This is a genomic window from Pseudomonas aestuarii, assembly GCF_027988105.1.
Taxonomy (GTDB): domain Bacteria; phylum Pseudomonadota; class Gammaproteobacteria; order Pseudomonadales; family Pseudomonadaceae; genus Aquipseudomonas; species Aquipseudomonas aestuarii.
Window position 1 is genome coordinate 54,386 of the sequence record NZ_JAQJZJ010000012.1, and the last position, 114,537, is coordinate 168,922.

At 64.0% G+C, this 114,537-nt stretch carries 99 protein-coding genes and 1 riboswitch (2 of these 100 only partly in view); of the genes, 42 read left to right on the forward strand and 57 right to left on the reverse strand.

The features are described from left to right. From metW to PH586_RS20960, 7 genes are all read right to left on the reverse strand, one after another. Positions 1-265 carry the 5' end (the start) of a methionine biosynthesis protein MetW gene (gene metW, locus PH586_RS20930; RefSeq protein ID WP_271349738.1) on the reverse strand. The gene continues 338 nt to the left of window position 1, outside the view, so the window shows 265 of its 603 coding nt (coding positions 1-265); its start codon is at positions 263-265; its stop codon lies off the left edge, out of view. 7 nt (positions 266-272) lie between these two features. Continuing rightward, on the reverse strand, positions 273-1,412 hold the full coding sequence (metX, locus tag PH586_RS20935; RefSeq protein ID WP_271349739.1) for a homoserine O-succinyltransferase MetX: 1,140 nt from the start codon (positions 1,410-1,412) through the stop codon (positions 273-275). Positions 1,413-1,516: 104 nt separating this feature from the next. Continuing rightward, positions 1,517-3,499 carry a dynamin-like GTPase family protein gene (locus PH586_RS20940; RefSeq protein WP_271349740.1) on the reverse strand — a complete coding sequence of 661 codons (1,983 nt, stop codon included), beginning with the start codon at positions 3,497-3,499 and terminating at the stop codon, positions 1,517-1,519. Positions 3,500-3,652: 153 nt separating this feature from the next. Continuing rightward, positions 3,653-3,949 (reverse strand): DUF167 domain-containing protein, encoded by a 297-nt coding sequence (locus PH586_RS20945; protein WP_271349741.1) that lies wholly within the window; start codon positions 3,947-3,949, stop codon positions 3,653-3,655. A gap of 13 nt (positions 3,950-3,962) precedes the next feature. Next, positions 3,963-4,553: a YggT family protein gene (locus PH586_RS20950; RefSeq protein ID WP_271349742.1), complete on the reverse strand. Its 591-nt coding sequence runs from the start codon at positions 4,551-4,553 to the stop codon at positions 3,963-3,965. 42 nt (positions 4,554-4,595) lie between these two features. After that, positions 4,596-5,429, reverse strand: coding sequence for a pyrroline-5-carboxylate reductase (gene proC / locus PH586_RS20955; RefSeq protein WP_271349743.1), 834 nt, complete (start codon positions 5,427-5,429; stop codon positions 4,596-4,598). Between the two features lie 39 nt (positions 5,430-5,468). Continuing rightward, complete coding sequence (locus tag PH586_RS20960) at positions 5,469-6,149, reverse strand: YggS family pyridoxal phosphate-dependent enzyme (protein ID WP_271349744.1); 681 nt, start codon at positions 6,147-6,149, stop codon at positions 5,469-5,471. 54 nt (positions 6,150-6,203) lie between these two features. Between PH586_RS20960 and PH586_RS20965 the strand changes: the two genes are divergently transcribed. From PH586_RS20965 to PH586_RS20975, 3 genes are all read left to right on the forward strand, one after another. Then, entirely contained in the window at positions 6,204-7,238 is a 1,035-nt protein-coding gene (locus tag PH586_RS20965; RefSeq protein WP_271349745.1) for a type IV pilus twitching motility protein PilT, read from the forward strand. Positions 7,239-7,348: 110 nt separating this feature from the next. Then, positions 7,349-8,494, forward strand: coding sequence for a PilT/PilU family type 4a pilus ATPase (locus PH586_RS20970; RefSeq protein WP_271349746.1), 1,146 nt, complete (start codon positions 7,349-7,351; stop codon positions 8,492-8,494). Positions 8,495-8,601: 107 nt separating this feature from the next. Beyond that, complete coding sequence (locus PH586_RS20975) at positions 8,602-9,003, forward strand: NINE protein (protein WP_271349747.1); 402 nt, start codon at positions 8,602-8,604, stop codon at positions 9,001-9,003. 200 nt (positions 9,004-9,203) lie between these two features. Here PH586_RS20975 and PH586_RS20980 read toward each other — a convergent pair whose 3' ends face one another. The 7 genes from PH586_RS20980 to gshB all read right to left on the reverse strand — a co-directional run bounded on the left by PH586_RS20980 (position 9,204) and on the right by gshB (position 15,219). Next, positions 9,204-10,475 (reverse strand): dihydroorotase, encoded by a 1,272-nt coding sequence (locus tag PH586_RS20980; RefSeq protein WP_271349748.1) that lies wholly within the window; start codon positions 10,473-10,475, stop codon positions 9,204-9,206. Next, on the reverse strand, positions 10,475-11,485 hold the full coding sequence (locus tag PH586_RS20985) for an aspartate carbamoyltransferase catalytic subunit (RefSeq protein ID WP_271349749.1): 1,011 nt from the start codon (positions 11,483-11,485) through the stop codon (positions 10,475-10,477). Before PH586_RS20985 ends, PH586_RS20980 begins: the two co-directional genes overlap by 1 nt. Positions 11,486-11,495: 10 nt before the next feature. Then, the gene (gene pyrR / locus PH586_RS20990; protein ID WP_271349750.1) at positions 11,496-12,002 is read right to left on the reverse strand and encodes a bifunctional pyr operon transcriptional regulator/uracil phosphoribosyltransferase PyrR; all 507 of its coding nucleotides are present in this window, start codon (positions 12,000-12,002) and stop codon (positions 11,496-11,498) included. Between the two features lie 134 nt (positions 12,003-12,136). Then, positions 12,137-12,574: a Holliday junction resolvase RuvX gene (ruvX, locus tag PH586_RS20995; RefSeq protein WP_271349751.1), complete on the reverse strand. Its 438-nt coding sequence runs from the start codon at positions 12,572-12,574 to the stop codon at positions 12,137-12,139. Further along, positions 12,574-13,143: a YqgE/AlgH family protein gene (locus PH586_RS21000; protein ID WP_271349830.1), complete on the reverse strand. Its 570-nt coding sequence runs from the start codon at positions 13,141-13,143 to the stop codon at positions 12,574-12,576. Before PH586_RS21000 ends, ruvX begins: the two co-directional genes overlap by 1 nt. Positions 13,144-13,263: 120 nt before the next feature. Beyond that, on the reverse strand, positions 13,264-14,160 hold the full coding sequence (locus PH586_RS21005) for an energy transducer TonB (RefSeq protein ID WP_271349752.1): 897 nt from the start codon (positions 14,158-14,160) through the stop codon (positions 13,264-13,266). Between the two features lie 87 nt (positions 14,161-14,247). Beyond that, complete coding sequence (gene gshB / locus PH586_RS21010; RefSeq protein ID WP_271349753.1) at positions 14,248-15,219, reverse strand: glutathione synthase; 972 nt, start codon at positions 15,217-15,219, stop codon at positions 14,248-14,250. A gap of 241 nt (positions 15,220-15,460) precedes the next feature. On the opposite strand from gshB, the gene pilG reads away from it, so the two are divergent. The 8 genes from pilG (at position 15,461) to PH586_RS21050 (ending at position 28,993) form a co-directional block, all read left to right on the forward strand. Further along, entirely contained in the window at positions 15,461-15,868 is a 408-nt protein-coding gene (pilG, locus tag PH586_RS21015; protein ID WP_108094981.1) for a twitching motility response regulator PilG, read from the forward strand. 47 nt (positions 15,869-15,915) lie between these two features. Next, on the forward strand, positions 15,916-16,281 hold the full coding sequence (gene pilH / locus PH586_RS21020; protein WP_079203715.1) for a twitching motility response regulator PilH: 366 nt from the start codon (positions 15,916-15,918) through the stop codon (positions 16,279-16,281). A gap of 41 nt (positions 16,282-16,322) precedes the next feature. After that, positions 16,323-16,859: a chemotaxis protein CheW gene (locus PH586_RS21025; protein WP_271349754.1), complete on the forward strand. Its 537-nt coding sequence runs from the start codon at positions 16,323-16,325 to the stop codon at positions 16,857-16,859. A gap of 84 nt (positions 16,860-16,943) precedes the next feature. After that, on the forward strand, positions 16,944-18,992 hold the full coding sequence (locus PH586_RS21030; RefSeq protein WP_271349755.1) for a methyl-accepting chemotaxis protein: 2,049 nt from the start codon (positions 16,944-16,946) through the stop codon (positions 18,990-18,992). A gap of 68 nt (positions 18,993-19,060) precedes the next feature. Next, entirely contained in the window at positions 19,061-19,918 is an 858-nt protein-coding gene (locus PH586_RS21035; protein ID WP_271349831.1) for a CheR family methyltransferase, read from the forward strand. A gap of 174 nt (positions 19,919-20,092) precedes the next feature. Next, on the forward strand, positions 20,093-27,457 hold the full coding sequence (locus PH586_RS21040) for a hybrid sensor histidine kinase/response regulator (RefSeq protein ID WP_271349832.1): 7,365 nt from the start codon (positions 20,093-20,095) through the stop codon (positions 27,455-27,457). Continuing rightward, positions 27,454-28,515: a chemotaxis protein CheB gene (locus PH586_RS21045; protein WP_271349756.1), complete on the forward strand. Its 1,062-nt coding sequence runs from the start codon at positions 27,454-27,456 to the stop codon at positions 28,513-28,515. Before PH586_RS21040 ends, PH586_RS21045 begins: the two co-directional genes overlap by 4 nt. Before the next feature lie 7 nt (positions 28,516-28,522). Further along, entirely contained in the window at positions 28,523-28,993 is a 471-nt protein-coding gene (locus tag PH586_RS21050) for a chemotaxis protein CheW (RefSeq protein ID WP_271349757.1), read from the forward strand. Between the two features lie 194 nt (positions 28,994-29,187). On the opposite strand, the gene PH586_RS21055 is transcribed toward PH586_RS21050, so the two are convergent. Together PH586_RS21055 and PH586_RS21060 are read right to left on the reverse strand one after the other, a co-directional pair. Next, the gene (locus tag PH586_RS21055; RefSeq protein WP_271349758.1) at positions 29,188-29,907 is read right to left on the reverse strand and encodes a 16S rRNA (uracil(1498)-N(3))-methyltransferase; all 720 of its coding nucleotides are present in this window, start codon (positions 29,905-29,907) and stop codon (positions 29,188-29,190) included. A 127-nt stretch (positions 29,908-30,034) separates the two neighbouring features. Next, complete coding sequence (locus PH586_RS21060) at positions 30,035-31,441, reverse strand: adenosylmethionine--8-amino-7-oxononanoate transaminase (RefSeq protein ID WP_271349759.1); 1,407 nt, start codon at positions 31,439-31,441, stop codon at positions 30,035-30,037. A 295-nt stretch (positions 31,442-31,736) separates the two neighbouring features. On the opposite strand from PH586_RS21060, the gene PH586_RS21065 reads away from it, so the two are divergent. Together PH586_RS21065 and PH586_RS21070 are read left to right on the forward strand one after the other, a co-directional pair. Then, positions 31,737-32,282 (forward strand): cytochrome b, encoded by a 546-nt coding sequence (locus PH586_RS21065; protein WP_271349760.1) that lies wholly within the window; start codon positions 31,737-31,739, stop codon positions 32,280-32,282. A gap of 64 nt (positions 32,283-32,346) precedes the next feature. Further along, positions 32,347-32,925, forward strand: coding sequence for a YceI family protein (locus PH586_RS21070; protein ID WP_271349761.1), 579 nt, complete (start codon positions 32,347-32,349; stop codon positions 32,923-32,925). Between the two features lie 108 nt (positions 32,926-33,033). Here PH586_RS21070 and PH586_RS21075 read toward each other — a convergent pair whose 3' ends face one another. The 5 genes from PH586_RS21075 to ahcY all read right to left on the reverse strand — a co-directional run bounded on the left by PH586_RS21075 (position 33,034) and on the right by ahcY (position 39,997). Continuing rightward, positions 33,034-34,890, reverse strand: coding sequence for a DEAD/DEAH box helicase (locus PH586_RS21075; RefSeq protein ID WP_271349762.1), 1,857 nt, complete (start codon positions 34,888-34,890; stop codon positions 33,034-33,036). A 177-nt stretch (positions 34,891-35,067) separates the two neighbouring features. Next, positions 35,068-35,859 (reverse strand): substrate-binding periplasmic protein, encoded by a 792-nt coding sequence (locus PH586_RS21080; RefSeq protein WP_271349763.1) that lies wholly within the window; start codon positions 35,857-35,859, stop codon positions 35,068-35,070. A gap of 117 nt (positions 35,860-35,976) precedes the next feature. After that, complete coding sequence (gene ppnN / locus PH586_RS21085; protein ID WP_271349764.1) at positions 35,977-37,350, reverse strand: nucleotide 5'-monophosphate nucleosidase PpnN; 1,374 nt, start codon at positions 37,348-37,350, stop codon at positions 35,977-35,979. A 237-nt stretch (positions 37,351-37,587) separates the two neighbouring features. Beyond that, positions 37,588-38,433 (reverse strand): methylenetetrahydrofolate reductase [NAD(P)H], encoded by an 846-nt coding sequence (gene metF / locus PH586_RS21090; RefSeq protein WP_271349765.1) that lies wholly within the window; start codon positions 38,431-38,433, stop codon positions 37,588-37,590. Between the two features lie 157 nt (positions 38,434-38,590). Beyond that, positions 38,591-39,997, reverse strand: coding sequence for an adenosylhomocysteinase (gene ahcY, locus PH586_RS21095; protein WP_271349766.1), 1,407 nt, complete (start codon positions 39,995-39,997; stop codon positions 38,591-38,593). 23 nt (positions 39,998-40,020) lie between these two features. After that, a riboswitch (S-adenosyl-L-homocysteine riboswitch) is annotated at positions 40,021-40,115 on the reverse strand. A 139-nt stretch (positions 40,116-40,254) separates the two neighbouring features. Between ahcY and PH586_RS21100 the strand changes: the two genes are divergently transcribed. The 3 genes from PH586_RS21100 (at position 40,255) to PH586_RS21110 (ending at position 43,136) form a co-directional block, all read left to right on the forward strand. After that, positions 40,255-40,875 carry a TetR/AcrR family transcriptional regulator gene (locus PH586_RS21100; RefSeq protein WP_271349767.1) on the forward strand — a complete coding sequence of 207 codons (621 nt, stop codon included), beginning with the start codon at positions 40,255-40,257 and terminating at the stop codon, positions 40,873-40,875. Positions 40,876-41,112: 237 nt separating this feature from the next. Then, a complete protein-coding gene (gene ilvA, locus PH586_RS21105; protein WP_271349768.1) occupies positions 41,113-42,627 on the forward strand; it encodes a threonine ammonia-lyase, biosynthetic in 1,515 nt (504 codons plus the stop codon). A gap of 68 nt (positions 42,628-42,695) precedes the next feature. Further along, positions 42,696-43,136 (forward strand): DUF2269 family protein, encoded by a 441-nt coding sequence (locus PH586_RS21110; RefSeq protein WP_271349769.1) that lies wholly within the window; start codon positions 42,696-42,698, stop codon positions 43,134-43,136. 143 nt (positions 43,137-43,279) lie between these two features. Here PH586_RS21110 and PH586_RS21115 read toward each other — a convergent pair whose 3' ends face one another. Continuing rightward, the gene (locus PH586_RS21115; protein ID WP_271349770.1) at positions 43,280-43,933 is read right to left on the reverse strand and encodes a histidinol-phosphatase; all 654 of its coding nucleotides are present in this window, start codon (positions 43,931-43,933) and stop codon (positions 43,280-43,282) included. A 138-nt stretch (positions 43,934-44,071) separates the two neighbouring features. Here PH586_RS21115 and PH586_RS21120 point away from each other — a divergent pair, with 138 nt between their 5' ends. Continuing rightward, the gene (locus PH586_RS21120) at positions 44,072-44,551 is read left to right on the forward strand and encodes an RNA pyrophosphohydrolase (RefSeq protein ID WP_079203695.1); all 480 of its coding nucleotides are present in this window, start codon (positions 44,072-44,074) and stop codon (positions 44,549-44,551) included. A gap of 19 nt (positions 44,552-44,570) precedes the next feature. After that, a complete protein-coding gene (gene ptsP, locus PH586_RS21125; RefSeq protein WP_271349771.1) occupies positions 44,571-46,850 on the forward strand; it encodes a phosphoenolpyruvate--protein phosphotransferase in 2,280 nt (759 codons plus the stop codon). Positions 46,851-46,869: 19 nt separating this feature from the next. Here ptsP and PH586_RS21130 read toward each other — a convergent pair whose 3' ends face one another. Next, entirely contained in the window at positions 46,870-47,616 is a 747-nt protein-coding gene (locus tag PH586_RS21130; RefSeq protein WP_271349772.1) for an NRDE family protein, read from the reverse strand. 139 nt (positions 47,617-47,755) lie between these two features. Between PH586_RS21130 and PH586_RS21135 the strand changes: the two genes are divergently transcribed. The 4 genes from PH586_RS21135 (at position 47,756) to PH586_RS21150 (ending at position 51,417) form a co-directional block, all read left to right on the forward strand. Continuing rightward, complete coding sequence (locus PH586_RS21135; RefSeq protein WP_271349773.1) at positions 47,756-48,538, forward strand: sulfite exporter TauE/SafE family protein; 783 nt, start codon at positions 47,756-47,758, stop codon at positions 48,536-48,538. 9 nt (positions 48,539-48,547) lie between these two features. Further along, the gene (gene lgt, locus PH586_RS21140; protein ID WP_271349774.1) at positions 48,548-49,351 is read left to right on the forward strand and encodes a prolipoprotein diacylglyceryl transferase; all 804 of its coding nucleotides are present in this window, start codon (positions 48,548-48,550) and stop codon (positions 49,349-49,351) included. Beyond that, positions 49,348-50,142 carry a thymidylate synthase gene (locus PH586_RS21145; RefSeq protein WP_271349775.1) on the forward strand — a complete coding sequence of 265 codons (795 nt, stop codon included), beginning with the start codon at positions 49,348-49,350 and terminating at the stop codon, positions 50,140-50,142. Before lgt ends, PH586_RS21145 begins: the two co-directional genes overlap by 4 nt. A gap of 201 nt (positions 50,143-50,343) precedes the next feature. Beyond that, complete coding sequence (locus tag PH586_RS21150) at positions 50,344-51,417, forward strand: transporter substrate-binding domain-containing protein (protein ID WP_408637017.1); 1,074 nt, start codon at positions 50,344-50,346, stop codon at positions 51,415-51,417. A gap of 83 nt (positions 51,418-51,500) precedes the next feature. Here PH586_RS21150 and PH586_RS21155 read toward each other — a convergent pair whose 3' ends face one another. Both PH586_RS21155 and PH586_RS21160 read right to left on the reverse strand, forming a co-directional pair. Continuing rightward, entirely contained in the window at positions 51,501-52,874 is a 1,374-nt protein-coding gene (locus PH586_RS21155; RefSeq protein WP_271349777.1) for a GTPase/DUF3482 domain-containing protein, read from the reverse strand. 126 nt (positions 52,875-53,000) lie between these two features. After that, positions 53,001-54,335, reverse strand: coding sequence for a DUF2868 domain-containing protein (locus PH586_RS21160; protein ID WP_271349833.1), 1,335 nt, complete (start codon positions 54,333-54,335; stop codon positions 53,001-53,003). 238 nt (positions 54,336-54,573) lie between these two features. Here PH586_RS21160 and PH586_RS21165 point away from each other — a divergent pair, with 238 nt between their 5' ends. The 3 genes from PH586_RS21165 to PH586_RS21175 all read left to right on the forward strand — a co-directional run bounded on the left by PH586_RS21165 (position 54,574) and on the right by PH586_RS21175 (position 57,091). Then, entirely contained in the window at positions 54,574-55,806 is a 1,233-nt protein-coding gene (locus PH586_RS21165) for a GGDEF domain-containing protein (RefSeq protein WP_271349778.1), read from the forward strand. Then, positions 55,803-56,315 carry a dihydrofolate reductase gene (locus tag PH586_RS21170; protein WP_271349779.1) on the forward strand — a complete coding sequence of 171 codons (513 nt, stop codon included), beginning with the start codon at positions 55,803-55,805 and terminating at the stop codon, positions 56,313-56,315. Before PH586_RS21165 ends, PH586_RS21170 begins: the two co-directional genes overlap by 4 nt. 128 nt (positions 56,316-56,443) lie before the next feature. After that, complete coding sequence (locus tag PH586_RS21175) at positions 56,444-57,091, forward strand: YitT family protein (protein WP_271349780.1); 648 nt, start codon at positions 56,444-56,446, stop codon at positions 57,089-57,091. Between the two features lie 54 nt (positions 57,092-57,145). Here PH586_RS21175 and ilvD read toward each other — a convergent pair whose 3' ends face one another. The 6 genes from ilvD to PH586_RS21205 all read right to left on the reverse strand — a co-directional run bounded on the left by ilvD (position 57,146) and on the right by PH586_RS21205 (position 65,311). Then, positions 57,146-58,993, reverse strand: a complete 1,848-nt coding sequence (gene ilvD, locus PH586_RS21180) for a dihydroxy-acid dehydratase (protein ID WP_271349781.1) — start codon at positions 58,991-58,993, stop codon at positions 57,146-57,148. A 274-nt stretch (positions 58,994-59,267) separates the two neighbouring features. Further along, positions 59,268-60,122 (reverse strand): ABC transporter permease, encoded by an 855-nt coding sequence (locus PH586_RS21185; protein ID WP_271349782.1) that lies wholly within the window; start codon positions 60,120-60,122, stop codon positions 59,268-59,270. Between the two features lie 7 nt (positions 60,123-60,129). After that, entirely contained in the window at positions 60,130-61,362 is a 1,233-nt protein-coding gene (locus PH586_RS21190; RefSeq protein ID WP_271349783.1) for an ABC transporter permease, read from the reverse strand. Positions 61,363-61,426: 64 nt separating this feature from the next. Further along, entirely contained in the window at positions 61,427-62,500 is a 1,074-nt protein-coding gene (locus PH586_RS21195) for an ABC transporter substrate-binding protein (protein WP_271349784.1), read from the reverse strand. A 30-nt stretch (positions 62,501-62,530) separates the two neighbouring features. Then, positions 62,531-63,649, reverse strand: coding sequence for an ABC transporter ATP-binding protein (locus PH586_RS21200; protein ID WP_271349785.1), 1,119 nt, complete (start codon positions 63,647-63,649; stop codon positions 62,531-62,533). Positions 63,650-64,114: 465 nt separating this feature from the next. Continuing rightward, positions 64,115-65,311 (reverse strand): class I SAM-dependent rRNA methyltransferase, encoded by a 1,197-nt coding sequence (locus PH586_RS21205; RefSeq protein WP_271349786.1) that lies wholly within the window; start codon positions 65,309-65,311, stop codon positions 64,115-64,117. Positions 65,312-65,523: 212 nt separating this feature from the next. Here PH586_RS21205 and PH586_RS21210 point away from each other — a divergent pair, with 212 nt between their 5' ends. Beyond that, the gene (locus PH586_RS21210; RefSeq protein ID WP_271349834.1) at positions 65,524-66,336 is read left to right on the forward strand and encodes an HDOD domain-containing protein; all 813 of its coding nucleotides are present in this window, start codon (positions 65,524-65,526) and stop codon (positions 66,334-66,336) included. 61 nt (positions 66,337-66,397) lie between these two features. On the opposite strand, the gene PH586_RS21215 is transcribed toward PH586_RS21210, so the two are convergent. The 5 genes from PH586_RS21215 to PH586_RS21235 all read right to left on the reverse strand — a co-directional run bounded on the left by PH586_RS21215 (position 66,398) and on the right by PH586_RS21235 (position 70,499). After that, positions 66,398-66,703, reverse strand: coding sequence for a DUF2388 domain-containing protein (locus tag PH586_RS21215; protein ID WP_271349787.1), 306 nt, complete (start codon positions 66,701-66,703; stop codon positions 66,398-66,400). Between the two features lie 110 nt (positions 66,704-66,813). After that, positions 66,814-67,425 (reverse strand): GNAT family N-acetyltransferase, encoded by a 612-nt coding sequence (locus tag PH586_RS21220; protein ID WP_271349788.1) that lies wholly within the window; start codon positions 67,423-67,425, stop codon positions 66,814-66,816. Then, positions 67,422-67,871: an NfeD family protein gene (locus tag PH586_RS21225; protein WP_271349789.1), complete on the reverse strand. Its 450-nt coding sequence runs from the start codon at positions 67,869-67,871 to the stop codon at positions 67,422-67,424. Before PH586_RS21225 ends, PH586_RS21220 begins: the two co-directional genes overlap by 4 nt. 3 nt (positions 67,872-67,874) lie before the next feature. Further along, a complete protein-coding gene (locus tag PH586_RS21230) occupies positions 67,875-68,798 on the reverse strand; it encodes an SPFH domain-containing protein (protein WP_271349790.1) in 924 nt (307 codons plus the stop codon). 93 nt (positions 68,799-68,891) lie between these two features. Then, a complete protein-coding gene (locus tag PH586_RS21235) occupies positions 68,892-70,499 on the reverse strand; it encodes a L,D-transpeptidase family protein (protein WP_271349791.1) in 1,608 nt (535 codons plus the stop codon). Positions 70,500-70,740: 241 nt separating this feature from the next. Between PH586_RS21235 and PH586_RS21240 the strand changes: the two genes are divergently transcribed. Further along, entirely contained in the window at positions 70,741-71,439 is a 699-nt protein-coding gene (locus PH586_RS21240; RefSeq protein WP_271349792.1) for a murein L,D-transpeptidase catalytic domain family protein, read from the forward strand. Positions 71,440-71,624: 185 nt separating this feature from the next. On the opposite strand, the gene PH586_RS21245 is transcribed toward PH586_RS21240, so the two are convergent. Further along, positions 71,625-73,406 (reverse strand): GspE/PulE family protein, encoded by a 1,782-nt coding sequence (locus PH586_RS21245; RefSeq protein ID WP_271349793.1) that lies wholly within the window; start codon positions 73,404-73,406, stop codon positions 71,625-71,627. A gap of 117 nt (positions 73,407-73,523) precedes the next feature. After that, a complete protein-coding gene (locus tag PH586_RS21250; protein WP_271349794.1) occupies positions 73,524-74,888 on the reverse strand; it encodes a CYTH domain-containing protein in 1,365 nt (454 codons plus the stop codon). 112 nt (positions 74,889-75,000) lie between these two features. Here PH586_RS21250 and PH586_RS21255 point away from each other — a divergent pair, with 112 nt between their 5' ends. From PH586_RS21255 to argA, 4 genes are all read left to right on the forward strand, one after another. Continuing rightward, positions 75,001-75,678 carry a TIGR00153 family protein gene (locus PH586_RS21255; RefSeq protein ID WP_271349795.1) on the forward strand — a complete coding sequence of 226 codons (678 nt, stop codon included), beginning with the start codon at positions 75,001-75,003 and terminating at the stop codon, positions 75,676-75,678. A 39-nt stretch (positions 75,679-75,717) separates the two neighbouring features. After that, on the forward strand, positions 75,718-76,980 hold the full coding sequence (locus tag PH586_RS21260; RefSeq protein WP_271349796.1) for an inorganic phosphate transporter: 1,263 nt from the start codon (positions 75,718-75,720) through the stop codon (positions 76,978-76,980). 70 nt (positions 76,981-77,050) lie between these two features. Continuing rightward, positions 77,051-78,202, forward strand: a complete 1,152-nt coding sequence (argE, locus tag PH586_RS21265; protein ID WP_271349797.1) for an acetylornithine deacetylase — start codon at positions 77,051-77,053, stop codon at positions 78,200-78,202. A gap of 146 nt (positions 78,203-78,348) precedes the next feature. Then, positions 78,349-79,647 carry an amino-acid N-acetyltransferase gene (gene argA / locus PH586_RS21270; RefSeq protein ID WP_271349798.1) on the forward strand — a complete coding sequence of 433 codons (1,299 nt, stop codon included), beginning with the start codon at positions 78,349-78,351 and terminating at the stop codon, positions 79,645-79,647. 145 nt (positions 79,648-79,792) lie between these two features. Here argA and rmf read toward each other — a convergent pair whose 3' ends face one another. The 4 genes from rmf to PH586_RS21290 form a co-directional block, all read right to left on the reverse strand. Beyond that, positions 79,793-79,996 carry a ribosome modulation factor gene (gene rmf, locus PH586_RS21275; RefSeq protein WP_271349799.1) on the reverse strand — a complete coding sequence of 68 codons (204 nt, stop codon included), beginning with the start codon at positions 79,994-79,996 and terminating at the stop codon, positions 79,793-79,795. Between the two features lie 110 nt (positions 79,997-80,106). Then, entirely contained in the window at positions 80,107-81,687 is a 1,581-nt protein-coding gene (gshA, locus tag PH586_RS21280) for a glutamate--cysteine ligase (RefSeq protein WP_271349800.1), read from the reverse strand. 203 nt (positions 81,688-81,890) lie between these two features. After that, positions 81,891-82,274, reverse strand: coding sequence for a PaaI family thioesterase (locus PH586_RS21285; RefSeq protein ID WP_408637023.1), 384 nt, complete (start codon positions 82,272-82,274; stop codon positions 81,891-81,893). Positions 82,275-82,283: 9 nt separating this feature from the next. After that, on the reverse strand, positions 82,284-84,611 hold the full coding sequence (locus PH586_RS21290; RefSeq protein WP_271349802.1) for a Tex family protein: 2,328 nt from the start codon (positions 84,609-84,611) through the stop codon (positions 82,284-82,286). A gap of 379 nt (positions 84,612-84,990) precedes the next feature. On the opposite strand from PH586_RS21290, the gene ompR reads away from it, so the two are divergent. The 3 genes from ompR to PH586_RS21305 all read left to right on the forward strand — a co-directional run bounded on the left by ompR (position 84,991) and on the right by PH586_RS21305 (position 91,200). Then, the gene (ompR, locus tag PH586_RS21295) at positions 84,991-85,725 is read left to right on the forward strand and encodes an osmolarity response regulator transcription factor OmpR (protein WP_271349803.1); all 735 of its coding nucleotides are present in this window, start codon (positions 84,991-84,993) and stop codon (positions 85,723-85,725) included. A 111-nt stretch (positions 85,726-85,836) separates the two neighbouring features. Continuing rightward, entirely contained in the window at positions 85,837-87,150 is a 1,314-nt protein-coding gene (locus tag PH586_RS21300; protein ID WP_271349804.1) for an ATP-binding protein, read from the forward strand. A gap of 249 nt (positions 87,151-87,399) precedes the next feature. Continuing rightward, positions 87,400-91,200, forward strand: a complete 3,801-nt coding sequence (locus PH586_RS21305) for a bifunctional diguanylate cyclase/phosphodiesterase (protein WP_271349805.1) — start codon at positions 87,400-87,402, stop codon at positions 91,198-91,200. A gap of 8 nt (positions 91,201-91,208) precedes the next feature. On the opposite strand, the gene rimK is transcribed toward PH586_RS21305, so the two are convergent. Further along, positions 91,209-92,114 carry a 30S ribosomal protein S6--L-glutamate ligase gene (gene rimK / locus PH586_RS21310; protein ID WP_271349806.1) on the reverse strand — a complete coding sequence of 302 codons (906 nt, stop codon included), beginning with the start codon at positions 92,112-92,114 and terminating at the stop codon, positions 91,209-91,211. Next, entirely contained in the window at positions 92,111-92,578 is a 468-nt protein-coding gene (gene rimB, locus PH586_RS21315; protein WP_456300314.1) for a retropepsin-like aspartic endopeptidase RimB, read from the reverse strand. The genes rimK and rimB overlap by 4 nt, the downstream gene beginning before the upstream one ends. A gap of 117 nt (positions 92,579-92,695) precedes the next feature. Between rimB and PH586_RS21320 the strand changes: the two genes are divergently transcribed. Together PH586_RS21320 and PH586_RS21325 are read left to right on the forward strand one after the other, a co-directional pair. Then, positions 92,696-93,091 carry an RNA-binding S4 domain-containing protein gene (locus PH586_RS21320; protein ID WP_271349807.1) on the forward strand — a complete coding sequence of 132 codons (396 nt, stop codon included), beginning with the start codon at positions 92,696-92,698 and terminating at the stop codon, positions 93,089-93,091. A gap of 70 nt (positions 93,092-93,161) precedes the next feature. After that, positions 93,162-93,815, forward strand: a complete 654-nt coding sequence (locus PH586_RS21325) for a protocatechuate 3,4-dioxygenase (RefSeq protein WP_271349808.1) — start codon at positions 93,162-93,164, stop codon at positions 93,813-93,815. A 4-nt stretch (positions 93,816-93,819) separates the two neighbouring features. On the opposite strand, the gene PH586_RS21330 is transcribed toward PH586_RS21325, so the two are convergent. Continuing rightward, positions 93,820-95,676 (reverse strand): SLC13 family permease, encoded by a 1,857-nt coding sequence (locus PH586_RS21330; RefSeq protein WP_271349809.1) that lies wholly within the window; start codon positions 95,674-95,676, stop codon positions 93,820-93,822. Positions 95,677-95,988: 312 nt separating this feature from the next. Here PH586_RS21330 and PH586_RS21335 point away from each other — a divergent pair, with 312 nt between their 5' ends. From PH586_RS21335 to PH586_RS21345, 3 genes are read left to right on the forward strand one after another with little or no spacing between them, the layout of a single operon-like run. Beyond that, positions 95,989-96,522, forward strand: coding sequence for a TetR/AcrR family transcriptional regulator (locus PH586_RS21335; protein WP_271349810.1), 534 nt, complete (start codon positions 95,989-95,991; stop codon positions 96,520-96,522). A gap of 50 nt (positions 96,523-96,572) precedes the next feature. Then, entirely contained in the window at positions 96,573-97,253 is a 681-nt protein-coding gene (locus tag PH586_RS21340; protein WP_271349811.1) for a glutathione S-transferase N-terminal domain-containing protein, read from the forward strand. A gap of 10 nt (positions 97,254-97,263) precedes the next feature. Next, positions 97,264-97,953, forward strand: coding sequence for a glutathione S-transferase N-terminal domain-containing protein (locus PH586_RS21345; protein ID WP_271349812.1), 690 nt, complete (start codon positions 97,264-97,266; stop codon positions 97,951-97,953). Between the two features lie 86 nt (positions 97,954-98,039). Here PH586_RS21345 and PH586_RS21350 read toward each other — a convergent pair whose 3' ends face one another. Further along, entirely contained in the window at positions 98,040-99,224 is a 1,185-nt protein-coding gene (locus PH586_RS21350) for a BaiN/RdsA family NAD(P)/FAD-dependent oxidoreductase (RefSeq protein WP_271349813.1), read from the reverse strand. A gap of 296 nt (positions 99,225-99,520) precedes the next feature. Between PH586_RS21350 and PH586_RS21355 the strand changes: the two genes are divergently transcribed. After that, positions 99,521-100,771: a S8 family peptidase gene (locus PH586_RS21355; RefSeq protein ID WP_271349814.1), complete on the forward strand. Its 1,251-nt coding sequence runs from the start codon at positions 99,521-99,523 to the stop codon at positions 100,769-100,771. On the opposite strand, the gene PH586_RS21360 is transcribed toward PH586_RS21355, so the two are convergent. Further along, the gene (locus PH586_RS21360) at positions 100,768-101,322 is read right to left on the reverse strand and encodes an O-acetyl-ADP-ribose deacetylase (protein WP_271349815.1); all 555 of its coding nucleotides are present in this window, start codon (positions 101,320-101,322) and stop codon (positions 100,768-100,770) included. The two genes, PH586_RS21355 and PH586_RS21360, sit on opposite strands and share 4 nt — an antisense overlap. A 235-nt stretch (positions 101,323-101,557) precedes the next feature. Next, entirely contained in the window at positions 101,558-102,580 is a 1,023-nt protein-coding gene (locus tag PH586_RS21365; protein WP_271349816.1) for a GlxA family transcriptional regulator, read from the reverse strand. A gap of 245 nt (positions 102,581-102,825) precedes the next feature. On the opposite strand from PH586_RS21365, the gene PH586_RS21370 reads away from it, so the two are divergent. After that, positions 102,826-103,878 (forward strand): class I SAM-dependent methyltransferase, encoded by a 1,053-nt coding sequence (locus tag PH586_RS21370; RefSeq protein ID WP_271349836.1) that lies wholly within the window; start codon positions 102,826-102,828, stop codon positions 103,876-103,878. A gap of 87 nt (positions 103,879-103,965) precedes the next feature. On the opposite strand, the gene PH586_RS21375 is transcribed toward PH586_RS21370, so the two are convergent. The 6 genes from PH586_RS21375 to PH586_RS21400 all read right to left on the reverse strand — a co-directional run bounded on the left by PH586_RS21375 (position 103,966) and on the right by PH586_RS21400 (position 108,633). Then, a complete protein-coding gene (locus PH586_RS21375) occupies positions 103,966-104,628 on the reverse strand; it encodes an ATP-binding cassette domain-containing protein (protein WP_271349817.1) in 663 nt (220 codons plus the stop codon). Next, positions 104,621-105,382 carry an ABC transporter permease gene (locus tag PH586_RS21380; RefSeq protein ID WP_271349818.1) on the reverse strand — a complete coding sequence of 254 codons (762 nt, stop codon included), beginning with the start codon at positions 105,380-105,382 and terminating at the stop codon, positions 104,621-104,623. Before PH586_RS21380 ends, PH586_RS21375 begins: the two co-directional genes overlap by 8 nt. Further along, a complete protein-coding gene (locus PH586_RS21385; RefSeq protein WP_408637020.1) occupies positions 105,379-106,407 on the reverse strand; it encodes an ABC transporter substrate-binding protein in 1,029 nt (342 codons plus the stop codon). Before PH586_RS21385 ends, PH586_RS21380 begins: the two co-directional genes overlap by 4 nt. Positions 106,408-106,659: 252 nt before the next feature. After that, complete coding sequence (locus PH586_RS21390) at positions 106,660-106,971, reverse strand: hypothetical protein (protein ID WP_271349820.1); 312 nt, start codon at positions 106,969-106,971, stop codon at positions 106,660-106,662. Between the two features lie 100 nt (positions 106,972-107,071). Further along, positions 107,072-107,947, reverse strand: a complete 876-nt coding sequence (locus PH586_RS21395) for a toll/interleukin-1 receptor domain-containing protein (RefSeq protein ID WP_271349821.1) — start codon at positions 107,945-107,947, stop codon at positions 107,072-107,074. Between the two features lie 95 nt (positions 107,948-108,042). Continuing rightward, the gene (locus PH586_RS21400) at positions 108,043-108,633 is read right to left on the reverse strand and encodes a hypothetical protein (RefSeq protein WP_271349822.1); all 591 of its coding nucleotides are present in this window, start codon (positions 108,631-108,633) and stop codon (positions 108,043-108,045) included. 753 nt (positions 108,634-109,386) lie between these two features. On the opposite strand from PH586_RS21400, the gene PH586_RS21405 reads away from it, so the two are divergent. Then, positions 109,387-110,118 (forward strand): substrate-binding periplasmic protein, encoded by a 732-nt coding sequence (locus tag PH586_RS21405; RefSeq protein ID WP_271349823.1) that lies wholly within the window; start codon positions 109,387-109,389, stop codon positions 110,116-110,118. An 87-nt stretch (positions 110,119-110,205) separates the two neighbouring features. On the opposite strand, the gene PH586_RS21410 is transcribed toward PH586_RS21405, so the two are convergent. The 3 genes from PH586_RS21410 to dbpA form a co-directional block, all read right to left on the reverse strand. After that, positions 110,206-111,531, reverse strand: coding sequence for a TldD/PmbA family protein (locus tag PH586_RS21410; protein ID WP_271349824.1), 1,326 nt, complete (start codon positions 111,529-111,531; stop codon positions 110,206-110,208). Further along, complete coding sequence (locus PH586_RS21415) at positions 111,531-112,973, reverse strand: TldD/PmbA family protein (RefSeq protein ID WP_271349825.1); 1,443 nt, start codon at positions 112,971-112,973, stop codon at positions 111,531-111,533. The genes PH586_RS21410 and PH586_RS21415 overlap by 1 nt, the downstream gene beginning before the upstream one ends. 457 nt (positions 112,974-113,430) lie before the next feature. Further along, positions 113,431-114,537, reverse strand: partial view of an ATP-dependent RNA helicase DbpA gene (gene dbpA, locus PH586_RS21420; RefSeq protein WP_271349827.1) — the 3' portion only. Its footprint extends 273 nt past the window's final position; 1,107 of the gene's 1,380 nt are visible here — the last part of the coding sequence; its start codon lies beyond the right edge, outside the window; it ends in the stop codon at positions 113,431-113,433.

Below are 114,537 nucleotides of genomic sequence, written 5' to 3' on the forward strand. Positions count from 1 at the left end.
GGGCCTGCAGCGACTGGGTCATCACCACCACGTCGAAGCTGTTGCTGGCGAAGTTGCCCAGGCCCTTGTCGAGGTTCTGCTCGATGACATTGACGCCCTTGCGGACGCACTGGGCGATGTTGTCCGGGTCGATCTCCAGGCCATAACCGCTGACCCCTTTGTGCTCGGCCAGCCAGGCGAGCAGTTCGCCATTGCCGCAACCGAGGTCGAGTACCCGGCTGCCGGCGGGGATCCAGTCTTGGATGATGTCCAGGTCGGCTCTCATGGGTGCCTCATATTGCGATTCGGTTCATATAGCTGCTGAACGCCTGCAAGTAGCGCGGGATCGGGATCAGGAAGGCGTCGTGGCCCTGCGGCGCGTCGATTTCCAGGTAGCAGACGTTCTTGCGTGCGGCGATCAGGGCGTCGACGATCTCCCGCGAGCGCGCCGGCGAGAAGCGCCAGTCGGTGGTGAAGGACATCACGCAGAAGTCCGCCTGCACCCCGGCCAGGGTTTGGGCCAGATTGCCGTCGAACGCCGCCGCCGGGTCGAAATAATCCAGGGCCTTGGTCATCAGCAGGTAGGTGTTGGCGTCGAAGCGCCCGGAGAACTCCTCGCCCTGGTAGCGCAGGTAGCTCTCGACCTGGAACTCGACGCTGTGGAAGTCGTAGTTGAGCTTTTCGCTCTTCAGGCCGCGGCCGAATTTCTCGCCCATGGCATCGTCCGACAGGTAGGTGATGTGGCCAACCATGCGTGCCAACATCAGGCCGCGCTTGGGGATCACCCCGCGCTCCTGGAAGTGCCCACCGTAGAATTCCGGGTCGGTGAGGATGGCCTGGCGCGCCACTTCGTTGAAGGCGATGTTCTGTGCCGACAGCTTGGGCGCCGAGGCGATCGCCAGGCAGTGACGGATACGCTCGGGGTAGCTGATGGCCCACTGCATGGCCTGCATGCCGCCGAGACTGCCGCCGACCACCGCGGCCCACTGGCCGACGCCGAGGGCGTCGGCCAGGCGCGCCTGGCTGTGCACCCAGTCTTCCACGGTCATCACCGGGAAGTCCGCGCCAAAGGGTTTGCCGGTGGCCGGGTTGAGGCTGGAGGGGCCGGTCGAGCCGTTGCAGCCGCCGAGGTTGTTGAGGCTGACGACGAAGAACTTGTTGGTGTCGATCGGCTTGCCGGGGCCGATGCAGCTGTCCCACCAGCCGGGCTTGCGCTCATCCGCGCTGTGGTAGCCGGCGGCATGGTGATGGCCGGACAGCGCATGGCAGATCAGCACCGCGTTGCTGCACGCGGCATTCAACTCGCCGTAGGTTTCATAGACCAGTTGGTAGTCGGCCAGGCTGCGTCCGCAGGCGAGCGGCAGGGGGTCGGCAAAATGCAGCACCTGCGGGGTCACCAGGCCAACGGAGTCTTGGGGAAAGGCAGTAGACATCGACCCTGCTCGCAGTAAAGGAAGTGCCGCAGTCTAAAGAGCGCCGCCGCGGGCGGCAAGCGTGCGGGCGCGCGGACAATCCCTGGCGGCGGCGTTGCCGGCGCTCATTCGCCGACGCTGTGGGGGCGTGCCACGCCGGGCAGGTTGACCACCTTGCCCTGGCGCTGGATCGGCGCGGGAAGGCGCAGGCGGCGCAGCATCTCGCTGGCCTGGGCCAGTTGCTGTTGCAGTTCGTCGCGATAGCCGGCCAGTTGCTGGCCGCGCTGACGGGTTTGCTGGGTTTGCTGGGCCAGGGCCTTGAGCCGCAACATATGGCTTTCCAGCAACTGTTTGTGTTCCAGGGTGTGTTGCATCAGCGGCATCAGCGCGTCACTGGCCCACTGCCCGGCCTCGACCCGCAGGCGCTGGTGCAGGCCGATGACTTGCTGCCCCAGGGTGGCGAAGAAGCGCCTGGTCAGGCTGCGTTGTTCGGTGAGCAGGGTCTTCAGGTGCAGGCGGAACTGGTCGGCCTGGGTCTGTAGCTGTTTGAGTTCGCGCCGGTAGCGTTTGATGTTGAACTGCGGCGCATCGACGCCTTGCAGCGGATTTTCCTGATTGTGCCGGTGGTAGATGGCGGCGACCATCTTGTTGGCCGTCTCGGCTTCCTGCCCCAGGCTGTCCAGGTCGTGTTCCACCGAGCGGAAGAAGTGCAGGATCGCCTGGTTGATGCCCACGGTGGTCCAGCTGCCGGCGAGGTTCTTGCGCACCTTGTTCAGGTGTTCGTCGAGGCGCTCTGCGCGTACGGCGATCTGCAGCAGCTCGCCTTGACGCTTGAGCAGGCGCTGGTTGGTTTTCAGCCCGAGCAGGCGCTTGTGGTGCTGGCCGTGGTCGTCCTTGGTCTTGGCGGTCAGCTCGAACAGCAACTGACCATTGTCGTGCTGGTGATGACTCAGCAGCGCCTGTTGCTCGTTGACCTTGTCCAGGCGCAGGTTGAGCAGATGCTGGCTGCCTTGCAGCAGGGCCAGCACCTGATTGACCACGCGGTCTTCGATCAGGCGTTCCTTCTGGCTGACGATGCGCTCGCACAGCAGGTCTTCCAGGTTGCGCATCTGGCTGCGGGCCAGCAGTGCCGGATCCTTGCGTACCTTGGCCAGCAACGCCTGCTTGGCCGACAGCGGCAGCACCTCGTCGGGCTGGATGCCGAGTTGCCTGGCCGTGAGGGTCTGGATCTGCTCGATGGCGTTCTGCACGAAGGCTTCGCCTGCCAGGTCGTCCCAGAGGATGTCGATCTTGTTGAGCACGGCGAACAGGCTGGACTGGGTGTCGTCGTCGAGCTGGCGAATATGCTGCTGCCAGACCGCGAGGTCGCTGGCGGTCACCCCGGTGTCGGCGGACAGCAGGAAGATGATCGCCTGGACGCTGGGCAGCATCGACAGGGTCAGTTCCGGTTCGCTGCCCAGGGCATTCAGGCCGGGGGTGTCGAGGATGCGCAGGCCCTGGCGCAGCAGCGGGTGGTCGAAGTTGACCATTGCATGGCGCCAGGCTGGCACCAGCACCTGGCCGGATTTTCCGGTGCTTTCCAGGGTGTCGGGGTGAAAGCCCAGCTGGATCGCCTGCTCGACCGGCATGGGCTTGCTCTTTGCCACTTGGGTGAAGGCCTGGATCATGTTGTCCGGGTCGCTGAGGTCCAGCGGGATGTTCACCCAGTGCCGGGGGATCCGCTTGAACTGGGCGACACTGGCCTCGGTGGCGCGGGTTTCGATCGGCAGCAGGCGGATGTAGGAGTGTTCCGAGCGGGGGTCGAAGAACAGCTCGGTGGGGCACATGGTGGTGCGTCCGGCCTGGGACGGCAGCATGCGCTGGCCATAGGCGGAGAAGAACAGGCTGTTGATCAGTTCGGTCTTGCCACGCGAGAACTCGCCGACGAAGGCCAGGGTGATGTGGTCGGTACGCAGCAGTTTGAGGGCGCGTTCGAGTTTGCTGTCCAGCGCCTCGGTGTTGAGTCGGTTGTTGACCAGCCAGCTGCGGTAGCGCGCGACCTGGCGCATCAGCTTGCGCTTCCAGTCGACGTAGGCGTCGACCTGTTGACTGAGACGTTCCATGCTCATCCTGGCGTTCCTCTGGCTAGCGCGGCTTTGCGGCGGTGCGGTTAGCGGCGCGGGTCTGCCCGGCAGCGCATGGCGAGCGCCGCTGCTCTGGGCTGGCGAGCATTATGCGGGGCGAGCAGGTGGTGTCAATTGGCTAGCAGGTCTGATGGTCGCTCAGGCGGGCCGAGCGGTCAGTTCCAGCACCGCGGGCAGCTGCCGCGGCTGCTTGATGCGGACGCGCTTCTGGCGGCTTTGCTGGCCGCTTTCCAGGCTGACCTGGCTCTTGCTCACGGCAAAGGCGTCGGCGAGAAAGGCCAGCAGCTTGGCGTTGGCCTTGCCGTCGACGGGGGGCGCGGTGAGGCGGATTTTCAGCCGCTCACCGTGCAGCCCGGCGAACTCGTCGCAACTGGCTTTGGGCTGCAGGTGGCAATCGAGGACCAGGTCCTCGCCGTCCCAGCGATAGAAACTCATCGGGCTCTGGGGGTCAGATCGCCAGGCTGAGGCCCCTGAACATGCCGGTCATCACCGCCAGGTTGCGCACCACCAGCATGTCGATCAGGTTGAGGATCAGGAAGGCCACGATCGGCGACAGGTCCAGCCCGCCCAGGCTCGGCAGAATGCGCCGAATCGGCGCCAGCAGCGGTTCGCAGATCTGATTGATCAGTTCGGCCGCCGGGTTGTGACTGCCTTGGGCGACCCAGGACAGGATCACGCTGATGATCAGGGCAAAGAAGAACACCTTGATGAACAGGGCGGTGACGCCAATGATCGACCAGACCAGCAGTTGCAGCGGATTGTCGAGGCCATAGCCCATCAGCATCAGGACCAGGGCCATGAGCACCAATTGCACCAGGATCGCCAGCACCAGCGAGGCCAGGTCGAGTCCGGCGAAACTGGGGATGACCTTGCGCAGGGGTTTGAGCAGCGGGTGGGTGGCGCGCACGATGAACTGGCTGAGCGGGTTGTAGAAATCGGCCCTCACCAGTTGCAGGATGAAGCGCAGCAGCACGATCAGCAGGTACAGGCTGCCGATGGTTTGCAGGATATAAACCGCTGCGGTACTCAGTCCGATCATTATTGACTCCTTAATGGTCCATCTGGCGGTGGGCCGAGTGGTTTATTGGCCAAGCTGCTCGGCCAGTTCTGTCGAACGCTGGGCGGCGGCATTCATCGCCTGTTCGACCAGGGCTTCGAAGCCGCCGGCCTGGAAGGTCTTGATTGCCGCTTCGGTGGTGCCGGCCGGCGAGCTGACACGGCGGCGCAGTTCGCTGGCATCGACATCGCTGGCCACCGCCATACGCGCGGCACCCAGTGCGGTGTGCAGGGTCAGTTGGGCGGCGGTGTCGCGCGGCAGGCCGAGCTTCTCGCCGGCGGCCGTCATGGCTTCCATCAGCAGGAAGAAATACGCCGGACCGCTGCCGGAGACGGCGGTGACCGCATCGATCAGCTGTTCTTCATCCAGCCACAGGACCAGGCCGACGGCACCGAGCAACTGTTCCGCCTGCTGGCGCTGCGGCGCCGAAACCAGGCTGTTGGCATACAAGCCGCTGACACCCTGGCGCAATAGGGCTGGCGTATTGGGCATGCAGCGGACAATGGCCGGTGCCGCTTGGGCTCCCGCGCCAAGCCAGCGTTCCAGGCTGGCACAGTTGATGCCGGCCGCGATGGAGACGACCAATTGACCCGCCTCGAGATGGGCGGCCAGATCCAGGCAGACGTCCTTCATCACCTGCGGCTTGACGGCCAGGACGATTACCGCGCAGCCCTGAATGGCTTCGGCGTTGCTGGCGAAGGTTTCGATGCCGTGTTCGGCACTGATCTTGGCACGTTGTTCGGCGCCATGATCACTGGCGCGAATGCTGCTGGCGTCGATGCCCTGGGCGAGCAGCCCGCCGATCAGGCTAGCGGCCATATTGCCGGCGCCGATAAACGCAATGCGGGGGGAAGTCATAAGAGGTTTCCTTATCTATTGAGTCGAGTAGAGCGGTGCCTACGCATAGTCGCGCTCGCCAAACAGGGCGGTACCGATGCGCACCCAGGTCGCCCCTTCGGCAATGGCGGCTTCAAGGTCATGGCTCATGCCCATGGACAGGGTGTCGAGATCCAGGGGCAGCTTGGCCTGCAGTTCAGCCAGGCGGGCAAAGGCGGCCTGTTGCGTCGCACGGTCATCGCTGGGTTGAGGAATTGTCATCAATCCACGCAGTTTGAGGTTAGGCAGCTGGGTTACCGCCAGGGCCAACGCCGGCAATTCTTCAGGGCTGCAGCCTGATTTGCTGGCCTCGCCACTGACATTCACCTGCAGGCAGATATTCAGCGCGGGCAAGTGCGGCGGGCGCTGCGTGGACAGGCGTTCGGCGATCTTCAGGCGTTCCACCGAATGCACCCAGTCGAAATGCTCGGCAAGCGCCCGGGTCTTGTTGGATTGAATGGGGCCGATAAAGTGCCAAATCAATGGCAGGTCGCTCAGTTCGCGCTGTTTTTCCAGCGCTTCCTGCAGGTAGTTCTCGCCGAAATCATGCAAGCCGGCAGCACAGGCCTGGCGAATTGCCGCGGCGGGTTTGGTTTTGCTCACTGCCAGCAAGCCAATCGTTGCACAATCTCGCTCCGAGGCTTGCGCCGCCTCACGGATGCGTGCTCCGACCTTTGCAATATTCTCTGCTATCGTGGACATTACTTGCGCCAGCCGCCTAGTGTTCGCGGCATTCTACCGTCATTAGGGAGTCCCATGGATATCACTGAGCTGCTTGCCTTCAGCGCCAAGCAAGGCGCGTCGGACCTGCATCTCTCTGCTGGTCTGCCGCCGATGATTCGGGTCGACGGCGATGTGCGCCGGATCAATTTGCCGGCCCTGGATCACAAGCAGGTGCATGCACTGATCTACGACATCATGAATGACAAGCAGCGCAAGGATTTCGAGGAGTTCCTCGAGACCGACTTCTCCTTCGAAGTGCCTGGTGTCGCTCGCTTTCGGGTCAACGCCTTCAACCAGAACCGTGGTGCCGGTGCGGTGTTTCGCACCATTCCGTCCAAGGTACTGACCATGGAAGACCTCGGCATGGGCGAGGTGTTTCGCAAGATCACCGACGTGCCAAGGGGCCTGGTGCTGGTCACCGGGCCAACCGGTTCGGGCAAGTCGACCACCCTGGCGGCGATGCTCGATTACCTCAATGGCACCAAATACCAGCACATCCTGACCATCGAAGACCCGATCGAATTCGTCCACGAGTCGAAGAAGTGCCTGATCAACCAGCGTGAAGTTCACCGCGACACCCTGGGCTTCTCCGAGGCCCTGCGCTCGGCGCTGCGCGAAGACCCGGACATCATCCTGGTCGGCGAAATGCGCGACCTGGAGACCATCCGCCTGGCGCTGACCGCCGCGGAGACTGGCCACCTGGTGTTCGGCACCCTGCACACCACCTCGGCGGCGAAAACCATCGACCGGGTGGTCGATGTATTCCCGGCCGAAGAAAAATCCATGGTGCGCTCGATGCTTTCCGAATCCTTGCAGGCGGTGATTTCGCAGACCCTGTTGAAGAAAGTCGGCGGTGGTCGGGTGGCGGCCCATGAAATCATGATTGGCACCCCGGCGATTCGTAACCTGATCCGTGAGGACAAGGTGGCGCAGATGTATTCGTCGATCCAGACCGGCGCTTCGCTGGGCATGCAGACCCTGGATGCCTGCCTGAAAGGCCTGGTCGCCAAGGGCCTGGTCACTCGCGAAAATGCGCGGGAAAAATCCAAGACCCCGGATAACTTCTGATTCGTATCTGGCCAGCCGCGAGGCTGGCCGAGACCCAGATCGCTGGTGAGGCACGCGCCCCAGGGGCTGGAGGTTGGCTAAGCGCGTGACAGTGATGGGCGAGACAACGCATGGAATTCGAAAAACTGCTGCGCCTGATGGTAGAAAAAGGCGGCTCCGACCTGTTTATCACTGCCGGCGTACCGCCGTCGATGAAGGTCAACGGCAAGATCATGCCGGTGACCAAGAGCCCCATGTCGCCCGAACAAACCCGGGAAACCGTGCACTCGGTGATGAACGAGCAGCAGCGCCGCGACTTCGCCGAGAGCCACGAGTGCAACTTCGCCATCAGTGCCCGCGGGGTCGGGCGCTTCCGCGTCAGCGCCTTCTACCAGCGCAACCTGGCCGGCATGGTCCTGCGCCGTATCGAGACCAACATCCCGACCCTGGATGACCTCAAGCTGCCGGAAGTCCTCAAGAAGCTGGCGCTGACCAAGCGCGGCCTGGTGCTGTTCGTCGGCGCCACCGGCACCGGTAAATCCACCTCGCTGGCGGCAATGATCGGCTACCGCAACAAGAACAGCAGCGGCCACATCATCTCCATCGAAGACCCGATCGAGTACATCCACCAGCACCAGAACTGCATCGTCACCCAGCGCGAAGTGGGCATCGACACCGAGTCCTTCGAGGTGGCGCTGAAGAACACCCTGCGCCAGGCGCCGGACGTGATCCTGATTGGTGAGGTGCGCACCCGCGAGACCATGGACCACGCCGTGGCCTTCGCCGAAACCGGCCACCTGTGCCTGGCCACCCTGCACGCCAACAATGCCAACCAGGCGCTGGACCGGATCATCAACTTCTTCCCGGCCGATCGGCAGAATCAGGTGTGGATGGACCTGTCGCTCAATCTCAAGGCCATCGTCGCCCAGCAGTTGATCCCGACCCCGGATGGCAAGGGGCGCCGCGCGGTGATCGAGGTGCTGATCAACACCCCGCTGGCGGCCGATCTGATCCGCAAGGGCGAGGTGCACGAACTCAAGAACTTGATGAAGCGCTCCACCGAACTGGGCATGCAGACCTTCGACCAGGCGCTGTACAACCTCTATAGCCAGGGCGAAATCACCTACGAAGATGCGCTGCTCTATGCCGACTCGGCCAACGACCTGCGCCTGCTGATCAAGCTCGGTTCGGAAAGCGACGGCGATCACCTGGTCCAGCTGAGCGGTGGTCTATCACTGGAAGATGCCCCCGAAGACCCGGGGCGGAGTTTTCGCTGAGGCGCAGTGGCCAAAACAGCCCGCGCTCGCGGGCTTTTTATCGAGCGGTAAACCTTGTGCGGTCTTGCCGGTCTCATTCGCATCACTCAGCAGCGCAGGAGCAAGGCATGGACGTAAGAAGCGACACCCACAGCAAGGTCATCGGTTACCTGTTGTGGATCTTCGGTTTTCTCGGTGCGCACCGCTTCTATTACGGCAAACCGGTCACCGGAACCATCTGGTTTTTCACCCTCGGCTTGCTGTTTGTCGGCTGGATCATCGACCTGTTCCTGATCCCGGCGATGGATCGTGAGGCCGACCTGCGCTTCACCGCTGGCGAAACCGATTACAACGTCGCCTGGATTCTGCTGACCTTCCTCGGTATTTTCGGTGTGCACCGCATGTACCAGGGCAAGTGGATCAGCGGGATCCTCTACCTGCTCACCGGTGGCCTGTTCCTGATTGGCGTGCTTTACGACTTCTGGACGCTGAACGAGCAGATATCGATCAAGAATGCCGCCCGCGGGTAAGTGGCCGGGACAGGCGTAGTTGCCAGCACGTAGGGCGTACTCGCGAAGCAGTACGCCGTTTCACTGGCGCAGGTGCGGCGGACTGTTCGCTACGCTCCTGAGTCCGCCCTACCTGGATCCACCCGTTGCGCCGAACCCTGGCTATTGCAAGCCGATAGCTGTTGCAACGGCTAATAGGGATATCGCCATAAGACTGCGGCTCACGCCTGGTAGCTGATGTGTCCATCGACCAGGGTGCAGTGCACCGCGCCGGGCAGGCAGTGGCCGATAAACGGGCAGTTGGTACCCTTGGAGAACCAGCTTTCCCCAGCCAGGGTCGAGGCCTGCGGGTCGAACAGCAGCAGGTCGGCCGCTGCGCCCACGCTCAGGCGCCCGGCAGGCAGGCGCAGGGCTTGGGCCGGGCCGCTGGACAGGCGTGCGAGCAGGGTCGGCAGGTCGAGTAGACCGTCTTCCACCAGGCTCATGGCCAGCGGCAGCAACAGCTGCACGCTGCTGATGCCCGGTTCGGTGGCGCCGAAGGGGGCCAGCTTGGCGTCACGTTCGTGGGGTTGGTGGTGGCTGGCAATGGCCGAGATCACGCCGCTCTTCACCGCCTCGCGCAGGCCGTCGCGGTCGGCGCGGGTGCGCAGTGGCGGCTGTACGTGATAGAGACTGGAGAAGTCGCTCAAGGCCTCATCGGTGAGAATCAACTGATACAGCGCCACGTCCGCGGTCACCGGCAGGCCACGGGCCTGGGCCTCGGCGATCAGTTGCGCGCCGCGGGCACTGGTCAACTGGCTGAAGTGGGCGCGCACGCCGCTTTGCTCGACCAGCAGCAGGTCGCGGGCCAGGGCCACGGTTTCGGCGGTTTCCGGGATGCCGGCCAGGCCGAGGAAGCTGGCAGTGGCGCCTTCGTGGGCCAGACCGCCTTCGGCCAGGTCATGGTCCTGGGAGTGGAAGATCACCGTCAGGTCGAAGGTGGCAGCGTATTCCAGGGCGCGGCGCAGGGTGCGGGTGTTGCGGAAGGTATCCAGGCCATTGCCGAAGGCCACGCAACCGGCGTCGCGCAGGGCCACCAGTTCGGCCAGCTGGTCGCCGTCCAGGCCTTTGCTCAGGGCGCCGATGGGGAACACCTTGGTGTGGCCGGCCTCGCGGGCACGGTCGAGGATCAGTTCGGCCACCGCCGGGGTGTCCAGCACCGGTTTGGTAAAGGGTGGGCAGCACAGGCTGGTGACGCCGCCGGCAGCCGCGGCCAGGGTTTCGCTGGCGATGCTGCCCTTGCGGCTGTAGCCGGGTTCGCGCAGGGCGACAGACAGGTCGACCAGGCCGGGCGCGGCCACCAGGCCCTGGGCCTGGATGATTTTCTCGGCGACGAAGCCGGCTGGCATCTGGCCGATGGCGATGAGCTTGCCGCCATCGATGAACAGGTCGGCCACCTGGTCGAAGTTGCTGCTCGGGTCGATGACGCGGGCGCCAAGGATTGCGGTACGCATCAGTTGGATTCCTCGGCTTCCTGGTTGAGTTGACGCTGGGCATTCTGCCCGCTCATGGCCATCGACAGCACGGCCATGCGCACGGCAATGCCGTAGGTGACCTGGTTGAGAATCACCGATTGCGGGCCGTCGGCCACTGCCGACTCGATTTCCACGCCGCGGTTGATCGGCCCCGGATGCATCACCAGGGCATCCGGTTTGGCCAGCTTGAGGCGCTGCTCGGTGAGGCCGAACAGGCGATAGAACTCGCCCTCGCTGGGCAGTAGGCCGCCACTCATGCGTTCGCGCTGCAGGCGCAGCATGATCACCACGTCGACATCCTTGAGGCCCGCGGCCATGTCGCTGTAGACGCTCACGCCATACTGCTCGATGCCGACCGGTAGCAGTGTCTTGGGGGCGATCACGCGGATGTCCGGGCAGCCGAGGGTCTTCAGGGCCAGCATGTTCGAACGGGCCACCCGCGAATGCAGGATATCGCCGACGATGGCCACCGATAAGTGCTCGAAGCCGCCCTTGTGCCGACGAATGGTCAGCATGTCGAGCATGCCCTGGGTCGGGTGGGCGTGGCGACCGTCGCCGCCATTGATGATCGCCAGGTTCGGGCACACGTGTTCGGCGATAAAGTGCGCGGCGCCCGAATCGGCGTGGCGTACCACGAAGATGTCGGCGGCCATCGCCTCGAGGTTGCGCAGGGTGTCGAACAGGGATTCACCCTTGCTGGTCGAGGAGGTCGACACGTTGAGGGTGATGACGTCGGCGGACAGGCGCTGGGCCGCCAGCTCGAAGGTGGTGCGGGTGCGCGTGGAGTTCTCGAAGAACACGTTGCACACGGTCTTGCCGCGCAGCAGCGGGACTTTCTTCACGGCCCGGGCGCCGACTTCGAGGAAGGAGTCGGCAGTATCGAGGATTTCCGTCAGCAGCTCGCGCGGCAGGCCGTCGAGGGTGAGGAAGTGGCGCAGCTGGCCTTGGTCATTCAGCTGCAGCGGGCGCGGGGCATCAATCGGCGTCATCGCGAGGGTCTCAGTTTGCAAACGTCTGGAGTTCGAGGGTCAGCGGCGTGGGGCCGGACAGTTTGACCCGCTGATCGGCGGCCAGCGACAGGGTGGCGCCAACCACGTCGGGGCTGATTGGCAGTTCGCGGGCATTCAGGTCGAGGAGGCAGACCAGGGTCACGCTGGCCGGGCGGCCATAGTCGAACAGCTCATTGAGGGCGGCGCGGATGGTGCGGCCGCTCATCAATACGTCGTCGATCAACACCAGGTGCTGGCCTTCCACCTCGAACGGCAGTTCGGAGGGCTGCACTTGCGGGTGCAGGCCTTTCTGGGTGAAGTCGTCGCGGTAGAAGGAGACGTCGAGGATGCCCAGGGGCGCTGGATTGCCCAGGGTCTCCAGCAGCGCCTGGGCAACCCACACGCCGCCCGTGCGGATGCCGATAAAGCGAGGCTCGCTGATCTGTCGCTGATTGAGGTGGCGGATCAGTGCTGCGGCCATTTGCGGCAGCAGTTCGGCGGGGCTGGGTAGGTTCATCGGGAACTCCTTGTGTGCGGGCCGGCTAGAGCTGCTGCGGCCTGCGCGGATGATGCTGGTTTAAAAGCAGGCTCGTCGCCCCGCTCTGAGCGTTGCTCGCTGGGTTTTTCCGCGATCGGTGGTCGCGCGCGCGTTCAAGGCGCGCCGTGTTCGGTCAACCAGCCTTCAAGCAGCATGGCGGCGGCCAGGGCATCCACCGGACGGTCGCGGTAGCCACCGTTCTGCCCCTGTTGCAGGCGCTCACCTTTGGCCGCGTAAGTGGTCAGGCGTTCATCGTGGGTGTGGACGGGCAGATTGAAGCGGCCGTTGAGGCGGCGGGCAAATTTTTCCGCGCGTGCGCTCATCTCACTCGGGGTGCCGTCCATGTTCAGCGGCAGGCCGACCACGATGGCGTCCGGCTGCCATTCGCGCAGCAGCGCTTCGACCTGTTGCCAGTCCGGTACGCCATTCTGCGCCTTGAGGATGCACAGTTCGCGAGCCTGGCCGGTGATCACCTGGCCAACGGCAACGCCGATCTGCTTGCTGCCGTAATCGAAACCCAGTAACAGGCGCAGCGGTTTGCTCGCGCTCATCAGGAGTGCCCGGCTTGCGAGGTAAGCAGGCTGAGGTTGATACCCAGGCAAGCGGCAGCGGCATTCAGACGCTGCTCGAAGGGCAGGTCGAAGAGGATGGTCTGGTCGGCCGGGCAGGTCAGCCAGGCATTGTCGGTCAGCTCGGTTTCCAGTTGCCCGGCATCCCAGCCGGCATAGCCGAGGGTGATCAGGTACTTTTGCGGACCGCTGCCGTCGGCAATCGCGAACAGCACATCCTGAGAGGTCGTCAGGCCCAGCTCGCCAAGTTCCAGGGTGGCCTGGAACTGCGGGCCGGCCGGGTGCAGGACGAAGCCGCGATCGGTCTGCACCGGGCCGCCGGAGAAGATCGGCAGATCCTGGCAGTGCACCGGCGGTTCGCTTTCCGGGCGCAACTGTGCCAGCACATCGGCCAGGTTGAGGCCGTTGAGACGGTTGATCACCAGGCCCATGGCGCCCTGTTCGTTGTGATCGATCAGGTAGATCAATGTCTGCGCGAAATGCGGATCGGCCATGTGCGGCATGGCGATCAGGAACTGATGCTTGAGGTAGCTTGGCTTGGCGTCTTTCATAGGCATTAGTTTCAGGCCTGGAGCCAAGAGCTTCAAGCGTCACGCGGCAATAAAAACCGGGCTGAACCTAAGTGCGAGTGAAAAAATGCTCAGGCTCAATGTTTGCACAACCACTGAGGGTCAGTTGCTGGACAGGCGGTCGCCGCGCTCGAAGCGCCAGGTACGGATGATTTCCAGGCGGTCGATGTCCGAGAGGTCGCCCGTAAATGGGGCATAGGGCGCGGCCAGGCGCACGATGCGCAGGGCGGCCTGGTCAAGCAGTTGCTGGCCGGAGGACTGCAGTACCTGGACTTCGTAGAGGGTGCCGTCACGGTTGATCGAGACCAGCACCCGCAGGCTGCCGTAAATCTGCTGGCGGCGTGCATCGTCCGGGTAGTTGAGGTTGCCGACCCGTTCCACCTTCTTGCGCCACTCGTCCTTGTACCAGGCGCCCTTGTCGCGCATGGTCGAGGCTGCACTGAGGCGGTGGATTTTCGGGCGTTTGGCGTACTGCTGGATGTCGTTGGCCAGTTCGGCTTCCAGGCTGGCAATTTCCGCAGAGAGCTGCGAACTGTCGAATACCGGTGCCGGCGGGGCCTGTACCGTAGGCTTGACTGCTTCACGCTTGACCGGGGTCTTTTGCTGTTGCGGGGCGCGGGTCGCGACTGCGGCTTTCGGCGCGTCCTGGCGAACCGCCGGTTGTGCCGGTGCGGCGGGCGGCGTCACGCGCTTGACTTGGGTGTCCTGGAACAGCGCCTGCTCGGTGGTTTTCGGTGCGGCCTTGTGTTCCAGGGTGCCGCTGCCCTGCTGGTTGTCCTGGGCGAGGAAGTCGGCCTCCTTCGGCTTTTCCTCGCTCTTGAAGGTCGACAGGGTGATTTCCAGGGTTTTGCTGATCTGGCTGGGCTCGGCCAGGCTGAAGCCCAGGCCGAGAATCAGCGCGGCATGCAGGGCCGCGGCGAGGAACAGGGTAAAGCCCAGCCGATCCGCTGGGCGGACGCCAGCGGCGGATAGGTCGGGTGGGGTGGTGGCTGCGTTCATGCTGTGTCGGGTCTGTTCAGGTTGCCGCGCAGTCTGACGGCTTGGAGCCGCCAGCTGCAAGCGACAAGCGTCAGGCTGCAACCTGCGTCATGCTTTCTGCTTTCTGTTACCGGCTTTCAGCTTGCCTTCGATGGCATCCATCAGGCGCTCGCCGATACGGGTGTCGTAGGCGGCGTCTATCTCGCGAATGCAGGTAGGGCTGGTGACGTTGATTTCGGTCAGGTAGTCGCCGATCACGTCCAGGCCGACGAACAGCAGGCCCTTCTCGCGCAGGGTTGGACCGATGCCCGCGGCGATCTCGCGGTCGCGATCGCTCAGTGGGCGTGCTTCGCCGCGCCCGCCAGCGGCAAGGTTGCCACGGGTTTCGCCGTGGGCCGGGATGCGTGCCAGGCAATAGGGTACCGGCTCGCCATCGATCATCAGGATGCGTTTGTCGCCCTCGCGGATCGCAGGCAGGTAGCGTTGCGCCATGATCTGTTGTGTGTTGTGGGCGGTCAGGGTCTCGAGAATCACCGAGAGGTTGGGGTCACCCTCGCAGTGGCGAAATATCGAAGATCCGCCCATACCATCCAGGGGTTTGAGAATGATGTCACGTTGCGCGGTGGCAAACTCGCGCAGAATGTCGGATCGGCGACTGACCAGCGTTGCAGGGGTGAATTGCGGGAATTGGGTGGCAAACAGCTTCTCGTTGCAGTCGCGCAGGCTCTGCGGGCGGTTGACCACCAGCACGCCGGCTTGTTCGGCCTGTTCCAGCAGGTAGGTGGAGTAGACGAATTCGTTATCGAAGGGTGGATCCTTGCGCATCAGGATCACATCCAGTTCGGCCAACGGCACGTCGCGCTCGTCCCCCAGTTCGAACCAGCGCTCGGGGTCGTTGAATACGTTGAGCGGGCACAGGCGGGCACGTGCCTCGCCTTTGGCCTGATAAAGGTCTTTCTGCTCCATATAGAAGAGCGACCAGCCGCGCGCCTGAGCGGCCAGCAACATGGCCAGCGAGCTGTCCTTTTTGAAGGCGATCTGGGCGATGGGGTCCATGACAATGCCGAGGCGAACGCTCATGGGGGGATTCTCCGTGAAAGGCAGCAGTTTAGAAGGTGTCGGGGCTAGCGTGTGGCGTCAGGGTGGCGCTGGGAAGGCGGGTGGTCAAGGAAAAAACCTTGCCCTCCCGCGGCTTATAGCTTGCATGGGGAGAGTGTGCTAAAAAGGCCCGACGATTGGGTTACAGCCCGTCGGAGGTAAGGCCTCAGGCGCACTGATAGAACGCAAAATAACGACTCACCGAGGCGATGGTAGGGCAAACATGGAACAGCATTCCGAGGGTTTGAGGGTAATGGTGATCGACGATTCGAAAACGATTCGTCGTACCGCGGAAACCCTGCTGAAGAAGGTGGGTTGCGAGGTAATTACCGCAGTTGACGGTTTCGATGCCTTGGCAAAGATCGCCGACACCCATCCAAATATTATTTTTGTCGACATCATGATGCCGCGGCTCGATGGCTATCAGACCTGTGCCCTGATCAAGAACAACAGTGCTTTCAAGTCCACCCCGGTGATCATGCTGTCTTCCAAGGACGGCTTGTTCGACAAGGCCAAGGGGCGCATCGTCGGCTCCGATCAATATCTGACCAAGCCTTTCAGCAAGGAAGAGTTGCTCGGCGCGATAAAGGCCCATGTCCCTGACTTCACCCCGGTGGAACAGGCATCCTGACGTTTGCCGGATAGCGGTAGACGCCTCTTCATGTATTGGGAAACACCATGGCTCGAATTTTGATTGTTGATGACTCGCCGACTGAAATGTACAAGTTGACCGCCATGCTGGAAAAAAATGGCCATCAGGTACTTAAAGCGGAAAATGGCGCGGACGGCGTTGCCCTGGCGCGTCAGGAAAAGCCTGATGTCGTGTTGATGGATATCGTCATGCCGGGCCTCAATGGTTTTCAGGCAACCCGCCAGTTGACCAAGGACGCCGATACCAGCCACATCCCGGTGATCATCGTTACCACCAAGGATCAGGAGACCGACAAGGTCTGGGGCAAGCGCCAAGGCGCCAAAGACTACCTGACCAAGCCGGTTGACGAAGCAACACTGCTGAAAACCTTGAATGCGGTATTGGCCGGTTGATTCTGTGCCAGTAATTCAATAAGAAGAAGGCCGCAGTTGGCATGACGGATACGCACACACCTTTTCAAACCCTCCTCGACATCGACCAGCGTTGCCGGTTGCTGGCGGCTGGCTTGCCATTGCAGCAGGCTGCCGTGCAAACCTGGAGCGGGATCGGTTTTCGCATGGGTGAGCGATTTTTTGTCGCGCCCATGGGCGAGATAGGGGAGGTGCTGCACGAGCCGCGTCATACCTTGTTGCCCGGGGTTAAAAACTGGGTCAAGGGCGTGGCCAACGTGCGCGGACGTCTGTTGCCGGTGATGGACTTGTGCGGCTTCTTCGGTAACGAGTTATCGCCGCTGCGCAAGAAGCGGCGGGTGCTGGTGGTCGACCACCAGGATGTATTCGCCGGGCTGACGGTCGATGAAGTGTTCGGCATGCAGCATTTTCCAGTGGACACCTTCTCCGAGCGGCTACCGCCGCTCGAGGCATCCATTGCGCCGTTTATTCATGGCGTCTTCCAGCGCGAGCAGCCCTGGTTGGTGTTCAGTCCTCATGCGCTGGCCCAGCACCAGGGGTTTCTCGATGTTGCGTTTTAACAGTTTTTCGGTTGGGTCGGCTCTGTCGGCCTGTTGGGGTTGTGTAGGAACCGTAGCGCGGTCGGTCCGGGCGGGGGCCAGAAAATGAAAAAACTAAATACAGGCAATCTATTCACGGGTACGCGCAGCAGCACGCTGATCGCTGGGCTGTTTATCGTCCTGATCGTCTCCATCGTGCTGTTGTTTGCCAACTTCGCCTACATCAATACGCAATCCAACTACGATACGGAATACATCGGCCACGCCGGTGAGCTACGGGTACTGTCCCAGCGGATTGCCAAGAACTCCACCGAAGCGGCGGCCGGTACTGCCGAAGCCTTCGGTCTGTTGCGCGAGGCGCGCAACGACTTCCAGACCCGTTGGGGCTATCTGACCGACGGCAACGAAAGCAGTGGTACGCCTTCGGCGCCAGAAGACGTGCAGGCGCAGATGGCCGCCGTGCAGCAGGACTGGGATAGTCTGCGGCAGAACACCGACGCCATTCTGGCCAGCGAACAGACCGTTCTGTCCCTGCATCAGGTGGCTGAGACCCTGGCGGAAACCATCCCGCAGCTGCAGGTCGAATACGAAGAAGTGGTCGACATCCTCCTGGAAAGCGGGGCGCCGGCCGTCCAGGTTTCCGTGGCCCAGCGCCAGTCGCTGCTGGCAGAGCGTATCCTCGGTTCGGTGAACAAGGTGCTGGCCGGTGACCAGGACTCGGTGCAGGCCGCCGACATGTTCGGTCGCGATGCCAGCCTGTTCGGGCGGGTATTGAGCGCCATGCTGGAAGGCAATGCGGCAATGGAAATTGCCAAGGTCAACGACGCGGAAGCGCTCGAGCGGTTGGCGGAAATTTCCGAGCTGTTCGAGTTCGTTTCCGGTTCGGTGGACGAGATTCTCGAAACCTCGCCGGAACTGTTCCAGGTGCGGGAGTCGGCCAACGGCATTTTCACCGTCTCGCAGACCCTCTTGGATAAAGCCTCCGAGCTGGCAGTCGGCTTCGAAGACATGGCCGATGGCCGTGCCATCAACACCCTGGCCGGCTACGTGCTGGGCATCCTGGCATTGGGCTCGATCATCCTGATCGGCATGGTGATGGTGCGGGAAACCAACCGCCGCCTCGCGGAAACCGCCGAGAAAAACGAACGTAACCAGGCGGCGATTCTGCGACTGCTGGACGAAATCGCCGACCTTGCCGACGGTGACTTGACCGTTGCCGCGACCGTAACCGAAGACTTCACCGGTGCCATCGCCGACTCCATCAACTACTCCATCGACCAGCTGCGCGACCTGGTAGTGACCATCAACCTGACCGCCGTTCAGGTAGCTGGCGCCGCCCAGGAAACCCAGGCCACGGCGATGCACCTGGCCGAAGCCTCGGAGCACCAGGCCCAGGAAATCGCCGGTGCCTCGGCGGCCATCAACGAGATGGCCGTGTCGATTGACCAGGTATCGGCGAACGCCTCGGAATCCTCCGCGGTAGCGGAGCGTTCGGTAGCCATCGCCAACAAGGGTAACGAGGTGGTGCACAACACCATCACCGGCATGGATAACATCCGTGAGCAGATCCAGGACACCTCGAAGCGGATCAAGCGCCTCGGTGAGTCGTCCCAGGAGATCGGTGACATCGTCAGCCTGATCAACGACATTGCCGACCAGACCAACATCCTCGCCCTGAACGCCGCGATCCAGGCCTCGATGGCCGGTGATGCGGGCCGCGGTTTCGCGGTGGTGGCGGACGAAGTCCAGCGCCTGGCGGAACGTTCATCGGCGGCGACCAAGCAGATCGAAGCCCTGGTCAAGACGATTCAGACCGACACCAACGAAGCGGTAATCTCGATGGAACAGACCACCTCCGAAGTGGTCCGCGGTGCACACTTGGCGCAGGACGCCGGGGTCGCCCTGGAGGAGATCGAGAAGGTATCCAAGACCCTCGCGGCCTTGATCCAGAATATTTCCAACGCGGCGCGCCAGCAGGCTTCTTCGGCCGGTCACATTTCCAACACCATGAACGTGATCCAGGAGATCACCTCGCAGACCTCGTCCGGTACCACGGCTACCGCCAAGAGCATTGGTAACCTGGCCAAAATGGCCAGTGAGATGCGTAAGTCGGTTTCCGGCTTTACCCTGCCGGAAAGCGGCGAACAGGCATAAGCGAACCTGGCGTGGCGGCCTTTTCCGGTCGCCGCCCAGCGGCTATGACCATGAGCGAGAGGCACGACATGCAGTCAGGCGCCTGGGCCTTGCAACCAGTGGTGGACATGGCTGCCGCCGAGTTTCGCGCTTGGCAAGCGCTGCTCGAAGAGCGCACCGGCGTGGTGATCAGTGAGCAGCGGCAGGCGTTTCTGCAAACCAACCTGAGTGCGCGCATGCGTGAACTGGGAGTGGCGGATTACGCCACCTATTTGCGCCAGGTCACGGATGGTCCGCGCGGTGCGGTCGAGTGGTCGACCCTGCTGGACCGCCTGACCGTGCAGGAGACCCGTTTCTTTCGTCACCGGCCATCGTTCGATGTGCTCGAGCGTTACCTGCGAGAGCGCCTGCAGCAAGGATTGGGCAGCCCCTGGGAGATGTGGAGCGTGGGATGCTCGAGTGGTGAGGAGCCTTATTCGTTGGCAATCACGGCGGCTGAAGTGCTGCGTGACAGCGAGCAGCCCGAGCACTTTGGCGTCACCGGAACCGATATCAGTCTGAACGCTCTGCGCATGGCGCGCGATGGTCAGTACGGCCCGCGCAAGTTGGAACAAATCGATACGGCGTTGGGGCACCGCTATTTTGTGGCCCAAGCCGATGGACGCTTCAAGGTTGTAGCGGACCTGGCAGCGCGAGTGTGTTGCGCCAGGCTCAATGTGCTGGAGTTGGCCAAGGCGCCAATGACCGGTATGGACGTCATTTTTTGTCAGAACTTGCTGATCTATTTTCGCCGCTGGCGTCGCCGCGAGATCCTCAACTGCCTGGCCGAGCGCCTGGCACCGGGTGGTCTGCTGGTGGTGGGAGTGGGTGAAGTGGTTGGTTGGCAGCATCCGGACTTGATTCCGGTGGCCGACGAGCGAGTGCTGGCGTTTACCCGCAAGGGATAACAGGCCGTTGAAAAACCTAGGCGAGGCAGCCAGCGCAAGGCAAAAGCAGGCGAGGACGCGGAGTTTACGAGCTGTAAATGAGCAGTCCGGGCCTGTTTTTAACGCAGCAACGGCAACGCGGGTAGTTTATCAACAGCCTGATAAGGCAGAGCCAAGTATATGAGTGAAGCGGCTATGGGGGATCGGCACGACTATGTCGCCCTGGAATGGGTCAAAGGCGAAATCGCGGAAACCCTGAAACAGGCGCGCCAAGCCCTGGAGGCGTACGTCGAGAATCCCCAGGATTCAACGCGCATGCGCTTCTGCCTGACCTATGTGCATCAGGTACACGGCACTCTGCAGATGGTGGAGTTCTACGGCGCAGCCCTGCTCGCCGAAGAAATGGAGCACCTGGCCCAGGCCTTGATGGAAGGGCGCGTGGCCAGCCAGGGCGAAGCCCTGGAAGTGCTGATGCAGGCCATCCTGCAGCTGCCGGTCTACCTCGACCGGATCCAGACCGCGCGCCGCGATTTGCCGATGGTGGTGTTGCCGCTGCTCAACGACCTGCGTGCCGCCCGCGGCGAAAAGCTGCTCTCGGAGAACAGCCTGTTTTCCCCGGATATGTCCGTGCGCGCGCCGGCCTTGTCGGACGAGTCCCTGGGCCAACTGCGCACCGCGGACCTGCCGATACTGCTGCGCAAGCTGCGGCAGATGCTGCAAGTGGCCCTGGTCGGGCTGCTGCGCAATCAGGATCTGCCAACCAATCTGGGCTATATGGCGCGGGTTTTTGGCCGTCTCGAGACGTTGTGCAAAGACGCGCCGCTCGGTCCTTTGTGGCAGATCGCCTCGGGTCTGGTCGAGGGGCTGGCCAGTGGAGGCGTGGTCAATAGTCCGTCGGTACGCACGCTGCTGCGTGAGGTCGATAAAGAGCTCAAGCGCCTGCTCGAACAGGGTGCCGACGGCATCAACCAGGCGGCCTCCGACGAGCTGACCAAGAATCTGTTGTTCTATGTGGCCAAGGCACCGGCGCAGTCACCGCGCATCAGGGCCTTGAAGGAACAGTTCCGTCTCGACGAGGCGCTGCCGAACACCGATATCGTCAATGAGGAGCGTGCCCGCCTGGCCGGTCCGGATCGCGATGCCATGCGTTCGGTCGTTGGCGCGCTGTGCGAGGAGCTGGTGCGGGTCAAGGACAGCCTCGACCTGTTCGTACGCAGCGACCGCAATCACGTGGGCGAGCTGGAGAGCCTGCTGGCGCCGCTCAAGCAAATTGCCGACACCCTCGCCGTGCTGGGTTTCGGCCAGCCACGCAAAGTCATCCTCGATCAGATCGACGTGGTTCACGGCCTGGCCCTTGGCCGGCAGGCGCCGAGCGATGCCGTGTTGATGGATGTGGCCGGTGCATTGCTGTATGTCGAGGCGACCCTGGCCGGCATGGTCGGTCCGGTTGCCGACGGCTCTCGCGAAGAGAGCCACCTGCCCACCACCGATGTGGCGCAGATTCACCAGCTGGTGATCAAGGAAGCGCGCAACGGCCTGGAACAGGCCAAGGACGCGATCATCGAGTTCATTGCCTCGCAGTGGAATCACGAGCACCTGGCGCGTGTCCCGGCGCTGCTAACCCAGGTGCGTGGCGGCCTGGCGATGATTCCGCTGGCGCGTGCCGCGGAGCTGTTGAATGCCTGCAACCGCTACATTCAGGAGCAGCTGCTGGCGCGCAAGGCCGTGCCGAACTGGCAGAGCCTGGACACCTTGGCCGATGCCATCACCAGCGTCGAGTACTACCTCGAGCGCCTGGCCGAAGACCATGGCAGCCAGGGTGACCTGATTCTCGATGTGGCCGAGGAAAGCCTGGAAAGTCTCGGCTATCCCCTGAAAGAAAAGCCCTCGATCCTCGATCAGGTAGCACCACGGCAAGAAGATTTCGCACCGCTAACCGACCCTCTGCATGACATCGAAGTACTGGCCGATGAGCCCGCTGAGGTCGAGGTGCTTGAGCCGGTTGTGCCGCCGGAGGCGCCGATCGAGCTCGCGCCGCTTGAGGCGCCGGGCGTCGAACTCGCCGAGGCTGACTCTGCGGCGGTCGAGGCGCAGCAGCCGCTTGACGATGACGGTTGCAGCCTGGCCCCACTGGAAACCGATCCACGGCTGCTCGATCTGGATGTCGACCCATCGGCAAGCGAACCCCTGCCGACTCTGGACCTCAGTGAGGGCGCGCCAGTGTCGCTGGCGGACTTCAGCCATGAGGCCATGCCGCTCGAAGAGCTGAGTCTGGAGGAGCTGAACGGCTCTGGCCACTGGGATGAAGCCGAGCTGGCATCGCTGGGTGTGCCCGAAGTTGAACTGCCGAGTGCGCCGCTGACGGTCGATGAACCCGCCCCCGAGGTCGACAAGCCGCTGTCGCTGGCCGATGTCATGGCCGCACCGCAGCAGGCAATCAATCCGCCGGCTCACGATGTGCCGCCGAGTCTGCTGCCACCGCCGGCTGATGAAGAGTCGTTCGATGAAGAATTGATGGAGGTCTTCGTCGAGGAAGCCGGCGAAGTACTGGAAACCATCGGCGAGTTTCTGCCGCAATGGAGCGCCGATACGGCCAACAAAGAGGCTTTGATCGAAATCCGCCGCGCCTTCCACACCCTCAAGGGCAGTGGTCGCATGGTGCGGGCGCTGGTCATCGGCGAGTTGGGCTGGTCGATCGAGAACCTGCTCAATCGGGTGCTCGACCGCAGCATTCAACCGACTGCCGACGTGCTCCAGGTGGTGGCCGACGTGGTCACGCTGATGCCGGCCCTGGTAGAGGAGTTCGCCGTCAAGGCCCAGCGTCAGCGCGACGATGTCGACCTGCTGGCCGCCAGCGCACATGCGCTGGCGAAAGGCCAGAGCCTGGCAAAAGCCGATGCGCCGGCGGCCCAGGTAACTCCGGCTGAAGGTGAAAGCGAGGCTGTTGCGGCAGTCGCCGAGCTGCTGGAAGTGCTCGATGACGAGCCCCTCGACGGCGAGCCCCTCGATCCGCAGCTGTTGGAGATTTTCCGCAACGAAGCCGAAACCCACCTCGATACCCTGGTCGGTTTTCTGGCCGATTGCGCCCAGGAACTGCCTCAGCCGGTCACCGACGACCTGCAGCGTGCCTTGCACACCCTCAAGGGCAGTGCCTACATGGCCGGAATTCTGCCGGTGGCGGAGATCGCCGCACCGCTGGAAAAAATGGTCAAGGAGTTCAAAAGCAACCTGATCCCGATGGATCTGGCCGAAGCCGAATTGTTGAGCGCTGCCGAGAAGCTGTTCCGTCTCGGCCTGGCGCAGCTGGAGACTCAGCCGCTGGCTCCCCTGCCCGGTGCGCCGGAGTTCCTCGATCGTGCTCACAGACTGCATCAGGATCGCCTCGACGCCGCGCAAAGCAATCGTCAGAGCGAGCAGGGCGAAACCCGCGACCCGCAGCTGATCGGCATTTTCCTCGCCGAGGGCATGGACATCCTGCTGGATGCCGAGGCGTTGCTGCGGCGCTGGCGCGAGCACCCCTCCGATCGTCAGGAACTGAGTGCCTTGCTGGATGAGTTGACGACCCTGGGGCGCGGCGCGGAAATGGCCGAATTGCCGCAGATCGATGAACTCTGCGAAGCCCTGCTCGACCTCTATGGTGCTGTGGAAGAAGGCAGCCTGGCGGTCAGCGAGCGCTTCTTCAGCGAGGCCGAACAGGCGCATGAAGCCCTGATCAGCATGATGGATCAGGTTGCCGCCGGCCTTCAGGTCAGCGCCGAGCCGGCGCGGGTCGAGGCGCTGCGCAGGTTGCTGGCCGAAGCGCTGGATCCGCGCGCACTGGCACTGTTGTCCGCGCAAGGTCAGGCTGATCTGCAGCCCGTTGAACTGGATGCCGCCACTGCGGCGCTCGTGCAGACGCCCTGGGCGCGCGCGAGCGACGACGAGACAGTGACAGCGGTGGAGATGCAGATCGATGAAGACAGCGGCTTTTTGGCCGAGTCCGAGCACGCTGCTTCCTCTGGCTATGAGGCGCTCGACGCGGAGATGGTCGAGATCTTCCTCGAGGAAGCCGTGGACATCCTCGAGAGCGCCGGTCAGGCGTTGGAAGGCTGGAGTGCCGAGCCGGGCAACAAGGCCGCCCTGTCGTCCCTGCAGCGTGACTTGCACACCCTCAAGGGTGGCGCGCGGATGGCCGAGATTCGTCCGATTGGCGACCTGGCCCATGAGCTGGAATCCTTGTACGAAGGCCTGGTAGACCGGCGCTTCAGCCATTCACCGGCACTCGTCGCACTGCTGCAGCAAAGTCATGACTGCCTGGCCATGTTGCTGGAGCAGCTGCAAAAGCAGGCCGTGATGCAGCAGCCGCACGAATTGATCGAGGCGATACGTCACTTCCGTCAGGGCGGTGGCGCACAGAGCTTGTCGGCGGCGGCAATGGCCGCCGAGAATGATCTCGAAGCCGAAGCCGAAGCCGAAGCCGAAGCCGAAGCCGAAGCCGAAGCCGAAGCCGAAGCCGAAGCCGAAGCCGAAGCCGAAGCCGAAGCCGAAGCCGGGCAGGAGGATGATGTCGAAGAGGTGCTGTCGTCATTGCTGCACCGCGAGGACGATACAGAGCTGGACCTCGAGGCAGACCCTGAGCAGGAGTTTGCCGAGCTTGAGTGGGAGTCGCCCCCTGAGGCCTTCGCCGCGCCTGCGGCATCCGATGCTGATGTGTCCGCCCCGGCAGCGCTTGACGATCAGCCCGACCAGGAGCTGGTGGACATCTTCCTCGAAGAGGGTTTTGACATCATCGACAGTTCTGGCGCGGCACTGTTGCGCTGGATGGATGACGTAGACAACAGCCTCGAACTGGAAGCCCTGCAACGCGACCTGCACACCCTCAAGGGTGGTGCACGCATGGCGGAAATCCGCGAGATTGGCGACCTCGCCCATGAACTCGAATTCCTCTACGAAGGGCTCGCGGATGGTCGGCTGCGTCCTAGTCAGGAACTGTTCGGCCTGCTCCAGGCTTGCCACGATCGCCTGGCCGAGATGCTCGATGCGGTGCGCGGCAAGCGCCTGGTGCCCGATGGCGATGCGCTGATCGAGACGATCAAGCATTTTCGCGCCAACCCGGACCAGCAACTGAGCATGCCGTCTGCCGTGCAACTCAAGGCGCTGGCGGAGCAACTGGATCAGGACGATGACGAGTCGGAAATCCTCGATATCTTCCTGGAAGAGGCCGACGAACTGTTGGAAACGTTGGAAACTGCCATGGGCCGCTGGGACCAGCAGCGCGACGATGGCACGGCGATCGATGACATGTTGCGGGTCCTGCATACCCTCAAGGGCGGGGCGCGGCTGGCTGGCCAGAACCGTCTGGGCAACCTGACCCATGACCTTGAATCACACCTGAGCGAGGCCCTGCTGCAAGGCGCGCCTTGGCCGGAAAGCCTGTTCCTCGATGTGCAATCCGGTTTCGAGGGGCTGCAGAAAGAACTCGATCAACTGCGCCAGCGCCTGCAAGCCAGTTTTGCCGAGGACGATCAGGCGGCGGCAAGTGTTGAGGCCGCGGCGGTAAAACTCCCCGAGCTGCTGGCCCCGATAGTCGCGGCCAGCGAATTGCCGGCGCGGGAGCAGGTGGCGAAAGTCCTGCCGTTCGTTCGTCGTGCGCAGGAAGCCGCGCAGGAAGCTGCCGCGCGACGTGCTCCGCAGGAACTGGTCAAGGTGCCGGCGGAACTGCTCGAAGGCCTGGTCAACCTGGCCGGCGAGACTTCGATCTTTCGCGGCCGAGTCGAGCAACAGGTCAGCGATTTCGGTTTCACCCTGAGTGAGATGGAAGCGACCATCGACCGGGTGCGCGACCAACTGCGCCGCCTGGACATCGAAACCCAGGCACAGATCCTCAGTCGCTATCAGGCCGAGGCCGAGCGCGCCGGCTACGAGGATTTCGATCCGCTGGAAATGGACCGCCATTCGCAGTTGCAGCAGCTATCGCGCGCACTGTTTGAGTCGGCCTCCGACTTGCTTGATCTGAAAGAAACCCTGGCCATGCGTAACCGCGATGCGGAAACCCTGTTGCTGCAACAGGCGCGGGTCAATACCGAGCTGCAGGAAGGCTTGATGCGCACCCGCATGGTGCCCTTCGACCGGCTGGTCCCGCGACTGCGGCGGATCGTCCGCCAGGTCGCCGGTGAGTTGGGCAAGCAGGTCGAATTCGTGCTCGGTAATGCCGAGGGCGAGATGGACCGCACCGTGCTCGAACGTATTGTGGCGCCGCTGGAGCATATGTTGCGCAACGCCGTCGACCATGGCATCGAGCCGGCAGCGCTGCGCCGCGCCGCTGGCAAGCCGGAGCAGGGCACTATCCGCCTGAATCTGGGGCGCGAGGGCGGTGATATCGTCTTGACCCTCAGTGACGATGGCGGCGGGATCAAGCTCGATGCCGTAAGGCGCAAGGCCATCGAGCGTGGCCTGATGGACCAGGAGTCGGATCTGACCGATCACGAAATCCTCCAGTTCATCCTCGAGGCCGGGTTCTCCACCGCCGAGGCGGTCACCCAGATTTCCGGGCGTGGCGTCGGCATGGACGTGGTCCATTCCGAGGTCAAGCAGCTCGGCGGTTCCATGAGCATCGACTCGACCCCGGGCGAAGGCACGCGTTTTGCCATTCGCCTGCCGTTCACCGTGTCGGTCAACCGCGCGCTGATGGTGCTGTCGGGTGAAGACCTGTATGCCATCCCGCTGAACACCATCGAAGGCATCGTGCGGATTTCCCCCTACGAGCTGGAGGCCCTCTATGAGCAGAGTGACTCGGCGGCGACGGAGACCCCGCGTTTCGAGTACGCCGGTCAGGCCTACGAGTTGCGTTATCTCGGTGACCTGCTGAATAACGGCCAGCACCCCAAGCTGGTCGGTCAGAGCCTGCCCTTGCCGGTGATCCTGGTGCGCTCGAGCGAGCACGCGGTGGCGGTGCAGGTCGACTCCCTGGCTGGCTCCCGCGAGATTGTGGTGAAGAGCCTCGGACCGCAGTTCGCCGGGGTACACGGGATTTCCGGCGCGACCATTCTCGGTGACGGCCGCGTGGTGGTGATTCTCGACCTGCTGGCCACCATCCGCGTGCTGCATGCGCACCTGCTCAACCAGCTGCATCCGCGCCTGGTCGGCCACACGGCGACTGCCGCGGAAATTGAAGCGGATCGGCCGACCCTGGTCATGGTGGTGGACGACTCGGTCACCGTGCGCAAGGTCACCAGTCGCCTGCTCGAGCGTAACGGCATGAACGTATTGACGGCCAAGGACGGCGTGGACGCCATCTCCCAGTTGCAGGAGCACAAGCCCGACATCATGTTGCTGGACATCGAAATGCCGCGCATGGACGGTTTCGAAGTGGCAACGCTGGTGCGTCACGACGAGCAGCTGAAAGACCTGCCGATCATCATGATCACCTCGCGTACCGGTGAGAAACACCGTGAACGAGCGCTGGCTATTGGCGTCAATGAATACCTCGGCAAACCCTACCAGGAGTCGTTATTGCTCGAAAGCATTGCCCGCTTGGTGGATCGCCAGCCGCTAGAGCGCCGCTCGGACACGCAAGCATGACGGCGAACAACGTGGCACGTATTGCGGTGATTGCCGATACCTCGCTGCAGCGCCATGTGCTGCAGCAGGCGTTGACCGGGAGTGGCTATCAGGTCGTGCTGAACAGTGATCCGGCGCGCCTGGATGAGGCAACGTTGATCGCCTGCGAGACCGACCTGTGGCTGATCGATCTGGCCCAGTCCGAGGATTTGCCGCTGGTCGACAACCTGATGGAAACCGCCTGCGTGCCTATCCTGTTTGGCGAGGGACATGCCCCGGAGCGGCATTCGGAAAATTACCCGCGTTGGGAGCGCCGCCTGTTTGGCAAGTTGAAGAAGCTGATCGGTGACCCATCGCAAGCGGTCGGGCCCAGCCTCCAGGCGTTGCTGGCCGAGGCGCAGCGGCCAACTCGCCTGGAGCTGCCGTCCGTACTCGCCGATACACCGCTGGTGGTCGGGGAGCCGGCGCGCCAGGTCTGGTTACTGGCTGCTTCGCTCGGTGGACCGGCCGCGATCAAGGCCTTCCTCGACGCCTTGCCTGGTGGTCTGCCGGTTGGCTTCGTCTATGCCCAGCATATCGATCCCAGTTTCGAATCAGTGCTTCCGCAGGCGGTCGGACGACACAGCCAGTGGCGTGTCAATCCGGCGCGTCACGGCGACTCGGTCCGCTGCGGTGAGGTGGTGGTGGTACCGATCAGTCGCGAGCTGGGTTTCAGTGACCAAGGCACCATGCTCATCAGCGAACGTGCCTGGCCGGAACCCTACAGTCCGTCGATCGATCAGATGATGCTCAACCTCGCCAAGCATTATGCCGGGCTTTGCGGCGTCATTGCCTTCAGTGGCATGGGCAGCGATGGCAGTGCCGCGGCGGCTTACGTGCGGCGCCAGGGCGGAACCATCTGGACCCAGCGTAGCGACACCTGTGTCTGCCCGAGCATGCCGGACAGCCTGCGCGAGGGTGGATACAGCAGTTTCAGCGCCGATCCCCGAGAACTGGCCGCAGGGCTGGTCAATCACCTGGCCGAGCAGTGCAATGAAACCGCAGCGCTGCAACCCACACCACAGATAACTGGGGCATAGCCTTTTCATGAGCCAAGTCATAGCCACCCCGAATACCGTCAACAGCCTGACTGCGCTGCAGGTGCCACTGGCCGATCGTACCCTGCTGCTGCCTAACGTGGCAGTCGCCGAGCTGGTTGCCTATCGCGCGCCGCAAGTCAGCGCCGGCATGCCGGCCTGGTTTCTCGGTCAGGTTAGCTGGCGTGACTTGAGTTTGCCGCTGTTGTCGTTCGAGGCGGCCTCCGATGGCCAGGCCCAGGTCGGTCCCGCTGCGCGCGTGGCGATCATCAACGCCCTCGGCGGGCGTGCCAAGGTCAAGTTCATCGCCCTCCTGGTCCAGGGTATTCCGCGCTCGGTGAAGGTTGGTGCCGAGTTGCTGCGTGCCGACGCGCCACTGGCGCCGCTGGAACTGGATGCGGTGCTCATTGGCGAGAATGTGCTGAAGATTCCCGACCTGGTTGGCCTGGAGCAGAAACTGGCAGATGCCGGATTGATCTGAGCGCGTGTGAACGCGCTGGCCCAGGGCGCCATCCAGTGCCTCGTAGAGTCCGCGATCCGGCTGGCCCTCGCCTGTCGATCACCAAGACGACACGCCCCGGCAAGCCGTCAAAGGGCCCAAGCCTTCTACGAGCGCGCTATTGAACAACAGCCTGGGTGGCCGTTGCCGAGGGAAAAACGGCCAGCGAGCAGTTTTTAGAAATCCCCCCACAATTGCTGCGCGACGCTGAGCGCCACCACCGGCGCAGTTTCCGTGCGCAGTACCCGAGGCCCCAGGCGCGCGGCCTGGAAACCGGCGTTTTTCGCCTGCGTGACCTCGGCATCCGCCAGGCCGCCTTCCGGGCCGATCAGGAAGGCCAGCGATTGTGGCTTGTCATGGCTGGCCAGCGGCTCGGCAACCGGGTGCAGCACCAGTTTCAGCTCCGCCTCGACCTGGCCGAGCCAGTCGCTCAGCCCGAGCGGCGGGTGAATGACAGGAATCACCGAGCGGCCGCACTGTTCGCAGGCACTGATCGCCACCTGGCGCCAATGGGCCATGCGCTTGTCGGCGCGCTCGTCTTTCAGGCGCACCTCGCAGCGCTCGCTGACAATCGGGGTGATGGCATTGGCCCCCAGCTCGCAGGCCTTCTGGATCGCCCAGTCCATGCGCTCGCCACGCGACAGGCCCTGGCCCAGGTGGATGTGCAGCGGTGATTCGGTCAGGCCGGCGAAGACCTCGCGCACTTCGACGCGCACGTTCTTTTTGCCGACCTCGACCAGCTCGCCGAGAAACTCGTTGCCGCTGCCGTCGAACAATTGCACGGCATCGCCCACCGCATGGCGCAGTACGCGGCCGATGTAGTGGGCCTGGGTTTCCGGCAGCTCATGCAGGCCGAGGGCGAGCGGGGCATCGATAAAGAAGCGGGATAGGCGCATAGGAGGGGCGGACCTGAGGCAAAGGCGTAAATTCTAGCGCTAGGGCGCGCCGCGCGCAGCGATATCCGACGTGCTTGCCACCTCCCGCTGTCGCCAGCGGGGGAGGCGAGACGTCATGTACTCGCGTTCAACCCGGATCGCGAAAGTCCGGGTAGCGCGTGTTGCCCACGGCCACGCTGACCGAGTTGCGGGTGGCCAGGTCGATGCCTTCAGTGGCGACCTCGGCCAGGAAGTCGATCTGCTCCTCAGTGATCACGTAGGGCGGCAGGAAATACACCACGCTGCCCAGCGGGCGCAGCAGGGCGCCGCGTTGCAGGGCATGCTGGAAAACCTTGAGGCCGCGGCGCTCCTGCCACGGGTAGGCAGTCTTGCTCGCCTTGTCCTGGACCATCTCGATGGCCAGGGCCATGCCGGTCTGGCGGACTTCGGCGACATGCGGGTGATCGACCAGGTGCGCGGTGGCGCTGGCCATGCGCGCGGCGAGCTTCTTGTTGGCCTCGATGACGTTGTCCTGCTCGAAGATATCCAGGGTCGCCAGTGCTGCGGCGCAGGCCAGCGGATTGCCGGTGTAGCTGTGCGAGTGGAGAAAGGCGCGCAGGGTGTTGTAGTCGTCGTAGAACGCCTGGTAGATGGTGTCGGTGGTCAGGCAGGCGGCCAGCGGCAGGTAGCCACCGGTCAGGGCCTTGGACAGGCAAAGGAAGTCCGGGCGGATGCCGGCCTGTTCGCAGGCGAACATGGTTCCGGTACGGCCGAAGCCGACGGCGATCTCGTCGTGGATCAGGTGCACGCCATAGCGGTCGCAGGCCTCGCGCAACAGCTTGAGGTAGACCGGGTGGTACATGCGCATGCCGCCGGCGCCCTGAATCAGCGGCTCGACTATCACCGCTGCCACCTCATGGCCGTGCTCGGCCAGGGTCTGCTCCATATGGCCGAACATGGTCCGCGAGTGGGCTTCCCAGCTCACGCCGTCGGGGCGGAAATAGCAGTCCGGGCTGGGCACCTTGAGGGTGTCCAGCAGCAGTGCCTTGTAGGTGTCGGTGAACAGCGCGACATCGCCGACCGACATGGCGGCGATGGTTTCGCCGTGGTAGCTGTTGGTCAGGGTGACGAAGCGCTTCTTCTCGGGCTGGCCGACATTCAGCCAGTAGTGAAAGCTCATCTTCAGCGCGACTTCGATGCACGATGAGCCGTTGTCGGCATAGAACACCCGATCGAGCCCGGCCGGGGTCATCTTCACCAGGCGCTCGGACAGCTCGATCACCGGCTGGTGGCTGAAGCCGGCGAGTATCACGTGTTCCAGTTGGTCGACCTGATCCTTGATGCGCTGGTTGATCCGCGGGTTGGCGTGGCCGAACACGTTGACCCACCAGGAGCTGACCGCGTCTAGGTAGCGCTTGCCGTCGAAGTCTTCCAGCCAAACCCCTTCACCGCGCTTGATCGGCACCAGGGGCAGCTGTTCGTGATCTTTCATCTGTGTGCAGGGATGCCAGAGCACATTCAAGTCGCGCTGCATCCAGTGGTCGTTCAGGCTCATCGAAACACTCTCCCAATCATCTGCGGCAAGCCTATCAGATGCCCCCTGCACATGTGCGCTGCAGGCGAGGGGCGGTGAGCGAGGCACTGCCGATTATGCGCTGGGCAATGCCGCCGGTAGGTGTTGCCTGAGCTTCTGCCTGCTCGCGCGAGTTGATTGGGCCGGAGGTGAAGTGCGGACTTTTGATATCGTATTTCCCGATATTTCAAAGCGAAAAATTCCGCTTTTAATCGATAGATTTGCCGTTACCCTTGCCGGATCTTTTTTGTCGAACTCTCTGTACGGAACCTTCTCGATGCAGTGGCACAACACTCGCTCACATTACGGTTTGATCAGCATTGCCTTGCATTGGCTGGTGGCGGTCGCGGTTTTTGCTCTGTTCGGGCTGGGTTACTGGATGGTCGGCCTGGATTACTACAGTGGCTGGTACAAGAGCGCACCTGAGCTGCACAAGGGCATTGGCATCCTGCTGTTTGTCGTGATGCTGGGGCGCATCCTCTGGCGCTGGCTCAGTCCGGCACCGGCCAGCCTGGCCAATCACAGTCGGCTAACCCAGCAGGGCGCCAGGTTCGGCCACGCGTTCCTCTATCTGGGCATGTTCGTGTTGATGGTGGCTGGCTACCTGATTTCCACCGCCGATGGTCGGGGTATCAGTGTCTTCGGCTGGTTCGAGGTGCCGGCGACCCTCACCAGCATTCCCAACCAGGAAGATGTTGCCGGCCTGGTGCATGAATACCTTGGCTGGACCCTGGTGATCTTCGCCGCTATCCATGCGCTGGCCGCCCTGAAGCATCACTTTGTTGACCGTGACCGCACGCTGAGCCGCATGTTCGGTCGCTAACACCCCCTCTGTCGCGTGGAATGACCTGCGTGGCGAATTATTCAACCTCACAAGGAGATTGCCCATGTTGAAGAAAACCCTCGCCGCCCTGGCTCTCGGTTCCGCTCTGCTCAGTGCTGGCCATGCCGTGGCCGCCAATTACGCCATCGACACGCAAGGTCAGCACGCGTTCGTCAACTTCAAGATCAGCCACTTGGGTTACAGCTGGCTGTACGGCAGCTTCAAGGACTTCGACGGCAGCTTCAGTTTTGACGACAAGAACCCGGAAGCCAGCAAGGTCAGCGTCACCCTCAACACCCAGAGCGTCGACACCAATCACGCCGAGCGCGACAAGCACATTCGCAGCGATGACTTCCTCAGCGTCGACAAGCACCCGACGGCGACCTTCGAGTCCACTGCGGTGAAGTCCACCGGCGAAGGCACGGCCGATATCACCGGCAATCTGACGCTTAACGGTGTCACCAAGCCGGTGGTAATTGCCGCTACCTTCATTGGTCAGGGCGATGATCCCTGGGGCGGCTACCGTGCCGGCTTTGCAGGCAGCACCACGCTTAAACTGAAAGACTTCGAGATCGAGAAGGATCTTGGCCCGGCTTCCGCGGAAGTCGAGCTGATCATCTCGGTGGAAGGCGTGCGCCAGTAAGTCGAGCGCGCGGCAGCAAAAAAAACGCCGACCCTAGGGTCGGCGTTTTTGCAGGTGCAGAAACGACAACGCCGACCCTGAGGTCGGCGTTGTCGTTAACAGTGCTGCTTAGCTCTCGCGATTACGCGTCAGCAGGGCAGGCTTTTCGCCGCGCGGACGACTGCTCGGCAGCTGGTCGAGTTGCTCGGGCGTCGGGAAACGCTCAGTGCTGCGCGAACCTTTGTGCACGATCACCGGCTGCTTGTCGCTAGGGCTTTTTACCGGCCCCTCTTTGCGTGGCAGTTCATCGCGGTTGAGCGAGGTGGTGGTCTCACGCGAGTCGCGCGGTGGACGGGCGCGGCCGGAGCCATTGCGCCCTTGACCGCCCGAACCCTGGCGTTTGCCTTGGCTGGCAGCGGCGCCAGCACCGGCGCCTGCCCCGCTGCGCGGGTTTTTGCTTGGTGTACGTGGGGCTTGGCCAACACCATTGCTGGCGCTGGGACCCGAAGCAGGCGCACCGGGCCGACGGCCACGGTTCTGCTGCTTGTTCTGGTGCGGGCTGACATAGTCGGCCCGATTACCGAAGTTATCGATTTCGTCGTCGCGGAATTCATCCGGTGCGCGATCCGGTGGCAGGGCGGGTACTGCCGGCGCGGCGGCGCGGCCGGATTGCGCGCTGCGCGGTTGCTGCGAGCGGGCGGCCTGAGGCTTGGACTTGCCGCTGTCCTTGCCCTTGTCCTTGCGACCGCCGCCGTGGCGCTCACCGTCAGGCTTGGCACCGCGGGGTTGGCGCGGCTTCTGCGGCTCGCGCACTTCCGGGCGCTCCGCCTCGACCGTGCTGGCGTCGAAACCGAGCAGGTCGCCGTCGGCGATTTTCTGCTTGGTCATCCGCTCGATACCCTTGAGCAGTTTTTCTTCATCGGGAGCGACCAGCGAGATCGCCTCGCCACTGCGCCCGGCGCGGCCAGTGCGGCCGATGCGGTGAACGTAGTCTTCCTCGATGTTCGGCAGCTCGAAATTGACCACGTGCGGCAGTTGGTCGATGTCCAGGCCGCGGGCGGCGATATCGGTGGCAACCATGATCCGTACGGCGCCGGCCTTGAAGTCGGCCAGGGCTTTGGTCCGGGCGTTCTGGCTCTTGTTGCCGTGGATCGCCACGGATGCCAGGCCATGCTTGTCGAGGTACTCGGCCAAGCGGTTGGCGCCGTGTTTGGTACGGGTGAACACCAGGACCTGTTCCCAGGCGCCGGCGCTGATCAGGTGAGCGAGCAGGGCGCGCTTGTGGCTGGCCTGCAGGCGGTATACGCGTTGTTCGATGCGCTCGACCGTGGTGTTCGGCGGCGTGACCTCGATGCGCTCGGGGTTGTGCAGCAACTTGCCGGCAAGGTCGGTGATGTCTTTGGAGAAGGTCGCCGAGAACAGCAGGTTCTGCCGTTTGCTGGGCAGGCGTGCCAGGACTTTCTTCACGTCATGCACGAAGCCCATGTCGAGCATGCGGTCGGCTTCGTCCAGGACCAGGATTTCCACGTGGGACAAATCCACGGCACGCTGGCCGACCAGGTCGAGCAGGCGACCCGGGCAGGCCACCAGGACGTCGACGCCCTTGGCCATGGCTTGCACCTGGGGATTCATGCCGACACCGCCAAAGATACAGGTGCTGACGAATTTCAGGTCGCGGGCATAGACCTTGAAGCTCTGGTGCACCTGTGCGGCCAGTTCGCGAGTGGGAGTGAGCACCAGTACGCGGGGTTGTTTCGGACCGTGGCGGTGCTCGCGATCGGGGTGGCCGTTGGGGAACAGCAGTTCCAGGATCGGCAGGGCGAAGCCGCCGGTTTTACCCGTCCCTGTTTGGGCGGCAACCATCAGGTCGCGGCCTTGCAACACGGCGGGAATGGCCCGCTGTTGCACCGGAGTAGGCTGGGTGTAGCCCGCTGCCTCGATGGCGCGGACTAAAGCCTCGGAGAGACCGAGGGAGGCAAAGGACATGAGTAATCCTGTCTAGTGAGGGCGAGGCCCTATGGGGTGTATTGCCTGACTTGAATCGCGCTTGGGGGGCGCAATCCCGTCCGGTACTGCTGGTCTCTGGGGACTAGCATCCGGGCGCAAGCCTGGCGGGAAGGCCCGAGTATAACAGAGCAAAGCCTTTGCGCAGCGTTCCCCTGCTTAATGGTTTGCCTTATTGCTTGGAGGCTGTTGCGTGAGAGGGGCCTGATCCGGACTGTTGTAGCGTGCTTGCAGGGCGGCATAGGCCGGTTCCTGTTTGAAGCGGCGCAGTTCACTGGCGAAGCGTTGGGCCAGTTCATCCAGGCCGGCACTGCGGCGCAGGCCCAGGTACAAGGGGTCGCGACTGATGACCTGGGGGTGCTGCCGGATGTGCTCATCGAGGCCAGTCTGGGCCAGGATAAAGTGGCCGCTGCGACGATCGTTGATCACCAGGTCGACCCGTTTGCGCACCAGCTTGCCGAAGTTGGCCGCGTGGCTGGGGGCCGATTCACGGGTAAACAGCGTGGATTCACGAAAGTCCCGGTTGCTGTACCAGTAGCCGGCGGAGACGCCGACTTTCAGCCCGCGCAAGTCCGTCAGGTGCTGGAATGGATGGGGGTTGGCCTTGGCGTAGAACAGCACGAGTTCGACCTGCGACAGTGGCTCGTCGGGAAACAGTATCGAGGCTTCGCGTTCCGGGGTGTGGAAGATGCTCAGGATGCCGTCGGCCTGGCCCTGTTCCAGCGCCATCAAGCAGCGTCGCCACGGCAGCAGATGCCATTCGACCTCGACACCCAGGCGTTGCAGGACGATCTGCGTGGTTTCGTAGTCGAGGCCGCGCAGGGCGCCGTTCTCCGCATGGATATAGGGTGGCCAGGCTTCGCTGACAATGCGCAGCGGCTGAGCCTGTGCCGCGAGGCACAGGCAGGCGAACAGCAGGGCGGCGATTAATTGGCGGTGGAATAATGACATTGCGCCAGATTACCCGGCCAGCGTGGCGCTGAAAAGTGGCCCCATGGCCAAGTTCGACTGGTTAGGTCGCGCCGCCAAGGGGCCTCGCACCTTCCGGGGCGGGCGCGATAAACCGGTTCAGGTCGCCAGCTTGTAGCAGGGCACGTAGGCCGTGTTGCCCGGCAGCTTCATCCGATGCTGCTCTACGAAGGCCTGCAACAGGCGATCCAGTGGCTGCATGATGTCCTTGTCGCCGGTGATCTCGTAGGGGCCGTGCAGTTCGATGCGGCGGATGCCCTTGTCTTTGACGTTGCCGGCGACAATGCCCGAGAACGCACGACGCAAATGCGCGGCCAGTTCATGCACCGGCTGGTTGCGGGTCAGCTTGAGGCTGGCCATGTTCTCGTGGGTGGGTTCGAAGGGGTGCTGAAAGTGCTCGTCGATCGTCAGCAGCCAGTTGAAGTGGAAGGCGTCATTCTGCTTACGGCGGTACTGGGTAACCTCGCTGATGCCTTGCGCCATCTCCCGGGCCACCAGGCTCGGGTCGTTGATGATGATTTTGCAGCGTTGCTGCGCCTCGGGGCCGAGGGTGGCGCCGATGAATTCATGCAGCTGCTCGATATAGGGCGCGGCCTTTTTCGGCCCGGTCATGATCAGTGGGAACGGCAGGTCCTGGTTGGCCGGGTGCATCAGGATGCCGAGGAAATACAGCAGCTCTTCGGCGGTGCCGGCGCCGCCGGGGAAGATGATGATGCCATGGCCGACGCGGACGAATGCCTCGAGGCGCTTTTCGATATCGGGCAGGATCACCAGTTCATTGACGATCGGGTTGGGGGCTTCGGCGGCGATGATGCCCGGCTCGGTCAGCCCTAGGTAGCGTCCGCCGACGATGCGCTGCTTGGCGTGGGAGATGGTCGCGCCTTTCATCGGTCCCTTCATCACCCCGGGGCCGCAGCCAGTGCAGATATCCAGGCCGCGCAGGCCCAATTCATGGCCGACCACCTTGGTGTATTTGTACTCTTCGGTGCTGATCGAATGGCCGCCCCAGCACACCACTATTTTCGGCTCAACCCCGGCGCGCAGGGTGCGGGCATTGCGCAGTAGGTGAAACACGTAGTCGGTGATGCCTTTCGAGCTGCTGAAGTCCACCCGCTTATTTTCCAGTTCGCTCTGCGTGTAGACGATATCGCGCAGGGCGCTGAACAGCATTTCCCGGGTGCTGGCGATCATTTCGCCATCGACGAAGGCGTCGGCCGGCGCGTTGCACAGCTCCAGGCGAATGCCGCGATCCTGCTGCAGGATGCGAATCTCGAAGTCCGGGTAGGCCTCCAGGATGGTCTTGGCGTTGTCGCTGTGCGAGCCGGTATTGAGGATCGCCAGGGCGCACTGGCGGAACAGGGCATAAACGCTGCCGGAACCGGTCTCGCGCAGTTGTTGTACCTCGCGCTGCGACAGGGTTTCCAGGCTGCCCTTGGGGGTCACTGTGGCATTGGTGGTCTTTCTTGGGGTCATTTGGCGCTCCATGGTTGTCATCCCGCTCAAGCCATATGGGGCCAGAGGCGCGGTCAAAATAGGGGGGGGCGGGCAGTCCGGCAGCGTCGGCCTCGGGTTGGCGCTGCTGCAGGGGCTCGCTTTACTGCTGCGTTGGCACTCAGCCTAACAGGCGGCGGGCCGGTGGCCTGCAGCGCCACCGGCCCCCGCCGGCAACCAGACAGGTGAGGGCGCGCGCAGAAAATCCCCGGCGGAGTTTCAGCGCGGCAGCTTGAGGTTGTTCCAGATTGCCAGGCTGGGGCCTGCCAGGTTCATGCTGTAGAAGTGCAGGCCCGGCGCGCCGCCCTGCAGCAGGCGTTCGCACATCTCGCTGATTACCTGCTCGCCGAAGGCGCGGATGCTGTCGCTGTCGTCGCCATAGGCCTCCAGCTGCTTGCGCACCCAGCGCGGGATCTCGGCACCACAGGCGTCGGAGAAGCGCGCCAGCTTGCTGTAGTTGGTGATCGGCATGATGCCTGGCACCACCGGAATATCCACACCCAGCTTGCGCACCCGCTCGACGAAGTAGAAGTAGCTGTCGGCGTTGAAAAAGTACTGGGTGATCGCGCTGCTGGCGCCGGCCTTGGCCTTGCGTACGAAGTTGGCGATATCGTCCTCGAAGTTGCGCGCCTGCGGATGCATCTCCGGGTAGGCGGCGATTTCGATATGGAAGTGGTCGCCGGTCTCTTCGCGGATGAAGCTGACCAGTTCGTTGGCGTAGCGCAGTTCGCCGCTGGCCATGCCCATACCGGACGGCAGATCGCCGCGCAGGGCGACGATGCGCTCGATCCCGGCTGTCTGGTACAGGCCCAGCAGCTCGCGCAGCTCGGCCTTGGAATCACCGACGCAGGACAGGTGCGGCGCCGTGCTCACACCGACATCGTTATTCAGCTGCAGTACGGTATGCAGGGTACGGTCGCGGGTGGAGCCACCGGCACCGTAGGTGCAGGAGAAGAAATCCGGGTTGTAGCTCGCCAGTTCACGTGCCACGTTCAACAGTTTTTCATGCCCGGCTTCGGTCTTGGCAGGGAAGAACTCGAAGCTGTAACGGCGTTCTTGAGACATAGGACTTTCCAGTTAGCCCAAGCCAGGCTTGGGCGTAGGGTGGGTTGGTGCCGCATGGCGCCTGAGCAAAGACTTGCCCTGGTAGCTGTGCGGCAGCCACCCCATCAAGGTTGTCGGCGGGACGGGCCGCTACGCGGCCCGACCCTTCCTACGGCTGTTAGTAACGATAGGCGTCAGGCTTGAACGGACCTTCCTGGGTGACGCCAATGTACTCGGCCTGCTGCTTGGTCAGTTGGGTGACCACGCCACCAAAGCCCTTGACCATCTCCAGCGCCACTTCTTCGTCGAGCTTCTTCGGCAGGACTTCGACGGTCAGGCGTTCGGCTTTCTGGGCGGCAGGCAGTTCGGCGAACTTCTGGCCGAACAGGAAAATCTGCGCCAGCACCTGATTGGCGAAGGAGCCGTCCATGATCCGGCTCGGGTGGCCGGTGGCGTTGCCCAGGTTGACCAGGCGGCCTTCGGCCAGCAGGATCAGGTAGTCGTCGTTGAGCGGGTCCAGGTCTTGGCCGGTGCGGTGGATCTTGTGCACCTGCGGCTTCACTTCTTCCCAGGCCCAGTTCTTGCGCATGAAAGCGGTGTCGATTTCATTGTCGAAGTGGCCGATGTTGCACACCACGGCACGCTTCTTCAGGGCGGTGAGCATGTTGGCGTCGCAGACGTTGACGTTACCGGTGGTGGTGACGATCAGGTCGATCTTGCCCAGCAGGGTCGCGTCGATGCTGGCGGCAGTGCCGTCGTTGATGCCATCGATGAATGGCGAAACCAGTTCGAAGCCATCCATGCAGGCCTGCATGGCGCAGATCGGGTCGATCTCGGAGACCTTGACGATCATGCCTTCCTGGCGCAGCGATTGCGCCGAACCCTTGCCCACGTCGCCGTAGCCGATTACCAGCGCTTGCTTGCCGGACAGCAGGTGGTCGGTGCCGCGCTTGATCGCGTCGTTGAGGCTGTGGCGGCAGCCGTACTTGTTGTCGTTCTTGCTCTTGGTCACAGAGTCGTTGACGTTGATCGCCGGGACTTTCAGGGTGCCGGCCTTGAGCATGTCGAGCAGGCGGTGCACGCCGGTGGTGGTTTCTTCGGTGACGCCATGCATGCTGTCGAGCATGGCCGGGTATTTGTTATGCAGGATCTCGGTCAGGTCGCCGCCGTCATCGAGGATCATGTTGGCGTCCCACGGCTGGCCGTCCTTGAGGATGGTCTGCTCGATGCACCATTCATATTCGGCTTCGGTTTCGCCTTTCCAGGCGAAGACCGGAATGCCGGCGGCGGCGATGGCCGCGGCGGCCTGGTCCTGGGTGGAGAAGATGTTGCAGGACGACCAGCGCACTTCGGCGCCCAGGGCAATCAGGGTCTCGATCAGCACGGCGGTCTGGATGGTCATGTGGATGCAGCCGATGATCTTCGCGCCCTTGAGCGGTTGCTCGGCGGCATACTTGCGGCGCATGCCCATCAGGGCGGGCATTTCCGATTCGGCGATGATGATTTCGCGGCGGCCCCAGGCGGCCAGGGAAATGTCGGCGACTTTGAAGTCGGTGAAACCGGCAGGCGTCAGTACAGCGCTCATAAATGAGTTCTCCATTCGTTTGTGTCGAATGGGCGCCGTTGATGCGTATGGTTAACGCCCCATCCGAGCCTGACATAACCCCGGATTGACAGGGTTTGCTGCAGCGCCCCTCGGACAGGTGGCGGGAGCGACCGGGCTGTGCCGATCGTGTGAAGCCTGGCGATTATAGCGATGCCGCGCGCCAAGCCCAAGGCTTTCCGTCGCCCGGGAATGAAGTGGGTGGTAGCCTTGGCCAATTCCGCCGCAATGGACCGAACATGGGCAATCACAAGAGCGCGATTCGTCGACGCAACGTCGACAACATCCTTCTGGCCGCCGAACAGGTCTTCGCCGAGAAGGGCTATGGCGGCACGTCCATGGGCGACATCGCCGAGCTGGTCGGGCTACCGCGTTCCAACCTGCATTATTACTTCAGCACCAAGGACGACCTCTATCGCGCGGTGCTGCTCGGCCTGCTCGAGGTGTGGAAGCAGGACGCGCTGTGCTTCGAGCTGTACGACGATCCGCGGGTGGTGCTCAGCAGCTATATCCGCGCCAAGATGAACCACTCACGCACCCGCGCGCATGGTTCCAAGGTCTGGGCCGACGAGATCATCCACGGCGCCCCCATGCTTGGCGCGACCCTGGATGACAGCCTGTACAGCTGGGCGAAGATGAAGGAGGCGAAGATCCGCCAGTGGGTGGAAGACAAGCGCATCCTGGCGGTGGAGCCGTCCGCGCTGCTCTACATGATCTGGGCCTCGACCCAGCACTACGCCGACTTCAGCCATCAGGTCGGGGTGCTCAACGATCACCGGCCGCTGTCCGACCTGCAGTTCGAACGGGCGGTGCAGACGGTGACCAGTGTGATTCTGCGCGGGATTGGCCTGGAGTCCTGAACCAGGGCGGCGGCGGTTCGCGGCTTAAGCCGCGCCTGCGCCGGAGCTGGGCGCTCCAAGCTGATTGGGCGCGAGGTATTCCTCGTGCGCGATCCAGCGGCCTGCATGCGACGGATGACGGCGTATCGCCGTCCTCCAGCGCTGCCAGCCGGCAAAACCCCGGGCTTCGTATGGTCGTTCGGCGCGGGCCTGGGGTAGACTCGCTGACTCCTTCGAAAAGCCGCCTGCGATAACGCCATGCTCGAACAGTACGTCAAGATGATCCTCACCTCGCGCGTCTACGACGTCGCGGTGGAAACTCCCCTGCAAACCGCCAACCAATTGTCCGAGCGTCTGGGCAACCAGATTCTGCTCAAGCGCGAAGACCTGCAGCCGGTGTACTCGTTCAAGATTCGCGGCGCCTACAACAAACTGGCGCAGCTCTCGGCCGAGGAGCGCGCGCGCGGGGTGGTCACCGCCTCCGCAGGCAATCATGCCCAGGGCCTGGCCCTGGCGGCCAAGGTGCTGGGCGTCAAGGCCACCATTGTGATGCCCAAGACCACCCCGGAGATCAAGGTCCAGGGCGTGCGCTCGCGCGGCGGCAAGGTGGTCCTGCATGGCGACAGCTTCCCCGAGGCGCTGGCCTATTCGCTGAAGCTGGTGGAGGAGAAGGGCTTCATCTATATCCACCCCTACGACGACCCGCACACCATCGCCGGGCAAGGCACGGTGGCGATGGAAATCCTTCGCCAGCAGCCGGGGCAACTGGACGCGATCTTCGTCCCGGTCGGCGGCGGTGGCTTGATCGCCGGGATTGCCGCCTATGTCAAATACCTGCGGCCCGAGATCAAGATCATCGGTGTCGAGCCGGACGACTCCAACTGCCTGCAGGCGGCCATGGCCGCTGGCGAGCGGGTGGTGCTGCCACAGGTCGGGCTGTTCGCCGACGGCGTCGCGGTGGCGCAGATCGGCCAGTACACCTTCGATGTCTGCCGCCACCATGTCGACGAGGTGATCACCGTCAGCACCGACGAGATCTGCGCGGCGATCAAGGACATCTACGACGACACCCGCTCGATCACCGAGCCGGCTGGTGCCCTGAGCGTCGCCGGGATCAAGAAGTACATCGAGCGCGAAGGCAGCAGTGGCCAGGTGCTGGTCGGCATCGACTCGGGCGCCAACGTCAACTTCGACCGCCTGCGCCATGTTGCCGAGCGTGCCGAGCTGGGCGAGAAGCGCGAGGCGATCATTGCCGTGACCATTCCCGAGCAGCCGGGCAGCTTCAAGGCCTTCTGCGAGGCGATCGGCAAACGGCAGATCACCGAGTTCAATTACCGCTACCACAGCGACAAGGAAGCGCACATCTTCGTCGGCGTGCAGACCCACCCGGAAAACGACCCGCGCGCCGCCCTGGTGGAAAACCTGCGAGGCCAGGGCTTTCCGGTGGTGGACCTGACCGATAACGAGCTGGCCAAGCTGCACATCCGCCATATGGTCGGCGGCCATGCGCAGCGCGTCAGCGACGAGGTGGTATTCCGCTTCGAGTTTCCCGAGCGGCCGGGCGCGCTGTTCAACTTCCTGCAGCGCCTCGGCGGGCGCTGGAACATCTCGATGTTCCACTACCGCAACCACGGCGCCGCCGATGGCCGGGTGGTCGCCGGCCTGCAAGTGCCTGAGGCCGAGCGTCATCTGGTGCCGGCGGCACTGGATGCGATCGGCTATCCGTACTGGGACGAAAGTGAAAACCCGGCGTACACCCTCTTTCTGGGTTGACCGGCCGTCGTACACGGCATTGCTTAACGACTTATTGCGTCGGTCATCCGACAGGGAACAACTGCGTTATGGATCCATACCTGCTTCTGCGAATTGCTCACAGCCTGCCCGCCATTCTGCTGCTGCTCGGTGTGCTGGCCCATGTCTTCATGTTGTGGAAGGCCCGGCGTGGCGGTGATGCAGCCATCCTGCAGCGCAAGCTGCGGCGCACCCGCTTGATCAGCCTGCCGCTGCTGGGCTTGCTGGCGCTGAGTTTGCCGGTCAGTGGCTGGGGGCTGGTGAATATGCGCGGCTGGCCGCTGGGCCAGGCCTGGTTGCTGGGTAGCAGCATCCTGTTCGCGGTGGTGATGCTCTGCGGTCTGCTGCTCGCCGGTCGCCTGGCCGCCTGGCAGGCACTGGGTGACGCGCCGGCATCCAGCCGCCTGCTGGGTTTTACCACCGCCTATGCCGGGCTGATCGTCCTGCTGTTGCTGGTAATCATGGGCCTGATGGGCGCCAAGCCGGCCTGACAGTTTGCCTGATCCGTAGGGCACTACTCGCCGCAGGCAGTACGCCATGGATAGTCGGTGCGGTGCAATCTGGCGGGCTGTTCTGTGCTGCGGCCTGTCCGGCCGGCTGTCGTTGCGCGCCGAACGGATCGCCGTGCGCCGGATCAGCGCAGGGAAATGATCGGCCAGCCGCGCTGCTCGGCTGCAGCCCGTAGCTTCGGGTCGGGATCGACTGCGACGGGGTGGGTGACTTGCTCCAGCAGCGCCAGGTCGTTCATCGAGTCGCTGTAGAAGCAGCTGTCGGCCAGGCTGAAACCGCTTTGCGCCAGCCAGCGGTTGAGCCGGGTGACCTTGCCCTCCTTGAAGCAGGGCACGTCGGTGGTGCGCCCGGTGTAGCGCCCGTCGGCCATCTCGCATTCGGTCGCCAGCAGGGTGTCGACGCCCAGGCGGGCGGCAATCGGTGCGGTGACGAAGCGGTTGGTGGCGGTGATGATCAACAGTTTGTCGCCCGCGGCGCGGTGCTCCTCGAGCAGGGCTTCGCCCTTGGCCAGGATGATCGGTTCGACGCAGTCGCGCATGAATTCGCGGTGCCACTGCTCGAGTTGCGCCATCTCGCTGCGGCCGAGGATGGCCAGGCTGAAGTTCAGGTAGTCGCGGATATCCAGGCGACCGGCCAGGTAGTCCTGGTAGAACTCGTCGTTGCGCGTCTTGTAGGCGACGCCATCGAGAATGCCGCGCTCGCACAGGTAATCGCCCCAGGCGTGATCGCTGTCGCCGCCGAGCAGGGTGTTGTCGAGATCGAATAAAGCCAGACGCACAGGGCACCTTTGAGCAAAATATAGAAGGGCGGTCAGGATAACGACTTTTCCCCGGCCTGCCCATTCGGGTGCTCGCGTTGCCGCTGTTGCGGCCTTTGTGGAACAATGCTGGAACATGCGTTTACGAGGTTGTGCGCCGTGATCGATCCTGATGGTTTTCGCCCCAATGTCGGCATCATTCTGACCAATGATGTCGGCCAGGTGCTCTGGGCGCGTCGGATAAACCAGGACGCCTGGCAGTTCCCGCAAGGCGGGATCAACGACTATGAGTCACCTGAAGAAGCGCTGTACCGCGAACTGAATGAAGAAGTCGGCCTGGAGCAGCAGGATGTGAAAATTCTCGCCTGCACCCGGGGTTGGTTGAGGTATCGTCTGCCTCAGCGTCTGGTGCGTACCCACAGTCAGCCGCTGTGCATCGGCCAGAAACAGAAGTGGTTTCTACTGCGTCTGACGTCCGACGAGCAGCGGGTGCGCATGGACCTGACCGGCAAACCCGAATTCGATGGCTGGCGCTGGGTCAGCTACTGGTACCCGTTGGGCCAGGTGGTCACATTCAAGCGCGAGGTCTATCGTCGCGCCCTCAAGGAACTCGCTCCGCGCCTGCTGGCACGGGACTGACACGGACTAGAGCCGAGCCATGCTCAATACGCTACGCAAGATCGTCCAGGAAGTTAATGCTGCCAAGGATCTCAAGGCGGCCTTGGGCATCATTGTGCAGCGGGTCAAAGAGGCCATGGGCAGCCAGGTCTGCTCGGTCTACCTGCTCGACCCGGAGAGCAACCGCTTCGTGCTGATGGCCACCGATGGCCTGAACAAGCGCTCCATCGGCAAGGTCAGCATGGCGCCCAACGAGGGCCTGGTCGGTCTGGTCGGTACCCGCGAAGAACCGCTCAACCTGGAAGACGCTGCCGCTCACCCGCGCTACCGCTACTTCGCCGAAACCGGCGAGGAACGGTATGCCTCCTTCCTAGGGTCGCCGATCATCCACCACCGCAAGGTGATGGGCGTGCTGGTGATCCAGCAAAAGGAGCGGCGCCAGTTCGACGAGGGCGAAGAAGCCTTTCTGGTGACCATGAGCGCCCAGCTCGCCGGGGTTATCGCGCATGCCGAGGCAACCGGTTCGATCCGCGGCCTGGGCAGGCAAGGCAAGGGCATCCAGGAGGCCAAGTTCATTGGCGTGCCGGGTTCGCCCGGTGCGGCGGTCGGTACCGCAGTGGTGGTGCTGCCGCCAGCCGACCTGGAAGTGGTGCCGGACAAGCACGTCGATGATATCGACGCCGAGCTGCTGCTGTTCAACACCGCTCTGGACGGCGTGCGCGCCGACATGCGCGCCTTGTCGGCGAAGATGGCCAGCCAGCTGCGTCCGGAAGAACGCGCGCTGTTCGATGTCTACCTGATGATGCTGGAAGACGCCGCCCTGGGTAACGAGGTGGTCAAGGTCATCAAGACCGGGCAGTGGGCCCAGGGCGCCTTGCGCCAGGTGATCGGCGAGCACGTCAATCGCTTCGAGCTGATGGACGATGCCTACCTGCGCGAGCGCGCCTCCGACGTCAAGGACCTCGGCCGGCGCCTGCTCGCCTACCTGCAGCAGGCACGCCAGCAGACCCTGGTGTACCCCGATAATTGCATCCTGGTCAGTGAGGAACTGTCGCCGGCCATGCTCGGTGAAGTGCCCGAGGGCAAGCTGGTCGGCCTGATCTCGGTGCAGGGCTCGGGCAACTCGCATGTGGCGATCTTCGCCCGCGCCATGGGTATTCCCACGGTGATGGGGGTGGTCGACCTGCCCTATTCGAAGATCGACGGCATCCAGCTGATCGTCGACGGCTACCATGGCGAGGTATTCACCAACCCCAGCGAGCTCCTGCGCAAGCAGTATGCCGAGGTGGTCGAGGAAGAGCGTCAGCTGACCCAGGGCCTCGATGCCTTGCGTGGCCTGCCGTGCGAGACGCTGGACGGTTACCGCATGCCGCTGTGGGTCAACACCGGCCTGCTGGCCGATGTGAAGCGTGCTCAGGAGCGCGGCGCCGAGGGCGTGGGCCTGTACCGTACCGAAGTGCCCTTCATGATCAAGGAGCGCTTTCCCAGCGAGAAGGAACAGCTGGCCATCTATCGCGAGCAGCTGGTGGCCTTCCATCCGTTGCCGGTGACCATGCGCAGCCTGGATATCGGCGGCGACAAGGCGCTGAGCTATTTCCCGATCAAGGAAGAAAACCCCTTCCTCGGTTGGCGCGGCATCCGCGTCACCCTCGACCATCCGGAAATCTTCCTGGTGCAGACCCGCGCCATGCTCAAGGCCAGTGAAGGCCTGGATAACCTGCGCATCCTGTTGCCGATGATTTCCGGGATTCAGGAGCTGGAAGAAGCGCTGCACCTGATTCACCGCTCCTGGGGCGAGGTGCGCGACGAGGGCGTCGACATCCCCTTGCCGCCGGTAGGGGTGATGATCGAGATCCCCGCCGCGGTCTATCAGGTTCGCGAGCTGGCGCGTCAGGTCGACTTCCTCTCGGTCGGCTCCAACGACCTGACCCAGTACCTGCTGGCGGTGGACCGCAATAATCCGCGTGTCGCCGATCTCTATGACTTTCTCCATCCGGCCGTGCTGCAGGCGCTGTGCACGGTGGTCGAAGGTGCCCATGCCGAAGGCAAGCCGGTGAGTATCTGTGGCGAAATGGCCGGCGATCCGGCGGCAGCAGTGTTGCTGATGGCCATGGGTTTCGACAGCCTGTCGATGAACGCCACCAACCTGCCCAAGGTGAAGTGGCTGCTGCGTCAGATCAGCCTGGGCAAGGCCAAGGAGCTGCTGGCACAGGTGATGACCATCGACAATCCGCAGGTGATCCACAGCACCCTGCAACTGGCCCTGCGCAACCTCGGCCTGGGCCGCATGATCAATCCGGCGTCGGATATCCAGGCCTGAATCCCAGGCGCGAGGCAGCCTAGCGCTCGATCCTCACCTCGTTCAGGTAGGCGCCAAAGGGGCCGTAGCTGCGCTCGACCAGGGTTCGCGAGCCGTCGGCCTTGACCAGCAGCACCGTGCTGGCGCGGGTGCCATAGCTGTGGGTGGCGATGAAAATGCTCGAGAGCAGGCGTTCAGTATTCAAGCCCACGCCGGTGTCGGGTAGGCGTGCGTCTTCGACCTGTTGGCTGTCATGAAGCAGGTCCAGTAGCGATGGGATCTGCGGCGCTATCAGGCACTCGTCGAGCAGCGCCTTGGCTTTTTTCACCTTGGGCCAGGGGGTGTCCAGCTCGGCATTCGACAGGCCGTAGAGCCCCTCCGTCAGTTGCACGGGCTCGCCGGCGCGTGAATTCAGCAGCCAGAGTTGCTGCGGGTCGCCGAGTAGTAGGTTGAACGCCGAATAGTCGCCGGCGCGCTGCGCCAGGTCGTGCAAAAAGGCTTGCGGATCGAGCGGGCCATTCAGGAACTGGATGGGCAGCTCGCCCCTGGAGCGGCCTCGCGGCGGCTGGCGCGGGTCGCGGATATTGGTCAGCGCGGCGAAGCGGCCCTGGGGGCCGACGCCCAGCCAGGTGCCGCCGGCCTGTTGATCGCGTCCGGCGATCACTCCCGGCATATCTGGCCATTGCGCCAGCGGTAGGCTGGGGCGGTCATAGAATTCGTCGCGGTTGGCCGCCATGACCAGCGGCAACTCATGGCCGGGACGCCAGGCGAATACGATCAGGCACATGGGAGTCCTATCGGGGGCAGCAGGCTTGAGATCCTAAGATTGAAGCGTAGCTGGCCGATTGCGCAAGTCCTTGGTCCGCTCCGCGCTTCCCGCATCAGCCTGCGACGATTACCATTGCGCATTGTTTTCGGGGGTGGCGATGGAAATCTTGCTGTATTTGGTGCTCGGCGCCGCGGCTGGCGTGCTGGCCGGGCTGTTCGGTGTCGGGGGTGGGATCATCATCGTGCCGGTGCTGGTATTCAGTTTCGCCGCCCAGGGTTTCGACCCGAACGTGCTCACCCACCTGGCGGTGGGCACGTCGCTGGCGACCATCGTCTTCACATCGGTCAACTCGGTACTGGAACACCATCGGCGCGGCGCGGTGCGCTGGCATATCTTCGTCTGGATGACCCTGGGCATCTTGCTGGGCGCGGCCCTGGGGGCCATGACCGCCGCGGCGATCAAGGGGCCGCAGCTACAGAAGATCATTGGCGTGTTCGCGATCCTTGTTTCCCTGCAGATGGCCCTGGACCTTCGACCCAAGGCCATCAGCTCGGTCCCCGGTAAATTGGTGTTGACCGTCGCCGGCGGCGTGATTGGCTGGGCTTCGGCGATTTTCGGGATTGGCGGCGGTTCGCTCAACGTGCCCTTCCTGACCTGGCGCAGCGTGCCCATGCAGCAGGCGGTGGCCACGTCCGCCGCCTGCGGCCTGCCGATCGCGGTGGCCGGCGCGCTGACCTTCATGTGGCTGGGCTGGGACAGTCCGCAATTGCCGCAGTGGAGCCTGGGCTTCGTCTATCTGCCGGCGATGGCCGGGATTGCCTTCACCAGTATGTTCTTTGCCCGTTTTGGCGCACGCCTGGCGCATCGTCTGTCGCCACGCCTGCTCAAGCGCCTGTTCGCCTTGCTGTTGTTCAGCGTTGGCGTGAATTTTTTGATTTGAGGAATTAGCATGCTGCCTTACCCGCAGATCGACCCCGTGGCCATTGCCCTGGGGCCACTGAAAATCCATTGGTACGGTCTGATGTATCTGGTCGGCATCGGCGGTGCCTGGCTGCTCGCCTCGCGCCGCTTGCACACCTTCGACCCGAGCTGGGACAAGGAGAAACTCTCCGATCTGGTGTTCTGGGTCGCCATGGGGGTGATCCTCGGCGGCCGTCTCGGCTATGTGCTGTTCTACGACCTGGCGGCCTATATCGACCAGCCGAGCCTGATCCTGCAGGTGTGGAAGGGCGGCATGTCGTTCCATGGCGGCTTTATCGGCGTGATGCTGGCGAGCTGGTGGTTCGGCAAGCGTAACGGCAAGAGCTTCTTCCAGCTGATGGACTTCATCGCGCCGCTGGTGCCGATCGGCCTGGGGGCCGGGCGCATCGGCAACTTCATCAACGCCGAACTCTGGGGCAAGGCCACCGATTTGCCCTGGGCCATGGTCTTTCCCACCGACCCGCAGCAACTGGCGCGCCATCCCTCGCAGCTCTACCAGTTCGCCCTGGAGGGTGTGGCCCTGTTCGCCATCCTCTGGCTCTACTCGCGCAAGCCGCGGCCGACCATGGCGGTGTCGGGCATGTTCGCCGCCTGTTACGGGCTGTTCCGCTTCATCGTCGAGTTCGTCCGCGTGCCGGACGCTCAGCTCGGCTACCTGGCCTGGAACTGGCTGACCATGGGCCAGGTGCTCAGTCTGCCGATGATCCTCATTGGCCTCGGCCTGATCTGGTTCGCCTACCACCGCCAGGCCGTCCAGGGAGCCGCCCGATGAAACAGTACCTCGACCTGATGCGCCTGGTGCGCGACACCGGCACCTTCAAGAGCGACCGCACCGGCACCGGTACCTACAGCCTGTTCGCCCAGCAGATGCGCTTCGACCTGGCCGCCGGTTTTCCCCTGGTGACCACCAAGAAGTGCCACCTGAAATCGATCATCCACGAGCTGCTGTGGTTCCTGCAGGGCGACACCAATATCCAGTACCTGAAGGACCACGGCGTGCGCATCTGGGACGAGTGGGCCGACGAGAAGGGCGACCTCGGCCCGGTCTACGGCTACCAGTGGCGCAACTGGCCGGCGCCCAACGGCGGCTCGATCGATCAGATCAGCCAGCTGATCGAGACGATCAAGACGAACCCGGACTCGCGCCGCCTGATCGTCTCGGCCTGGAACCCGGCGCTGGTCGAGCAGATGGCCCTGCCGCCGTGCCATGCGCTGTTCCAGTTCTACGTCGCCGAGGGCAGGCTGAGCTGCCAGCTCTACCAGCGCTCGGCCGACATCTTCCTCGGCGTGCCCTTCAACATCGCCAGCTACGCCCTGCTGACCCTGATGGTCGCCCAGGTCTGCGGCCTGCAGCCGGGCGAATTCATCTGGACCGGCGGCGACTGCCACCTGTACGCCAACCACCTCGAGCAGGCCGATCTGCAACTGAGCCGTGAGCCGCTGCCGCTGCCAACCATGCAGCTCAACCCGGCGGTGAAGGATATCTTCGCCTTCAGGTTCGAGGACTTCGAACTGCTCGGCTACCAGGCCCATCCGCACATCAGCGCGCCGGTCGCGGTCTGACGCCTCTGCGCTTGCCGCGGTGTCGACGGCGCCGCGGCAAGGCGGCTATACCTCCTATGCCCAAGGCTGGTCAGGGGTTTGTTACCCTGTGCTGCGGCATGGCTCGTTCCATCGCGGTTGCTGATCGCTGAACCCTGCCTCCGAATTTGATTAACCAACCAACTGCGCAGGCCGCTGGCGGCCTGTCTGTGAGGAAGGAGCATGCTTGTGCCAAGGATTTTGATCGTTCTGTTGCTGGGGTTGCTGGGCTTGAATGCCATGGCGGCGGAAACGGACACACCGCTGCTGCGGGTGGGCATCAACGAGGTGCCACCGTTCGTCATCCGCGAGCCGGATGGCAGTTGGCGCGGCATCAGCATCGATCTGTGGAAGGCTGTCGCCGAGCAGTCGGGCTATCGCTACGAGCTGCTGCCGATGCCGTTCGAACGCCTGTTGCCGAGCCTGGAAGGCGATCAACTGGATGTGGTGGTCGGTGCCCTGACCATGACCGCCGAGCGCGAGGCGCGCTTCGACTTCACTCATCCGTTCTACCGCACCGGGCTGGCCATCGCTGTGCCGAGGGCCGGGGAGGGCAGTGGCTGGGCAGCCGTCAGGGGCTTGCTGTCCTGGCAGTTCGTCAGCCTGATCCTCGGCCTGGCGGTGTTGATGCTGCTGGTCGGTGGGCTGGTCTGGCTGTTCGAGCGGCAGCGCAACCAGCAGCAGTTTGGCGGCACCCCGGTGCAGGGGTTGGGCTCCAGCTTCTGGTGGGCGGCGGTGACCATGACCACGGTCGGCTACGGCGACAAGGCGCCGGTGACCCTGGGCGGGCGGCTGATTGGCCTGGTGTGGATGTTCGCCGGCTTGATCATGGTGTCGACCTTCACCGCGGCGGTGACCAGCGCGCTCACGGTGGGCAACCTGCAGGGCGGTATCCAGGGGCCGGAGGATCTGCGCCGCGCCCATGTGGCGACTATCGACAAGACCGTCAGTGCGCGCTACCTGGACAGCCAGCGAATTCGCCGCAGCGATTACGCCGGCCTGCTCGAGGCGATGCGCGCGGTGCAGCAGGGCGAGGCCGATGCCGTGGTCTATGACCAGCCGATCATGCAGTACCGCAACGGTGAGCTGGGCGGCGGCGGCCTGCGCCTGCTGCCCGGGACCTTCGAGAACCAGTCCTACGCCTTCGCCCTGGCCGACGGCAGCCCCTACCGCGAACGGATCAACCTGGAATTGCTGCGGATGACGAGCGGCGATGACTGGCGCAAGCTATTGCAGCTTTACCTGGGAGCGCCCTGAGGCGCTGCTCCGGCCCCGGTCACGCCGCGCAGGGCATGCAGTCCGACCGGCCGTCGCTCCTGGCAGCCGCTGTGCGCTTGGGCTTAGGCCGCGGTAAGCGTCGTGCTCAGTCGGTCGAGCAGTTCCTCGCGCTCCGCCTGTTGCAGGCGCGCGCCAGGGTTGAGCGAGGACCATTCGGGGTGGGCGCGGGCCTTGTGCAGGGCGTCGGGCAGTTTGCCCTGGCGCCATAGCGCTTCCTGCGGTGCGACCAGCTGGATGGCCTGCACCGCCGCGTGGCCGCGGGCTTCCAGGGTTTGCAGCAACAGTTGCTGGCGCAGGGCGAGCAGGCGCAACACGGCATCGTCCACCGTCAGCTCGCGCTGGCCCTTGAGCTTGCCTTTCAGGCGGGCGCCATAGCCGCGCAGGGTTTGCGCGCTGCCGCCGATCAGGGCGCCGAGGGCGGCCGCGGCGCCGAGGGTGACGCCGCCGACCAGCAGGTCGATGCCGACTCCGGTGGCGGCGCCGGCGGCCATGCCGCCGCCGACCTTGACCCCGAGCTGCTTGAGGGTTTCCGGGTTGAACAGGTCGTCGCCCCAGCGGCCGTCGAGCAAGGGCACGGCTTCGGCCTTGGCGTCATCCTGACGGAAGGCATACAGCCGCAGCAGCGCTTCGACGCAACGCTGTTCGCGCTGGCGGATGGTTTCGCGCAGTTCGCGGATCGCGCCCTGTTCCAGGCTTGGCTGGGCCGCCACGCTGCGGCGGCAGGCGGCGCAGTCGAGCAGCAGTTCGGCGATCAGCCGGGTGCCGTTGTGGCGGCGGGCCTGGCGCTGCACTTCATGGTCGTCGATCAGCCGTTGCAGCTGCGGCCGGGCCTTTTCCTGCAGCAGGGCCAGGCTCTCGTAGAGCCGGCGTTCGCCATCCAGCGGCGGCGCCACGCTGTCGAAGGCGACCCGCGCATGCAGGCCGAGACGGGCCAGGGCCTGGTACCAGTCGTCTTCGCGGTGCTGGTGGCCGGCGACGAAGTTCAGCACCGGCAGCAAGGGCCGGCCGCACATGGCGAGGATCGCCAGTTCGTCGCGGTACTTGGCCAGCACCGGCTCGCGGGCATCGATCACGTAGAGGCCGGCGTCCGAGGCGAGCAACTGGCGCAGCACCTTGGCCTCCTGCTCGAAGCGCTGGCGCGCCTCGCTGCTGTCGAGAAAACGGGCCAGGCGGGAAGGGCCGTCCAGGCGTTCGCCGGGACGCTCCTGACGTTCCAGGTAGTCGAGCAGGGCGATGGCGTCTTCCAGGCCGGGGGTGTCGTACAGCTCCAGCAGGGCCTGGCCGTCCACCGACAGGCGGACACCTTCAACATGGCGGGTGGTGCTGGCACGCGGAGATACTTCGCCGAAGCCGACGTCGCGGGTCAGGGTGCGCAGCAGCGAGGTCTTGCCGACGTTGGTGTGACCGACTACGGCCAGTTTGAGCGGATGCTTCATCGTTGGCTCCCTAGCGTGGCTGGCGCGTTACCCATCCACCGAACAGGATGCTGGATGCACGGGGCGATATAGGCCCCACGCAATTCTCGCCGTCTGAACTGCAGCCGAGCTGCGCGGCACTCGAGGTCAGTCATGGCCCGTCTCAAGCCAGTGCAGCGGGGCACTGTCACTGTGCGCCAGCTGCAGCTGTTCCAGGGCTTGGTGCCAATCGTCCAGGCGAGCGCTGTCGAGGGCTTCGCCCGGTGGTGGCGGTAATAACCAGATGCGTGTGGCGCCGGCACTGCGGGCCAGTTCGGCGAGTAGCGCCAGGCTGCCACGATCCGGCGAGCGCTGCGGATCGCAGGCGATGGCCAGGCGCGCCGGTGGAAAGCGACTGAGTTGTTCGAGCAGGTGCTGGCGCTGCTCGCGGTTGTCGACCACCCCGGCATTGGCGATGCTCTTGGGCAGCGCTGGAGGCCACGTGCGCTGACTGTCCAGCTCGATGGCGACCAGCAGCGCGCCCTGGCTCTGCAAGGGGCCGGTGCCGGCTGGCGGCTGATGCAGCTGCGCTGGCGCCGCATCGCTGATGCCCAGGCGTTCGCTGCTCGGCTGCAGGCGCTCACGCAGCAGGCCGTAGCCAGGCAACTCGGTATCCAGCTGCAAGGCCGCGCATCCCCGACGCCAGCGCCACAGGCACAGCAAGGCCAGCAGCAGGCGCGGCAGCAGGCCATAGACCAGCAGCACGCCGACCAGCCAGCCGGCCCAGCTGTGGCGTGCGCTTTCACTAAGCAGGGCGCTGTCGCCGCTGGCGCGGATCAGCTCGGCATCCGGCAGGGCGAAACCGAGCAGCGCCGGCAGTGTGCCGATGGCCTGGGTCAGGCCGATAAAAGTTTCGCCGCCAAGAATGGTGCTTTCCCAGACGAAACCATAGCGGCGGGTGGAGAGCAGGAGTAGCAGCGTCGCCAGGGTCGCGAGCGAGGCCAGCAGCCACAAGCCATGCACCAGCACACCCAGGCCCCAGCGACTCAGGCGTTGGCGCTGTAACAGCACCAGCAGCGCCGGCGCCAGTTGCGCGGCGCTGGCGTCACGCGCGAGTTTTTCGCTGAGCCACAGCCACGACCGGCCCAGCGCGCCGGCGTTGTCCCGGCTCAGCAGCAGGCCGAGGATCCAGCCGAGCAGCATCAGTAGGTTGAGGCCCAGCAGGCTGCCCAGGGCCCAGAACACGTTGACTGGGCGCTGGCCATCACCCAGGGCCGCGCCCGCCAGGCCGATGCCGCTGAGCAGGGCCAGCAGCAACAAGGCGGCCAGCGCCAATTGCGCACCCTGTAGCCAGTGGTGCAGTGCCTGCACCTGGCCGTCGCGCTGGGCGAGGAACAAGGCGCGGGCCTGGATACGCTGGGCCAAGGTGCCGCCATCCGCTCGGGCGCGGCGGTTGGCCTCGCTGTCTTCCAGCGGACCGGCGTGCTCTTCGCGCAGGCGCATGGTTTCGCTTAGCCAGAGACGATGCAGGCGGTTGAGCACGGGTTTCTCGATTGGCCTCACACGGCGTTCCCTTGGCGAGTGGAAAACAGAGGATAACCGCAGCGGCCTGCTGATGGCACGGCAGTAAGGGCGTGTACTCTTTTGTCAGTCCGGCTAGGCTGGTGGCCAGTCGCTGCGATTTCTGCCGAATCCAGTCGTATCGAGCGCCTGAGACCCAACAATAAAAGCGAGTGCCATCGTGAAATTACCGCACCTGGAGTGGGTCAATCAGGATTCTCCGTACCTGCGTCAGCATCAGCAGGGCTTTCGGGCACTTGGTTTTGACGGTGAACTGGAGCAGGCGTTCAAGCGCTATCACGCCAATGTGTTCCTTCGCCGCATGCGCTGGGCGTTGTTGGTGGCCATGTTGCTGGCGCTGCTGTTTGTGGTGCTGGATGCGATCGGCCTGCCGGACCCACTGCGTGGCTGGATACTCACCCTGCGTTTGGGGGTGATTCAGCCAATGCTGCTCCTGGCCTGGCTGGCCACCTATCGGCGTGGACTGCGCGACCACCTGCAGCTGATCGGCGGTATCGTGGCGCTAGTCTGCGGGCTGGCGGTGGCGGGGATCATTGGCTTGGCCCGCTATCACGACTTTGCTCTGCCCTACGAGGGCATCATCCTGGTCACGGTGTTTTTCTATTTCCTTACGGGTCTACGTTTTACCACTGCCGTGCTATGCGGCTGGCTGACCTTTCTGGCGTATCTGGCCGTGGAGCTGAGCAGTGGCCTGGCGGGCGAACTGCTGCTGAGCAATGCCCTGTTTCTGGCCTTGGCCAATATTATCGGTTCGGTGGGCTGCTATTCCCTGGAATATGCCACGCGGCAGAACTTCCTCGCTCATGGCCTGTTGCAGGACCTTGCCGAGAAGGACTTCCTCACCGGGTTGCTTAATCGCCGCGCCTTCACCGAGCGTGCTGAGCGCAGCTGGCGTCAGGCTCAGCGGGAAAAGCAGGCTCTGGGTGTGGTGATGATGGATGTGGACTTCTTCAAGCGCTACAACGATCACTATGGGCATGCCGCGGGTGACGAGGCGTTGCGCCAGGTTGCTCGGGTGATCGGCGAGCATGCCCGGCGGCCGCTGGATTGTACGGCGCGCTACGGCGGTGAGGAGTTTGTGGGGCTCTGGTATGGCCTGGGTGAAGGCCAGCTGCTGGCGATCCTGCAGGATATCCGCAGCGCTGTCGAGGCGCTGGGTCTGAGCCATGCCTATTCGGATGCAGCCGGCGTGGTCACGCTCAGCATCGGCATGGCCTACCTCACTCCACAACCTCATCAGAGCCTGAGCGATACCTTGCGTCTGGCGGATGTCGCGCTGTACCTGGCCAAGGAGCAGGGGCGTAACCGCGTGGTTGGCAAGCGCCAGGACAGTCAGGTGGATGGAGGGAAGGCTTCAATGATCGCAGCGGAGTCGGTATTCTCGCGCCTATGAAAAACACTCTCCCCCTCTGCCTGATTGCCGCCCTCGCGCAAAACCGCGTGATTGGCCGCGACAACCAACTGCCCTGGCACCTGCCGGCGGACCTCAAGCACTTCAAGGCGCTGACCCTGGGCAAGCCAATCATCATGGGTCGCAAGACCTGGGACTCGCTCGGCCGGCCCTTGCCGGGCCGGCTCAACCTGGTGATCAGTCGCCAGCCCGGCTTGCAGATCGAGGGCGCGGAAGTGTTCGCCTCGCTCGAGGCGGCCATCGTGCGTGCCGAGCAGTGGGCGCGCGAGCAGGGTGTCGACGAATTGATGCTGATCGGCGGCGCGCAACTCTACGTGCAGGCGCTGCCATTGGCCGCGCGGCTGTACCTGACCCGGGTCGAGACAAGTCCCGAGGGCGATGCCTGGTTCCCCGAGTTCGACGCAGGCGCCTGGCAGCGCACGGCCGCCGAGACCTTTGCGCCTCTGGCGCAAGCGCCGGCCTACACCTTCGAGACCTGGGTCCGACGTTGAGCGGTTCGGGCAACGGCGCCTGAATTGAGGCGCCGCACTCTGCCGTTTTCTTGACCCCAGCCAATTCGGGGTGACCGCGACAGGGCTATGCTTGGCCCTTCTGCAGCAGCAATCACAGGTCCTACAGCATGCGTGGAGTCGACTCCGACAGCCCTCAGGCGGATGCCATCGCCGCGATTTTCATGCGCCACCCTCTGTGGGAGGATGCCCTGGCCCTGCTGATGGGCACCATGATGGTCGCGCTGGGTATCGCCTTGTATGGCCATGCGGGGCTGCTGACCGGCGGTACCGTGGGTATCGCCTTCCTGCTCAAGTACCTGCTCGGCTGGTCATTCGGCTGGTCGTTCTTCCTGATCAACCTGCCGTTTTATGTCCTGGCCATCTGGCAGATGGGCTGGCAGTTTACCTTGCGCACCTTCTGCGCGGTCGGCCTGGTGTCGCTGCTGGCCGAACTGACCCCGCAGTGGATCGGCTTCGCCCAGCTCAATGTCGTCTATGCAGCCTTGTTCGGTGGGTTCGCCATGGGCCTGGGGCTGTTGATGTTGTTCCGTCACCGCGCCAGCCTGGGTGGGGTGAATATCCTCGCGCTGTTCTTGCAGGAGCGCTTCGGCCTGCGCGCCGGCAAGATCCAGATGGCCATCGACGTGACTATCGTGCTGGCGGCGGTGTTCATCGTGCCGCTGGACAAGGTCGCCCTGTCGATCCTCGGCGCGGTGGCGCTGAACATGGTGCTGGCGATCAATCACCGCGCCGGGCGTTACATGGGCGTGAGTTAGGGCCTGAAAACAAAAGCCCGGCACTAGGCCGGGCTTCTGGGTGTGCGTAACGACTTACGGCACCAGTTTGTCCAGCAGCGCCTTGTCGCGTACCGCGCCCTTGTCGGCGCTGGTGGCGAGCAGGGCGTAGGCCTTGAGCGCGGTGGTCACCTTGCGCGGACGCACTTCGACCGGCTTCCAGCCCTTCTGGTCCTGCTCCACCCGGCGTGCAGCCAGCTCGTCATCGCTGACCAGCAGGTTGATCGAGCGCTCGTGGATGTTGATCAGGATCTTGTCACCCTGGCGCACCAGGCCGATGGCACCGCCGGCGGCGGCTTCCGGCGAGGCGTGGCCGATCGACAGACCCGAGGTGCCGCCGGAGAAGCGCCCGTCGGTGAGCAGGGCGCAGTCCTTGCCCAGGCCCTTGGACTTCAGGTACGAGGTCGGGTAGAGCATTTCCTGCATGCCCGGGCCACCTTTCGGGCCCTCGTAGCGGATGATGACGATATCGCCGGCCTGCACTTCGTCGTTGAGGATGCCGCGCACCGCGCTGTCCTGGCTTTCGAAGATCTTCGCGCTGCCTTCGAACACCAGAATCGACTCGTCGACCCCGGCGGTCTTCACCACGCAGCCGTCGACGGCGATGTTGCCGTAGAGCACCGCGAGGCCGCCTTCCTGGGAATACGCATGCTCGACGCTGCGGATGCAGCCGTTCTCGCGGTCGTCGTCGACCGTGTCCCAGCGGGTGCTCTGGCTGAACGCGGTCTGCGTCGGGATGCCGGCTGGACCTGCGCGGAAGAAGGTGTGCACGGCTTCATCGTCAGTCTGGGTAATGTCCCATTTGGCGATGGCCTCGGCCATGGTGGCGCTGTGTACGGTCGGCAGGTCGGTGTGCAGCAGACCGCCGCGAGCCAGTGAACCGAGGATGCTGAAGATGCCGCCGGCGCGGTGCACGTCTTCCATGTGGTACTTCTGGATGTTCGGCGCGACTTTGCACAGCTGCGGTACTTTGCGCGACAGGCGGTCAATATCGCGCAGGTCGAAATCGACTTCGCCTTCCTGGGCGGCAGCCAGCAGGTGGAGGATGGTATTGGTCGAGCCACCCATGGCGATGTCCAGGGTCATGGCGTTTTCGAACGCCTTGAAGTTGGCGACGTTGCGCGGCAGCACCGAGTCGTCGTTGTCCTGGTAATAGCGCTTGCACAGTTCCACTGCGGTCCGTCCGGCCTGCAGGAACAGCTGTTCGCGGTCGCTGTGGGTGGCCAGGGTGGAACCGTTGCCCGGCAGCGCCAGACCCAAGGCTTCCATCAGGCAGTTCATCGAGTTGGCCGTGAACATGCCGGAGCAGCTGCCGCAGGTCGGGCAGGCGCTGCGCTCGTATTCGGCGACCTTCTCGTCGCTGGCCGAGTCGTCGGCGGCGATCACCATGGCATCGACCAGGTCCAGGCCGTGGCTGGCCAGTTTGGTCTTGCCGGCTTCCATCGGCCCGCCGGAGACGAAGATCACCGGGATATTCAGGCGCAGCGAGGCCAGCAGCATGCCGGGGGTGATCTTGTCGCAGTTGCTGATGCAGACGATGGCATCGGCGCAGTGGGCGTTGACCATGTACTCGACCGAGTCGGCGATGATCTCGCGGCTCGGCAGCGAATAGAGCATGCCGTCGTGGCCCATGGCGATGCCGTCGTCCACGGCGATGGTGTTGAATTCCTTGGCCACGCCGCCGGCGCGTTCGATCTCGCGGGCGACCAGTTGGCCCATGTCCTTCAGGTGCACGTGGCCGGGCACGAACTGGGTGAAGGAGTTGGCGATGGCGATGATCGGCTTCTTGAAGTCCTCGTCCTTCATCCCGGTAGCACGCCAGAGGGCGCGGGCGCCGGCCATGTTGCGGCCGTGGGTGGAGGTTTTCGAGCGGTAATCAGGCATGGCGATAAGTCCTGCAAAGGCTAGTCAGGTCATGAGCTCAACGGCAGTCGCTTGGGCACGGACACCGTGCGGGCAGCGGGCTGTAGATGTGTCTGTGACGCGTATGTTGAGCCGGCTTCAGGCCCAAGGCAAACGGAAGTGACCATTTGCCGGGCTGGGGCGGAGGCTGGCGCGGGGTCGGCGCCGGCTCGGCTGGGCTCAAGAATCCGCCTGGGGTGGGCAGGAGAAGGGTGATTCTAAGCCCAGGCGGTGTGGCGGCGAAAGCACGAAGCGCTTAGTTGATCAACTCGACGCCCCGCAGACGCTCGGCGCGGCGGCGCAACAGCTCGATGGTTACCAGCAGGGCGATGGATACCAGGATCAGCAGGGTGGCGATGGCCAGGATGCTCGGGTTGATCTGCTCGCGCAGGCCCGAGAACATTTGCCGGGGAATGGTGCGTTGCTGCGGCCCGGCCATGAACAGGATGACCACCACTTCGTCGAACGAGGTGATGAAGGCGAACAGCGCCCCGCTGATCACCCCAGGGCGGATCAGCGGCATGATGATGTCGAAAAACACCCGCAACGGCCTGGCGCCGAGATTGATCGCGGCGCGCGCCAGGGAGTAGTCGAAACCGGTCAGGGTGGCGGTCACGGTGATGATCACGAAGGGCGTGCCCAGCGCCGCGTGGGCCAGGATCACGCCCAGATAGGTGCCGGCCAGACCCAGGTCGGAATAGAAGAAGAACATCCCGGCAGCCGTGATGATCAGGGGCACGATCATCGGCGACAGCAGCAGGGCGGTGATGAGACGCCGATAGGGCATGTCGTCTCGGGCCAGGCCAACGGCGGCGCAGGTGCCGAATACGGTGGCGAGTACGGTGGCGCAGGTGCCGATCAGGAAGCTGTTCTGGATCGCCAGGATCCATTTCGGATCATTGAAGATTTCCCGGTACCAGCGTAGCGAATAGGCTTCCGGCTGCAGGGTGAGCATGCCTTCGGTAAAACTGAAGAACGGCTCGACATTGAATGACAGCGGAATGATCACCACGATCGGCATGATCAGGAACAACAGCACCAGCCAGGAGCTGGTTTTCAAGAGCCAGGCGCCGAGGTGGTGCCAGAAGCCGAAGTAGCTGGGGATTTTCATCGTCTGCTTATCCCAGTTTGATATTGCTGGCGCCGACGAAACGGTCGTACAGCCAGTACAGCACGAGAATCAGGCCGAGCAGCAAGGAGCCCAGCGCGGCGGCCAGTTCCCAGTTGTTCGAGCGCTGCATGTGGAAGGCGATGATGTTGCTGATCATCTGCCCATCGGTGCCGCCGACCAGTGCCGGGGTGATGTAGTAACCCACGGAAATGATGAACACCAGCAGCCCGCCAGCGCTCAGACCCGGCAAGGTCATCGGAAAGTAGATCCGGGCGAAGGCCGGAATCGGCTTGGCGCCGAGTGACATGGCCGCACGCAGGTAGCTGGGGTCGATGCCGCGCATCACGCTGTACAGCGGCAGGATCATGAACGGCAGGAGGATATGGGTCATGGCGATGATGGTGGCAAACGAGGTGTAGAGCATCTCGAACGGCTCATTGATCACGCCGCTGCCGAGCAAAAATGAATTGATCACGCCGTTGGTCTGCAGCAGGGCGATCCAGGCCGTAGTGCGCACCAGCAGGGAGGTCCAGAACGGCAGCAGCACCAGCACCAGCATCAGGTTGGCGCGGTTTTCCGGCAGGCCGGCCAGGTAGTAAGCCAGCGGGTAGCCGAGCAGGGCGCAGGCCAGGGTGATGATCAACGCCATGTTCAGGGTCTTGCCGAACAGCTGCAGGTAGATCTGCGTGTCTTCACGCACTTGGATGCCATGCTCCGGATCCAGCTCCAGGTCCAGGGCAGTCAGGTAATAGTCGTAGGTGTAGACCTTGCCCGCGCGTTGGATGGCATGCCAGACCTCGGGTTTGCTCCAGTTGCGGTGGGCCTGCAGCAGGGTCTTGGCACCCTCGCTCTCAAGCTGTTCGGGCTTGAGCCGGCCGATGCGTCGGGCGGTGGTTTTGACCACGCTGGACATGCCGGTGTAGGCGCGGTTGAACTCCTCGGACAGCTTGCCAGACAGACGCTCCTTGGCCAGGCCATGCAGCTCGCGGGCAAATATATTCAGGGTTGCTTCATCGGGTACTGCTTTGCCGTCCCAGCGTTGCAGCTCCGCCAGGGTCAGTGGGATCAGTTCGGCCACGGCCGGGTGATATGCGCTGCGCCAGAGCATGCTGCCGATGGGCGCAACGAAGGTCAGGAGAATGAAGGCCAGCAACGGCACCACGAAAAGAAAGGCAGTCAGGCGTTTCTTGCTGCGGGCGCTGGCGGCTTGGCCGGCTTCGGTGGTGGTAAGGGATGACAAGCGGCGACTCCTCGACGGCGCGATGGCAGTGCCCTTCTCTGTGGGAGAAGGGCACACGCAGGTATTACTTCAACAGCCACTCGTTGAATTTCTCGCCGAGCGACTCACCGTAATCCGCCCAGAACTCCGAGCCGGCCTGGATGCCTTGATCCAGGTGTGCGGTCGGCAGGTGCGGTGCAGCAGCCGGGTCCATCATCGGGGTGGACGACTTGCGGGTCGGGCCGTAGGCGACATCCGACATGCCGGCCAGTGGCTTGGATTGAGTGGCGTAGGCGATGAACTTGAGGGCCAGGTCTTTCTTCGGCGAACCTTTCAGTACGGCCCAGGCATCGAGGTCATAGACGTGGCCGTCCCAGACGATGACGAAGGGCTTGCCTTCCTGGCGGATGGCGTCATAGAAGCGACCATTGGCCGATTGCACCAGCACCGCCCCGCCATCGTTGAGTAGCTGGGGGGCCTGCGACCAGGAGTCGAACCAGACCACGTCGTCCTTGATCGTGGCCAGCTTGTCGAAGGCGCGTTGCTGGCCTTCGGGGGTCGCCAGCACCTCGTAGACCTCGGCTGGCGCTACGCCGTCGGCCAATAGCGCCCACTCCATGTTGACTTGCGGGCGTTTGCGCATGGCGCGTTTGCCGGGGATTTTTTTGGTGTCGAAGAAGTCATTGACCGACGTGGCCTCGGTGCCGCCGATGGTGTCCTTGTTGTAGGCGAACACGACCGACCAGACGATATTGCCGACTGCGCATTCGTTGGACAGGGCTTCAGGGATGAAGTCCTGCTCTGCGGGAGTGCCATCGACACCAGCCGGCAGGATGTCATGCGGAATGACCTCAAGCAGGCCTTCGGAGCAGGCGCGTTCGAGGTCGATTACTTCGAGGTCGACCACGTCCCACTGGATATTGCCGGACTCGACCTGGGCTTTCATCTCGGCCACGCCGCCTGAATAATCCTCGAACAGCACCTTGACCCCGGTGTCCTTCTGGAACGGGTCGATCATGTGGGTTTTCTGTGCCGCGCCATAGGCGCCGCCCCATGAGACTACGGTCAGACTTTCTTCGGCGCTGGCGGCGAAGGTGGCCGTGCCTAACGCTGCAGCCAAAGCGAATGTGGAAAAGCGGGTGGTCAGTGATCTAGCCATTGCTGTGCTCCATTGCTTTTAGTTGTGGGGTTATTGCGTAGTCGACGTGGCGGGTCGGTCGAGCGCCTGGCTGTCCTGGGGCAACCAGGCCAGAGCGACCTCATCCTTGTGGCTGAACTGCGGGGCCGAGCTGTCGTTCAGGTTCTTCACCACCAGTTCGGTGCCATCGCTGGTCTCGAAGTGGTAGCGAATGTATTCGCCGACATAGTGGCGGGTTACGAAGCGTGCCTTGATCTGGTTGCCGGCAGTGCCGAGGCGGTCGGTGAAGGAGAGTTTTTCCGGGCGAATCGAGACGGTGGTCGGCAGGCCGACTTCGCAACAGTTGGCCTTCAGGCTGCTGATCAGGCCGCCATCTTCCAGGCGCACGTCGACAGTGTCGTCGCCGACCGCCGCGATGGTGCCCTTGAGCTTGTTGCTTTCGCCGATGAAGTCGGCCACGAACAGGTTGGCCGGACGCTCGTACAGCACATGGGGCGCGGCACATTGCTGGACGATGCCGTTGTTGAACACGGCGATGCGGTCGGACATGGTCAGCGCTTCGGTCTGATCATGGGTGACGTAGATCACCGTGAAACCGAGTTGCTCATGCAGGCGCTTGATCTCGAACTGCATCTGTTCGCGCAGCTTCTTGTCGAGGGCGCCGAGCGGCTCGTCCATCAGGACGATATCCGGGGCGAAGATCAGGGCGCGAGCCAGGGCCACGCGCTGGCGCTGGCCGCCGGACAGTTGCCCGGGAAAGCGATTGCCGAAATCCAGCAGTTCGACCAGCGACAGGTACTCGTCGACCTTGGCATTGATTTCGTCTTTGGGCCTTTTGCGGATTTTCAGCGGGTAGGCGAGGTTCTCGCGCAGGGTCATGTGCGGAAACAGGGCGTACTGCTGGAACACCATGCCGATGTTGCGGGCGTAGGGTGCGATGCTGGTGACCGAGCGGCCGTTGATCAGGATCTCGCCGCTGGTCACGTCCTCGAAGCCGGCGAGCATCATCAGGCAGGTGGTCTTGCCGGAGCCGGAGGGGCCGAGCAGGGTGATGAATTCGCCCTTTGCCACATCCAGGTTGAAATCCTTGACCACCAGGGTCTTGTGGTCGTAAGTCTTCTTCACATTGGTGAATTGTAGAAACGGTTTGTCCCCAGCTTGCTCAGCCATAATCCTCCCCAGCTCCCCATCAAAACAGGTGTCTCGCGTGTGGCATTCACCTGAGCGCTTCAGCCAGCTGTCCCGTCCTGCGTGAGGGCGGGCAGCTGTTATGTAAATAACAAAAAGCAATAAGCGCGCCAGCCAGCAATAACCGTGCACGGCTTCGCTGTGGCTGTTCCTTAGCCTAGTTCAGCTTGGGTTTTGCGCTAGTGGGGGTGGGAGAAGTGGTAACAACAGGTGGGGAAGGGGGGCTACCAGCCGAAACGCACCGGGCTGGTGCGCGGTGCACGGGGGCTGTCGAGGTTGCGGTGCGGGCGCCGCGAAACGTCAACAGACTCCTGGTTCGCATCACCGCTCATTTGTCGTGGAGTCCCATGCGCCATTAGCCATCGGCTTGTAGGAGCCGGCCATGCCGGCGATTCGCACGCATGGTGTGCTCCTACATGGTTGCGACATTTGCACCCTGTCGCGACTCTAGCTGTTGGGCAGCAGGCGGCAGGTCAGCGACTTGATGTAGCGGGTCTCGGCGATGGCCGGGTGCACCGGATGATCGGGGCCCTGGGCGCCGCGTTCGAGCAGCTGGATGTTGCGATCCAGGTGGCGGGCGCTGGTCAGCAGGATGTTCTGCAGGTCGTCTTCCGGCAGGTGCATGGAGCAGGAGGCGCTGACCAGGATGCCGTCCTTGTTGAGCAGGCGCATGGCCGCTTCGTTGAGGCGACGGTAGGCGGCCTCGCCGTTCTTCAGGTCCTTCTTGCGCTTGATGAAGGCAGGTGGATCGGCGATCACCACGTCGAAGCGCTCTTCGGCGTTTTTCAGTTCCTTGAGGGCGGCGAACACGTCGCCCTCGATGCAGGCAACTTGTTCGGACAGGCCATTGAGGGCGGCGTTGCGCTCGACGCCATCGAGGGCGAAGGCCGAGGCGTCCACGCACATCACTTCAGAGGCGCCGAAGGCCGCCGCTTGCACGCCCCAGCCGCCGATATAGCTGAACAGGTCGAGCACCCGCTTGCCTTTGACGTAGGGTGCCAGGCGCGCACGGTTCATGCGGTGGTCGAAGAACCAGCCGGTCTTCTGCCCCTCGATCACCGGTGCTTCGAACTTCACCCCGTTCTCTTCCAGCGCCACCCATTCCGGCACCACACCGAAAACGGTGTCGACATAACGCTCGAGACCTTCGGCGTCACGGGCGGCGGAGTCGTTCTTGAGCAGGATGCCGCTCGGCTTGATCACCTGGATCAGGGCGGCGAGCACCTCATCCTTGTGCCGTTCCATGGTGGCGGAGGCCAGTTGCACCACCAGGATATCGAAGAAGCGATCCACCACCAGGCCCGGCAGCAGGTCGGAGTCGCCGAATACCAGGCGATAGCAGGGCTGGTCGAACAGGCGCTCGCGCAGGGACAGGGCGACGTTGATGCGGTGCACCAGCAGGGACTTGTCCAGTACATGCTTGACGTCGCGCGACAGCAGGCGGGCGCAGATCAGGTTGTTCGGGCTCAGCGCGACCACCCCCAGCGCCTTGCCGCCGGCGGCTTCGAGAATCGCCTGGTCGCCCGCGGCAAAGCCGTGCAACGGCGTGGCGGCGACATCGATTTCGTTGCTGTACACCCACAGATGGCCGGCCCGCAGGCGTCGATCGGCGTTGGCTTTGAGCCGCAAGCTGGGCAGGGACATGGGGTGTTCTCCGGAAAAAGAGCGCGATTATAGCTGGTTCGCCAAGCGCAGGCGCAGGTCGGACGGGCTTTCCATCGCATCGCAGAATATTTGCGGCTTGCTCGGGCAGGGGGCAATCCGGCTACACTCTGGCCTTCTGCCATTATTGTCGACTCGCCATGGCCCACGTCCTCTCAGCCGAACAGATCCACAAAGCCCTGCAAGGCATCAGCGTGCCGCCGCAGCCACAGATCATGGTCGACCTGCAGATGGAGCAGGTCATGCCCAATCCCGACCTGAAGGCCATTGCCAGGCTGATCAGCCAGGACCCCGGGTTGTCCGGGGCGTTGTTGAAGATCGTCAACTCGCCGTTCTTCGGCCTGACCAACCGCATCGCCTCGATCCAGCAGGCGGTCAACCTGCTCGGTTGCGACACGGTGATCAACCTGATCAATGCCCAGTCGATCAAGGGCGAACTCAGCGACGAGGCGATCGTCACCCTCAACCGCTTCTGGGATACCGCCCAGGACGTGGCCATGACCTGCCTGACCCTGGCCAAGCGGATTGGTTACCAGTCGCCGGATGAGGCCTACACGCTCGGGCTGTTCCATAACTGCGGCATTCCACTGATGGTCAAGCGCTTCCCCGGTTTCATGACGGTGCTGGAGGAGGCCTATTACAGCGCCGGCAGCGAGTTGCGGGTGGTCGACACCGAAAATCGCCTGCTCAACACCAATCATGCGGTGGTCGGCTATTTCACTGCCAAGTCGTGGAACCTGCCGCTGCACCTGTGCGAGGCCATCGCCAGTCATCACGATGCCCTGGCGATCTTCAGCGACGACTCCGGTCGCGATGCCCAGCTGAAGACTCTATTGGCGATTCTGAAGATGGCCGAGCACATCTGTGAAAGCCACCGGGTGCTGGGCGGCCAGGCCGAGGACCATGAGTGGCAGAGCATCGAGCAGCTGGTGCTGGAGTATGTCGGCCTGTCCGAGTCCGACTTCGAGTACCTGCGCGAGAGTATCCGCGAGCTGGGCGAGGCCTGATTCACCGCGGCCGACAAGGGGTCAGGAATTGCCCCGCGGCCGCGGCATGTTTGCGGGCCTGCTACTGCTGCTCGGCGGCGAGGATGGCGCTGGCCAATTGCATGTCGCTGGCCTGCAGGTCGGGATGCTCGGCACGTAATTGCTTGAGCGCCGCCTCCAGGTAAGGGCCGCGAATTTCCCCGCCGCTGGCGACATAGCTGCTGGCATCGTCACGCGCAGGCACGATCAGCTTCTTGTCCTTGAAGGTCAGGTAGGTCGAGGCGGTGGTCGCGCCGGACGAGAGGATGTCGCGCACCGTGCTGTCCGCGAATGTCGGCGCAGTGAAGACGAAGAGTGCGGCAAAGAGTAACGGACCAAAGCGGCTCATAGGGGTGACTCCGGTAGAGGACTCTTTTTATAAGAGTCCTGCTTGCCGCCAGGGGTTCCAGAGGCCTGCCGGTAAAGCCGCGCTCAGGAACCTGGTTGAAACCGACGCCGCTAGTCGCTGGCACCTGTTTGCAGGTAGTACTGCTGCAACCCCGCCAGCGTCAGGTGGCCGGTCTGGCTAAAGCCGTGGCGCAGGTACAGCGCCAGATTGCGTGGCTCGGCGGTTTCCAGGGCGACCCGCAGGCAACCGTGCTGGCGGAGATGCTCCAGGGTCTGGGACAGCAGCAAGCTGCCGATGCCGCGACCTTGCTGGTCGGGCGCCACGGCGATGAACTCGATGCGCGCGCTGTCGTGGTGGCGCAGCTGCTGGTCGAAGGCCTCCAGTAGCTGGTCGAGCCGGGCCAGGCAGTCGGTGCCGCACTGCTGGCGGATCGACTGGCCGATGGCCTGCACGCTGCTGGCGCTGGGCTGTGGGTTGGTCAGGCTGAAATACGTGGCGCCGACCAGCTGCTCGGCCTGCCAGGCGCCGAGGGTTGGCAGGCCGTTGGCGCGGTGAAAGCGTTGATACGCCGCCAGGTAGGCGCGGCGGCGTTGGGCAAACCCTGTACGTTCGGCGAACAGATACCAGCTCAGGCTGGGATCGCCGGCAAAGGCCCGGTCGAGCAGGTCGAGGGCTGCGTCATCCTGCGCCGTCGTGAGCGGCGCGAGGAGCAGTGGATTCACCCGCTGGCTTCGACTTTCAGCAGCACGCCGTCCTGGCCGATCACCTTGACCTTGCTGCCGGCCGGCAGATCCGGGCCGCTGACCAGCCACAGGGTGTCGCCGGCCTTGATCTTGCCGTGGCCAGCGTTGATGGCTTCATGCAGGACGAACTGGCGGCCCACCAGTTCACTGCCGCGGCGGTTCAGCCCCGGTTGATCGGAGGGTTTGGCGGCGGTGCGTTGGCGGCGCCACCAGTACACCGCGGTCAGCACCGAGAAGGCACCGAACAGGATGAACTGCAGGGCCCAGGGCAGCGCCGGGAACAGGTAGGTCAGCACGCCAACGCTGGCGGCGGCGATGCCGATCCACAGCAGGTAACCGCCCGCGCCGAACACCTCGAGGATCAGCAGCAGGGTGCCGATGGCCAGCCAGTTCCAATACGACAGGTGCTGCAAGTAGTCCCACATCGCTTAACCCTGTTTGTTGTCACCGAAGGTGGCTTTGACGATTTCACCGATACCGCTGACCGCGCCGATCACCTGGCTGGCTTCCAGCGGCATGAGGATCACCTTGCTGTTGTTGGCGCTGGCCAACTGGCCGAGGGCATCGATGTATTTCTGCGCGACGAAGTAGTTGATCGCCTGCACGTTACCGTCAGCGATGGCGACCGAGACCACCCGGGTGGCTTCGGCTTCGGCGCCGGCTGCGCGTTCGCGGGCCTCGGCTTCGAGGAAGGCCGCCTGGCGTTCACCCTCGGCCTCGAGGATCTGCGCCTGCTTCTTGCCTTCGGCGGTAAGAATGGCGGCGGCGCGCAGGCCTTCGGCCTCGAGAATCTGCGCGCGCTTGATCCGTTCGGCCTTCATCTGCCCGGACATGGCGGCCATCAGGTCGGCCGGCGGGCTGATGTCCTTGATCTCGATGCGGGTGATCTTGATGCCCCAAGGCGCGGTCGCCTCATCCACGGTACGCAACAGTTTCTCGTTGATCGCATCGCGCTGGCTGAGCATGGCATCGAGTTCCATGGAGCCGAGCACGGTGCGGATATTGGTCTGCAGCAGGTTGCGGATCGCATGGGTGAGGTTGTTCACCTCGTAGGCGGCCTGGGCGGCGTTGATCACCTGGAAGAAGCACACCGCATCGATCTGCACCGTGGCGTTGTCGGAGGTGATCACTTCCTGCGGCGGAATATCCAGCACGGTTTCCATGACGCTGAGCTTGTGACCGATGCGGTCCATCACCGGCACGATGATGTTCAGCCCCGGATTGAGGGTGTTGGTGTAGCGGCCGAAACGCTCGACCGTCCACTGGGAACCCTGGGGCACCACTTTGAAACCCATAAAGACCACGGCGACGGCCAGGCCGACGAAGAGAAAGATCACACTGCCGATTTCCATGAGGCGTATTTCCTTGTGCGGAGCTTGAAAGGTAGCGGCTGATTGTAAGCCTATTGGCTGGGTTTTTGCCCCGAGGCCGGGCAGGCTTATGCATCAGTATGTGTGGCGCTGCAGGGCGGCGAGCACGTTTTGATCGCGGGCATAGAGGTCGTTGCGCAAGATCAGTTCGCCGTCGGCATCGACCTCGGCGGTCCAGTAGGCGAGGACGATCGGCAGGCGCTCGCGCAGTGGGAACTCCCTGGTTTCACCGCTGGCCAGCAGGCGTGCGATCTCGGCGCAGTCATCGGCTGGCAACAGGGTGTCGAGCAGCTCCACGATACCTTCGATGCGCACGCAACCCGAACTGAAGGCGCGCGGCGATTTGCTGAACAGGTGCTGGCTGGGGGTGTCGTGCAGGTACACGGAGAACGGGTTGGCGAAGCGGATGACCAGTTGCCCCAGGGGATTTTTCGGGCCGGCATCCTGGCGCAGGATGATCCCCCCGGGGTGCTGCCAGTCAACCTTGGTCGGGTCGAGCGGGTTGCCATCGCGGTCGAGTACGCGCAACTGGTGACTTGCCAGGTAGCCAAGGTCACGGCGGATCTCCGGCAGTTTGTCCTCGCGCATGATGGTCGGCGGCACGGTCCAGGTTGGGTTGAGGGTCAGGCGGCTGACCAGCGATTTTAGCTGCGGGGTCTGGCGCTCCGGCCGACCGACCTGGGCGCGGCCCTGCCACAGCAGTTGATGGTCGCGGTAATAGCCGAGTTGGCCGCCGGCAATATTCACCAGCAAGGTTTGCGCCTCGATATCGCCGGCCAGCCAGCGCCAGCGCTCGAGGTTGACCCGCAGTTGCGCGAGGCGGGCGGCCGCGCTGGTATTCAGGGCGGTCAGGCTGTCCGGTCCGATCAAGCCGTCGGCCTGCAGGCCGTGGCGCGTCTGGAAGCGCTGCATGGCGGCCACCAGGGCCGCGTCATAGCGATCGCTGGCGACCGCTGGTCGTTCATCTATATAGCCTTCGGCGGCCAGGCGCTCGATCAGCAGAGGGACCCGCGCATCGCGCATGTCCGGGCGCAGCAGGCGACCACCGGGAATCGCCGGCCACTCGCTGAGTGGCAGGCGTCGCCGCTCGGCGTAGGCGCGGCGCAGTTGCTGGTACTGGAACAGGGTCGGGCGCGCCGTGGCAAAGGCTGCCGGCAGGTTGTCGAGGCCCTGCACGGCCAGGCTGAGCACGCTGTGGCGTGGTGTCGGGCTGTCGCTGCCTGGCGCGCGCCAGAAAGGTTCTAGCGATTCCTGCGCCACGCGCCCGCGTGACAGGTGTTGCAGGGCGAGCAGGTAGCTGTGGCTGATCAGCAGGTCGGCGCAGGCGCGTTGTTGAATACCCTTCGGCAGCGGGGTGCGCAGGCTGTCGAGCCGGTACTCGTTCGGGTTGAGGCCGTCATCGGCCAGTTGTTCCAGTTCATGCAGCAGCGCCGCACGTCGGCTAGGCTCTTGCCAGAGTGGGAGGAATGCCTCTTGTGCATAGAATTCGTGCAGCAAACTGGAACCCGCTGTCCCGGCGGCCGCGAGCGTCGCGGCACAGGCACTGGGGGACGCCGCGAAGCTCTGGCGGATTGCCTGGCTGGCGTTGTCATCGCTGCCGAAAGCCTGGATCGCGATCGCCAGCAGATAGCCGGCGGTCAGGTAATGTGCGGTTTTTTTGTACAATCGCGCGCTGAAGTTCATGATCGCCCGTTCCGTTCTTGCTCTACCAATCCGTTGAAAAAATATTGCGCCAGGCGTTTCAGCGTTGCTGAGGCGAGTCGAACAGCCTTGTCTTGCTGTCGCACGCTACATTTTTCAACGACCCGCTGTGCGGTCGATTGGGTTGTAGCAGTCGGTTTGTATCACGCCGCAGCGCCTGGAAAATCAGACGCCCGCAGCATTCGTCGGTATTGCCCGCAGTGTACACAGGAGCTTGCTGCCCATGATCAAATTACTCCGCCGGCACGGCCTCAAGCTGATGGGCCTTTGCCTGTTGGCATCGCCCTTGCTGGCGGCGCACTCTGCGCCACGCCCCCTGCTCGACAGCCTGACGCGCGCCGCGCCCGCGCTCGATCGTCAGGTGCTTGAGCATGCGCTGGCAGCCATGCAGTGTGCGCTCAGCCATGGTGCCGCGCCGGCGCAGCGCCTGGCGGTGATCGACTACGCTCAACCTTCCACGGCGCGGCGGTTGTGGATCTTCGATTTGCAGCGGCCACGCCTACTGTTGAATGACCTGGTGGCCCACGGACGCATGTCTGGCGAGAACCTGGCTACGAACTTCTCCAATACGCTGGACAGCCATCAGTCCAGCCTGGGCTTGTTCCGCGCGGCAGAGAGCTACAGTGGCAAGCATGGCTACTCGTTGCGCATGGACGGCCTCGAACCCGGGGTGAATGACCGTGCCCGCGAGCGCGCCATCGTCATCCACGCCGCCAGCTATGTCGACCCGCGCCTGGCGCGCAGCCAGGGGCGGATCGGTCGCAGTCTCGGCTGCCCGGCGGTACGTCCGGAGGTGGCGCGGATGGTGGTCGATCAGCTCAAGGGTGGCCAGTTCATCTTCGCCTGGTACCCGGATCAAGACTGGCTGCAGGGCTCGGCCTACCTCAATTGCAAGTCGGCCCAGCTCGCCAGCCTGCATTGACTGTGCGCAGGGCTCAGCAGCACATGGCTTGTGGCCCGCAGAGGCGCTAGTGGCGGTTCTGCTTGGCCTGCCATAGGCCATTGTTCTGTATGAGGCCGGCCTGGCGATTGAGCCTGTCCGTCAGTGGTTTGCGGTGGGCAAGGGTTTCCACCGCGCTGCAGTCGCTGCGCGTTGTTCCGCGCCTCTCAGCGCTGCTCGCTCTGCGGCGTCACCCGCAGCACTTCCTCGATGGTGGTCAGGCCCGCGGCAACCTTTTGCGCGCCGGACAGCCTGAGGCTGCGCATGCCCTCCTTGAACGCATGGCGGCGCAGGGCGGTGAGGTCGGTGTCGGCGTTGATCAGCGGCTTGATCGCATCGCCCAGCTGCATGATCTCGTAGACCCCGGCGCGTCCACGGTAGCCGGTATCGCGGCACTCCAGGCAACCCACGGCCTTGTGCGCACCGCTCGGCAAGGGCGCGTTCCAGGGTTTGGTCAGGCTCTGCCAGTCGTCTTCGCTGAGTTCATGCGCGGTCTTGCAGTGCGGGCACAGGGTGCGCACCAGGCGCTGGGCCATGACCCCCAGCAGGGTGGCCTTGAGCAGGTAATGCGGCACGCCCAGTTCGAGCAGGCGGGTAATGGCGCTGGGCGCGTCGTTGGTGTGCAGGGTGGAGAGCACCAGGTGGCCAGTGAGCGCCGCCTGGATCGCCATCTCGGCGGTTTCCAGGTCGCGGATCTCGCCGATCATGATGATGTCCGGGTCCTGGCGCATCAGCGCGCGCACGCCGCTGGCGAACGTCAGGTCGATATTGTGCTGCACCTGCATCTGGTTGAAGGCGCCCTCGATCATCTCGATCGGGTCTTCGATGGTGCAGACGTTGACCTCCGCCGTCGCCAGCTGCTTGAGCGTGGTGTAAAGGGTGGTGGTCTTGCCCGAGCCGGTCGGCCCGGTGACCAGAATGATGCCGTTGGGCTGGCGGGTCATGTCGGCCCAGCGCTTCATGTCGTCCGGCGAGAAACCCAGCTGGTCGAAGCTTTTCAGCAGCACTTCCGGGTCGAAGATGCGCATCACCAGTTTTTCGCCGAAGGCGGTGGGCAGGGTCGACAGGCGCAGCTCGACTTCGCCGCCGTCCGGGGTCTTGGTCTTGACCCGGCCGTCCTGGGGTTTGCGTTTTTCCGCCACGTTCATCCGGCCCAGGCTCTTCAGGCGGCTGACCACCGCCATGGTCACCTGCGGCGGGAACTGGTAGACGGTGTGCAGCACGCCATCGATGCGAAAGCGCACGCTGCCCTGCTCGCGGCGCGGTTCGATGTGGATATCGCTGGCGCGCTGCTGGAAGGCGTACTGGAACAGCCAGTCGACGATGTTGACGATATGCGCGTCGTTGGCGTCCGGTTCCTGGTCCTGGGCGCCGAGGTTGAGCAGTTGCTCGAAGTTGCCGACCCCGCTGACCTTGCTGTCGCCGACACTGGCGCCGCTGACCGACTTGGCCAGGCGATAGAATTCCACGGTCAAGCGCTGGATGTCCGCCGGGTTGGCCACCACCCGCTTGATCGGACGTTTGAGCACGTGGATCAGGTTGGCTTCCCAGCTGTGCATCAGCGGTTGCGCACTGGCGATGGTCACCGCATCGGGCGCGACCGCCACGGCGAGGATCTTGTGCCGCTGGGCGAAGGCGTAGGACATCAGCGGGGTAATGGCGGCGACATCGATCTTCAGCGGGTCGATGCGCAGGTAGGGTTGGCCGACGAGCTCCGCCAGCCAGACGGTGAGATTTTCCAGGTCGAGTTTCTTGCCCGGATGATGCAGGTCGTCGACCTGCTGCGCGGCGAGAAACTCCAAGGGGTGCTGCTGGTTGTTCACCGCGCTGCGACGGATCGCCAGGCACTGTTCGGCGCTGTCCTGGTCGACCCGCCCCTGGGTGACCAGTTCGCGCAGCAGATCGCCGAGGTCGAGGGTACGGTCGGTGGGCGAGATGGTGGCGGACATGGGACTCCCTGCGGTAGTAGCGGTAAGCGGCAAGCTTAAAGCAGCAAGTTGAACACTGTTGCGCACCAATGCATAAACGTCACACTGGCTTGCTGCTTGCTGCTTGCTGCTTGCTGCTTACTTCACCAACATTCTCCAGGCTTTCAGCGAGGCCACAATATGGGCCTGGGCTTGCCGCGCGGCCAGTGACTCGGGGTCGATGGCGCGGTGGGCCTGTTCGCTCAGCTTGCTCAGTTCGCCATACAGGCGGTCGACTTCCGGCACTTCCAGCACTCCGCGGGCCATGTGCAGCCAGGCCAGCAGACGCTCGATGCGCGGCAGTTGTTCGGCCAGGTCTTCCGGCTGTTTCTGGTAGCGGTTCAGCTGCAGGTCATGACCTTCCTCGGCCAGCAAGGTCGGCAGCCAGTTGCCCAGCGGTGCGGCGCCCTGGCGATTGCCGCGGTTGTTGCGGCTGGTCGTCCAGCCTTTGGTCAGCAGCCAGCGCGAGCTGATCAGGGAGAACTGGCCCCAGCGCGTGCCCTGCAGTTCGGCGGCGAACTGCGCGGGCGCGGCCTGGCGTGCGGCATCGTCGTGTTGGCCGGCCTGGACCCGTGGGCGCCAGTCGTGGAGCAGGGCGTCGAGGGTCTGGCGCAGTTCGCTGCTGCTGCTGCGCGGTGCCGCCTGGCCGAGGCTGCCGATCAGTGCGCGCAGGTCGACCAGTTGTTCCAGCCAGTCGACCAGCAGGCGCCAGTGGCCATTGAAGCGGTATTGCTCGGCCAGCCGCTGGCTGCTGCCGAGCAGGTGCCAGGCAATCGCGGCAAAGCTGTCATCCAGGCTCATTTCGCCGCTCAGCTGGGGAGCTGGCAGGCTGAGGCTGTAACTGTTGGCATCGAACAGGCGGTAGCCGCGCTCGGCCTTGCTGATGTCGCAAGGCATCAGCGGCAGGTCGGCGGCGAGTTCGGCGGCCAGCTCCAGCAAGGCTTCGGGCTCGCCCTGGCGCAGCTCCAGCTCCAGCTCGCAGATTTCCTCTTCGCCTTCGCCGGCGATCACCTTGCCGAGATCCAGTGCGGCCTCGATTTGCACCTTGGCCTTGCCGCGACCCCAGGCGATGTCGGCACGCTGGCGGACGAAATCGGTGCTGAAGATCGGTTGCAGCAGGCTCTTGTCCAGATCGGCCAGGGCCGCCGGCCAGCAGCTGTCGTCGAGCTTGCTCAGGTCCAGCTCGGCCTGATCCAGATGCCAGTCGAACTCATTACGTTCGGACAGGCCCGCGATACTCTGGCCACGACTTTTCAGGGTCTGGATAAAGGCATCGCCATCGCGACGAATGCGCAAGGCGACCTTGGCCTGGGCCAGGTCACGGTCGGGCGTGTCGAAATACTGATTGAATAGCTCGCGCTGTTCCCAGCCGCTCTTGTTGCGCTTCTTCAGCAGCGGGTGCTCGCGCAGGGCTGCCAGGGTGTCGCGGCTGACCCGCAATTTGATTTCGGTTTCTTTGACCATGATGGTGAGCTAAGCGCCTACTGTGAAAGTGTGACAGTCTGATGATGCGTGCTGGCGAGCTATTCGAGCGATCCGTATACTTGCCGCCTTCATTAAAGCCGGGGTTCACCCTATGCCACTCAATCCATTCGCCAGCCTGTTCGGTCGCTCGCCCATTGGGCCGATGCAGAAGCACTTCGCCAAAGCCCATGAGTGCGCCGCACACCTGGTGCCTTTTTTCGACGCCGTGATGGCTGAAGACTGGGCCAAGGTAGGGCAGGTGCAACAGGACATGGCGCGGTTGGAGGACGAAGCCGACAAGCTCAAGAAAAGCGTACGGCTGCACCTGCCCAAGAGCCTGTTTCTGCCGGTACCGCGTTCGGATCTGCTTGAGCTGCTGAGTGTACAGGACAAAGTTGCCAACCGCGCCAAGGACATCGCCGGCCTGATGCTGGGCCGTGAGATGACCATCCCGCCGGCTATGCAGCCACTGATGCGCGCCTTTGTGCAGCGCACCGTGGATGCCAGTGCCCAGGCGCTGAAAGCCATGAACGAGCTGGATGAGCTGCTGGAGACCGGTTTTGGTGGGCGCGAAGCCGCCCTGGTCGGATCCATGGTCGAGGAGCTTGAATTGATCGAGCAGGACACCGATCGCATGCAAATCGAAGTCCGCCGTGCCCTGTTCAAACTGGAAAAGGATCTTCCCCCGGTCGACGTCATGTTCCTCTACCAGATCCTCGAGTGGATCGGCGATGTCGCCGACCGTGCCGAGCGTGTCGGTAACCGACTGGAACAACTGCTGGCGCGCTAAGCGCCAGTGTCCTTTCTGGAATCTACGGATTAATTATTTATGTCTTTGATTGCGGACTACGGCCTCGTATTGCTGCTACTTGCCTGCCTCTTCGGCTTCTTCATGGCCTGGGGCGTGGGTGCCAACGACGTGGCCAACGCCATGGGCACCTCGGTTGGCTCCCAGGCGCTGACGATCAAGCAGGCGATCCTGGTCGCCATGGTCTTCGAGTTCGCAGGCGCCTATCTGGCCGGCGGCCAGGTGACCGAAACGATCAAGAGCGGCATCGTCGATGCCAACTTGATTACCCCGGACTTGATGGTGCTGGGCATGATGTCGGCGCTGCTGGCGGCGGGAACCTGGCTGCTGATTGCGTCGACGCGTGGCTGGCCGGTTTCCACCACCCACTCGATCGTCGGTGCGGTGATCGGCTTCGCCGCAGTCGGCGTGTCCGTGGATGCCGTGAACTGGGCCGGTGTGGGCCCCATCGTGGCCAGCTGGGTGATCTCACCGGTGCTCTCAGGCACCGTCGCCTTCGGCCTGTTCGTCAGCGTGCAGAAGCTGATCATCGATACCGATGAACCCTTCCTCAACGCCAAGCGTTTCGTCCCGCTATATATGTTCCTGACCGGCTTTATGGTCAGCCTGGTTACCGTGACCAAGGGCCTCAAGCACATCGGCCTGCACCTCTCCGGTGCCGAGGGGCTGGTTATCGCCCTGGGAGTCGGCGCGCTGGTGATGCTGCTGGGTATCGTCCTGCTCAGCCGGATCAAGATCGACGTCGAAGCGGACAAGGGCTTCCACTACGCCAGCGTGGAGAAAGTCTTCGCCGTGCTGATGATCTTCACCGCCTGCTCCATGGCCTTTGCCCATGGCTCCAACGATGTGGCCAACGCCGTCGGCCCGCTGGCGGCCATCGTCGGCGTGATCCAGTCCGGCGGTGAAGCCGTAGGTGCCAAGGCGGCGTTGCCGGCCTGGGTCCTGCTGCTCGGTGCCATCGGTATCGTCATCGGCCTGGCCACCTATGGCTACAAGGTGATCGCCACCATCGGCAAGCAGATCACCGAACTGACCCCGAGCCGCGGCTTTGCCGCCGAACTGGCGACGGCCACCACCGTGGTCGGCGCCTCGGCCATCGGCTTGCCGGTGTCCACCACCCACACCCTGGTCGGTGCGGTGCTGGGCGTCGGTCTGGCCCGGGGTATTGGTGCGCTGAACCTGGGCGTGATCGGCAAGATCTTCATGTCCTGGCTGATCACCCTGCCGGTCGGTGCGGCCCTGGCCATCGTGTTCTTCTATGTTCTGCGCGGCATCTTCCTCTGAGATAGCCTCGACGGTTTCCTCCGCAGCGGCGTTGCCCCTATGATGGTGGCAACGCCCGCGGAGACCGCCCATGCCCCTGCCTTCCTTCAAAGAGCAATTCGCCGCGCTGATCGCCGCGCCTTCGGTGAGCTGCACCCAGGCGCATTGGGATCAGACCAATCGGCCGGTGATCGAGTTGCTCTCGAGCTGGCTCGGCGACCTCGGTTTCGCCTGCGAGGTGCAGCAAGTCTCTCCCGGTAAATTCAACCTGCTCGCCAGTTACGGCAGCGGTCCTGGCGGCCTGGTGCTGGCCGGGCACAGCGACACCGTGCCCTTCGATGCAGCCTTGTGGCAGAGCGATCCGCTCAAGCTGACCGAGGTCGATGGCCGCTGGGTCGGCCTGGGCAGTTGCGACATGAAGGGCTTCTTCGCGCTGGTCATCGAGGCGCTGCAGCCCTTGCTGGCGCAGCGCTTCCAGCAGCCGCTGCTGATTCTCGCCACCTGCGACGAGGAAAGCTCGATGTCCGGCGCCCGTGCCCTGGCCGAGGCGGGGCGGCCGCTGGGGCGCGCCGCAGTGATCGGCGAGCCGACCGGACTGAAGCCGATCCGCCTGCACAAGGGCATCATGATGGAGCGCATCGACATCCTCGGACAGAGCGGTCATTCCTCCGATCCGAGCCTCGGCCACAGCGCGCTGGAGGCGATGCAGGACGTGATGAGCGAACTGCGCGGCCTGCGCGGCCAATGGCAGCGCGAATTCAACAACCCGCAATTCAGCGTACCGCAGCCAACCCTGAACCTCGGCTGCATCCACGGTGGCGATAATCCCAACCGCATCTGTGGCCAGTGCTCGCTGGAGTTCGACCTGCGCCCACTGCCGGGCATGCAGCCGGAACAGCTGCGTGCGACGATCCGGCAGAAGCTGCAGCCACTGGCCGAGCGGCATCAGGTCAAGATCGACTTTGCCCCGCTGTTTCCCAGCGTGCCGCCCTTCGAGCAGCTTGCCGATTGCGAACTGGTGCGCCTGGCCGAGCGCCTGACCGGGCACAGCGCGGCTTCGGTGGCGTTTGCCACCGAAGCGCCTTATCTTCAGCAGCTTGGCTGCGAGACCCTGGTGCTCGGCCCGGGCGATATCGACTGTGCCCATCAGCCGGGTGAGTACCTGGAAATGTCACGTCTCGAACCGACCGTGCGTCTGTTACGTGAACTGATTCAACACTACTGCCTGAGTCCGGCCCCATGAGCCTGCATGTGGCCCTTGCCAACCGGAGGAGAGAGCGCGTGATACCCCAACTGCGACGATAAAGCGGATAACGATGGCTGCTTCGTCTGGCGCGTTGCCGCGCTTTATTCATGCGTTCCGTTCACGACTCACAGGTTCTCTCTGCAATGCACGACTACGTTAATTGGCTGCGCCACGCTTCGCCCTATATCAATGCCCACCGCGACTGCACCTTCGTCGTGATGCTGCCGGGCGAGGGCGTCGCCCACCCGAATTTCGGCAATATCGTCCACGATCTGGTGCTGCTGCACAGCCTCGGCGTGCGCCTGGTGCTGGTGCACGGCTCGCGCTCGCAGATCGAGGCGCGCTTGGCCGCCCGCGGCATCACCCCGCACTTCCACCGTGATCTGCGCGTGACCGACGGGGCGACCCTGGAGTGCGTGATCGATGCGGTCGGCCAGTTGCGCATCGCCATTGAGGCGCGCCTGTCGATGGACATGGCCGCCTCGCCGATGCAGGGCGCGCGCCTGCGCGTGGCCAGCGGCAACTTCGTCACCGCGCGGCCGATCGGCGTGGTCGACGGCATCGACTATCACCACACCGGCGAAGTCCGCCGGGTCGATCGCAAGGGTATCGGCCGTCTGCTCGACGAGCGCAGCATCGTGCTGCTGTCGTCGCTGGGCTATTCGCCGACCGGGGAAATCTTCAACCTGGCCTGCGAAGACGTGGCCACCCGTGCCGCCATCGACCTGGGCGCCGACAAGCTGCTGCTGTTCAGTGCCGAGCGCGGTCTGCTCGACGAAGAGGGCAAGCTGGTGCGCGAACTGCACCCGCAGCAGGTGCCGCTCTACCTGGCGCGCCTGGGCAACAGCTACCAGGGCGAGTTGCTCGATGCCGCGGCTCAGGCCTGCCGCGCCGGGGTCAAACGCGCGCATCTGGTCAGCTATGTGGAGGACGGTTCGCTGCTGACCGAGCTGTTCACCCGCGATGGTGGCGGCACCCTGGTCGATCAGGAGCAGTTCGAGTCATTGCGCGAGGCGAATATCGGCGATGTTGGCGGCCTGATCGAGTTGATCAGCCCGCTGGAAGAGCAGGGCATCCTGGTGCGCCGTTCGCGCGAGGTGCTGGAGCGCGAGATCGAGCAGTTCAGTATCGTCGAGCGCGACGGCCTGATCATCGCCTGCGCCGCGCTGTACCAGGTCGACGACTCGGACTACGGCGAGCTGGCTTGCCTGGCCGTCAACCCGGACTATCGCCATGGCGGTCGCGGCGACGAACTGCTCGAACGCATCGAGGCCCGCGCCCGCGCCCAGGGCCTCAAGCACCTGTTCGTGCTCACCACCCGCACCGCCCACTGGTTCCGCGAGCGCGGCTTCGTGCCCAGCAGCGTCGACCGCCTGCCGGCGGCGCGCGCCACGCTGTACAACTTCCAGCGCAACTCCAAGGTGTTCGAGAAGGCGTTGTAACCCGCCGCCGAATGCGTCGCAGGCCGTCTGCCGGGGTGCCGTGTCGCCGCTCAAACGGCGCCATTGGCTGCAGTGGGCGGTGCCGGTGGCTAGTCGGGCGAATCGGCACAGGGGCGTTGCTGTTGCCTGGTTGTCACCGGGTGGTTCAGGCGCTCTTCTGCTGGCGCAGCAGTTGTTCATGGCCATCGTCCCAGCCTGCCTCCCAGGCGGCGGCAAGCACTTCGGCGCGGTGGCCGTGACGGGTCTTGGGTTGGCCGGTGAGGCCCGCCATGTAGCCTTGCTGGTAGGCCTTGTTCAGGCTTTCCAGGCTCCAGTGACGGTCATCCTTGGGCTGGACGTCGGACTCCATGGGCACGGCTCGTGTTGATCGCTCTGTGCCCATGCTAGCTGCGCCCGGCTTGCCTGGCTGGGCGCCGGTCACAGCTTTGGCAGCATTAGCTGCTTTTGTGACCGGCTCGACTAATTTCCCGGGGCCAGGATGCTCGCCTGGTAGGCCGCGGCAAAGCTGTCGAAATCGCCTTCTTCCTGAGCTTCCAGCTCCGCCTGCTCACGCAGTGAACGCATGCTGGCGGATTCGAAGGCGGCCTGCTGCTCCGCGCTTAACGGCTGGTCGCGGAAGTAGTCGGCATGCTGCTTGCTCTGGCGCAGGGCGAACTGGCTGAAGCTCTCGCCCTGCTGCAGGGCCGCGAGCACCTGGGCCGAAGGCGTCAGGCCGGCGTCGTCGACCTTGCCGCGCTGGGCCTGCAAGGCCTGGCTGTATGCGTCGTCGTCATGGCTCTGGTCGAGCAGTGTGGCGGATTGCTGGATGCTGTCGAGCAGCTCGTGGGCCCAGGTCTGCAGCGCCACGGGTTTGCCCCGCAGCTGCAGGTGCAGGCCGGGGCGGCGGCCGTCCTTGACCACTTTGAGGAAGTTGTCGGTGCAGGCGTGGCATTCGTCGCCGCCCAGTGGCGGGCTTTCCTGCAGGGCACAGAACAGCAGGAAGGCGTCGAGGAAGCGCGCCTCGACCAGGTCGATGCCCAGCGGCAGGAAGGGGTTGATATCCAGGCAGCGCACTTCGATGTACTGCACGCCACGGGCCATCAGTGCCTGGATCGGGCGTTCACCGCTGTGGGCCACGCGTTTCGGGCGGATGTTCGAGTAATACTCGTTCTCGATCTGCAGGATGTTGGTATTGAGTTGCAGCCATTCACCGTCCTTTTTGCTGCCGATCTCGACATAGGGCAGGTAGGGCGTGGCGACCGCCTGGCGAAGGCTGTCGGTGTAGCTGGTCAGGTCGTTGTAGCAGGGGGTGAGGCCGGCCTGGGCGCTGCTCTGATAACCCAGGTCGCTCATGCGCAAGCTGGTGGCGTAGGGCAGGTACAGGGTCTCGTCATTGAGCTGCTGCAGGTTGTGCGGCTGGCCATGCAAAAAGCCCGCATCCAGGGCGGGCGAGGCGCCGAACAGGTACATCAGCAGCCAGCTGTAGCGGCGAAAATTGCGGATCAGGGCGATGTAGCGTGCCGACTGATAGTCGCGGGCGTTGCGCGTATTGCCCTCGGCCTGTTGCAGCAGTGGCCACAGGCTGTCCGGCAGGGAGAAGTTGTAGTGAATGCCGGCGATGCACTGCATGCTCTTGCCGTAACGCAGCGCCAGGCCCTTGCGATAGACGTACTTGAGCTGGCCGATATGCGAGCGGCCGTACTCGGCGATCGGAATCGTCTGCTCGTCCGGAAGGGGGCAGGGCATCGACGGGCTCCACAGGTATTCGCCGTCGAGCTTGCTGTAGACGAAGCGATGGATCTGTTCGAGATCGGCCAGGGTGGTGGCCGGGTCGGGCTCGGCCGGGGTGATGAACTCCAGCAGGGCCTCGGAATAGTCCGTGGTGATCAGCGGGTGCGTCAGCGCCGAGCCCAGCGCCAGCGGGTGAGGGGTCAGGGCCAGCTGGCCATCGCCATCGACGCGCAGGCATTCGCGCTCTATGCCGTGCAAGCACTGGGCAAGCAGGGGGAGATTGGCGCGCTCGCCGAGCAGGGCCAGGCGGCGGGAGAACAGGTCGCTCAAAATTGTATTCCTTCACGCGTCGGTCGCCCCAATATGGGGGTGAGTAGCGCGCTCTACAAGGGGGCGGATGACCGACGTTGTTCGCCTGGTCGGGCCTGCCGCCGCAGAGCGCTCGCGGGACCTGATCTGGTCTTCGCGACGCGCGTGTGCGGCAGCCTGCCGGCTGAATGGTGCCAGTTATAACCCAGCTTGAGTCACTCCAGTTACACGCAGGCGAAGGTGGCTTGTGCCTTGGCGACCAGCTTGTCGCCCTGATGCACTTCGGCTTCGATCACCTGGGTGCGCTGGCCGCTGTGCAGCAGCCAGGCCCGGCAGAGCAGATCGCCCTCGCTGACCGGGCGGATGTAGTTGACCTTGCACTCCAGGGTGACGCTGCTCGGCGTGCCATCGGTCAGGCTGTGGCTGGCCTGGCCCATGGCGCTGTCGATCAGCGAGAACAGCGCGCCGCCGTGCAGCTTGCCATGCAGGTTGCGCAGGCCGTCGTGCATGCTCAGCCGCAACACGGCTTCGCCAGCGGTGGCCGAGACGATTTCCAGGCCGAGCAGGCGACCGAAGGCGCTGCTCGTGCCGATTTCTTCCACCGTCACGTGCACGGCTTACTTCCTCAGCTGCTTGGCATTGGCGAACAGCGCGGCCATGGCGGCGTTGCTGGCCGGCTGCGGCTCGGCGCGCGGGGTGCTGGCCGACGGACGAGAGCTGCTGTCGCGCTTGCCGCCGCCACGTTGCCCGCCACGCGGGCCTTCGATTTTTTCGCCCGGGGTGTCACCCATGCGCATCGACAGGGCGATGCGGTTACGCGGGATGTCCACCTCCATCACCTTGACCTTGACCACGTCGCCGGCCTTGACCGCCTCATGCGGGTCCTTGATGAACTTCTCCGACAGCGCCGAGATGTGCACCAGGCCGTCCTGGTGTACGCCGATGTCGACGAAGGCGCCGAAGTTGGTGACGTTGGTCACCACGCCTTCGAGGATCATCCCCAGTTCGAGGTCCTTGAGGGTTTCGACGCCGTCCTGGAACTCGGCGGTCTTGAATTCGGGGCGCGGATCACGGCCGGGTTTTTCCAGTTCTTGCAGGATGTCGCCGACGGTCACCAGGCCGAAGCTTTCGTCGGTGAATTTTTTCGGGTCGAGGCGCTTGATGAAGCTCGCGTCGCCGACCAGCGAGCGGATATCGCGCCCGGTATCGGCGGCGATGCGCTGCACCAGCGGGTAGGTTTCCGGGTGTACCGCCGAGGCGTCCAGCGGGTTGTCGCCGTTCATCACGCGGAGGAAGCCGGCGGCCTGCTCGAAGGTCTTCTCGCCCAGGCGCGACACCTTTTTCAGCGCGTCGCGGGTCTTGAACGCGCCGTTGGCGTCGCGGTGCGCGACTATGTTCTGCGCCAGGGTCGCATTCAGTCCGGAGATCCGCGCCAGCAGGGCGACCGAGGCGGTGTTGACGTCGACGCCGACGGCGTTCACGCAGTCCTCCACCACCGCGTCCAGGCTGCGCGCCAGCTTGAGCTGGGACACGTCGTGCTGGTACTGGCCGACGCCGATGGATTTCGGGTCGATCTTCACCAGTTCGGCCAGCGGGTCCTGCAGGCGGCGGGCGATGGACACGGCGCCACGGATCGACACGTCGAGGTCGGGGAATTCCTTGGCCGCCAGTTCCGAGGCCGAATACACCGAGGCGCCGGCTTCGCTGACCATGACCTTGGTCATCTTCAGGCCCGGGTATTTCTTGATCAGCTCGGCGGCCAGCTTGTCGCTCTCGCGGCTGGCGGTGCCGTTGCCGATGGCGATCAGGTCGACCGAGTGCTTGGCGCACAGCGCGGCGAGCACGGCGATGGTCTGGTCCCACTGGTTCTTCGGTACATGCGGGTAGACGGTGGCGGTGTCGAGCAGCTTGCCGGTGGCGTCGACCACCGCCACCTTGCAACCGGTGCGCAGGCCCGGGTCGAGGCCCAGGGTGGCGCGCGGGCCGGCCGGGGCGGCGAGCAGCAGGTCATGCATGTTGCGGGCGAACACCGAGATCGCCTCGTCTTCCGCGCCTTCGCGCAGTTCGCCGAGCAGGTCGGTTTCCAGGTGGGTATAGAGCTTGACCTTCCAGGTCCAGCGCACCACTTCACCCAGCCATTTGTCGGCGGCGCGGCCCTGATTGCTGATGCCGAAACGCTCGGCGACCATGCCTTCGCACGGGTGCAGGGTGCCGGGCAGTTCTTCGCCGACCTTCAGGCTGGCGCTGAGGAAGCCCTCGTTACGCCCGCGGAAAATTGCCAGGGCACGGTGCGAGGGAGCGTTTTTCAGCTTCTCGTCGTGCTCGAAGTAGTCGCGGAACTTGGCGCCGTCCTGCTCCTTGCCGGCAATCAGCCGGGCACTGAGGGTCGCGTTGTCCTTGAGGAAGCTGCGCAGGTTGGTCAGCAGGGTGGCGTCTTCGGCGAAACGTTCCATGAGGATGTACTTGGCGCCTTCGAGCACCGCCTTGATGTCGGCGTAGCCTTTTTCGGCGTCGACGAAGCGCGCCGCTTCGCTTTCCGGGGTCAGGTTCGGGTCGTTGAACAGTGCGTCGGCCAGTTCGCCGAGGCCGGCTTCCAGGGCGATCTGGCCCTTGGTGCGACGCTTCTGCTTGTACGGCAGGTAGAGGTCCTCGAGGCGCGTCTTGGTCTCGGCCAGGTTGATTTCGCGGGTCAGTTCCGGGGTCAGCTTGCCCTGTTCCTCGATGCTGGCGAGGATGCTGGCGCGCCGGTCGTCCAGTTCGCGCAGGTAGCGCAGGCGCTCTTCCAGGTTGCGCAGTTGGGTGTCATCCAGGCTGCCGGTGACTTCTTTGCGGTAGCGGGCGATGAACGGCACGGTGGAGCCTTCATCGAGCAGCGCTACGGCGGCGGCAACCTGTTGCGGGCGCACGCCCAGTTCTTCGGCGATGCGGTTGTTGATGCTGAGCATATGAAAGCTACCCACACTGAGAGGCTGTGAAAAAACGCTCGCCTACTGCGGCCGTCTCCGGGCACCGCGGCTGACGTTGCGCGACGGCGTTGGATATTTTCACAACCGCTGAAACGAAAAACCGGCCTCGCAACTCACGGGCCAGACGATAGAGCGGCGCATTATAACCATGAGCTGCCGGATGAATGGGGGCGCAGGGCATTGCTCGGGCGCAAGCGGATCCGGGTCGCACCACGGCCGATTAGCGGTCTTGCGGCCCGCGAGGAAAAATCTGCTAACAATGGCTGCCCCCGGTGATCGCGGTGGCTGAGCCATAATGCCGGCATTGGAAGCTGTTTACGCCCGACGGGCGCTACAGGTTCTCGGTCAAGGAGCTTCTATGAGCAGCACTGCACTTCCGCTTGAAGGCGAGAAAATTCTGGTTGTCGATGACGATGCCCGCTTGCGGCGCCTGCTCGAGCGCTTCTTCGAGGAGCAGGGCTACCGCGTGCGTGCGGTGGAAAACGTCGAGCAGATGGATCGCCTGCTGGCGCGTGAACTGTTCCATCTGGTCGTGCTCGACCTGATGCTGCCGGGCGAGGACGGCTTGTCGGCCTGCCGCCGCCTGCGGGCTGCGAACAATCAGGTGCCGATCATCATGCTCACCGCCAAGGGTGACGAAGCCAGCCGCATCCAGGGCCTGGAACTGGGCGCCGACGACTACCTGGCCAAACCGTTCAACCCGCGCGAACTGCTGGCGCGGATCAAGGCCGTGTTGCGCCGCCAGGCGCCGGTGGTGCCGGGGGCACCGGGCGCCGAGGACGAGAGCGTCAGCTTCGGCGAGTACGAGCTGTCACTGGCCACCCGCGAGCTGAAGAAGGGCGACGTGGTGCACATGCTCACCACCGGCGAGTTCGCGGTGCTCAAGGCCCTGGTCCAGCACGCCCGCGAACCGCTGACCCGCGACAAGCTGATGAACCTGGCGCGCGGGCGCGAGTGGGATGCCCTGGAGCGCTCCATCGACGTGCAGATCTCGCGCCTGCGCCGGCTGATCGAGCCGGATCCGTCCAAGCCGCGCTATATCCAGACGGTCTGGGGGGTGGGTTACGTGTTCGTGCCGGATGGCAATAAATGACCTCGGCACAATGATCCATCGTCGAAGCGGGCCCTGCCCGCGATCTGCAGTCCAATCGCGGGCAGGGGACAAGGTGTCCCCCACCGCTGCTACAAACTCCAGTAAGTGCCTATGAAAACCCCCCTTTGGTTCCCACAAAGCTTCTTCGCTCGCACCCTCTGGCTGGTGTTGATCGTGGTGCTGTTCTCCAAGGCACTGACCCTGGTTTATCTGATGATGAACGAGGACGTGCTGGTCGACCGCCAGTACAGCCATGGCGCGGCGCTGACGCTGCGCGCCTACTGGGCCGCCGACCCGGAGGATCGCAGCAAGATCGCCGCCGCTGCGGGTCTCGAGCGGGTGCCCCGTGACACCGTGCCGGTCAGCGAACAGCACTGGCCCTACAGCGAGATTTTTCAACGGCAGATGCAGTCCGAGCTCGGCCCCAAGACCGAAGTGCGGGTGAGTGCGAAAAGTCCGCCCGCGCTGTGGGTGCATGCCCCGGCGTTGGGCGAAGACTGGCTGCGGGTACCGCTGTATCCGCACCCGCTGCGCGGCCAGCGGATCTGGGGGGTGCTCGGCTGGTTCCTGGGCATCGGTTTGCTCTCCACCGCCGCCGCCTGGATTTTCGTGCGCCAGCTCAGTGCGCCGCTGAAGCGCCTGGTGTTCGCCGCCCGCCAGCTCGGCAAGGGCCGGAGCGTGCGTTTGCCGGAGAGCGATACGCCGAGCGAAATGGCCGAGGTCTATCGCGCCTTCAACCAGATGGCCGAAGACGTCGAGCAGGCCGGGCGCGAGCGCGAGCTGATGCTGGCCGGGGTGTCCCATGACCTGCGCACCCCGCTGACCCGTTTGCGTCTGTCCCTGGAGCTGCTGAACAGCGACGCCGAGCTGACCGAGGACATGGTCCGTGATATCGAGGACATGGACGCGATTCTCGACCAGTTCCTCGCCTTTATCCGCGATGGTCGCGACGAAGCGCTGGAGCCGATCGATCTCGGCGAGCTGATCGGCGAGGTGGTGGCACCCTATAACCAGCAGCAGAAGCTGGTGCGCCTGTGCCTGGAGCCGGTGCCGGTCTTCCCGCTGCGGCGGATATCGATCAAGCGCCTGCTGGTCAACCTGATCGAGAACGCCCTGCGTTATGGCGGCAATGCCGTCGAGGTCGCCGTGTCGGTGTCCGGCGACTGCAGCGCGCCCTATGTGGTGCTCAGTGTGCTTGATCGTGGCGCCGGCATCGCCTCGTCGGAGCTGGATAGTATTTTCAACCCCTTCATCCGTGGCGACCGTGCCCGCGGCGGCCAGGGGGCCGGGCTCGGCCTGGCGATCGTCAAGCGCATCGCCGCCCTGCACGGCGGCAGTGTCGAGTTGCGCAACCGCTCCGGCGGCGGCCTCGAGGCGCGGGTCTGCCTGCCACTGGGGCTGCTGTTGCCACGCGACGCGGTATGACCCGGAGCGCTTGTGAACAAACACTTGCCTGCAATCGCCCGCTGCGGCGCTGTGCGGCGAACGGCTGGGGAGGGGCTCGCGACGTTGCCCGGTAGGGACACGCTCGCTGAGCGCTGCAGGACTGGCGCGACTCGGGTCGGCTAGCTCGCGCCCGGAGCGACTGCGTCCGGCCTGGATCGCCTAGGCACGCGCCGGCTTATCTGCGCTGTGGTGAGCTATGCTGACTCAGCGCATTGACATGAGGTCCACATGCCTGCTGTTTCCGCTCGCCTGCCTGCATGGACCTGGTGGCTGCCATTGCCGCTGTTTCATCTGGCGACCTGGCTTTCCCTGGCAACCCAGTTCACCGAGGGGGCGGCAATCTGGTACATGCCGTTTGCCCTGGGGCTGGTGTTCTGCCTCTGGTGGGGGCCGCGGGTATTGCCGGCGCTCTACCTGAATGCCTTGATCAGTGTGCCCCTGTGGGGGCTGGACTGGCATTGGGCGCTGCTATACGCGTTGCCGGAGTCGCTGGCTGTCGGGCTGGCCTGGTGGCTGTTGCAACGTTGCACCTTCGATGTCGCCCTGGACCATTTCGGCCATCTGCTGCGGTTTATCCTGCTCGGCGTGCTGCTGCCGACTGTGGTGATCGCCTTGGGCCTGCAGACCCTGCTGTGGCTGGGCGGCCAAGTGCCCGCCGGTGATTGGGCGGTGGCCAGCCTGAACCTGTGGCTGGCCGATAGCCTCACCGTGTTGGCCATCACCACGCCGCTGCTGACGTACCTCAGTCCCTGGTTGCGGCGCCGCGGCTGGGTGCGCGCGCAACAGCGCGCCGGGGCCGAACAGGTGCCCGCGGCCCTGCGCCGATTGCCGCCCTGGCCGTTGTTGCTATTGTTGCTGGTAGGCTTGCCCGGATTGCTCGGGTTGTTGCCGCTGACCCTGAATCTGCCGTTGATCGGCGTGGTCATGCTCGCCTTGGCCTTGTTCTGGGGCTTCAGTGGAGCGCTCTGCGGTGCGATCCTGAGCGCGCTGATGGTGCTCGCCGTGCCACTGCTGCGCGGACTCGGCGATATCGCCACCTGGCTCGATCCGCAGCGCCTCGAGCTGCACCTGAGCGTACTGCTGTTCATGCTCGCCAGCCTGATGGTCGGCCGCAGCCTGAGCGACTTGCGCCTGGCATTGGCGCGTAGCGCGCAGATCCAGCAGCAGCTGGCCCTGGCCAACCTGGCCCTGGAGGCCAGCCCGCTGGGCGTGACCATCGCCGATGCGCGCCAGGCCGATCTGCCGCTGATCTATTGCAACCCGGCATTTGAACAGATCACCGGTTTCAGCCGTGAGGAAAGCCTGGGCAGCAACTGCCGCTTCCTGCTTGGCGATGATCGCCAGCAACAGCAGCTGGCGCGGCTGCAACAGGCCCTGCGCGAGGGCACGGCCTGTCAGGTGGTGCTGCGCAACTACCGCAAGGACGGTCAGCTGTTCTGGAACGAGCTGATCCTGGCGCCCATGCATGACGCCGAAGGCCTCAGCCACTTCGTCGCCTTGCAACATGACGTGACGGCCCGCGAGCAACTGGCCGCCCAGGTGGCGACGCAGCGCCAGGAGCTGATGCAACAGAGCCACCTGTTCAGCCAGACCGAGCACATCGCCGACCTCGGTGGTTGGGTGCTGAATCTGGCCGACTACAGCATGTTCTGGAGCAGCGGCTGCTTCCGCATCTACGAACTGGAATCGCAGACGGAGGCCCCTTCATTCGTGCAGGCGCTCGGCTATTTGGATGCCGAAGGACAGGCCATGGCCGAGCAGACCCTCCAGCAACTGCTCGACGGCTGCAACCACTTCGATATCGAAGTGCGCCTGTTGACCGCCAAGGGCAAGCACCGCTGGGTGCGGATCAAGGGCATGGCCGAACGCGATGGTCAGCAACTGGTGCGGGTGTATGGCGCGCTGCATGACATCAGTGCGCAGAAACGGGCCGAGCAGTTGCTCAAAGAGCGCGACGAACGCCTCAGGCTGTTCTTCGAGGCGCCCCTGATCGGCATGGCCCTGACCACGCCGAGCTTTGCCTGGCAGGAGGTCAATTTCAAACTGTGCAGCATTCTCGGCCGTTCCCGCGAACAGTTGCGGGCCAGCAGCTGGGCCGACATCACCCCCTCCAGCGACCTGGCCGATGAGCAGATGCTGCTGGATCAGGTGCTCAGTGGTGCCCGTGAGGGCTATGAGATGGACAAGCGCTTCATCCGCCCGGACGGCTCGCTGGTCTATACCCGCATCAACCTGCGCGCGGTGCGCCACACCGACGGTCGGGTGAGCATGTTCCTGCTGTTGGTCGAGGACGTCAGTGCCCGGCGCCAGGCCGATGCGCGCTACCGCACCATCGTCGAGCACGCCCCGGAAGCGATCATGTTGTTCACCCCGCAGGGCGGCATGGTCGACTGCAACAACAATGCCCTGCGCCTGTTCGGCTACCAGCGCGAGGAGTTGCTGGGCAAGATGGTGCAGGAGCTGAGCCCGCTCAAGCAGGCCAATGGGCAGGCCTCGGCAGAGTTTGGCAAGATTTACCTGGAACAGGCGATCGCCGGCGAGACGCCGGTGTTCGAGTGGCTGCATCGCGACAGCCTAGGGCGGCAGATTCCTTGCGAGGTGCGCCTGGTGCGTATGCCGGGCGATGATGTGCTGATTCGCGGCAGCATTACCGATATCTCTGAGCGTCAGCGTTACCAGCGCGAGATCGAGCGCCTGGCCTACAGCGACGAACTGACCGGCCTGCCCAATCGCCGGCTGCTCCTCGACCGCCTGCAGCATGCGATGGATCGCGAGCTGCGCGAGGGCAGCCTGGGCGCGCTGCTGTTCATCGATCTGGATCATTTCAAGACGGTCAACGACAGCCTCGGCCACCTGGTCGGCGATGGCCTGCTGCGCGAGGTCTCGGGGCGCCTGGCCAGGGAGCTGCGCGCCGAGGACACCCTGGCGCGCATGGGCGGCGACGAGTTTGTGGTGTTGCTCGAGGCCCTGGGGAGTGATCCGCAGGTTGCCGCCGAACATGCTGCCGTGACCGCCGACAAGCTATTGAAAAGTCTCAAGGGCAGCTGCTGGGTCGATGGTCACGAGTTGTCGGTTAGCGCCAGCATCGGCATCGCCCTGCACCCGTTTGACGCCCAGGGGGCCGCCGATGTGCTCAAGCAGGCGGACACCGCCATGTACCGGGCCAAGGGGGCCGGGCGTAATGCCCTGCATTTTTTTGCCCCCGAGATGCAGGTGGCCATCGACCAGCGCCTGCAATTGCAGAGCGAGCTGAGTCTGGCGATCGAGCGCGGTCAGCTGTACCTGGTGTTCCAGCCGCAGCTGGCGCTGGCCAGTGAACGGGTGGTCGGCGCCGAGGTATTGCTGCGCTGGCACCACCCGGAACATGGCGAAATCCCGCCCGGGCAGTTTATTGCCCTGGCCGAAGAAACCGGGCTGATCCAGGAAATCGGCCACTGGGTGCTGGAACAGGCCTGCGCCGCCCTGGCGCGCTGGCTGCCACGCTGGCCGCAGTTGGTCTTGGCGGTCAACCTGAGCCCGCGTGAGTTGCGCCGTGTTGATTGCGTCGAACGCATCCGCGCCTGTCTGGAGCGCCATCGCCTGCCGGCCTCGGCGTTGGAGCTTGAAATAACCGAGGGTGTGCTGCTGGAAAACGTCGAGCAATGCATCGCCAACATGCAGGCGCTCAAGGCCACTGGCGTGCGTTTCGCGATCGACGACTTTGGCACCGGTTATTCCTCGCTGACCTACCTCAAGCGCCTGCCGCTCGATCGCCTGAAAATCGACCGCAGTTTCACCTGGGACATGGAAGGGCAGGGCAATGGCTTGATGCTGGTGCAGACCATTCTGATGATCGGGCACAACCTCGGCCTGGAATGCGTGGCCGAGGGCATCGAGAACCCGCATCAGTTTCAGCTGCTGCGTGAGCATGGCTGCGCCCTGGGCCAGGGTTACCATTTCAGCAGGCCCTTGGCCGAGGCCCAGTTTCTCGAGTGGATGGCGCAGCAAACGGCTATACGCGCAAGCGCGAGCCCTTCGCCTACGCTGTGACCGGCCTGCTAACCCCGACCCCTGGTGCGGGTCAGGTGAGGGCGGCCGTTCTTCTCCAGGTACTGGATGACCAGGGCGGCGACGTCCTTGCCGGTGGTGGTCTCGATGCCTTCCAGCCCCGGCGAGGAATTCACCTCCATCACCAGCGGGCCGTGGTTGGAGCGCAGGATGTCCACCCCGGCGACGCTGAGACCCATGATATTGGCGGCGCGAACGGCGGTCATGCGTTCTTCCGGGGTGATCTTGATCAGGCTGGCCGAACCGCCGCGGTGCAGGTTGGAGCGGAACTCGCCGGGCTTGGCCTGGCGCTTGATCGCGGCAATCACCTTGTCGCCGATCACGAAGCAGCGGATATCCGCGCCGCCCGCTTCCTTGATGTATTCCTGCACCATGATGTTGGCCTTGAGGCCCATGAACGCCTCGATCACCGACTCGGCAGCCTGCTGGGTTTCGCACATGACCACGCCGATGCCCTGGGTGCCCTCCAGCAACTTGATCACCAAGGGCGCGCCATTGACCATGTGGATCAGGTCGGGGATGTCGTCGGGGGAGTGGGCAAAGCCGGTGACCGGCAGGCCGATACCTTTGCGTGAGAGCAGTTGCAGCGAGCGCAGCTTGTCGCGTGAGCGGCTGATCGCCACCGACTCGTTGAGCGGGAACACCCCCATCATCTCGAACTGGCGCAGCACCGCGCAGCCGTAGAAGGTCACCGAGGCGCCGATCCGTGGGATCACCGCATCGAAACCCTCCAGGGCTTTGCCGCGGTAGTGGATCTGTGGTTTGTGGCTGGCAATGTTCATGTAGGCGCGCAGGGTGTCGATCACCACCATTTCATGGCCACGCTGCTCCCCGGCTTCGATCAGGCGACGAGTGGAATACAGGCGCGGATTGCGCGATAGCACAGCGATTTTCATGGGGCACCAGAGATGTCGAGGAGCACAGGTTTGTCTTGAACATAGGTCAGGGCCGGGTTGACCACCAGTTGGCCGGTGACCAGCGCCTTGGAGCCTAGCAGTACGCGGTAACGCATGGTCTTGCGGCAGGTCAGGGTGAACTCCACCGGCCACATGCGATCGCCCAGGGTCATGTCGGTGCGGATCACATAGCGGCTCTGCACATGGCCGGTGGAACTCTTGATGTTCTTTACCGTGACCAGTGGCGCCTCGCAGCGATGGCGGCGCTGGACCAGGGTGCCGAGGTGCGCGGTGAAACGCACCCAGTCCTCGCCATCACGCTGGAATGGCTGGATATCACTGGCATGCAGGCAGGACGTGCTGGCGCCTGTGTCGATTTTGGCGCGCAGGCCGATCATCCCCAGCTCCGGCAGGTTGATCCATTCGCGCAGGCCGATCACGCTGAGGTGGTCAAAGGTTTTCACGGTAGGCGAGTTCCCTCAGGCGGGTTGCCCTATAGTTCCAGGCATTCTAGTGGTGCGCCGGTACAACTGCATCAGGCAAAATCGCCGGAGCGCGAGTGTTTTTGATTCGAGAGTGCGATGAGCGATAAAGACGACGACAAGGTACGCCTGGACAAATGGCTGTGGGCCGCACGCTTCTTCAAGACCCGGGCCCTGGCCAAGGCGGCGATCGAGGGCGGCAAGGTGCATTGCCGTGGCGAGCGTTGCAAGCCGGGCAAGGAGCCGCGGGTCGGTGACGAACTGCTGATCCGCATCGGTTTCGACGAGCGAACCGTGGTCGTTCAGGCCTTGTCCGGGGTGCGCCGTGGCGCCCCCGAGGCCCAGGCGCTGTACAGCGAAACGGCCGAGAGCATTGTCCGGCGCGAACAGGCCGCCGCGCAGCGCAAGGCCGGCGCCCTGGGCATGCAGACCGACGGCCGGCCGAGCAAGAAGCAGCGCCGGCAGATCCACCGGTTTCGTGACGGCCAGGATTGAGCCCCAGGCCTGCCAAGGGCCGTATCCCAGCTAGTCTGTAAACATCGTCATTGGCGTTGCGGAGGCAAGCATGGGGCTGTCGCGAATCAGGCGTCGTCTGTTGTTGGCTGGGCTTGGTGGCGGCGCCTTGCTGCTGGCCAGTCCCGGCGTCTTCGCCGAGCTGCTGTTGACGCCGGCGCAGACGCCGGGGCCCTTCTATCCCGATCAACTGCCGCTGGATCAGGACAATGACCTGCTGATTGTCGGCGACCAGCCGACGCGCGCCCAGGGTGTCGTCGTGCAGTTGTACGGGCAGATTCTCGATGCCCGCGGCAATCCACTGAAGGCTGCGCTGGTGGAGATCTGGCAGGTCGATGCCAATGGTATCTACCTGCACAGCCGTGACGGTGACCGGGCCAAACGTGACCCGAACTTCCAGGGCTATGGTCGCTTCGAGACTGCCAGCGATGGCCGCTACCGCTTCCGCACCCTGCGTCCGGTGCCCTACCCAGGGCGCGCCCCACATATCCATTTCGCCGTGACCCTGCCCGGCCAGCCGCGCTTCACCACCCAGTGCTACATCCGCGGCGAGCGGCTGAACCAGGCTGATGCGGTGCTCAATGCGATCCGTGATCCGCGCCTGCGCGAGCGCCTGATCGTGCCCTTCGTCCCGGTGGCCGGTGCGCGTGCGGGGCAGCAGATAGCGCAATTCGACATCGTCCTCAACGTGACCCCGGCGTCCTGAGGCGTCACAGCGGCCAGACCACTAGCAGCAGCGGCACGCTGACCAGCACCACCAGAATCTCCATGGGCAAGCCCAGGCGCCAGTAGTCGCCGAAGCGGAAGCCGCCGGGGCTGAGGATCAGGGTGTTGTTCTGGTGGCCGATAGGGGTGAGGAACGAGCAGGAGGCGCCAATTGCCACGGCCATCAGCAGCGAATCGGGATTGACCCCCAGCTGGCTGGCCGCGCTCAGGGCGATCTGGCACATCACCGCGGCCGTGGCGGCATTGTTCATGAAATCCGAGAGGGTCATGCTCACCACCAAGAGCAGGGTCAGCACGATCACCGGATTGCCCTGGGCAACATGCTCCATCAGCAACTGCGCGAGCAGGTCGGCCGCGCCAGTGCTGGACATGGCGCCGGCCACTGGAATCAAGGCGCCGAGTAGTACGATCACCGGCCAGTCAATGGATTCGTATACCGCGCGTAGGGGCACCACGCGCATCACCATGAACACCAGCACCCCGGCGGCGAAGGCCACGGCGGCCGAGAGCAGGCCAAAGCCGGCGGCCAACACGGCCAGCAGCATAACTCCCAGGGCCAGGCCGGCCTGGCCAGGGTTGGGGATGCTGATGGCGCGGGCGGCCAGCGGCACGCAAGCATAGTCGCCAGCAAACTCGCTGATATCGCCGGGTGCGCCCTGCATCAGCAGGACATCACCGCGTTCGATCAGGGTCGAGCGCAAGCGCTTGATCGAACGATGACTGGCGCGCGAGATGGCCAGCAGATTGAGGCTGTAACGGCTACGCAGGCGGGTGCTGCTGGCCGAACGACCGATCAGTTGGGAGTCGGGTCGCACCAGTAGTTCCTGTAGAACGTCGGCATCGCCCCTGGCTTCCTTTTTCTCGCTATTGCCGTCCTCGTCATCATGCTTGGCTGCTCCGCGGGCGGCTGCCTTGCTGTCTTCCTTGGCTTGTTTGTTTTTTTTGGCTTCCTCGTGCTCGGCTTCCAGTTGCAGGCCCAGCTTGCCCAGTACGCCGCCGAGCGCCTCGGGTTCGGCCTCGATCACCAGGACGTCATCGGCCTGCAGGATCCGTCGTGGGTTGGGCGCGGACAGCCGCAACTCGTTGCGCACCATGCCGATTACCTGGGCATCCGCCTCATCGAGCAACAGCTCGACTTCCCTCAGGGTCTTGCCCGCCGACTTGGCGCCTGGCTTGACCCGCGCCTCGGTGAGGTAGGTGCCGGTATCGAAGCTGGCCGCGCTGCTGACCTCGCGCCTGGGTACCAGGCGCCAGCCGAGCAGGGCGATAAACAGCACGCCGGTGAGGGCCACCGCGATGCCCACGGGACTGAAATCGAACATGCTGAAGGGCCCGGCGCCGCTCTGCGCGCGGAAGCTGGAGACGATCAGGTTGGGTGGCGTACCGATCAGCGTGGTCATCCCGCCGAGAATGGTGCCGAAGGCCAGCGGCATCAGCACGCGACCGGGAGGCAGCTCCTGCTTTCTGGCGATCTGCAAGGCAATCGGCATCAGCAGGGCGAGGGCACCGACATTGTTCATAAAGGCCGAAAGCAGCGCGCCGAGCCCGGTCAGTGCGGCAATCGAGAACACGGGGCCGGCATTGCTGGGCAGCACGCGCTGAGCCAGTGCGTCCACCGCGCCGGTAATCTGCAAGCCGTAGCTCAGCACCAGCACGCAGGCGACGGTGATCACCGCCGGATGGCCGAAGCCGCTGAATGCCTGCGCGTCCGGGATCAGACCCACCATGACGCAGGCCAGCAAGGAGCCGAGGGCGATCACATCGTGGCGCCAGCGACCCCAGACAAACATGCCGATAGTGGCGGCGAGGATGGCGAAGATCAAACCTTGGTCTTGGGTCACGCGGCAAGCGCTCCTTGTGCAATTGGGCCGGGATAGCGACGCGGCTGACCGCCGTGTCGAGAGCTTTGTAGCAGAGCAGGCGGCCTGGCGTCAGTTCAATTAGCGGCTGCTCGCCAGTTTGGCCTGCCGGGCCACTCGTCTGTGGCGGGGATGTGCATACCTTCGCCCGGCGCTTCGTCGAGCTGCTGGCTGAATAGGGCCGCGCATAGGCGTGGCCTCTCGCTTGACTTCTGAACCAGTCAGTCCTAAATTCGCCAAATGACTCGCGGACGCCCTAAATCATTCGACCCTGACACCGTGCTGGAACAGGCCATGCAGGTCTTCTGGCAGCACGGCTACGAGGCCACCTCGCTGCAGTATTTGCTGGCGGCGACTGGCCTGTCGAAGAGCAGCCTGTACCAGGCCTACAGCAACAAGCAGGCCTTGTTCGAGGCCGCGTTCTGCCATTACGCCGAGCAGCGCAGCCGCGAGATGCGCGCCCGTTTGCTGCAGGCGCCCTCGCCGCTGGAGTTCCTGCGCGGCTGGCTGCTCAGCGTGCTGGACGATGTCGGCCCTGACGGTAACCCGCGCGGCTGCATGCTGGTGAATGTGGCCAACGAGTTTTCCCAGGCCGATCCGGCCGTGGCCGAGCTGCTGCAACGTGGCGTCGAGCGCATGCAGCGAGTCCTGCGCGAAGCCTTGCAGCGCGCCCAGGCCTGCGGCGAGCTGAATGCGGCGGCCGACGTCGACGCCTTGGCCAGCTACCTGCACTGCGTGATGAGCGGCTTGCGTACCCAGGTCAAGGGTGGGGCGGCGAAGCCGGCGATCGAGGCGGTGGTCGAGCTCAGCATGAGCACGCTGCGCTAAATTTTTTTGCTTATATTTGGACCGATCGGTCTTTTAGTCAGGAGAGCGACATGCGTGAACTTTACGAGCTGTGCGGCGGCGACCCGGAGCTGGTGTTTTCCCCTTACTGCTGGCGGGTACGCCTGGCGTTGCTGCACAAGGGGCTGAGCTTCGACAGCCAGCCAATCCGCTTCAGCGACAAGGCCAAGCTGGCCTTCTCCGGTCAGCCGCTGGTGCCGGTGTTACGCGATGGCGAGGCGGTGGTCAGCGATAGCCTGGCGATCTTCCGCTATCTGGACCAGCGCTACCCGGCCAAGCCGCTGCTGGGCGATGCCCTGAGCAGCGCGCGCCTTGAGCTGATCGACCAGTTGACCCGGCACATTCTGCCGACGGGCCTGCTCAAGGGTTTGGTCCTGCAGATTCATGCGGCCATCGACCCGGCCGATCGCGACTATTTTCGCGAGAGCCGCGAGCACAAGTTGGGCGTGTCGCTGGAGCAGTTCGCCGACCCGGTCGCCGGCCAAGCCCTGTTGCAGCAGGCCCTGCGGCCGCTGGACGCGGTGCTGGCGACGCAAGCTTATCTGGACGGTGCCGAGCCGGCTGCCAGCGATTACCTGGTGGCGGGTTTCTTCTTCTGGGCCTGGAGCCTGGGCGAGCAGCCCTGGCCGGGCGAGTCACCGGTTGGGCTGTGGTTCCAGCGCCTGCTCGGTCAATACGAAGCGCAACTCGGCCCGGTCAAGCGGGCGGCATAGGAGCAGCAAGATGATCGATCTCTACTACTGGACGACCCCCAACGGCCACAAGGTCTCGATTTTTCTCGAGGAGACGGGCCTCGACTACCGCGTGCGCCCGGTGCATATCGGCAAGGGCGAACAGTTCCAGCCGGATTTCCTCAAGATTGCCCCAAACAATCGCATCCCGGCGATAGTCGACCAGGCGCCGGCCGATGGTGGCGAACCCTTGGCCCTGTTCGAGTCCGGGGCGATCCTCGAATACCTGGCCGAGAAAAGCGGGCGCTTCCTGCCGCAGGATCTGCGCGCGCGCTTCCAGGTCCGGCAATGGCTGCACTGGCAGATGGGGGGCGTCGGGCCGATGGCCGGGCAGAACCACCACTTCAGCCTGTACGCGCCAGAGAAAATCCCCTACGCCATCGAGCGCTACGTCAAGGAAACCGCGCGCCTGTACGGGGTGCTGGACCGGCAGTTGGCCGGGCGCGAGTACGTGGCGGGGGATTATTCGATTGCCGACATGGCGATCTACCCCTGGGCCAAACTATGGGAGCGCCAGCAGCAGAAGCTCGAGGACTTCCCGCAGATGGCGCTCTGGCTGGCGCGCATGGCGGCGCGTCCGGCGGTGCAGCGCGCCTATGCCCTGGTCGAGCAGGTCAATAACGATCCGCAGGCACTCATGAGTGCCGAGGCCCGCCAGCTGCTGTTCGGCCAGCCCGCCTGAAGCCACCCGACATCGATGATATTTACCGCGGACCCGCGTGGGTAGCAGCGCGCTGAGCCAGGTTCACGGCGGCTCAGCGCGGCGCTTCAGACGTACTGCGCCGCCGCATAGCCCGAGGCCCAGGCCCACTGGAAGTTGAAGCCGCCGAGGTGGCCGCTGACATCCAGCACCTCGCCGATGAAATACAGCCCCGGCGACTTCAGCGACTCCATGGTCTTCGACGACACCTCGCGGGTATCCACGCCGCCCAGGGTCACCTCGGCGGTGCGGTAGCCCTCGGTGCCGGCCGGCACCAGCTGCCAGTCGGCCAGCTTGTCGGCAATCGTCTTGAGCTCGCCGGGGGTGTATTGCTTCATCGGCTTGCTGGCGAACCAGTGGTCGGCCAGCAGGCCGGCCATCTTCTTGGTGAACAGTTCGGCGAGCAGGGTCTTCAGCTCGCTGTTCGGTCGTTCCTGCTGCTGCGCGGCCAGCCACTCGGGCAGGTCGATATGCGGCAGCAGGTCGATGTGCACGGTGTCACCCGGCTGCCAGAACGAGGAAATCTGCAGGATCGCCGGGCCGCTGAGGCCGCGGTGGGTGAACAGGATGTTCTCGCGAAAGCTCTGGCCGTTGCAGCTGACCAGGCAATCTTCCACCGAGGTGCCGGACAGCTCGGTGCACAGGGTCTTCAACTGCGGATCGGTAATGGTGAACGGCACCAGCCCGGCGCGGGTCGCCAGCACGCTGTGGCCGAACTGCCGTGCCACCTGATAGCCGAAGCCGCTGGCGCCGAGGGTCGGGATCGACAGGCCGCCGCTGGCGATCACCAGCGACTCGCAGCTGACCAGGCCGGCGCTGGTCTGCAACTGGTAGCCGGCCTCCAGCTTGGCAATCTCGCTGACCGAGGTGTCCAGGCGCAGCTCGACCCCGGCTTGGGTGCACTCGTCGAGGAGCATGCCGAGGATGTCGCTGGCCTTGTGGTCGCAGAACAGCTGGCCGAGCTTCTTCTCGTGGTAGGCCACGCCATGCTTGCCCACCAGGCCGATGAAGTCCCACTGGGTATAGCGCGCCAGGGCCGACTTGCAGAAGTGCGGATTCTCCGAGAGGAAGTTGTCCGGCTCGCAGTACAGGTTGGTGAAATTGCAGCGCCCGCCGCCAGACATCAGGATCTTCTTGCCGGCCTTGTTCGCATGGTCGAGCAGCAGCACCCGGCGCCCGCGCCCGGCAGCGCTCAATGCACACATAAGGCCGGCGGCACCGGCACCAATAATCACAACTTGAGTAACCTGCACAGCCACGTCCCCACAACAGCCCAGGCGCCGCGAGCGCGGCGCCAAACAGCGCGCATCTTAACCGAAGCCGCTAGACCGGGGAGGGCCGGGTGCCGGGCGGCTAGGCTGCGGTCGACGCGCAAGAGCCGTCACGGGCCTTGCCGCTACCCGGTCGAATTCATAAAAAGCGGCGTTTCAATTGCCAATGAGTCTGGCCCCGGTCCGGTTCGGCCGCCAACAAGCTGACTACGCTTCTATGCAGGGGAAATTCAACGCGGCATGCCCAGCTCGTGTCGCGCCAAGCCTAAGAGGTGCATATGAAAGCTCTAGCGTGCGTGGGTGCAGGATTGTTGTCGATTACGCTCAGCGCGGCGGCCGAGACGCCAGCTTCGCCCTATATCGTGATCTTCGCGGCCGAGGCCATTGCGGCTGCACCAGGGCCACAGTGGCCCGGCAGCGGCGACCATGGCCGACCCGAAGTGCGCGCCGCCGCCGAGCGCTTGGCCAGTCTGCATGGTTTCAGCCTGGGCTATGTCTACAGCCATGCCGTCGAGGGTTTCTCGGCGCATCTCAATGGCAGGCAACTGGCGGCGCTGAGCGCCGATCTGCAGGTTGCCTATATCGAGGCGGATCTGCCCATGTCGGTCATGGGTGCGCCGGCGCAGGTGCCTGGCGCGCGGGCCAGGCCTGAACGCGGCGGCGGTGGGTCCACTGCGCCGGCAGCGCAAGCGCTGCCCTGGGGGATCGATCGAGTCGAGGCGGATCTCAGCAGTACCCGGGCGGGCGATGGCAGTGGCAGTGTGACGGGTGTGCACGCCTACATCATCGACACCGGAATCGACACCAGCCACGCGGACTTGTATGTCGTGGACCATGTGAACTTTGCCGGCGGGCCCAACAAGGACTGTCACGGGCATGGCACTCACGTGGCCGGTACCGTTGGCGCGATCGACAACGCCCAGGATGTGGTGGGCATGGCACCGGAAATCGAGCTGGTGGGCGTCAAGGTGCTCGGCTGCGGCGGCACGGGCAGTACCTCCGGGGTGATCGCCGGCGTGGACTGGGTGACGGCCAATGCCGTGCTGCCGGCCGTGGCCAATATGAGCCTGGGCGGCGGGGCCAGTACGGCACTGGATACCGCGGTGCTGAACTCGGCGGCGGCGGGAATTTTCTATGCGGTGGCGGCGGGCAATGACGGCGGCGACGCCTGTCTGGGATCGCCGGCACGGGCGGGCGAGGGCAGCAATGGAGTGATGACGACGGCGGCCATCGGCAGTACCGGGCAGGAGGCGTCCTTCAGCAACTACGGCAACTGCGTGGACATCTGGGCGCCGGGCGTCGGCGTGCTCTCGACCCAAAAAGGCGGCGGCACCACCACCTACAGCGGCACCTCGATGGCGTCGCCGCATACGGCGGGAGCCGGCGCGCTCTATCTCAGCACGGCTGGCAGCGGCCTTGCCCTGGATGCGGCCGCAGTGGAAGCGGCGCTTTACGACCAGACACTGTCGCTGGAGACTCTGAGCAAGGATGAGCGGCCGATAGAGCTGTTGCAGGTGGACCGCTTCTAATCGCCTGGCGCCTGCCCGGGCGCGGCGGGACGGGCGCCGGGCTGCTCGCCGAGCAGACGCTGGTACACCTGCAGGTCGCTGGCCGAGAAGCAGCAGAAGATCACCTCGTCCAAGCCGGTGAACTCCTCGAGCGCCGCCCGCACCGTGCTTATCGCGACCTGCGCCGCGAGTTCGAACGGGTAACCGTAGACGCCGGTACTGATGCTCGGGAACGCCAGGCTGCGGATGCCCTGGGCGGCGGCCAGTTGCAGCGAATGTCGATAACAGGCGGCTAGCAGCGCCGGTTCGCCGCAGTTGCCGCCATGCCAGACCGGGCCGACCGTGTGGATGACGTATTTGGCGGGCAGGCGATAACCCTGGGTCAGCTTGGCCTCGCCGGTCGTGCAGCCGCCCAGCCGGCGACATTCCTCCAGCAACTGCGGCCCGGCGGCGCGATGAATCGCCCCATCGACCCCGCCACCGCCGAGCAGCGAAGCCTTCGCCGCGTTGACGATGGCCTGCACCGGCAACTGGGTGATATCGCCCTGCAGGGCGCGGACTGTGGTGGGCATGCTGGGCCTCCGGGATTGCGGGTGGTTCGAATACGGCGGGTCGCTATCGCTGCAATCAGCTCAAGCCGTACCGCCCCTATGAGTCTAGCTGTTGCCCTAAGCGCATCGACGCGAGCCGCTTCTGGTCGACGCGCCTGGCCTCCATGCATGCCTGCCCGAGCCGCACGGCGGTCTGGATGGAACAGGGCGGCCGCGCATAAATGGCCGGAACGGTTTTGTCGCCTCGCCTTTGCGGTTAAGGCCGCGCGAAGTCGGGGATGCGGAAGCGCTTGCGATAGGCGCTCGGGGCCAGGCTGGTGGTGCGCTTGAACAGGCGCCGGAAGAAGGCTGCATCTTCGTAGCCGACCCGCCAGCTGATCTCGTCGATCGTCGCGTCGGTGCGTTCGAGCTGGCGCTTGGCATCTTCGATACGCAGGCGCTGGATGTAGGCGAGCGGGGTGAGGCCGGTCGCGCTGGTGAAGTGGCGCTTGAAGGTGCGCTCGGCCAGCTTCGAGCGCTTGATCATCTCTTCCACCGGGTTGGCCACCGAGAAATGCTCGCTCAACCACTGCTGCGCGCTCTGGATCTCGCCGTCGCCGTGGTCGGCCTTACCCTCGAAGACGATGTAGGGCATGAGGCCGTCCTGGTGCCATTGCAGGGCGAACAGGCGCGCGATCTCCTGGGCGCTGGTCGGGCCGGCAAAGCGCGCAATGAGGTAGAGCACCAGATCGTGCCAGCTGGTCGATGCGCCCGAACTGACCAGATCCTCGCGCAACCCGGCGATCACCAGCACCCGCTCCGGATGAATCGCAACGGTCGGATAGTTGGCCGCGAACGCCCGTGCATAGCTGAAGTGCACCGTCGCATCCTTGCCATCGAACAGTCCGGTCTCGGCCAGCAGGAAGATCCCCGAGCAGGCCGAGCAGAGAATGGCGCCGCGCTCGTGCATGTTGTGCAGCCACTCGACCAGGCGCGGATAGCGGCCTTGCTCCCAGCCTTGCGGGCGCAGCAGCACCGACGGGACGATCACGATGTCGCTGGTCGCAATGCTGTCGATTGCACGTTGCACGCAGATCGGCACGCCGCTAGCCAGTTCCAGGGGGCCCACGGCTTCGCCGACGATCTCGACCTGAAACGCTGCCGGCACAGTGACCCCCATCAGCGCGGCCCCGTTTATCACATCGAAGATGCCGGCCAGGCTGGACACCGCGGCGTCGGGCAGCGCCACCAGGCTGACGTGGTAGGGGCTCGAGCCGCAATGACTGGCTGGACGGGTCATGGTGCGTGGTCCTCTCGGTGCGGGGCGCTACTCAGCGGTTGGGAAAATATCGAGCGCCGTCGCGAGATCGTCTCCAGGTGTGCGCAGCAGGCGAGCGTTGTTGCACACGCTCGCTGTGGCACGAACGAACCGATTCCAGGCGATTGTGGCTCTTCAGCAGGGCGGGGCCCGCGGCGATCATGGAGGTGACCTTTGAGTCATTCGACAGTGCAACAAAGGAGCGCAATACCATGAACGCACCAGTAATCGATCAAACCAAGTTGGAGTCTTTTGTCATGCGTGCCGTAGGCGATCTGTCTGCCGCCTACGGCGGCGTAATGGTCAGCTTAGGCAGCAAGCTCGGGCTGTACAAAGCCATGGCAGGCGCCGGTCCGATCAGCGCCCGGCAACTGGCTGCCCGCACGGACTGCGCCGAGCGCTACGTGCGCGAGTGGCTGAACGCACAAGCCGCTGGTAGCTACGTGGACTACCACGCTGGCAGCGATACCTACGAGCTTGCGCCCGAGCACGCGCTGGTGCTGGCCGACGAGGAGAGCCCGGTGTACTTGCCCCCCGCCTGGCAGGTGCCAGCATCGATGTGGTTCGACGAGGAGAAGACCCTCGAAGCCTTTCGCACCGGCAAGGGTGTGGCCTGGGGCGAGCACGACGGGCGCCTGCAATGCGGCTCGGCGGCCTTCTACCGCAACGGCTATCGGGCCAGCCTGGTGCCGGAGTGGCTGCCCGCGCTCGACGGCGTCGTCGAGCGGCTCGAGGCCGGCATTGCGGTCGCCGACGTGGGCTGCGGCCACGGCCACTCAACCGTGCTGATGGCGCAGGCGTTCCCGCAGTCGCGCTTCCATGGTTTTGATGTTCATGCACCCTCCATCGACGAGGCGTGGCAAAACGCGGCTGCTACCGGCGTCGCCGAGCGCGTGAGCTTCGACGTGGCCCGGGCGGTGGACTACCCGGACCAACAGTACGGACTGATCTGCTTCTTCGACTGCCTGCATGACCTGGGCGACCCGGTCGCCGCGGCTCGCCATGCCGCCCGGGTGCTGGCGCCCGGCGGCACGGTGATGCTGGTCGAGCCGTTCGCCCAGGACCGGGTCGAGCACAATATTTCGCCAGTCGCGCGGATCTACTATGCGGCGTCCAGCACGATCTGTTGCGCGCATGCGATCTCGGAAGGCGGCAATCTGGTCCTCGGTGCCCAGGCCGGCGAGGCACGTCTGGCCGAAGTGTTCCGCAATGCGGGCTTCAGCCACTTCCGGCGCGCGGCCGAGACGCCCTTCAACCTGATCTTCGAAGCGCGTCGCTGACCACCTCGGCGGGGGCCGGGCAGCCCGGTCCCCGCTTAATCTACATTGTTCAACGGCGTGCTGAGGCCGCCGTCGTGGGGCTGGTGGTTAGGCGCAGGGCGCGCGCAAGCGCTCGCTGATACCGCTGGCGCTGGTGGCTGCGGTCAAGGGCTGATCCCATAACAGTTCGGCCGGGGCGCCATCGAGGTACCAGAGCCGGTTGGCCAGGTCGTCGGCGTCCCGGGCGTCGTGGGTGACGCAGATCATCGCCATGCGCGGGTGCGCGTCCAGCAGCCGGGTGATCAGGCGGCGCAGTTCGGCGGCGCGATCGGGGTCCAGCGAGGCGAAGGGCTCATCGAGCAACAGCAGGTCCGGCTTGATCGCCAGGCTGCGGGCCAGCGCGGCGCGGCGGGCCATGCCCAGCGACAGCTGATCCGGCAGCGCCTCGGCGGCGTCGGCCAGGCCGACCTGGGTCAGCAGCCGCTCGATCTCGGCATTGCTCGCGCCGACCATGGCCAGGTTCTGGCGCACGCTGCGCCAGGGCAGCAGGCGGTGTTCCTGAAACAGGTAGCCGATCCGCAGCGTGCGGCTGCGCTGGATCATCCGTCCGCCCAGGCGCCGATCCAGCCCGGCGATGCCATTGAGCAGGGTGGTCTTGCCGATCCCGGAAGGCCCCAGCAGGCAGATGCGATCGCCCGCGGCGACCCGGGCGGTGATGGCGCCCAGCACCGGATGGCCGCTGGCCTGGCCGTCGATCTGCAGCTCAAGCATGCTGCGCTCCCGCTTCACGCCAGCGCGAGGCCCGCCGTTCCAGGGGTTGTAGCAGCGCCAGCTCGATCAACTGGACCACCGCGATGAAGGCCAGGCTGTAGGCCAGGATGCTCGCCACATCGAACACCTGAAAGGCCATGTGCAGCTGAAAGCCGATGCCGTCGGAGCGCCCGAGCAGCTCGACCACCAGCACGATCTTCCAGATCAACGCCAGGCCGCCGCGGGTCGCGGCCATCAGGTAGGGGAACAGTTGCGGCAGCCAGACATCCGCCAGGCGCTGCCAGCGGCTGAAGGCGTAGACCTCGGCCATCTGCTCCAGCCGGGGGTCGAGGCTGCGCGCGCCCTCGCGCAGGGTCACCGCGACATTCGGCACCTTGTTGATCACCACCGCGAGGATGGCGGCCACCTCGACCAGGCCGAACCAGACATACAGCAGGATGATGGTGACCAGCGCCGGCAGATTGAGAAACAGCACCAGCAGCGGATCGAACAGCGCATTGGCCAGCGGCGAGCGGCCCATCCACACACCCAGCAGCGCGCCGAGCAGCATCGCCAGGACAAAGCTGATGAGCACTCGGCGCAGGGTCACGCCCAGGTGCTGCTGCAGGTCGCCGCTCTGCAGCGCCTGCCACAGTGCACCGAGTACGGCGCTCGGGCTGGGCAGCAGCGGCGTCTTGAGTAGCGCGGCGATCAAGGCCCACAGCGCCACGGCCAGCGGCAGCATGATCCAGTAGGCCCAGCGTGGCGGTTTCATCGCTCGGCTCGAAAGAACAAGGTTTCCGGCATCAGCTGCGCCGGCTTGGCCCCGGTCAGGCTCAGCAGGCGGCGCAGGTCGGCGATGCGCCCGGCATCCAGCGGTTCGGGGGTGCCCTCGACGAAGCCGGCCCGCAGCGCGGCAAACACCGCGTCGTCCTCGGCGCGCATCAAGGGCCTGATGGCGTCCCAATATGCCGGGGTCTCGGCCAGCTCGGTTTTGCCCTGGCGCAGCGCCCGTTCGAACTGCTCGAGCAACGCCCGGTGTTGGGCGGCCCAGGTCTGCGGGAAGACGTAGCCGAGCACCGGCAGGTCGGGGTTCAGGCCCAGCGCCTGCAGCAGGTCCGCCAGGGCAAAGGCGCTACGGCTGCCGCCCCCGGCGCGCAGTCGCGCGGCAAAGTGCCAATAGGTCACCAGCGCATCCACCTGACCCCGGCGCAGGGCCTGGCTGAGCAGCGGCGGCGCGGCGAATTGCACCTCGGCAGCGCGGGCCAGATCGATACCCTGCTGGCGGGCTACTTGTTGCAGCAACAGCCAGCCGAGACTCACAGGCCCGCCGGCCACGCCGATGCGCTTGCCCGTGAGATCGGCCACCTGCTCGATGGCGCTGTCGCTGGCGACCACCACCTCGCCGATCTGCGCCGAAAACGGCAGATACAGGTAGGGCGTGCCGGCGGCATAACGCGACTGCGCCCAGAGCAGATCGCCCACGGCACCATCGACGCTGCCACTGGCCACCGCCAGGCGCGACGCCGGCAAATCGGCCACCAACCTGACCTTGAGCTCAAAGCCCTGGGCCCGATCCAGCTGGCGGCGCTGCAGATGCTCCAACTCCCAGTGCGCGGTGCCGAACTGCAGCACGCTCAGGGTCAGCACCGGCAGCGGGGGATTGCCCGTCTCGGACGACTGGGCAAGCGCGCTCGAGCCACCGAACAACGCCAGCAACCACAGCGCCGCAGTCGCGACACGCGCAGCAGACAGGGCGCGGACAACCGGCAGGGCGAGGAACAGCAATAAACGCATCATCGCTTCAGGGTACGAAGCCCGGCGCCCGGCACGAATACTACTTTGGTGTTTGTTGTTTGCTGCGATGGTCGGGGGCATGGAATTATCCAGCGCTTAGCCTCGCAGCGGCGCTTCAGCGGCAACGCCCAGTAGCGGCCGGGTATATGCATGCAACCGCGCGGACGACAGCGGTGGGGAAAGCGTTACTCACTACTTGTGGGGTGAGTCCATATACATTTGTTAGGCTCGTGTAGATGGCGCATGAGGTTGGCTTTACTCGTTTAAGCTCTCATCTATCTGATATGGCCCAAGGACTTTTTCAATATTTGGCCAGACCATATAGGCGGTCCAGTTTTCGGAGTCGCTTGTACAGTATACGAGATATTCGCCTCTATCCATTGAGCTTGCACGGTACTTAAAGTGTCCGCAGCTCCCAACTTCCGCCTTGGTCAACGCCCTTGTCATTTCGAAATTGAATTCATACTCCCATGGGCCAGGATATCGCTCTGCAACGGTTTCGGCTTGAGCAGTAATTGGAAAAATAAAAGCACTCATGATTAATTGTGCGTACTTTGAATATTTCACGTGGTATCTACTCCTTGAATTGCCTAACGATTAAGCTAAGGGGCCGGCTTTAGCCGGTCCCAGTGAGCGAAGCGAACCATTTGTTATACGTGCGCTAGGACTACATGCCGTAATACTTTGAGCTAAATCCAATGCACAAAGGAGCTTCATCGTACTGACACGAAACGCTGACCTTAAGTTTTCTTCTATGATCGTAGTAAGTATGGCAGTGCGTTTGCTTACGAGCTAGCTCAAGTTCGGATAGACCTATGCTCAAAGCTCCCAAAACTACTTCTGAGTCAAATTCTTGATTTTGATAATGCGGTGCAGTTCGCTTTAGCTTAACTTCAACATAGCTAATAAAATTGCCCTCTGCCTCAAGTAGCATGCGGCACTCATTGTTTTCAACAATAATGTTTCCCACTTCGTTTGCTTTTACATCCACCTCCTTCTCGGCCTTATCAATAGACATACCCATGTATTGAAATGGTCGATGAAAAGGTTTTGACAGCATTGGCAAGTTTTTGGCGAGCGCTTTGTCTGTGGCTGTTCCGAGGGTGTTATGAGATTTTTCAGATCGCATCACGCTTCTATTAAATACGACGCCGATGCTATTTATTAGGGTCTTGAAAGATTCTTCATATAGATTTTCGTTCTGGAAGTCAGCGTAGAGCTTTCCGATCAAAAAACCTGGCGGCTCGCATTCTTTTAGCATAATTGGCAGCACTCTTATGGGGCGGCCATTTATTTGGTAATTCATGGCAACATCAAGCTCGTTGACGACCCATGGAGCCTCGACTGAGTTTGGCGATAGCGTTACAGCAAAGTAATCAACGCTGTCAATCCCTTCTCTTATTTTTTGGATTAAAGAGTCGCCAATTTTCATCTCGGCTTCGTCAAGCCAGTACCGAACACCATGAGCATCTAGATCAGCTGCTAGTTTTCTAACAAATGCCTTGTCTTTGTGGTTATGGCTTAAGAAGACGCTGACGGTCATCGATTTCAACTCCATATGTATAACGATTAAGCTAAGGGGCGGGCTTTAGCCCGTCCCAGTGAGCGAAGCGAGCGATTTGAGCGCATTGTTATACCTTACATGCCGCTTAGGATAATTTTTATTGGTTTTTTGTTCGGCTGCTCAAGACCGATAGTCATTGAGGTGGAGCGAATATCAAAAATGCTAGGTATTTCCTCGCCTACGAATGTTACGGAAACCTCGCTACTCTGGAATGCGCAAGGAAACACAACCATGATTTTTCTTGATATGGCTCCAGCACTTATTGTTAGGGACTGAGTAACAAGGCCGTTATTGTAAACTGTATATTTCCCATTGGCATTTTCGCCAGCTTCATTTGTTGTGCATATTTTGGCTAGAAAATTTACTTCCTGTTCTAGGCTTCCTAATGTTAAGGCTTTAATTTTCTCTAAATTTTCCTTTATTGCATTTATGCTTTTACTTGGTTCTAGTTTTGTAATTTCAGATTCTGTTTGTTCAATTAGGACGCTTGCTTCGGCTTTCTTCTTGCCGATTTCTTTCAGCTTCAAATGTATCTCTGTATCCTTGTGTTTTAGTAGTAGCTCTTGGATTTTCCCTTTGAGTGCGCAAATAACAATTATTGCCGTGGCCGGCCATGCAACTACATCAATTAGCGATATTAATTCCTTTAAGTACTCTAGCGGCATGGCATTTATCCATTCTAGGTATAACAGTGATTAGACGGAATTCTGCATTACTGAATAACGCAGAATTCTAGATAAGTCCGCACGCAAGCTAACGACCTCTACCGTAATAGCTCTACAGATCAAGGTATTACCTGCAACGTCAGTCAGCCGCGGGTATTCGCGTGAGCGCGTGTTTTCAGGCAGCCGATACGCTGTGGAAAAGCGCTGCCTGGCCAGCTTGCCGCTGGTGTGCGGCGCGGATGCTGAGCATTGATGAGCTGGGGCGATATGCCGGGGCGCCGGGGTGGCAAGCCTGGGGCATTCGGTTGAGGTGCAATGCATACCAAACTCCCTTTGGTAACGGCGGGTGCGCAGGATGGCACCGGGCCAGCTAAAGTGGTTCGACCTTATAGTATTTGTCGTCTGAGCAGCAATCCGTCTTTTGTCTGCCTCTGTCGAAGCCGGTCTGCCGCTTGATGGCTGTCGGCGGCTCCACCGGGGGGATCCGTGGGCGGGTTAACAGGCGGTTAAAAACCTGGGCGAGGTAGGCAAGGCAAGGCAAATGGTCGAAAGCGCAGTTCACTTACTGTAATCGGCATTTTCAGGCCGTTTTTAACGCAGCATTGCCAACGCGGGTAGTTTATAAATGGCCTGTTGCGGTTATCTCGCAACCCGCAGGGTGCTTGCGTACGGCTATAACCAATATGGCTGGCAGACCCGCTGGAATCATGGGAACTGACCAATCTGAAATCTTTGCCTTGTGGACAGCCCGTGATGAATGGACTGCGTGCGTTGTGCTTGTCGTTTTTGCTGGTACCGCTGGGCGTATGGGCGCAGACCCTGCGGCTGGTGGCCGACCCCTGGCCGCCGTTCAATGACCAGACCCTGCTGAATAATGGTGTGGCCTCCGATCTGGTGAGCAGCGCGCTGGGTCGTGCCGGTTATGCCACGACCTATGGGCAGGCGCCCTGGGAGCGGGCGGTGCGCGGTTTGCAGCGCAGCGACTACGATGTGCTGATCAACGCCTGGTATACCGAGGAGCGCGCCGGCTTCGGTTATTTCTCCCAGCCCTACCTGATCAACCGCATCCGCTTGCTGCGGCGCAAGGGCAGCGCCATCCGCTTCGAGCAATTGTCCGATCTGTATAGCCAGCGTATCGCGGTGGTGCGTGGCTATGCCTATTCCGCCGCGTTCAACAGCGACCCGCGGCTGTACAAGGTGGGTGTCGGCAGTTTTGTCAGTGCCGCGCGCATGGTGCAGGCCAAGCGGGTCGAGCTGACTCTGGAGGACGAGATAGTCGCGCGCTATCACCTCGGCCGCGAGCTGAGCGAGATCCGTGATGAACTGGAGTTCGTGGCGCAGCCGTTGAGCGAGAACGGCCTGCATATCCTGATCCGCCGCAGTCACCCTCAGCATCAGGCGATCGCCGAGGCGTTCGACCGGGCCATTGTCGCCATGCATGCCGATGGCAGCTATGCGGCGATTCTGCAGCGGCACGGGCTTTGATCGAGGATCTGCCTCCTTCCAGACCGAGGGTGGCGGGTTGCACCCGCCCTACGCCTGCGCATTGATCGGGCGACAGGTCTTGGCGAGCTAGAGCGTCAGGGTCAGGCGCCGCAGCAGGGCGCCGGGCAGCAGGGTCGAGCCGTTGTGGCGCTGGTAATAGGTGCTGGTGGACAGGCTCAGCTCGCGTTCGCGGGTCAGGGCTTCGAGCTGGCTGCCGAGCAGGTCGTAGAGGCTGTCGTCGAAGCGCATGCTGGCGAGTGGCGCCTGCAGCTTGCCGTCCTCGACCCAGAAGGTGGCGAAGCGGGTCATGCCGGTCAGGCGCCCGGCCGGGCGGTCGGAGTAGTTGAGGTACCAGAGGTTGCCGATGTACAGGCCGGTGCCGAGGCGGGCGAGGATCTGGTCCTGTTCCAGGCTGCCGGCGGCCATGGCCAGCGCCTGCGGGCTTTCCCAGGGGCTGGCGCCGTTGGCCGGCAGGCCGTATTCGGCGGCGCTGCGTGAGCTGACCAGTTGCTCGCCGGGCTGACCGGCCTGGATCAAATTCAGGTCGCGGCGCGGGTAGCCTTCGCTGGAAAACGCCGGGGTCAGGGAATCGCTGACCTGCTCATGCAGGTTCAGCAGCGGGCTGAGGCTGGCGGCGCCGGCATGCAGGCGTTGCAGCGGGCTGTCCTTGTCGGCCAGGGCCTGGGCGGAAAAGCCGCCCCAACTCATCAGTTCGAGAATTTCCTGCAGGGCGGCGGGCGCCAGGTAGGCGCGGTAGCTGCCGGGCGCCAGGGTGCGCACCGGCTGGCCCAGATAGCTCAGTTGCTCGCGCGCCTGCTGCATGCGCCGGGCGAAGACCTCGGCCTGCCAGGTCTGGCCGGCGTATTGCGCCTTGAGCGCCTGGCCGTTGGCGTGGAACAGGCTCCAGTCGAAGTTGAAGCTGCTCGCCTGGTGCCAGCCGAAGGCGCCGCTGGAATTGGCGAAGCCGCGGCTGATCGGGCCGGCGGCGTAGAAGCCGACCAGATCCAGGCCCTGTGCGGCCTGGCCGATCTGCTCGACCACGGCGGCGCTGTCCGGCAGCGCTTCGAGTTGCAGCACATGGCTGTGCCAGGCCTCGCGATTGAGCTGCAGGTAAGGGTCGAGCGGCAGCAGCGGCAGGGTCTGGCGCAGGTGCTGGAGGGCGTCGGCCAGGCGCTGACGATCGTCCGGCGCCGTGCCGCTGAGGGTGACCTGCAGCTCGGCATGGCGGCCGTCGTGGATCAGCTGCAGGGTCAGACTGGCCTGCTGCACATGGCCGGCCTGGCGCACCTTGCCCTGGTTGAAACGGATGAATTCGGAGGATTCGGCGCTGTAGCCGAGGCTGAATTCTTCGCCTGGGTTCAGTGCGCCACGCAGCCATTCGCTCAGCGCGGAAAATTGCTTCAGGTTGTCCATCAGGCGGCTCCGCCGAATACGTCGGCCTGGCTGAATACGCAGGCCGGTGTGGCGTGGCCGACCCGCACCACCTGGTTGGGTTCGCCCTTGCCGCAGTGCGCGGTGCCGAGCACCTCGCGGGTGCTGGCGTCGCCGACGGCCGCGAGCGAGCCCCAGAACTGGCTGGAGATGCCACGGTAATTGGGGTTCTTGACCACGCCGCGCAACTGGCCGTGCTCGATCAGCTGGCCCCATTCGCAGCCGAACTGGAACTTGTTGCGCGCGTCGTCGATCGACCAGGAACGGTTGCTGGCCATCAGGATGCCGTGTTCGATGCCGCCGATCAGTTGTTCCAGGCTGTGGTTGCCCGGTTCGATATTGAGGTTGGCCATGCGGTCGATCGGCGGCCGGTTCCAGTTGCAGGCGCGGCTGTTGGCCACGCCCGCCAGGCCGCAGCGCCACTGCGACAGGGCGCCACCGAGGGGGCGCAGCAGCAGGCCGTCACGGATCAGGTACTCGCGGCGCGCCGGGCTGCCGTCGTCGTCATGGGCGTAGCTGGCCAGCTCCTCGGGGATCTGCGGGTCGAAGGTCACGTTGAGCAGGCTGGAGCCGTATTGCAGCTGGCCGAAGTCACCGGTCTTGACGAAGCTGGTGCCGGCGAAGTTGCGCTCGTCGCCGAGGATGCGGTCCAGCTCCAGCGGGTGGCCGATGGATTCGTGCAGTTGCAGGATCATCTGATCCGGCATCAGCAGCAGGTCACGCGGGCCGCTCGGCGCGTTGGCCGCGAGCAGCAGTTGCAGGGCCTGGTCGGCGACCTGCGGCGCGGCGCCGATCAGGCCCAGGCGCTCGATCACCTCGGCGCCGCCCTGCTGGCCGAGGTGGGCGCCGCCGAGGTTGCGGGTCTGGCTGTCCTGGCCGTCATAGGCGGTGACGCTGAGGTGTGGGTAGACGAAACGCTGGGCCTGGTGCAACTCGGCGCCGCTGTTGTTGAGGTAGAGCTGCTCGACTTGGGTCAGGTCGAGGCCGACCCGCCAATTGACCAGGCGCGAATCGTTGGGCACGGCGGCGGACTCGGCGGCGAGCAGCTGGTAGCACTCGGCGAGCGAGGGGAAGGCCTGCTCCAGGCCGGGCGAGCGGTACTCGCCGCGTTCGCTGGAGGGCGCCAGGGCGCGCTGGTCGAGCAAGGCCTGCGGGGCAATCCGCCGGGCCAGCGCCGTGGCCCGCTCCAGCGCGGCCTGCAGGCCCTCACGCGACAGGTCGCTGGTCGCGGCGTAGGCCTCGACCCCGGCCAGCCGCACACTGAGCATCGCCCCTTGATCGCGGCTGAAGCGCGGCGGTTCGGCCACCTGCTTGCGCATCGCCAGCTGCTGGTGGTCTTCGCGCACATAGCGCAGCGACCAGTATTCGGCGTCGCTGCGCAGGGCGGCGAAGTGCTGCTTGAGTGTGGCGAAGGCCTCGAACATAGGGCGGCTCCTGTGCTGTGGCGCCCGCGCTAAGCGGCGCTAGCAGGCCGTTGAAAAGCGTAGGCGAGGCAGTCGAGGCTAGGCAAAAACAGGCGAAGAAACGACTGGGGTCGCATTCGACTTTACGTGTTGTAAATGAGCTTTTTGATCGGACTCGCGCACGAGCCTGTTTTTAACGACGCATCGGCAACGTAGGTAGTTTTTCAACAGCCTGCTGGAGGATGCCGGCGACAACCGACTGCAAGCGCCATGATTGCCCAGGGATGGGGTTTGCGACAAGCGGGTGGGCGGGTTTCTGGATCAGGCAGCAAGGGCAGAAGCATCGCCCCGGCTCGGGCCGCCTCCAGGTGCGCGGGCAGCGCCAGGCTGTTGTGGGAGGCGCGCCCCGCGGCGAATGCAGACCGCAGGGCTGCTCTCAAGGCCCAAGGTGTCGCCACGGCGCGCCGTGGCGAGTGCCTTACAGCGAGCGCACGCGCAGGGTGCGGCCCTTGATCTTGCCTTCGCTCAGGCGTTTCAGGGCCTGCTGGGCCATGCTGCGCTCGACCGCGACATAGGCCTGGAAGTCGAAGATGGCGATCTTGCCGACCTGGCTGCCGGGGATGCCGGCATCGCCGGTGAGGGCGCCGAGGATGTCGCCGGGGCGGACCTTGTCCTTGCGGCCGCCGCTGATGCACAGGGTAATCATCGGCGGTTGCAGGGGCTCGCCGGCCTTGGTCTTGAGGCTGCTGAGCGGGTGCCAGTTGAGCGGGCTCTTCTGCAGGGTCTCGATGGCCTGGGCGCGATGGCCTTCGGCGGGTGCGACCAGGCTCATGGCCATGCCTTTCTCGCCCGCACGGCCGGTGCGGCCGACGCGGTGGATGTGGATTTCCGAATCGCGCGCCAGTTCGACGTTGATCACCATGTCCAGGGCGTCGATGTCGAGGCCGCGGGCGGCCACATCGGTGGCCACCAGCACCGACAGGCTGCGGTTGGCGAACATCGCCAGCACCTGGTCGCGGTCGCGCTGTTCCAGGTCGCCATTGAGGGCCGCGGCGGAAATGCCGTTGGCGCTCAGGTGGTCGACCACTTCCTGGCACTGCTGCTTGGTGAAGCAGAAGGCCACGCAGGACTCGGGGCGGAAGCTGGCGAGCAGCTTGACCACCGCGTCCATACGCTCTTCGGGGGCAATCTCGTAGAAGCGCTGTTCGATCTGCGCGTCGTCGTGCATGGCCTCGGCCTTGACCTGCTGCGGGTTGCGCATGAAGGCGGCGGACAACTGCTTGATGCTCGACGGGTAGGTGGCGGAGAACAGCAGGGTCTGCCGCTTGCTCGGGGTCTGGCCGATGATGTCGGCGATGCTGTCGTAGAAACCCATGTCGAGCATGCGGTCGGCTTCGTCGAGCACCAGGGTGTTGAGGCCGTCGAGCTTCAGCGTGCCCTTGGCCAGGTGTTGCTGGATGCGGCCCGGGGTGCCGACGATGATCTGCGCGCCATGCTCCAGCGAGCCGATCTGCGGGCCGAAGGGCACGCCGCCACACAGGGTCAGGACCTTGATGTTGTCGGCGCCACGGGCCAGCCGGCGGAT

Bases quoted from the DNA above. Each gene is read 5' to 3' on its own strand.
- PH586_RS21045 (WP_271349756.1), top strand. From the start codon at position 27,454: ATGACGGCGAACAACGTGGCACGTATTGCGGTGATTGCCGATACCTCG.
- PH586_RS20945 (WP_271349741.1), bottom strand. From the start codon at position 3,949: ATGAGTTTCTATCGCTGGGACGGCGAGGACCTGGTCCTCGATTGCCAC.
- ahcY (WP_271349766.1), bottom strand. From the start codon at position 39,997: ATGAGCGCTGTACTGACGCCTGCCGGTTTCACCGACTTCAAAGTCGCC.
- PH586_RS21365 (WP_271349816.1), bottom strand. From the start codon at position 102,580: ATGACCCGTCCAGCCAGTCATTGCGGCTCGAGCCCCTACCACGTCAGC.
- PH586_RS21050 (WP_271349757.1), top strand. From the start codon at position 28,523: ATGAGCCAAGTCATAGCCACCCCGAATACCGTCAACAGCCTGACTGCG.
- PH586_RS20965 (WP_271349745.1), top strand. From the start codon at position 6,204: ATGGATATCACTGAGCTGCTTGCCTTCAGCGCCAAGCAAGGCGCGTCG.
- proC (WP_271349743.1), bottom strand. From the start codon at position 5,429: ATGACTTCCCCCCGCATTGCGTTTATCGGCGCCGGCAATATGGCCGCT.
- pilH (WP_079203715.1), top strand. From the start codon at position 15,916: ATGGCTCGAATTTTGATTGTTGATGACTCGCCGACTGAAATGTACAAG.
- PH586_RS21205 (WP_271349786.1), bottom strand. From the start codon at position 65,311: ATGTCCCTGCCCAGCTTGCGGCTCAAAGCCAACGCCGATCGACGCCTG.
- PH586_RS21060 (WP_271349759.1), bottom strand. From the start codon at position 31,441: ATGAGCCTGAACGACCACTGGATGCAGCGCGACTTGAATGTGCTCTGG.
- ruvX (WP_271349751.1), bottom strand. From the start codon at position 12,574: ATGAGCGCGAGCAAACCGCTGCGCCTGTTACTGGGTTTCGATTACGGC.
- PH586_RS21200 (WP_271349785.1), bottom strand. From the start codon at position 63,649: ATGGCTGAGCAAGCTGGGGACAAACCGTTTCTACAATTCACCAATGTG.
- PH586_RS21405 (WP_271349823.1), top strand. From the start codon at position 109,387: ATGAATGGACTGCGTGCGTTGTGCTTGTCGTTTTTGCTGGTACCGCTG.
- PH586_RS21170 (WP_271349779.1), top strand. From the start codon at position 55,803: ATGAAAAACACTCTCCCCCTCTGCCTGATTGCCGCCCTCGCGCAAAAC.
- PH586_RS21075 (WP_271349762.1), bottom strand. From the start codon at position 34,890: ATGTCCTTTGCCTCCCTCGGTCTCTCCGAGGCTTTAGTCCGCGCCATC.
- PH586_RS21250 (WP_271349794.1), bottom strand. From the start codon at position 74,888: ATGGTCAAAGAAACCGAAATCAAATTGCGGGTCAGCCGCGACACCCTG.
- ptsP (WP_271349771.1), top strand. From the start codon at position 44,571: ATGCTCAATACGCTACGCAAGATCGTCCAGGAAGTTAATGCTGCCAAG.
- PH586_RS21360 (WP_271349815.1), bottom strand. From the start codon at position 101,322: ATGCCCACCACAGTCCGCGCCCTGCAGGGCGATATCACCCAGTTGCCG.
- PH586_RS21415 (WP_271349825.1), bottom strand. From the start codon at position 112,973: ATGTTCGAGGCCTTCGCCACACTCAAGCAGCACTTCGCCGCCCTGCGC.
- PH586_RS21300 (WP_271349804.1), top strand. From the start codon at position 85,837: ATGAAAACCCCCCTTTGGTTCCCACAAAGCTTCTTCGCTCGCACCCTC.
- ilvA (WP_271349768.1), top strand. From the start codon at position 41,113: ATGCTCGAACAGTACGTCAAGATGATCCTCACCTCGCGCGTCTACGAC.
- PH586_RS21005 (WP_271349752.1), bottom strand. From the start codon at position 14,160: ATGAACGCAGCCACCACCCCACCCGACCTATCCGCCGCTGGCGTCCGC.
- PH586_RS21215 (WP_271349787.1), bottom strand. From the start codon at position 66,703: ATGAGCCGCTTTGGTCCGTTACTCTTTGCCGCACTCTTCGTCTTCACT.
- PH586_RS21035 (WP_271349831.1), top strand. From the start codon at position 19,061: ATGCAGTCAGGCGCCTGGGCCTTGCAACCAGTGGTGGACATGGCTGCC.
- PH586_RS21130 (WP_271349772.1), bottom strand. From the start codon at position 47,616: ATGTGCCTGATCGTATTCGCCTGGCGTCCCGGCCATGAGTTGCCGCTG.
- PH586_RS21025 (WP_271349754.1), top strand. From the start codon at position 16,323: ATGACGGATACGCACACACCTTTTCAAACCCTCCTCGACATCGACCAG.
- PH586_RS21160 (WP_271349833.1), bottom strand. From the start codon at position 54,335: ATGCGCCTGCGCGAAGAGCACGCCGGTCCGCTGGAAGACAGCGAGGCC.
- ompR (WP_271349803.1), top strand. From the start codon at position 84,991: ATGAGCAGCACTGCACTTCCGCTTGAAGGCGAGAAAATTCTGGTTGTC.
- PH586_RS21195 (WP_271349784.1), bottom strand. From the start codon at position 62,500: ATGGCTAGATCACTGACCACCCGCTTTTCCACATTCGCTTTGGCTGCA.
- PH586_RS21355 (WP_271349814.1), top strand. From the start codon at position 99,521: ATGAAAGCTCTAGCGTGCGTGGGTGCAGGATTGTTGTCGATTACGCTC.
- PH586_RS21325 (WP_271349808.1), top strand. From the start codon at position 93,162: ATGGGGCTGTCGCGAATCAGGCGTCGTCTGTTGTTGGCTGGGCTTGGT.
- PH586_RS20985 (WP_271349749.1), bottom strand. From the start codon at position 11,485: ATGACGCCGATTGATGCCCCGCGCCCGCTGCAGCTGAATGACCAAGGC.
- PH586_RS21040 (WP_271349832.1), top strand. From the start codon at position 20,093: ATGGGGGATCGGCACGACTATGTCGCCCTGGAATGGGTCAAAGGCGAA.
- metF (WP_271349765.1), bottom strand. From the start codon at position 38,433: ATGTCTCAAGAACGCCGTTACAGCTTCGAGTTCTTCCCTGCCAAGACC.
- PH586_RS21135 (WP_271349773.1), top strand. From the start codon at position 47,756: ATGGAAATCTTGCTGTATTTGGTGCTCGGCGCCGCGGCTGGCGTGCTG.
- PH586_RS21175 (WP_271349780.1), top strand. From the start codon at position 56,444: ATGCGTGGAGTCGACTCCGACAGCCCTCAGGCGGATGCCATCGCCGCG.
- PH586_RS20970 (WP_271349746.1), top strand. From the start codon at position 7,349: ATGGAATTCGAAAAACTGCTGCGCCTGATGGTAGAAAAAGGCGGCTCC.
- PH586_RS21380 (WP_271349818.1), bottom strand. From the start codon at position 105,382: ATGAAACCGCCACGCTGGGCCTACTGGATCATGCTGCCGCTGGCCGTG.
- gshB (WP_271349753.1), bottom strand. From the start codon at position 15,219: ATGAGCGTTCGCCTCGGCATTGTCATGGACCCCATCGCCCAGATCGCC.
- PH586_RS21150 (WP_408637017.1), top strand. From the start codon at position 50,344: ATGCTTGTGCCAAGGATTTTGATCGTTCTGTTGCTGGGGTTGCTGGGC.
- pilG (WP_108094981.1), top strand. From the start codon at position 15,461: ATGGAACAGCATTCCGAGGGTTTGAGGGTAATGGTGATCGACGATTCG.
- PH586_RS21245 (WP_271349793.1), bottom strand. From the start codon at position 73,406: ATGTCCGCCACCATCTCGCCCACCGACCGTACCCTCGACCTCGGCGAT.
- PH586_RS21290 (WP_271349802.1), bottom strand. From the start codon at position 84,611: ATGCTCAGCATCAACAACCGCATCGCCGAAGAACTGGGCGTGCGCCCG.
- PH586_RS20975 (WP_271349747.1), top strand. From the start codon at position 8,602: ATGGACGTAAGAAGCGACACCCACAGCAAGGTCATCGGTTACCTGTTG.
- PH586_RS21320 (WP_271349807.1), top strand. From the start codon at position 92,696: ATGAGCGATAAAGACGACGACAAGGTACGCCTGGACAAATGGCTGTGG.
- PH586_RS20940 (WP_271349740.1), bottom strand. From the start codon at position 3,499: ATGAGCATGGAACGTCTCAGTCAACAGGTCGACGCCTACGTCGACTGG.
- PH586_RS21400 (WP_271349822.1), bottom strand. From the start codon at position 108,633: ATGCCGCTAGAGTACTTAAAGGAATTAATATCGCTAATTGATGTAGTT.
- ppnN (WP_271349764.1), bottom strand. From the start codon at position 37,350: ATGACCCCAAGAAAGACCACCAATGCCACAGTGACCCCCAAGGGCAGC.
- PH586_RS21185 (WP_271349782.1), bottom strand. From the start codon at position 60,122: ATGAAAATCCCCAGCTACTTCGGCTTCTGGCACCACCTCGGCGCCTGG.
- PH586_RS21340 (WP_271349811.1), top strand. From the start codon at position 96,573: ATGCGTGAACTTTACGAGCTGTGCGGCGGCGACCCGGAGCTGGTGTTT.
- PH586_RS21145 (WP_271349775.1), top strand. From the start codon at position 49,348: ATGAAACAGTACCTCGACCTGATGCGCCTGGTGCGCGACACCGGCACC.
- pyrR (WP_271349750.1), bottom strand. From the start codon at position 12,002: ATGAACCTACCCAGCCCCGCCGAACTGCTGCCGCAAATGGCCGCAGCA.
- PH586_RS20980 (WP_271349748.1), bottom strand. From the start codon at position 10,475: ATGCGTACCGCAATCCTTGGCGCCCGCGTCATCGACCCGAGCAGCAAC.
- PH586_RS21240 (WP_271349792.1), top strand. From the start codon at position 70,741: ATGATCAAATTACTCCGCCGGCACGGCCTCAAGCTGATGGGCCTTTGC.
- PH586_RS21345 (WP_271349812.1), top strand. From the start codon at position 97,264: ATGATCGATCTCTACTACTGGACGACCCCCAACGGCCACAAGGTCTCG.
- PH586_RS21410 (WP_271349824.1), bottom strand. From the start codon at position 111,531: ATGGACAACCTGAAGCAATTTTCCGCGCTGAGCGAATGGCTGCGTGGC.
- PH586_RS21375 (WP_271349817.1), bottom strand. From the start codon at position 104,628: ATGCTTGAGCTGCAGATCGACGGCCAGGCCAGCGGCCATCCGGTGCTG.
- PH586_RS21065 (WP_271349760.1), top strand. From the start codon at position 31,737: ATGCAGTGGCACAACACTCGCTCACATTACGGTTTGATCAGCATTGCC.
- PH586_RS21305 (WP_271349805.1), top strand. From the start codon at position 87,400: ATGCCTGCTGTTTCCGCTCGCCTGCCTGCATGGACCTGGTGGCTGCCA.
- PH586_RS21235 (WP_271349791.1), bottom strand. From the start codon at position 70,499: ATGAACTTCAGCGCGCGATTGTACAAAAAAACCGCACATTACCTGACC.
- metX (WP_271349739.1), bottom strand. From the start codon at position 1,412: ATGTCTACTGCCTTTCCCCAAGACTCCGTTGGCCTGGTGACCCCGCAG.
- PH586_RS21335 (WP_271349810.1), top strand. From the start codon at position 95,989: ATGCAGGTCTTCTGGCAGCACGGCTACGAGGCCACCTCGCTGCAGTAT.
- rimK (WP_271349806.1), bottom strand. From the start codon at position 92,114: ATGAAAATCGCTGTGCTATCGCGCAATCCGCGCCTGTATTCCACTCGT.
- PH586_RS21110 (WP_271349769.1), top strand. From the start codon at position 42,696: ATGGATCCATACCTGCTTCTGCGAATTGCTCACAGCCTGCCCGCCATT.
- argE (WP_271349797.1), top strand. From the start codon at position 77,051: ATGCCCCTGCCTTCCTTCAAAGAGCAATTCGCCGCGCTGATCGCCGCG.
- PH586_RS21225 (WP_271349789.1), bottom strand. From the start codon at position 67,871: ATGTGGGACTACTTGCAGCACCTGTCGTATTGGAACTGGCTGGCCATC.
- PH586_RS21100 (WP_271349767.1), top strand. From the start codon at position 40,255: ATGGGCAATCACAAGAGCGCGATTCGTCGACGCAACGTCGACAACATC.
- lgt (WP_271349774.1), top strand. From the start codon at position 48,548: ATGCTGCCTTACCCGCAGATCGACCCCGTGGCCATTGCCCTGGGGCCA.
- PH586_RS21030 (WP_271349755.1), top strand. From the start codon at position 16,944: ATGAAAAAACTAAATACAGGCAATCTATTCACGGGTACGCGCAGCAGC.
- PH586_RS21230 (WP_271349790.1), bottom strand. From the start codon at position 68,798: ATGGAAATCGGCAGTGTGATCTTTCTCTTCGTCGGCCTGGCCGTCGCC.
- PH586_RS20960 (WP_271349744.1), bottom strand. From the start codon at position 6,149: ATGTCCACGATAGCAGAGAATATTGCAAAGGTCGGAGCACGCATCCGT.
- PH586_RS21395 (WP_271349821.1), bottom strand. From the start codon at position 107,947: ATGACCGTCAGCGTCTTCTTAAGCCATAACCACAAAGACAAGGCATTT.
- argA (WP_271349798.1), top strand. From the start codon at position 78,349: ATGCACGACTACGTTAATTGGCTGCGCCACGCTTCGCCCTATATCAAT.
- PH586_RS21055 (WP_271349758.1), bottom strand. From the start codon at position 29,907: ATGCGCCTATCCCGCTTCTTTATCGATGCCCCGCTCGCCCTCGGCCTG.
- ilvD (WP_271349781.1), bottom strand. From the start codon at position 58,993: ATGCCTGATTACCGCTCGAAAACCTCCACCCACGGCCGCAACATGGCC.
- rmf (WP_271349799.1), bottom strand. From the start codon at position 79,996: ATGGAGTCCGACGTCCAGCCCAAGGATGACCGTCACTGGAGCCTGGAA.
- PH586_RS21155 (WP_271349777.1), bottom strand. From the start codon at position 52,874: ATGAAGCATCCGCTCAAACTGGCCGTAGTCGGTCACACCAACGTCGGC.
- PH586_RS20950 (WP_271349742.1), bottom strand. From the start codon at position 4,553: ATGATCGGACTGAGTACCGCAGCGGTTTATATCCTGCAAACCATCGGC.
- PH586_RS21000 (WP_271349830.1), bottom strand. From the start codon at position 13,143: ATGAAAGACGCCAAGCCAAGCTACCTCAAGCATCAGTTCCTGATCGCC.
- PH586_RS21260 (WP_271349796.1), top strand. From the start codon at position 75,718: ATGTCTTTGATTGCGGACTACGGCCTCGTATTGCTGCTACTTGCCTGC.
- PH586_RS21080 (WP_271349763.1), bottom strand. From the start codon at position 35,859: ATGTCATTATTCCACCGCCAATTAATCGCCGCCCTGCTGTTCGCCTGC.
- PH586_RS21255 (WP_271349795.1), top strand. From the start codon at position 75,001: ATGCCACTCAATCCATTCGCCAGCCTGTTCGGTCGCTCGCCCATTGGG.
- PH586_RS21385 (WP_408637020.1), bottom strand. From the start codon at position 106,407: ATGATGCGTTTATTGCTGTTCCTCGCCCTGCCGGTTGTCCGCGCCCTG.
- PH586_RS21070 (WP_271349761.1), top strand. From the start codon at position 32,347: ATGTTGAAGAAAACCCTCGCCGCCCTGGCTCTCGGTTCCGCTCTGCTC.